Genomic DNA, 115,343 nt, shown 5'->3' on the forward strand with positions numbered 1-115,343 from the left:
ACGGAACCGCTGCGGAATCAGTAACCACTACTCGGTATGTATTCCCACTACTTCCAGTCGTTAAACTTGCAGTGGTATAAGTAGCGCTTGTGCCACCTGTTCCGCTGGAAACGTTGGAATAAGCGCCGCCTGTGCTGATCTGCCATTGGTAAGAATAGGGGGCTATTCCGTTTGAAGTTGTGGTTGAAAATGTTGCCGTTTACCCTGTATCCACCGTGGTGTTAGATGGTGCAGAAGTACTAAGTGCTGCATTAACGGTCAGCGTTGCAGCGCCACTGGTCACGGATGTCGGAACCGCTGCCGAATCAGTAACCACTACTCGGTACGTATTCCCACTACTGCCAGTCGTTAAACTTGCGGTGGTATAAATAGCGCTAGTGCCACCTGTTCCGCTGGAAACGTTTGAATAAGCGCCGCCTGTACTGATCTGCCATTGGTACGAATAGGGGGCTATTCCGTTTGAAGTTGTGGTTGAGAACGTTGCCGTTTGCCCTGCATCCACGGTGGTGTTAGATGGCGTCGTTGTGCTTAACGCAGCACTTATTGTTCCATTGGTCTCAGCTATTGCCGTAGAAAGATTGGCATCTGTGACCTTGATTGAATAATCAAAATCACCTGGAGTGCTCGGTGTTCCGGAAACAGTTCCAGTTGAACTATTCAAAGAAGTGCCCTCCGGAAGAGTCCCCCTGGATACACTATAGGTATAAGGCTCTGTGCCGCCAGTGGCAATATTCTGTTGATTATATGCAACACCAACTTCGGTATGAATTGAAGCTACTGCCTGCATATTAACAGCGACGGTTGTAATAGAGGTGTTGGCTGGAGTATGGCTATTAAGCGGTAATAAACAATACTCATTTATTTTAGAGGTACAGTTCAATATTTTAAACTTCCTGGTATCGACTTTGATACCAGAAAAAGGGTAGGCATGATTGGTAGTAGTCGTGATTCCTAAATTAGTACGATTAACGGTATATTTCTGGCAGGATACAGGTCCTTTGATATTAGCGCAGATGGTAATCGTTGCTGATGCTTCAAGAATAGTGCCGAATTCATGAATTTTAAACAATTCCCCAGGCGCTGCAAAAGCGTTTTGGCTGAGTCCAAAAGTGAGAATAACAATGTTTATGATGTGTTTTATCATGATTCGTCCCTAAATCATTTTTATAATTCATTTATGTAAATAAATTTTACGCCTCCAATAAGGCAGTTATTTTACCGGTTCTGTCGCAAAAAGAAAGAGAAAAAGAACCTGATAAAAGTCCGCATTTTTCGCATTAAGGCTGTCAACCATGCGGTGAATGAATTGATATAGTGATTGATATAGGGGCGGAGCAGAAAAAAATCTGGCTCTACACTAAAAAAGGGGGAACTTTAATCAAATTAGTCTAAACTAAGTCCTTAGCAAGAATTTAAAAGAATAGCTACAGCAATTACCTGGAAAAGAGCGTGTCGAAGTAATTTGTATGGATTTAATTAATACGTACCGTTCTTTAGTAGTGGTCATATGGGCGCACCATTTACCTGTACTTGGAATCAATTTACCATTCGAGATATGAATGAATCCTTGAATTGGTTTGAGACTGATATCGAGTTTATTGAAGAGCAATACCAACAGGGCAAGCTCACTGAGGAAGCCTCATTGGCGTATGAACTGATTAAACGACCCCTTGCCGTAGATGATTCTTGGTTTAAGCGAATGTGGAATATTAATTTACCTGATGTACAGGATGGGTATGCGCTTTTGATTGTTAAAGATGGTGTGTTTTCACTAGAGACTTATTCCTCAGGAATAAAGCTTTTCTAATAGCAGTTAAACAAGATGCTTGTTTTAAATTTCAACTCAATTAGTTTATTTCCTACGTCTCAAGTGAACGTTTATACTATAGAATTATAGTTTTTTTGTGTACTTAAATGTTTCGTAAAGTTTATTAGAACATATCAAATTATCATTTGATATCATATCTACCAGAACCAGTTTTTCTGCAAAGGTTTCAACGATAAGAGAACCATTATTATTAGGTATACCCACCATTTGACATGAGCAAGTATTGGTATAAAAGAAACAATGATACATGCAGCAAAAAACATGACTAATGATAATAGTACTTGCAGAGATGGCGTGTTGGATTTAACGCAAGGGTTAAATTTAGATAATATTGTTTCTCCTGGCTGAGAAATCAAATGGATAATTAAAGGGAAGGCGCAAATGACTAACACTATCAAATAGAACCACCATGCAATACCCATTAAAGGAGGATATACTGACAGGATCATTAAACCAAAAACATAATACACTAACATGACAAAGATATAATCTATCACTTCAAAACGACGCAGTTTTTCAGCCAAGAAGATTTCAGCAGACATGTTTCTATCCTTATAAAAGCCTTCTTTATTCTAAGTATAATGTAAATTGTTAAAATTTACTCAACCGAAAGTCCAAATATAATGATGAGGATCAGTGTTAAGGCTAATAATTGATAGACTAATCTAGAAGTAGGGATAACCCATATTTTTTCTCAAGAGGGCGGTCACGAGGATCTGTAGAGTATAGTAGAGTGCAAAAGTTTTAGAGGCTATAGTGATGATTTCATAAATATTGGTCAACCAGGTTATAGTTAATCAAAAAAATTTAATCGCTTGCACCGTTGCTCTAGCAATTCGAGATATTTTTCCTGCATTTCTTGAGATAAAAAACTGAAACCAATCAGCTCTCGCCATTTTGGTATTACCTGATGAAACTCTTTTATGATCCCATCGATGACGTTCTGATTTAATCCTAATTTTTCAATGGCAAAGTATTTAAGAAAATCACTCTTGGTTAAATTATTTTTTTTCCCTTTTAGAGGTAAAGCCAGTTCTTCTTTGGTATTTTTTTGAGCGATGGTTGAGTTAAGTAAATCGTAGGCTGGTGATATGGAAATTTTTCTATCCTTAGTAATTAAGGAAAAATTTTTTAGATGCATGTCTTCGTTGCCGACCAGGAAATTAAAAAGCGTCAACTTAAATAATTTCACGAATTCAATTTTTGGGAATGTACAAAACTGTTCTATGACTGCAATTACTTTTTCCATAGAACTGTTATATTTCGTGTGTCGGTCTTCACCTGATAGCTGTGCAAAATCTTCTAAAGCTAACTTTTTATTATGGCCTATTCGATCAAAGCGTTTAATGAAGTAGGTTAAACTGTTGTCTTTAGAATAAACCAAACCATGAACCGGAACTTCGAGGCCAATGGCCTTTGCAAGGGTCATAGTAATGGCTTCATTTTCCGGCAATTCTGGGTAAATATCACTTTGTGGTTTTAAAATGTACTGACCCTTTTGATCAACGATTTCAAAACCTCCCTCTTTAATTTTTAGTTTGGCACTTAGTTTCTTTTGGACGCCTTGAATAGACATCTTTCCTACACGAGCAATTGCTTCCTGACGCTGCTCATCAGCACTTAAATCTAATGGGCTAAGGTTTTTTAATTGAGGGGAAAGCAAATTCAATCCACGTTGAGAATAGTTTTCTTGGTCACTAATCTTTTCGTAAGTAATAGGGCAGTGTTTCATCTTAGTTCCTCAATTGTCACTGCGCCTACGACATCTTGGCCAACAAGTATCAATTGACCAAAATAATCATTTTTGTCGATTTTATATTTGCGTAATAATGCTTCAAGCATAATACCTTCAGGGAGTAATCCCTCAAAAAAGGGTGGAAATACGTCAAAATCATAGACCTTATTTTTCAACGGCATAGTGAGTGAAACAGGTGCACCGTGATAATCATCAAAGTAGGTAAATTGATAGATTCCACCTTGTAATTCCTCTAATATTCCAGCCTTAATGCCATTCACTGATATGTATGCTTTTCTCATTAATTATTATCCGTTGTTTGAGGAAAAGGCGTTTCAAATTTCATTTGAATATTTAACACATCTAATACTTTTAGCAATGTATTTAGCCGCACCGATGCTTTCCCTTTTTCAATATCATAGATAACCGTCTTACCGACCCCAGCTAACCGAGCTAATTCCTGTCGCGATAAGCCGCTGTGCTTGCGGTAGTAATGGACTAAATTGGCAATCTCGTGTGTGGGCATGGAAACACCATAAATTAATTATATATTACTGTTATAGCAGTAAAAATGAGTAAAATAAATTTATTATTGCATTTTTTTTGCATTAATTCGTTATAAATTACTGTTATAGCGGTAAATATGCTCAATTTCATGGTTTTCTGCGTATTTATTTATGTTAAATTCAAAAAATTACTGTTACCGCGGTAAATTTTGGGAAATAACAAAAAAATCATTGGCTCAGCCTCAAAATAGAACAAGAATAATTCTTTGATCATATAAAAAATACAGGGACAGAGGGGACAAGTGGGACATCCTTGTAATTACTGGGCTAGACCCGCCCCAGCTTAATTTGCAACCTTGGGACGTATGGGACACGGATAATCACCATTTCCAGTATCAATCAATATCATTCGATAGCATATCTTTGAAATCGATCTTTTGTGCTTGATAAGCTTTGAAGGAATACGCAATACTTTTTCCGAGCTTGAAGTTGAAGCTTTCATAGCCAAAAGGCTAGTGAATATCAATTACTTGTCCAAGGTTAGTCGGATAAGCATTTGAATTCATCTCCAGGGATGGTGCAGGTCGGCATTATGCTGAATGAATAATCACTTGCAGAGTTCCCTATGTCTGCTCAAAAGCCATCCCGCTTACATCTATTAAACGAATTTGACCCAAGCAGAGAATCCATGTGGAAAGCCTTTTTGAGAAAAAATGAACTAGAGCAAAAGCCATTAGCTGAGGTTATTGCTGTGATCAGAAATTTTATCCTGATTCCATTTTCTTTAACAAAGTAAACAAATATCACTTTAAATATTGGCTCACGATAAAATGTAGAACATGGAATAATGTTAATTCGGGTTTATACCAAATCCACGATCAGTGTCTGAATCATTTTTTAAAAGTAACGTATCACCTTGTGAACGCTGTGAATATTATTTTAGAAACGAAAAGATTAATTTTAAAACAACCAATATTATCTGATTTCGATGGCCTATTGCAGTTACGCACTGATCCTCAAGTGATGCAGTATATCGGTACTGGTGACATACAAACAGAAAACCAAGTTAAAGAGTTTATCGAGAACGCAAAACTTTATTCTGATGAATATGGTTTAGGTTTTTATTCTGTATTTGAAAAGGAAACGAATGATTTTATTGGTCAGGCAGGATTGTTTCATCTAGGGTTCAACGTTAATCAGCCTGATATTGAGTTGGCCTATATACTTCATACTAAATACTGGAATAAAGGTTACGCAACCGAGCTTGCAAATTTCTCAAGAGAGAGACTATTGAACTACAAATAGAAAACGGTTATCAAACTACTAGGAAAATAGTAGAAAAAACGCCAAACATCAGCATGATGTAGACTGCTTGTTACCTTTATCCATATTTGGGTAATAAATCCCACAAAATCTTCGTGAAATCAAATCGCTTGCAATCTCGCTTGTATCAAGACCTGATATATGTGAAGCTAATCTGAATTATAGTTTGAGTTCTCGTAAGTTAGCGAAGTTACCTTTCTTTTAATCTTTGTAAACACACTATAATTTGTTCAAGTAACATGGGTATATACTGTTTGAGTCGGAAAAGCGCATTGTGCACCATTTTCAGTAATGATATTCAGAATATTCATCAAAATTTCATGCTGTATGATTTGAAATTGATCCCATTTGGTCATTTTTGAATAGGCAGAAACCATAATATTCAGCGCAGATGGGGCAAACTCAATTAAACTTACAGTCAATGATTGGGAGCTATCAATTTCCTTATGCTGTAAAAGCATCTCTCTGATTTGTTTAGAAATGGCGTTAATTTTATCAGAATCTTGGTAACGAATACCGATATTTGCCTTAACTCTTCGATGCTGCATACGAGATGGATTTTCAACACTGATTGTAAGAAAAACGCTGTTAGGTACATATAAGGGGCGCTTATCAAATGTTCTGATTCTAGTCATGCGCCATCCTATGTACTCAACGATTCCTTCAATATTTTTATCAGGCGAGCGAATCCAGTCTCCTACTTTAAAGGGTTTATCCATATAGATGATTAACCCACCAAAAAAATTGGCAAGAAGCTCTTTGGAGGCAAAAGCTATACTAGCGCCACCAATCCCTCCAAAAGCCAGCAATCCAGCAATAGGAATATTCATTATTTGCAAAACTATTAGCAGTCCTAAAATACATGTAATGAATATTGATAACTGACTTAACGCATGTATTAATGTTTTGTCTATAACTTTATTGTTCTTAATGCGTGCTTGGATATAGAGTGCTTCCAACCGTCGAATAAAGCGAACTAGTGCCCAGCATAAAATAATGATAATCAATACGGTTCTTATTTGCAGATGATTTACCGCAAGAAAATAATATTTTTTATGAGTTAAAATAATCGAACAGCAAAAAGATAAGGCAAGTAGCCAAAATAAAAATACCATAGGTATGCTTATTGCCTTTAATAGAGCTTCTCCAAAAATAATATTTAACCTTTCTGCTCTAATTGTTAAGTGATGCACTACTCGTTTGCCAAGTATTTGTAAAAGAGTTGTAATTCCAATGACCATACAAATATAAACAATCCACATATTAGTCAAAATCAAATCATGCATTTAAATCGCCTTTAATATTGGGTTCTACAGATCTAGTTGTTTTTTATTTTATGTCGCGGGTTCTAAAGAAAGAAGTAAGTTATCTCTCATTGATTTACAATAGGTTTCTTTTATTGCAAAGATGGATAATAGTGTTGCAATAGTTGTAAAAACAATCAAAATGAAAAGTGCTTCTTTATAATTTTGCATGCCTGCTGAGCAAGATAGAAGACTGCCAATCAATGGTGCTCCGCTTGCTGATAGGAGTGCTATCATTGCATTGTTAAATCCTAACCCACCGCCTAAGTACTCCTTTTTGCATTGTTCTGCAATGATAGCAAATCCTATACTTTGACCACTAGCACTTAGACCGAGTAGTAGAAAGCATAATACTGTTGCAGTTTTTCCAAGTGGAAAAAAGATAATACCCGACAGACAAAATAAGGCAATGAAAGAACTGGCGAGCATTAAAGGCTTTCTACGATGTATTTTATCAGATATAAAGCCTAATAAAGGACATCCCAATGCATATCCAAGCCATGCCAAAGTTATCATATAGGAAGAAAATGTGGAGGAGAGCCCTTTTTTTACTAGAAACTCAACGCCTACATTTTCTGATAAATAATCAATAGAAAAATAAATACAAGCCGAAAATAGTGCAATGTACCAGATTTGTATTTGACTCATTATTTTTATCAAGCTTTTAGTAACTGCTGTCGGTTTTGCAAGAATAATAAATTTTCTACTATTAGTGCGATTTTCCTTTACGAACAGGAAAACGAGCAATGCAATCATAAGGCCTACGGCTGCCATACAGAAAAAAAAACTTCGCCAACCCATAGCTGAAGTTTGGGATAAAGAGTGTAATGGACCAGCTGCCATCATTGGCCCCATGGTTCCTATGAATTGAGAAATTCCGATATAAAAGGCGACGCTTCTCCTGGGCATCCAATCATAAACTGCGATGAGCAAACAAACAAAACCGAAGGAGGAGCCAAAGCCCATGGCTATTCGACATATCATAGCCGTAGCAAGTTGATAAGATATCGCAAATCCTGCAGTAGAAATAGAACAAAGGAGAGCAGCCATAAATAATGATTTTTTCAAACCAATGCGAATAGTAATAATTCCGACTGGAATTTGCATTAATCCATAAATAAGCGAATACCCAGTGGTACTTAATAAAGAAAAAGAAAATGGTGTTAAGCTTAAATCATTCGTTAACTGCGTTTGAAAAGTGCCTACGACCGTACGTAATATAAACTCATACATAAAAAAAAGCGCACAACTGAACCAGACAAGGATTCCTGTTGCATTAATTTTGTTTTCTATCTCCACTATTGTTTGCTCTCATTGTCCCAGGCCTCCAAAACTGACTTAGCCCGGTTATTATCAATAAAAGTAGCTACTTTAAAAATAGTTTGCCCTTCATGAATTAAAGGGTTGCAATTTATACCTACAACTATTCCCTCTTGATCTGCTTGTACAACTTCAGCCGTATCCGCACTAAATGGGTCATTGATGAGGCCAATACGCTGTCCCTTGCTGATTTTTTGTCCAAGCTCCACCATGCTTAGCAAAACTCCACTACGATGTGCTCGGATCCAGTCTTGATCCTGAGAAAAAATTGATTTAAATGCGCTTTTCTCACTATGCTCAGAATAACGAAGCATATTCATAGCATTCATAATATGATGAATCCCGGAGACTCCTAGCTTAATTGCCGGTTCGTTGAAACGCATTGCCTCGCCTGCCTGATAGATAAGTGCTGGAATAGCTAATTGTTCAATTGTTCTTCTTAATGAGTTTGCTTCTGCACTCACATTAGTAATCACAGGAGCTTTAAAACTTTGAGCTAAATGTTTCGCTTCAGCATTATTAAGATCACAATAAATTTGCGGTAAGAGCTCATGGTTTAGCGAACCAGTTCGCAATTCAACGCAGACATTTGCTTTACTTAATATTTCTCGCGTAAAGATATACGCTAATCGTTCACTGTAAGAGCCGTTCTCTATGCCGGGGAAGCATCCCTCCAAGCTCGTATGATTATGGGCTCTGGATGGATCAATTAAACCTAAAATATTTAGAACAGGTACTGTAATTAGCGTGCCTTTTATTTGAGAAGGTTTAATAGACTCAATGAGACGATTTATAATTTCCAAGCCGTTCAACTCATCTCCTTTAACAGCGGAAAAAATTAGCAGACACGGTCCAGGCTCTTTACTGTGAACTACCTTTATAGGCATGTATAATGAAGCGCAGGAATATAAATCAGGTAGAGGCAAAGCTAGATTTACCTGTTCACCAGGATGAATGATCGCATTACAAATTTGCAGTTTGGAATTTTTCATAAGCAATAAATTAAATACTCTCCTTTCTCCAACAAAAGAAGCATACTAACAAATTTTTAATAATGGTGCAAAATTAGGCATGAAATAGATCACCAAAATCCATAATCGAACTGGCCTTTTCTTGGGAAAGAGCTTGCCTATAATTGGCTAAATTTTTCCCCCAAAGATCTAAATCATAATTTAGTCTGAATAGACATGTGTTCATGAGCAACATAGTCAAAAGGATCATTAAAATCAAGAGGGCTTGCAAAGTAAATCTGATTATTAGCAAGCATTGAGATAGCTCGGGCATCAAAGTTGCGATATGTATAGAGGATTTCAGGAGGTTTCTTTGACATCTTTGTTGCTACTTTTGGTGATTTGTTATTTCTAAGTGCCCCATCAGTGCCCCTCAGAGGTCTTAAATTTCTTGAACTACTCGTAACTACTTGATTTTATTGGTGGGCCCACTAGGACTTTAACCTAGGAGCAACGGATTTTGAGTCACCCAGATTAAAAATAAGCAATTGATTTTATTATAAATTCTATCTCAGGAATCCACTGCAAATGTCCTACGATGTATAACAATGTCGTACTCAAATACACAAAATCCCCACAGTACAATATTCAATTATTTATTTGTTCAGTTAAATCTATCTCTTGTCTGAGGTAGAATATTTTAATTGATTCAGCATGAGATATATCGCGGGCATAAGAATTAAAACTAAAGGCACGGCTAAAATTAATCCAGAAATAATCGCAATGGCAAGAGGTTGTTGCATTCCAGAGCCTGTGCCAATACTTAATGCGAGTGGTAACAATGAAAGAATAGCTATAATTGAGGTCATTAAAATTGGGCGCATGCGCATTATTCCAGAAGTGATTATGGTATTTCGATTATGACGATGATGAGTGCGCAGTTCGGCAAAATAAAAAATCGCAATTTCGGTAACAATACCAATAATCATTGTCATCCCCATCATGGAGGAAATATTTAATTCAGTATTGGTTATCCAAAGACCAAAAAAAATTCCCGATATAGATAATAAAGTGGTAAATAAGATGCTTAATACGATGAGCACGTTCTCATATAAATAAAGAAGTAAACCAGCAACCAATAATACGGCACTAATGAAAACAATGATCAGTTGATAAAAAGAATGTTGTTGTTCTTCATAAAGGCCCCCGTATTGTATGTATACATGAGGTGGGAGAGTGAAGTGATTCATTTTGGTTTTAATTTCTGCAAGAGTGGTACCCATATCTCTGTTTTCTATGCGGGCAGTTACAGCAATCATAGACTTTAAGTTTTCACGAGTAATTTCCGCTTGTCCCTTTTCTATAGTGATTTCCGCAACATTTTGTAATGACACATAATGTCCTGTTGCAGTGCGCAAGGGTAAGAGTTTTAGTTTCTCTATTCGATCGTGCAACGCAGGAGGCGTCCATACACGAATACCAACTACTTTTTCACCTTGTTGAATTTGGCTGACAACAGTACCCATTAACTGAGTTTGAATTTGTTTGGTGATTGACTCTGGATCTAAATTCTTCAAAGCGGCTTTTATGCGATTTATTTTAATGATGATTGCATCTCCAGAGATGACAATTCCATTTTTTATTTCTACTACTCCTGGAACAGTAGATATTAATTTGGCAATTTTTTTTGCTGTATTTTGCAAAACGTGCTCATTATCACCAAATACTTTAATTTCAATCGGTTGTGGAACAGCTGTTAAATCACCAATCATATCCTCCATGAGTTGTGCCGTTTCAACTTTTATTCCAGGAACAAGTAAATTAATTTGATGTCGTACTTCAGTCATAATCTCATCAATATCACGACGCGGAGGTGGATTAAGACGGATAAAAAAATCTCCAGTATTAGGTTCAGTCAATCCACCTCCTAGTTGTAATCCTGTGCGGCGCGAGTAGTTACGCACTTCAGGAGTTTTTTTAATGATTTGTTCCACTTGTTTTAATAATCTATCAGTCTCGGTCAGGGAAGTACCGGGTTGGGTGATGTAATCCAGAGTGAATCCTCCTTCATCCATCTTAGGCATAAAACCTGAACCTACTTGTGTATAAGAAAAATAACCTATAAATAGGATGATCAAAATGCTGAGGATGGACCAAATTGATTTTTTTAGAAACAGGCGCATGAATGAGTGATATATTTTGTATGTTTTTTTTAATTTTGGACCAGCTCGCTCGAGTTTTTTAGCATCTACTTGTTTCAGCAACATTTCTCCAAGTAATGGAACGACTAAAAACGCGAAAAAAAATGAAATAATCAGTGCAGTTGCCATAGTAATGGCTAAGGCTTTGAAAAATCCGCCGGTAATCCCTCCAATAAATGCAAGGGGTAGAAAGATAATAATTGTTGCTAACGAAGATCCTGCTAACGGGTGCAACATTTGCATGGCGGCACTTAAAACGGGCCCATGAGTTGGCTCACCCTTGTGGCCTTCACTTAAACGTCGCATGATGTACTCTAACATAACCACACCATCATCGATAACTAGTCCAACAGCTGAAGCCATACCGCCTAATGTCATGATGTTAAAGCTCATATTTAGGACATAGAGCAGCAAAATAGAGGTAATGAGCACACATGGAAGAATGATAGCAACAATTAAGGTCATTCGGATGTTGCGTAAAAATAAGAATAAAATAATTACTGCGAGCACAATACCAATAAGAATTGCATCACGGACACTGTCTGCTGCTCCAGTGATTAATTGTGATTGGTCGTACCAGGCTTTAACCTGAATATCGGCAGGGATTTGATCATGAAAATTTTTGAGTTGTTGTTTTATTTTTTTTGCAATTGAAACAGTACTTGCACCGGGTTGTTGCAAGATATTGAGTAAAACAGCATCCTTCCCATTCGCTGTGACCCGAGTCCACTGAGGGACTGTGCTTTTAATCACTGTTGCAACATCATCCAAATCAATAATTCCACTGGTACTGCTTCGTAAAATAGTATGGTTTAGATCATCAACATTGCGTAAACGCGTATCTGATAAGATTAGGTAAAGCCTATAATGCTCTTCTAATCGTCCTACAGCAGTCACTATATTATTTGCTGTCAGAGCAGTGATGACCTCATTAAGTGTAATATTTGCGGCTTGTAACTTCATTGGATCAACAAGTACTTGATATTCCGCTTCTTGACCTCCAACAACTTGTACCTTGGCGACTCCTGGGACAACAGATAACATAGGACGCAATTGAAAATAAGCAAAATCTCGTAGTGATACGAGATCACTTTGATTTGATGTTAAGGATAAACTGAGTATTGGGTAAATAATGGGATCCATTCGTTGTGCAGTAAAAGTTGTTTCGTGAGGAAGTTTAGGCAACACTTGATTAATCGCTGATTCCACTTGCAACAACGCGGTGACCATATCGCTATTCCAATTAAAGTTTACGGATAACTCCGCAGTACCTCTACTGCTTGTTGAGCGTATACTGATTACTTCAGGAACAGCGCGTAATGCTTGCTCTAAAGGTTCAGTGACCTCAACAATCATACGATCTACAGGGCGATCGCCTGAATCAACCAAAACTAATATTCGAGGGAATTGGATATTGGGAAACAACATTACTGGTAATTTAAAAGCAGTTAATAATCCACCAAACGTCAATAATATTAATAAAAACAATACTGACATCCGATGTTTTTGTAGCCACGCGCCGATCATGGTTTTGACTCCACACGTAAGAGCATCCCATTGCTTAGTTCATAATTCCCAAGAATTACAACAGTCTCATTTAATTTAAGACCTTGCTTAATTGCAACGAATTGCTCATTTCCTCCGTCAACAGTCACCCAACGTTTCACAGCGATGTGATTCACATCGACAAAAATGTAAGCTCTCCCATTCTCATAAAGAACAGCGCTTCGTGGTACTGCAAGCATTTTTTGTGGTTTTGTTAATACAATTTTTCCCTCTACCATACTCCCAGGAATTAAGCCTGAGGCATTTCCTAAAGGCACAATGACATCAATTAATCCAGTTTTAGGATCTATTTGATCCGTAATATTCGAAATATGCCCTTTATAGGTCAATGAACTGTTATAAATAGGCGTAATAATCACTTTTTGGCCAATATGAATTTTAGATAAATCATCATATTCAATCCCAAGACGAATTTGTGCTTGATTTGTATCAGTATAAGTTAACAAGGTAGTTGCTGGAGAAGCAATCTGTCCGGGTTGAACATTAATGGCAACAATATTGCAGTTGCAATCAGAGCTTAATACACTTCCTGTTTCATTTTGCTGTTGTTGCTCGAGATTACTAAGTACTGCCTCTGACTTAGCTAAATTTTGTTTTGCTGTCTGGACATTCGCATTGGTTGCTAAAAATTGCGAACGTAACTTTTCCACACGATCAAGTTCTTTCTGTGCAAAATCAACTGCAATTTTTGCATTTTCCAGATTTAAATTTGATTTTGCAGTAGTAGATAATTTAATTAATGGCTCTCCTTTATTCACATGTTGTCCTTGAGTGACAAAAATTTGTTGAACTAAGGCTTCATTTTGTATCGTAATTTGTTTGATATGTTCTGGGGCGGCATTAACAATGCCATAGGTTGTTTGTGTTTGAGCAATGGGCATTTGTTTGACTGTGGCGACTTGTACTAATACAGAAGAAGTCTTGTTCACTGTTTTTGAATGATGTTGAAATAAACTCAAAAAAATCACGATAATAAGCGTCATGAGAATGATAATGAGACCCAACTTATTTTTATTAGACATGTAGCGATTTTCCTTATCGATATTTACCTACAGCAATTTGTAGACCAATCATTTGCTCTGTGGTAGTTTGTTGCAATGTCAACAATCTTAGTTGATTGGTCAGCAAACTGGTTAGTACACTTTCGTAGGTGATTAAAGTGATATTTCCTTTACTTACTCCTTCTCGCATGAGCCGTTCTGCCTTTTCCATTTCTGGGAGCTGTTTTCGTATAATCTCTTCTTCTCTATGTACTATTTCTAAATCGGCTATCAATGTTGCAATGTCCGATCGGGTTTGGTTTAAGCGTGCAACATATTCTTTGTAGAGCTGTTCGCGGGTTGCTTTCGCAATCGCGATCTCACCTCGATTGCGGTTAATGATTGGAATATCAAAAGTGAGCATTCCACCTAAAGAAGGCGTGTTTGTATTATCTTTTCCTTTTTCAAGATCTAAAGAAAAGTGTGGAAACTGTCCTAAAATGGCTTTGTATAAGGTAGCTTCCTGACTTGCGTATCCTGCTTGCAATGCAAGTAAGTCTAATCGAAATACTCTGGCTTCTTCAAATAATTGAGCTGCATTTAATGGAACAAATGAAACAGGCCTTACGTTGACTACTACTTTTTTGTTTGGTGGAAATCCAAAGAGTTGATTCAGTTGTAATACTGTTTTTTTTAAGGGCGCGTTCGAGCGTTGCTGTTTGATCCAAAAAGTCGAGATAAGCGGCTTGACGTAATCCGAATTCATCGATTGTTGTATCATGCTTCAATAAATCGGACTTAGTCACATCTAAAATATGTTTTGCTGTATGTGTCGTCTTTTTAGCTACTAGCAATTGTTTTTGCAGGAAATAAATACGTGATGCCAGTAATTCAGCCTGATTGGCGCTCATCCATTCTTGCCAGGCAACATCGTAACGAGTTTGGTCTGCTTTAGGTTTTGCTACTTTTAACGCTGTTCTCGTTGTGACAATCGAGGCAATATCCCAAAATAAATCATAATTATAAGCATTTACAGCTCCTGGTACAGGAGGGACTGTCCACAAATACGTATAAGCTAATTTAGGATCGGGTAGTAATCCTGCATTAAATACTTGTGCATCGGCAACACCCTCTTTAGCTCTTAATGCCTTCAAATCCGGGCTTATTAAAACAGCTAAAACGGCTAGTTCTTTTGCTGTAAGAGGTTTGGAAAAGTCAATACGAGTGGGAGGGATACGTGGATGATTAAGTAAAGTTGCTTTTTGAGCAATTTGTTTTTCATCCGGAGTAGATAAGGCCTTATTTAAGTCCTCTGTGTTTAATGGTCTTGGATGATACATTGTGCACCCCATAAAAGTAAAAATGAGGAGTAATGGAATCATCCTTAATAATTGCATTTGACTATATATTCCTAACTTTATTTCAAATCATATCAACTAATTTTTTGTTTTCCCATTACTTATTCCCCTAATATAATCTCGAATTGTTTTGATAAGCCTTGTAAAATCGATTTAACCAACTAGAGAAGCCTTGGTTCTACCCCAACTAACGGACAGTATTATCTAAATCATCTATGTTACTGCAAAACATATTATTTTTGTATTTTGCAAGCTGAGGACTAATAGTCCGCTGCTTCTTGTAAATAGATCTATATAAAACAAAAGGTTATAAATTGTCGGTTAAGTATTTATGTAATATTGTGGGTAAAAATCCCCACAATACCTCTCAATAATTGAGTGTAAAATGTGAAGTGTTGTTATGTAACTTATTGATTTTAAAATATTTTGTTGGTGTGCCCACTAGGACTTGAACCTAGGACCAACGGATTATTAGTCTGTAAAATATGGGTTTTATCCTCTTTTATCAAATTTTAAATTCTTTCAAAATCCTTTTAAAATCAACGTTTATAAGTCATAACTTGCCATATTGAAATTTATTTAGTTTTAAATAAAGTGTCTACATGGCGTCTACATGGAATTTTAGAGGTAAATTATGGCGGAAGCTGAAAAGGGTATTAAATTAACCAAAACCATCGTTGATAAACTCGAACATGTTCTCGGAAAAACCCAAACTTTTTATCGTGATCATGACTTAAAAGGCTTTGCTTTAAGAATTACTTCAGGTGGTGTTAAAAGTTTCATCGTTGAAACCAGAATCAACGGCAAGGTTAAAAGAGTGACGTTAGGCAAATATGGCAACTTGACGGTTGAAGAAGCCAGAAAACAAGCCAAGAGTCTGTTGGGTAGTGTGGCCAGAGGTGATGATCCTATTGCCGAAAAGAAAACCAAGAAAGTTCATGCTATGACCTTACAGCAGGTGTTGAATGACTACCTCAAAGCAAGAAAAGATTTAAAACCACGCACCTTAAATGATTATCAATGTGTATTGCATGAAGTGGTGCCAGACTGGCTTGATAAACCCTTGGTTAATATTACACGAGAGATGATTGCCAAACGACATTCCAAGCATGGTCAGGAGAATAGTAAAGCTCGTGCTAATAATGCCATGAGGGTATTAAGAGCTATTTTTAATTATGCCATGTATGAATATCAAGACGGCAATGGCCATCCGATTATTACCATTAACCCGGTCAAATACCTATCGCATACCCGGGCATGGTATCGAGTGGATCGAAAACAAACGGTCATCAAACCTCATCAATTAGCTGACTGGTATAAAGCGGTCATTGTGTTGGTGGAGACAGATAACTATCGCAATGCCTTATTATGGCATGATTATTTTTTATTACTTTTATTCACCGGCATGCGAAAAATGGAAGCAGCCTCTTTGCGTTGGGAGGATATTGATCTCAAATCCAAAACCATCACCCTCCAAGACACTAAAAACCATGAAATCCACACATTACCTATGTCTGACTTTGTTTATGAGTTAATGGAACGCAGAAGCCGAAATAAAACTAGTGAATTTGTATTCCCAGCGGAAAGTAAAACGGGTTATATCTATGAACCTAAAAAAGCGGTGAATAGGGTAGTGGAGTTATCTAGCGTACCATTTACTTTGCACGACTTAAGACGAACTTTTGCTACTGTTGCCGATAGTTTGGACTTACCGGCTTATGCTTTAAAACGTTTGCTGAATCATAAAATGAATAATGATGTTACAGCAGGGTATATCATGAAAGACGTTGAACGATTGAGGAAGCTCATGCAACAAGTAGCTAATTTTTTACAGGAACACATGACAGCGGTAGTTGAGATATGAACATCAATGAATTGATAGAACATTGGAAGCATATCTCACCGGTGATACGTGAGCCCCAAAATGCAGATGAATATGATCAGTTAGCTGGTTTTCTCGATAAATTGCTGGATATTGTTGGGGAAGATGAGTCTCATGAATTAATCGGCCTGATAGATGTTATAAGTGCAATGATTTCCAAGTATGATGATTCTCATTTCTAATTGTTACGCCAGCTACTTTTATTTATTAATTTCATGAGCCTAAATCAATTTACAAATACCAATCTAAGCTCATAGATTATAAAGTTATGGTTGCTGATAAGACTCTATACGACTGGCTAATGCAATCACATTCTCTTTAATCTGAGGGCTAAATTCCATGTTTGCACACTCAAGTTCACGACTAAACGTTGAGTCATACCATTTTATTTTATAGAGATAGCCACTTTCTTTGGTTCCTTTGACAAGTATAACCGTCGGTCTATTTTGAACGTCATAAGAAACCAGCTCTTTAATGAGCTCAACACCTAATCCCGATAATTTTCTATTATGCTCCGAAAACGCGCAGCTACCAATTCCATTTTTATCAAAAAATTGTACCGCGCCATCCCATCCATCGCCAATATCACCATTTTTTACCGATTTATATGCACCATAAGGAGCAAAACCAATGCTCATGTCCATGTCTTCCGGTGGAACACCAACAAATGTATATGCAAGTTTTAGATCAGTACTGGAATCTCTTATATGAGTGCTTTCTGCGGAAAGAACTCCATTGTATTTTTTCTTTTGGTAAGCTGCGGTATTTTTTAAATCTAGTAATTCCTTTGCTCTGGGTTCATTGTCATTAACATAACCATTTTTTTGTTGTTCATCGTTCATAACTAGATACTCTCGCATTTTCTTTGCCAAATGAGCATCGTTTGCATCTTTAATATTCATGCTATTAATGTATTTGTTCGCAGTAACAATATTTATTTCATTATATTCAGGTATCTCAATACCTGCTTTAGCAAGAATTTCTTTGTTTTTTTTATTTATTTCTTCTTTTGTAAAAGCTTGCTCATTGCTTGCTATTACACTAAAAGAAAATAAAGCAGTGATCCCTGCTATTAATAATTTGCTATTCATTTTTATTCCCTTTATGCCTGTACTTATTAATAATCCCACCAGCCATTATAAATGCTACAGTCGCCAACAGATGTTGTATCAAATGGTACTCTTCCGTTGCCATAGTCACTTAAATAATGATACCCGGAAACAACCCATCTGTGATCGTTTAAGGGGGCTTCATTCCAATGAACAGCTGCTTGCCTCCAAGTAACAGCATATCCTGTATCAATAAGATGACCTCCTCCATAAATATTGGTATGAGTACTTACAACACGCCAATCATAAGCGTGACCAAGCCACCAAGTTATAGATTCATTATTGATACAATTTGCTCGACTATGGACAGTCGTAGCGGCTAATCCTGCATTTGCTATATTAATTTGTGATCCAAATAATAAAGCTAAAACGATTATTTTGCTTTTCATCCATCTTCCTTTTTCCATTTTAAAGCGTGGATAGGATAACGCAAATTTATAAAATGGACAGTGTGATCAAACTATATTTCCTATTCAAATGGAATTAAATTCATTAAAAAAATACTTGGGACGAAGGGGGCAAGTGGGGCATCCGCATCATTTCTGAGCTAGAAACGTCCCTATCTCTTTTTGCAATTGTGGGACGTATGGGACAAAGTACATTTCTTCACATAAATAATAATACCAAAAACGATTATTGATTCGCAGTTCGCGATTCGCGAATTGCGAATTTGTGCTATACTCTGTTTATAGAGGTCACATTGGAACGATACATGTTAAAGCCACAAGACATCGTGATACTGTTAAAAATATTAGCTAGTGAGCGACCTGAGCAATTACTTCAAAAAGATTTGGCAACCTATCTTTGCATGAGTGCTTCTGAAGTTCATGAAGGGATGAAGCGATTGGAATTATCTGGATTGATTGCACCTGTATATCGCAAATCTGAAGATTCTAATTCAAGTAAGCCTATTCGGATGCCCATACAAGCCGCTTGTGAGGAATGCTTGATTTACGGTGTAAAATACTTCTTTTCGGTGCAACTAGGAGTATATACACGGGGTATACCTACAAGCTATGCAGCCCCCTTATTTAAAAAACATATCGTGTTGGGAGATGATCCCATACCTGTATGGCCTTATGCTGAGGGCGATCAGCGAGGGTTAGCTTTGGAACCATTGTATCGATCGGTGCCGGAGGCGTTAGCAAAACACCCGGATCAATCTTTTTACGAGCTACTGGTTCTCATTGATGCGATTCGTTCAGGGCGAGCAAGAGAGCGTAAGATAGCAATAGAGTTATTAAGGGAGTTTTATGCATCAAAGAAACGAAAGAGCGACATCCAATTTAAGAATGCTGGAGTTGGTTGCGAGGAAACTCGGGGAATTGAACGATGAAGTGGTCTATCTTGGTGGCTGCACCACGGCTTTGTTTATCAATGATCCGTTATCATTAGATGTTCGCACAACATTGGATGTGGACTGCATCATCGATGTTTTGTCGTTAGGCCAGTATTATAAGTTTGAGGAAAAACTAAAAGAGAAAGGCTTTTATCGTTCGATGCAAGATGAGATCACCTGTCGTTGGCATCTTGATGACATCATATTGGATGTAATGCCTACAGATGAAAAAATTTTGGGTTGGGGAAATGAGTGGTATAAAGAAGCAATCAAACATGCTGTTGATCATCAGATTACAGAGGACATTACCATCAAATCTGTAACAGCCCCCTATTTTTTAGCGACTAAAATAGAGGCTTTTAAATCAAGAGGGAACTATGATTTTCTTGGCAGTCATGACTTTGAAGACATGATTACGGTGATCGCAGGATGTATTGATATTGCAGAGCAAGTGTACACTTCAAGTGAAGATTTAAAAAAGCACTTAAGGTTGGTATTCAATGATTTCTTAAAAAATGATGAATTCATGCAGTCACTCCCTGGCCATCTTAATGATGGGCCAGTGACAGAGCAACGAGTTCAAACTGTGATAAAACGAATAGAACAATTTGCTCAAAAAGAATAGGGTACATACAAATGAAACTGGCTTGGTTAACGGATATCCACCTCAATTTTCTAGAAGTTGAGTCTCGCCAAAAATACTATAAGGACATTCTAGCTACTGGCTGCGATGCAACATTGATTAGTGGTGACATCGCCGAAGCTCCTTCTCTAATCAATCTTTTAAATGAAATGGTTGGGCAAATCAAAATGCCCATATATTTTATTGTCGGAAACCATGATTATTATCGTGGAATTATTTCGGATGTACGTAAGGCATTGACTGAATTAAGCGCGGCTCATGCTGACTTATTCTGGTTGCCTGCGACAGGTTTACAACACCTTCCCAATAATACAATTTTATTAGGGCAAGATGGATGGGCAGATTAGGAAATTATCAAAAAAGCCCTGTTTCATTAAATGACAGTAGAATGATTGCGGATTTGTTTCAGGGAAAAATGCTAAGTCGACAGCATCTGCTACAAAAAATGCAAGAGTTAGCTGATCTAGATGCTAATGCATTGGAAAATGACTTATTACAAGCAGTAAGGCTTCAACCCAGAAAAATAATAGTTTTGACTCATGTTCCTCCCTTCAAGGAGGCTTGTCAGCATATGGGGAAGGTCAGTGATGAGAACTATCTACCTTATTTCAGCTCTAAAGCTATCGGTGATGTACTGATGCCTTATGCTCTTGAGAATCCCGCAATAGACTTTGTAGTTCTTTGCGGACACACGCATAGTGACGCTGAATATCAGCCTACAAATAACTTAATAGTAAAGACTGGCGCAGCAGAATACTACAAACCTACGATACAAGAATTAATAGCACTTTAGCATTCTGAAGACGGTATTTTTATAATAATTTAATTAAAAATAATGTAGCGAAGATTATAAAAGCCCTGAAGAGGTAGTTCTATTTAGCTTCGTCCAATATGGATTATAAAAATGAGAGGGACGAAGGGGACAAGTGGGAAACCCTTATCACTACTGGGTTTATAGCGTCCCCACTCCATAATATGCTTGTGGGGCAAATGGGACAAAAGTACTTTTTACACTTCAATTAGTATCATTTAAATCCACTTCTTTTTAAAATACCCGAACTCGCTTGACATGCTTTTAGGATTCAAGTGAAAATTTCACTAGCTTTTAATGAACCGTAAATGGCACGGTAGAAGTAAGAGCTTAGGAATTAATGGAAACGTATATCGCCACAAAAAATTTATCTGCGATGGAGCTGGATAAAGGTTGATATTCATTACGCTGGATGCAGCAGGATGCAGGATAGGCGCAACATACAGTTGCAATGAATGATCAATTTTAAGAGGTTCCACTATGTCTATATTAAATATATCTAGCCTAGATCTATTAAACGAATTTGAATCAGCCCCAGAGTCTGCTTTATTTAGCCAACAAACCATTGCTGCGGTATTGAGCTGCTCAACACAGCTACTCGAACGCAATCGATGGGCAGGTACGGGTATTCCGTATTTGAAAATTGGTCGCAAGGTCTTGTATCGCAAAAGTGAGGTTCAAGAATTTATCCAACAACAACGAGTGTATCGTTCTACCAGCGACGAAGGTCAGTTGCTGTCTGCGGTTAACGTATAACGATTCTTGTTTTTAACGATTCAAAGAAGGAACTGTTTATCTAACATAAATCCTTCTTCGAACTCGCGTTGGAGATTTTCTTATGTCACAAAATCAAGTGGTAACATTAACCAATATTTCCCAAAATCGCCCAATCGTTTGTGAATACGGTGGCGGTCATTTCAGACAAAACGAGAAGGGACTGTGGTTCATAGGTACTGATAAGGATGGCAGCCAATTGTCACCTCGTTGGATTTGCTCTCCATTGCATGTAGTTGCTAAAACTCGCGATGCCAAAAGTGGGGAATGGGGTCGTTTACTCGAATGGGTTGATGACGATGGAGTTACCCATCAATGGGCTATGCCATTAGCCTTGTTGCAAGGTGATGCCTCTGATGTCAGGCGTGAATTGGCAAGACTTGGATTAGCCATATCCCCCAATAAACTGGCACGAGATTTATGACTTCCTATTTACAGGTTGTTCCGGTTGAAGCTCGCGCCCGTTGTGTTGAACGATTAGGCTGGTATGGGGATATTTTCGTTACTGCCAATGAATGTATTGGCAACAGTGAAGAAAAAATAGTATTCCAAAACGCCAACACTATTGAACCCGCATTATCTTCATCGGGGACAGTAAAGCAATGGCGAGATTCAATTGGGCAATTAGCATCAGGTAATTCGCGTTTAATCTTTGCGATTGCTACTTCATTTGCACCTTGCTTAGCAAAGTTAGTCGGGGAAGATTCAGGCGGCTTTCACCTACGAGGTGCCTCTTCATCTGGTAAAAGTACCTCTTTAAAAGTAGCGGCATCAGTCTGGGGAAACCCAGAAGACTATTGTCGATTATGGCGCAGTACGACCAATGGTCTTGAGGTATTAGCGGCTTTGCATAATGATGGTTTACTAATTCTTGATGAGCTTAGCCAAGTTGATCCAAGAGAGGCAGGAGAAGCTGCTTATCTGCTTGCTAATGGTCAAGGAAAAACTAGGGCATCAAGAACAGGAACGGTGAGGAAATCGTCTCGATGGTCATTGATTTTTTTATCAGCTGGTGCAGAGTCTTTAACTTCATTGATGGCAAAAGCAGGTCTTCGAGCCAATGCAGGCCAGGAAATACGTCTTGCTGATATCGAAGCAGATGCAGGTTTAGGCATGGGATTGTTTGATAACATCCACAACCACATCAATCCGGCAGCCATGGCGCTAGCTCTTAAAGAATCTGCCACTCAATTTTATGGCGCGGTGGGTATGGCATGGTTACAAAACATAGTATCCAATCGCCAGACGCTAATTCCAGTTATAAGCAATATCATTAAGCAATTTGTTGATAAGGTTGTTGGGCAAGAGCCAACAGGTCAAACCATAAGAGTTGCTAGACGATTTGCCCTAGTAGCAACAGCAGGAGAGTTCGCCACCCAGTTTGGCCTAACGGGATGGCAAAGCGGAGAATCCTTCAGTGCTGCAAAAAAATGTTTCGAATCATGGCAAGAAACCTTTGGCACAGAAGGCAATCGAGAAGACAGAGCCATACTCTCCCAAGTACGTGCCTTCTTCGAAACTTATGGTACCAGTCGTTTTGATAATGTAAAAGACCCAAACAACGAGCGCATTCATAACCGTGCTGGCTATAAATCAATATACAATCCCATAATAAATAATAAAAAATACCTCAAGCATTAGAATTTGTGGGGTAATTGGCGATGGCTGATTAATATAAAAATTAAGCATGGGTAGGGCTCGTTGAAAAACGGAGATGCACAGAGTGGTGGATGGAGTCGTTTATCTGATGTGGATTACATGTTAAGAAAATCCGATTTTTTACATAATGAAGCTGCATAAACAAGCGTAGCCTGATGAAGTGAAACGAAATCCGTGATGTTTGAAGCCCAATATCCCGGATTAAGACTGCACCTGCATCCGGGATATGCTGGTTTGTCCTAATTTATTGAGGATTCTATCCAGGAGAAGCGAATCCATTGTGGAGCAAGCATAACGATATGCTGCATGCTCTCCTTTGGCTTTGACCACTGCTCATCACTGAGCATCAGTCTAACCATTGCCAACTCATTTTATCCTTGATATTAGAATCATTATATTATGAGTTTGCTCTGATTAATTAATAGATTAGAGTAATATATTTGCTTCATTTTTAAGATGACTATCTCCTGGATGCCGCGAACACGTCGCGGCACGTAGGCGGTGGGAATGAATTGTCAACACGCCTTAATTATTCATGTATATCAAAGTCTTTTGGTCTTATTTCACCAGTTTCTTTTTCATTGATTTAATTCATAAAAATAATTGAGTGCTTTATCAATTAGTTCTGCTTTGGAGAAAACACCTAATTTGAATTTGATATTATTCAGATGCTCTTCAACCGTACGTTGAGAAATTCCCAATTCGATAGCGACTTGCTTTGCTGGTTTACCTCGGACAGTTAAGTGCAAACATTGTGATTCGCGTTTTGAAAAATAAGGAAATGCATTGTCATTTTTAGACGGAAAGTTAGTTTGAGTAACGCCAGTTTCATTGATATTCAATAAATCAAGGCTAATTAATTTAGATAAAAATTCGGCTAAGTTGTGCTTGCCAATAATGCTCCCGCATCCAAAGGTGCCAATTATTTTATTTTCGTCATTATACCAAGGGAGTTTGAAGAGAAGACAGTGATGAGACGACCCATCAAAGCGAATAAGGTCAAACTCAGTTACTTCTAATGTCTTTTTAATCATTATCTGTTCATCATGCCTGGTAGCAATAACGGCTTGTTTCTGAATCATAAAGTCAACTGGCCTTTTGCCAACGGATGCTTGCACAGATTCAAGTCCGCATATATTCGCACATCCATCATTCACAGTAACAAAAGCACATTCAGTATTACTGAACCAAATGTTAAAAGGCTGTGCAAGAAAATCTGCGACTGTGTGACGATATTGTTCTTTAAAATAATGCTCCTTCGAGTTTGGCTTGATTAGCTTAATACCCTGACCGATACGTTGGATCAGGAACTCGTTGCTGATGGCAATATTATTTTTCATGTACCTTTGGTCAAAAACAATTGAGCGATTATTGTACAAATATTTTTGATGAAAGTAAATACTATGAAACCCTTAGGTACCATTGACTAAAGTTATAAAGGTCCTCCTCTATTCGCAGCTAGGTTGTAAGTGGAATCACGAATAGCAGAGCAGAATAAAAGAATGAGAGTGGGGCGCTGTTAACAAAATAAACCGATAATACCCGTAAAATTTACGGGTTATCATTGGTTGGTTCTGTGCATATAATGACCATTCTTTTGTTTTTTTAATTGCCTTGTATCAATTAAAATTAAATTTTTTAATCAATCAAAAGTGTCTCTTCTGAATATTAAACAAGGTGTAATTGTGAAAAAATTTAAATTTCTAGGAAATCAAACAATTTCTGTTCCTAATATCACTTTAACTACAAAGGATGGACATCAGTTTTCTTTTGACATCACACTTAACGCAACCAGTAAATTTGGCGTCTATTTTTTACAACGGATCAAAACACCTAGCGGACCAGCAACAGTAATTGGCGTATATAACGATAATTTATGGTTTTGGGTTGATGGTGACAAGGGAGTATCTTACTGGGATCACATTCATAGCAATATTTTTGATTACTCTATTTTTTTTAGTAAAAATAACGATAACGATTACCCGGAAGAAGTTAAAAAAGCAATTCAATACGCTCTTGGTGTGATTGAATTCACCTTTGATGGAAAATTCGATCTTTTATCTATATTAGCCAAAATAAATAAATTATCTCCAGAATTTCTCTGCTTATTATTGGAAGCCGTTTTAACAAAAAATCCTCAAGAAATGAATCAACAACTTGATTTATTTTTTAAAGAGTTTGAACGTCTATCTGGTCTTGATATAGAAAGACTCGCAGAACTAGGCAGTTTAATCCCTGATCAAGAAAATAAATTGAATACTCATTTTATAACCGATACACCACTTGATGCACTTTCAGAAAAACATGCAGAAAATATTGATAGAGCAGCTTTGGATTGTCAAACATCTATTGATGTGATTAATGGTCAGATCAAACTATTGGATAAAAGTAACGTTCCACTCCTCTATGCTGACTTAAACTCACTCAAATTAAATCTGGAAAAAAGCCTCAACAATTTAGAACAGGTTTCTCGGAAAATAAAAGCGATATCTACAGATACTGCTCACCTAAAAAAAGTGTATAACCTCCAACAATTCAATTCGCTATTGGAATTGATAATGAATTCCTTTTTAGAGTTTCAAATAAAGATGCCAGATACCCCTGGTGTTGAATCCTATCTTGAAGGTGCAGCTAAAATCACCCAGTTTTTATACAATCACGGACATCATTTCTTTGAGAAAAGCGGAGAAGAACTTACCTATAATAAGGGCAAGCAAGAAAGTTCTGGGTCTTTAAACTTGCTTGAATTAATGTACCTCTTTTTACTATTAAGTGGAACTTACTCTGCCTCTTCAAATTTAAAAGCATGTGTCTATCTCAAATTATTAAAGGCGTTGAACATAAAACTCACTGAACATGAAAACATGCCCAACTCTTTTGATTTATTAAATTTCGTTACTGGAAATCCAGATGGGTTTATCACGTTATATAGGCATTTCTTTGTCACAGAGGGACCATTGAAACAAAAAGTTGAAGAGCTTTTAAACAAGCAACATCCTATTTTATTAACTGAATTTGGTAAATTGACCCATTACTATGCCATCGCTTTAAAAACACGAAGTGAGGAACACTTTTTTGCTCATGCCCAATCTGCGATTAAATTAAATTTTATTAAAGGAGCATATTACTTACGCCAAGCACTAAGTCAAGGTAATCCATTTGCAGCAGAAGAAATGGTTTCCTTCTTATCAAGCCAATATAGATTTCAAATGAATACTTTTGAAATGGAAAAAGATCTGGCTTTGTATTTTTTGAATAGAAAAGAATTCGTTAAAGCACGTTCTTATTTAGAGCGTGCGCTTCTATCCTTTGAAGACAAGAGAGGCAAGAACATATTAGACCAGTATGAATTGGAAGAGGAGGAATTGCGCTTAATACAGATTAAGATTGATATACTGCAAAAAAGCGGAAATGAACAAAAACAAGCAATTGAAGAATTAGTACAACGCTCCAGACAGGATGGGCATAATCTGGCGTGGGATCTAGCGCGAGATCTATTGAATGAACTAAGTACACAATTACCAGTTGTAGCCTTTGCTGCGGTAGTAGAATGGCATAAAACAGACATCAATAAACTCTCAGATGAATTACTAGAAATGGCAGCAAAAGAAAATCCTGGGATCATCGCATGGTACCAGAATGATTACCAAGTGGTTTGTAAAAAACAAAATCCTGACCTTGGTTTAATCTTGAAAGCAGTAAAAGTTAATTTTGCTCCCGCCATTACTGATTTCAATGCATTACTCAAAAACTCCTATGGTTATGTCCGAGTTTATAAATATGAAATACTTTCACTTTTGTCTGACTTTAATGTGTGGCAACACATTTCTCCAAGTAATATCACTTGGTTTATTTTTAGAACTTATATCGATTCAAATTTATTGAGAATTGATTTAAGTCAATTTATACAATCATTGATACATGCCTCCTTTAACAATCCAGAAAAGCACCTGGATTACCTTACAACGGTACTTAAGAAGTTAAGTGCTTTAATTGATACCGGAGATCTAATGTCTATTCTGTATGCAATTAAAAGAGTCGGGTCTTTTGCTAAAATGGATACCGAGGTACTGCAAGCAATAGCCCTAATCCTAATTGGAAGTCAATTCGATAGTGATAAGTCAAAATTATATGAGATGGTTAATGCATTTCCAGGGTTGATACTGGCTTTATATGAGGATGCCAAAGCCTGGAATATCATAAAATCAAATCACGACTTAGTAGATCTGTTGAATAAAACTTTAGATCATAATCCCAATGATCAAGATAAGGTGGAAACTTATGAGGGAACTGCATTGACTAGCCTTTCTCTATTTAAACCTCCTAGTCATGATTCTGTAAACTCAACTCAGCCTCAGGAAATGCCTATGGAATCAAGTGATATAACTCCTCCACAATAAACTCTAAAATAACATGGTCAGGGAAGAGTACATCTTTAGCAGGCGTAGCCAGACTGAAATTCCAAAGGATTGAAACCCGTGTTCTACTTCGTTTCACCCACACTACTCTTGCTGACGTGGTCTAATAGATTTTGACACCCCAGTTAAGAGATAATGTACTTAACTGGAGAAAAGAATGGTAGTAAGAAAGAAGTATTCAAAAGAATTTAAACTTGATGCAGTGAGTCTTGTATTAGATCAAGGCTATGGTTGCACAGAGGCAGCTAAAAGTTTGGGGATTCATCAGCCCTTCTTAGCCGCTGGATTAGAGAGCACCAAGAACCGGATGGTCAGGCATTTAGAGGCAACGGAAAGCTGAATGCAGAACAAACAGAAATACGCCGGTTAAAAGAAGAAAATAAACGCCTAAAGATGGAGAAAGAAATATTAAAAAAGGCGGCGGTCTTCTTTGCTCAGGAAACGAAGTAAAATACTCGTTTATTGCCCAACACAAGAAGATCTGGCCTGTTGGCGTGTGGTGCCAACTACTGGGCGTAACTCGGCAAGGCTATTATAGCTATCAAAAACGGCAGAACAGTAAGCCTAAAGCTCCCCTACATGATGAATTGATAGAGTGGGTAAAAAAGATAGCTGAGTCGAGTCATTATTGTTATGGAAGTCGCCGAATGAGAAAGGCATTAAATGCATTGGGCTATCCTGTAGGACGACGAAGAACTCAAAGCTTAATGAAAGAAGCAGAGGTTTTTGTTCGTTACCGGAAAAAATACAAAGTCACTACAAACAGCAAACACAAGCAACCGGTTTATGAAAATGTTTTAAATAGGCAATTTCATGAAGGGTTTTGTCGCAGAAAATCTCAGACTCTGTTAGAGTTGCACATTTTTGGGAATTATCTCAAATTAAGATAAGAGCTTCATTTGAGACAAAAAATAACCACACAAAAGACAAATCGATCCATTATCTCACCAAGTAATCTTTATTAACTATACTTAGCATATCAAAACTTATCTTTCAGATTCCTATGCAACATCAAAATATAGATCCATTCTTGGAAACAGCCATATTATCTGGAAATATAAATGCTCTGAAGTTTCATCTTGATGAAATGGATTTGAGTAAAACCGTGCTGCTCAAAGAGTATTTACAGTTGGCAGTGGATAATAAACAAGTCTATTCCATATTCTACATCCTAAATAAAATGAGAACATTGAAGCAAATTAGTGGAATGGAATTTCTCAATGAAGCAGTTAAGTATTGTTCTTTGTATGATTTTAATTTTTTGATGGGATTTGAGAGAATCAATTTAAGTTCTGAATTTAGCAGTATAGACAATATCAAAAAATTAAATCCTAAAACCATTCAATTTATCCTTAAATCTCCCGGAGCATATTCAACTACTTTTATGAGACAATTGTTCACATTACCACTGCATTCATTAATAAAAGATAATGTACTCTTTGATGCATTAGAAATATGTTTTTCAAGATATCGAATTAATTTTATGGCAGATCTTGCTAGTCTTCAGCCTCATGAGATTGAATCTCTGCTTAATAATGAGAATACTTTCGGCCTTCTCAGTTGGTGTCTTGCCTCTGGGGTTAACCCACAAATTATTCATGATATAGCAACGAAGAAAAATGCTGATTTACTGAGTATTGTGTTAATAGCTGCCAGTTATCCTAATTCTAAATTTACTAAGGAATCGGTATTAAAACTACTTCAACAACTTGACCCTAAAATTTTCATAGCCAATGAAACGCATATTCTCCTTGCTGAAAAATTAAATAATGTTGAATTATACAAAGCTATTTTAAAACTATCCGAACAAGGTAGCGAGATTAAAATTGAAAATATTCAATATGATAAAAACAAGCTTGCTCATGTTAAAACCCTTCAAGGTGCCTTAAGAGTGTCTCAAAGAGCTGATGAGCTCTATCCTAAAATATTTGGTGTAAATCAACCTTATTCATTCTGGATGACCGATAAGCCAATGAATCGATTTCATGCTTTATTAGAAAATAAGGAACAGGATAAAGTAAAAAAAATGCTAGGCTATCTTGCTGTTAAATTTATTGATGAACATCATATTATCATGCCATCACTCGCATCCCCCCTTTTTTTAGCAACTACCACTACGACCCAACATGTTAGTACTGTGGTTAATTTTGAGAGCATTATGAATTCTGGTTATTTACTATCGGAAACGGCGCGAACAGATCTAGGAATTATGGGAATGCCTACCGTTATGAATGATGAAGATAGAAAGTTATTGGATCAACAATTAGTTTGTACTGCCCCCTATTTAACAGCATTCAACTCAACGAATTATTTTTGCCAAATTAAACTAAAACTATATGATATGCCTCTGTCTTATTTAAAGCATTCGGTCATTAAGTTAGGTGATTACGTTGCTCGATCAAGAATACCATTTAGCGCGAATCTTACACCAAATGTGGCTATTAGTAGTCAATTTGATGATAAAACAAAAAGTTGCAGGTATACATTCACATTAGATGGTAATGATAGTATTTCAGTTGACATTGCAGGCAAAGATGAAATATTTCATGGGATCAATGGATTTAAAGAATCACTATGTCATATTTTTTATATTATTAATTCCCTACCTGATACAGACCTCGGAAAAAAAATAAAGAATAACATTGTTGACCATTTTACATCACTGCAACAACAAAATGGTTTAAGTAATCATTTAAATGCAATTAATGAGCAATTATTTAAATTTATGGAAATTGATTTCACAAGAGGATTGCCATTATCTTTCGAGTACCTCCAGGCGTTTATATTTAATACCTATAACCCTCCTCAAATAGTCTCAATCGATGCTCTGGAAGATCTCATTAAAAGAGGTAGTCCGCAGAATTTTAAAATGTTCTTTAGTCAATTTCCTTTTCTTAAAACAGCGTTTATTTTTTCTGAAATGATTAAAATGGCACCGCCTAATCGATTAGCTGAAGTGATGCAGGTACTTGAAGAAACATCACCAAGCACCTATTTGGCAGCACGGGCCCATCTGAACGATTTCTTGAATGCTAGACCGGCCGAAGTACATGAATACGCAGTAAAACTCAGTTTAAAAGAAAGTAAACACTCTCAACATAATCTTGGAGCATTAGCGAAACATTTACAAACGACTCTTGCTGACCCATCTATGAAAGAAGAACGTCTTAAATTAATGAATCAGTATAAAGATCAAGTCATTGCATTACGAAATTATTTAAGAACCATGTATGCAGACATTACCTTTGCAGGTAATAATTCCAAAATGAGAGAGATACTAACTAATCCAGATATTATTTATGCTTTTACTAAAAATAATCAGGGAGTTTTAGCGGCTATTCTAGCCTTTGAAATTGAAGCGAAACTTAATCATCAACAATCGAAGGAAACCTTCATAACTACTATAGAAAGCCAACAATCTCTTGTTAAGGTAGATTACACATTGGGAACAGTTTTGCTTAATGCCTTATCTATGCCTCAATTTTTTGTTGGCTCTGCTCCACTGAATACCCCGGTACAATCAGATGAAAAGAAAATATTGACTCTTTACATTCAACAAAAATTAATGGTAGATAATTTACTGCAACCCATTGAAGAAAGCTTAATTAATTTAAACGCTCAATACGATCCAAAAATTCAATTGAATGAATATTTATATCCTGATCATGATCAATATTTGTCTTACAAGCCCGAGGACTGGAAATCAAACGAATATCAGGAGCTTTTAAGTGTACTCTATGAGCACATTAGTGATGAGTCGTTTTCTGCTAACCCAGATATTCCACGTGAAGTAAATCATGGCATGCATCGACTTCTTTCAAAAATGTACCCAAATGAAACGATTGCTTTTGATGCGGATAATAAGCTATTTGTTTTGAATAATATCAGCTCAGATGAGTTACTTAGCCATTTTCTTAGCTCTTCTTATCTACTAGAAACCTATATCTCGCATTTACTGTTTGATACCTTGCATTTTGGTGTTGCCTTAACGCGACAAAATGATATTTGTAAAATTCAGTTAAACGATAAAATAGTATCGTTTAACGATTTGATTAGCTCTGCAATGCAAGAATTAACTAAAGTCGGTGTCAACTCCAGCAATGCTATTGTTGCAGAACAATTAGCATTGAGAGTTAAAATGTTAGAAAGCTGGTGTATCACTCACGATAAATTAAGTCCAAGTCAAAATATATTATCTAACCCATGAGATGGTTGATTTATGAGTCAAGAACTTTTTGAATCATATGCTGTTTGCTGCTTACAGCTAGTTTTAATTTTACCTGATTAATATATTCTCTAACTGTTCGAGGTGAAATTAAGAGTTTTTTGCCTATTTCTTTGACCGTAAAACCTTTTACTGTGTATTCAAGAATGGATTATAAATTTCTTTACCTATGAGAATGAAGATCTAAGAAACCCTGCATTTGAAATATATGGGAATAATTGTGAACTTACTGTAGTGAATATGACTCAAAGATAATTTTGGGGTTTCGTGTTCCGTATTAGATGTGTATCCCAGATTAGACACAGTCACCATCTGGGATTAATACGATGTTCCCGTATTACGCTACGCCAATACGGGCTACATATAAGAGTTTCAGTTGACACCATTGCATGAAAGATTACATCTTCTAACTGGGGTAGTTAGGGTTACCTGTAACACCACCCGGACAATATGTAATTTGATAGCTTGTTTGTTTGCCTGACTCATTACATGTAAAAGAAGATGATGCATCATCATGATTATAAGAATAGGCTGTTGGGCATGCATTTTTAAACCAAGAAATACGCGGATAGACAGCAGCTTCCCAATCCGTATTATCGGCAAGACATGGTGAAACCTGTGCAGTAATACCTGGACTCCAATTATGGCAGCCACATACTAGGTATGTAAACGCATAACCTGACTGCAGTGCTCCTGTAGATGTTGGAGTGCATCCCCACATGTCTGTAAAGTTTGCTGGTAAACCTGTCGCTGGATTTGTACCATAGCCAGGCGCAGGTTGTGCTGGTAAGGTATTGCCTAATCCAAAATCAGTATAAAGATTTATTGCTCCCCACTGACCTGCTGATGGATACCCTGTATAGGTGAGTACGTTGGTATAACCTAAGAAAGGAGCACATAAACGATTCCACTTGCCCGTTCCGGAGTCAAATCCCATCCCGCAATACTCATTGGCACTGCAATCGGAAGAACTTGTACAGCCTGTTGCTGTTCCTCCTACAACTGCCGTGTAATTTGGTGGGTCATCGACGCCCCCTGTATTAGGCGTTGAAAACTTCCAAGGACAAGCACCTAAACCTGTGGCTTGGGCAAAACAGATTATTGTTTGAGTCAACGCTTATTTGCAATTAGAGCAAATCAAAAATTTGTATTATCTATATACTTATATTATGAATTATCAAAAGGTCATGGTTTCTCTCAAATATTAGGTAGTTTAAGTGGAAGTACTGTATTTGGTATCAGGCAGGATGTTCTTCGAACAATTAAAATAGTAATTCCTGACTTAAGTTTACAGCAACGGTTTGATGAGACCGTATTACCGCAATTAAAGCAAATTAAAAATTTGGAAGAAGAAAATAGGCAATTGGCAAAGTTACGAGAATGGTTAATACCTATGTTAATGAATGGGCAAATTTCTGTGAAATAAGAGGATATATTTTTTTCGGCCATAATTTGAACTGGTTTAGTTTGACGAGTGCTTATACATGATATCCAGCACATTGTTTTGGCTAATTTTTGGACTCATAGCCTATAGATATCATGTGCTTTATGGTATCGACGCGACGATAAAATCATTAGCTGATACGAGCTTGAATACGCTCTTTCTCCCTTATTTGAACTTGAATCTCAGTATACAGTTGAGCTTCGAGATTATCTTTATCCGTTACTGTTACTACAAGAGCATACGATTCTGCTTCGGAGCATAATGTTTTCCCCCATTCTCTGTCTTGCCTGGTAACTACCACAAACCATTTTTCAGAGGGGTTCAATTGTTTAAATTCCCAATAAGAAGATTGAACAGTACCTTTATCTCGTTGTTGTGCGCTGATAGTTCTATTGCTGATTGAAGCATCATTTAGAGTATCTTTATCTTTTTGCATTTCACGATCAAAATGTTGCGCAACTTTTTCTAATGATTCCCCTTTAACGAGACGAAAATTTATCTTTGTAGCCTGGTATACAAGGCGAGTAGTGCGTACTGGAGGAGAATAGGCTAGGGATACATGTAGTTCTCGTTTTGCTCTTTTACTTCGTAAAAAATCAACAGGCAACGGTAATCAAAAAATTGGCACTTATCATTCTCAATTGTGTCTTCTGCAATCAATATTACTGCATTTTCAGTTGATCGATATAAGTTATCTTCATTGACCTTTCCATATCCTACAATATCCCTTATTAATTCACGCTTCTTCGTTTGATTATTATTTTTATATTGTTCGACAAACTCTTCAGGAAAAGTATCTAAACAAATTTGAGGGATTTCTGCCTGATTAACAAGTAATGCTCGCAATAAATCCCCATAATTCCTCTTAATAATTGAGTTTGAAATGTGAAGTATTATGAAGTAACTTATTGATTTTAATATATTTTATTGGTGGGCCCACTAGGACTTGAACCTAGGACCAACGGATTATGAGTTATATGTGATTAACAAATGCTCATCAATGCCAACAAATAACAATAATTCAATCAAGAGCTTAGCTTAAAACTGTTATTCCTGTCTATTGTAGATTATCGCTATTTTTTATCTGTGAGTGCCCCACCAGTGCCCCATGAATTTTATAAGTTTGCTTGATTATTTTGACGTTAAGTCAGATTTTAATAGTTGACGGTTGTTCTTTTTATAGTCTATTAATTGATTTAACCTCATGGATTTGGATATACAATGTTAGACAGGTCTCTAGATTTTCACGATTTCAAATATAGATGGGTATTTGAGATTGCCAACTTAGTCAGGGAAACAATAACAAACGGTTCTCATTGTGTAATAGATTTGGCTTCTGACATTGAAAAGCAAGTTTCTAAGCCTCATAAAAATACCATATTACATGATTTTATCGATTATGTAATATCTGATTATTATGCCTGGGTTCATTTCCATTACTCTATTTATGATGGGTATAGTCTCGCCGAATTCGAAGATGCTATGGAAACTAGTGAAGTTGTCCAGCTTTTTAATGATTATCAAATTAATTTTTTAACCCTTGAGGAATATCTAAAGCAAACTAAGAATGATGCCTTTGACTACAATACAGAGTATTTAAGAACTGTACTTGAAGAGCAACTAACTCCAACCCTAGTAATTGAGGTGTTTAACCTGTTGTTTGATGATCGCCTATTAATGAAAGAATTTAACTTATCAATAGCAAATGATATGGGAGAAAGAACAAAAAGATATGCCCGCTGGCCCAAATGGTTAGAGCGAGCTTTATTTTGTCGGGAAAAAGGACGTTGCGCCATATGTACACGAGATATAACCCCATTATTAAATACTGTAAATAAGCCAGCTATAGATCATATAGTTCCAATTGCTCTAAACGGAGTAAACGACCCCACGAATTTGCAAATGTTGTGCCCTGGATGTAATTCGAACAAAAGTGGCCATAAAATAATTACTTCTAACCTAAAACCTCTGTATTGGTGAACACTTATTTCCTCTAAAATAGAGGCTACCCTAAAGGATTTTTATATTTTATGAATGAAAGGTGACACTATACACGCGCGCATCATGGGGTCTGGATTATAGGGAAATAAGGGGTGAAAAATGGCAGCAGTATATTTCGATAAAAACTTTAATATCCGTATTTCATTATTTGCTAAATCCCCAAAGACTCGAAGATCTGAAAGGGGAACATGTAACGCCAAAACTAGAAAAAGTACCCTATGTCAGGCTCCACCTGTTTGGGATAACTTTAGCGATGCTGCAGTAAATGGACGTTGTAAACTGCATGGTGGCTTGTCAACAGGGCCTAAAACTGAGGCTGGTCGACAAGCAATCAGAGAAAGTAATCGGAGACGAAAGAAATGAAGGTTCGTTCCAAAATCAAGGTTCAATTAAATTTATATTAGGGCCACTAGGTTTTACTTCTAAGGAAAGTAGCTCCTTAAGGCGGTGTTCATTCGTAAATAACCAGTTTGTTCCTTCGGATGTAATTGCATAAGCGGGATCAATAGAATCATGCGAACGATCAATTAGTTGTTTTACTAATAAATGCTCTATATTTAGATTGAGTTTAAAATCTATAAAATTTAGAAAGTCATTATCGCCAGTAGATCTTAAGTTATCTGAAATAGTACTTTTTAATACACCTCTGCCCGACTCTGATTGGTTGGTCATTATACTGAGTAAAATGTAGATTTCAGCCTTAGATAGAAGAATTTCGTTTGAAGCACTCATGTTACAACTCCGCTTAATGTTATTTGATTCAACTCTCCTTTTTGTTCTTCTTGATTCCATATAACCCATCATTCACTGGGAGTGCAATTATATCGGGTAACCCAGATTAATGCCACTTATTGGGTGTGGAACTTATAGGGTGTGATCGTTTTAACTCATTAGATGAAAGAAAAACATCAAAACCTTATAAAAATAGGGGACAGAATCAGAGAACTAAGAAAAGCCAAGGGCTTCTCGCAAGAGAGTATTGCTGATGCTTCATCTATGGGGCGTACATATATGGGTAGAGTGGAGCGAGGTGAGCAAAATATTTCTATTCAAAATTTAATCCAAATTGCATTTGCATTGAATGTAAATGTAGGGGAGCTTATCCCCCCATTAAATGAACTTGAAAATCCTGCTTAGGAAGTTCTATTTCTCATGAAAGTGAAGGCTTTAATGGTCGTACAAAGTAAAGTTATGATCTATCCAATATACGATAAAGACTCTTCCGTCTCTGCGGCCAACCATAGCCGCTTTTCCATCAAACCGTAAAGCAATAAGGTTTGTATCAGGAGTTATATCTTTAGGCATGGGCGCTTTGATGGCATGTTGAGCAATTTTTTCAGTGCCTAATCCATGTTTATGAGCCTGAATAATCTCGTTCCAAGTCATTTTTCCTCGTTTCCTAAGTGCATCTGCAAGTGCAGCTTTTTGTTCCTTAGTGCAATCAGAAATACAATAATTTGGCTGTAAATGTTCTAATGAAAATAATGGCTTATAGGGATTAGTTGAAGAATTATCTGTATTTACAGAAAAATTTTTTCCTTGTTGGATAGGAGGAGATTTTAAGCTACTTTTCGCCATAATTAATTCAATTGGTTTTTAAAATAGTCTTTTAAGTCGTCATGTGAAATAACTTTATTACTTTCTGAGTCAATATTATCAAGCCAAGGGGATTCTGTATGAGTTAAATTCCTGAGTTTCCATGCTGAGAATTGACCATAAACTTCATATATTTCATTAAGGAGATCTTGTTGTTCCTTATTGAAAACAGATGCATCAAAATCGGGATTAGGAGCCACAGCTTCATTTTTATGTTGTTTTTTTGCATGGTAAAGTACAGGGCAAACAGGACCATGAGTCCATGCTTCAATTACCTCCGCAAATAAAGGCTTACCATACATAGCCAGGTGGAAGCCTTGTGCATAATAAATTAATTTTTGTAATTTAAGGTTTGAGATTAATTCGCTGCCATCTTCTTCTTGTGAAGCTTTATGTAGAAAATAGTCAGCAACTTGAAAGGCTGTGTTCATTTATTCTCCTTGTATATAGCAGCAAGTATAGCATAATATGTTAAATGAACAGATCAGGTTGATTATCAAAAAATACATTATGCTAAGATAGGTTATAATTCAGAATACTCAACAATTCTCTTTGGTTTACAATCTGGTTGAGATAAGTATTGTAGAGATGGAGGATGGAACCAAAAACCTAAAGCACCTTCCCAATCACCATTACGTTGTTTATTGCAATACAATCTACAATCCGAGGAATTAATAGTTTTTAGTTGGGATTCATTTAATTTCGCACCATTTGACTTCATTTTAATTAGATCTTCCTTACTCTTGTTTCTCCAAATACTAAAACAATTATCAGCCAAGTCTGCAATTGCTCCTGTACCTTTTATATCTAATTTGCCCGGAATTTTTGATTCGTCCTCTGTTTTCCTCGGATGTACAACTAGATGAATCTGACAATTGTGTTGATTTTTAAAATCACAGAGCTGATCCGTAATAGTTTTTTGTAAGTTATAATCGTCCTCAGCAATGTCTAATTTCATCAGTGAATCAATAACAAAAACATCTATGCCATAGCGTTGACGAGCATATTGAAAAACTTCTAATAACCGCTTTGATTTTGCTGTACCGACTAGATCAAATAGCCATAGTTTGTCTCCAAGCCAATCATGAATAGCATGAATATATTCAATGGATGGTTCAGCTAGAGCACTTGCTTGTCGGGTGAGGCGCATCAATAGACGTTTTGGCTTCATTTCTAAACTTGCAATGCAAACACGAGCTCCTTGTTTCATCATATGAAGGATGACTTGGCCTAATAATTGGCTTTTTCCATGCCCATTAATTCCTGTCCAAACTGAAAGCTCACCAGGACGGAACATAATTATATCGTTTGTTTTTTCCCAAGGAGCATTATATCCAATATGAACGCCAGGAGATGGGTAAAATTCACCAATTACTTGATTAACAAACTCACGAGCTGATTTTAGCTCTTCTGGATCAAGAGTTTTTGCTTCATCAAAACATTGATGAATAACTTCTCTAGAAACATTAGATTGTAGGCATTCATTTGCATCTTTATATGGTAATGTAACAATGTGGCAACGATGACGCCCCAATCTATCAATCAATTCAACTTTAGCTTTGTGACCTTCATCATCATTATCTAAACAGAGATATATCTGATCAAATATAGCTAGCCGATCAAACTCATATTCAATCCAACGTTGTTTATCTCCACCGCCTCCTCCAAAGGGCACAGAGAGAGCTGGTAAGCCATATTGGTATAGGGACATTGCATCAATTTCCCCTTCACAAATAATTACCTTGCGAGCATTCGTTGGTATCTGGTTCCAACCAAATAAACAAGGCTCACAATCTGGTTCAACATAAATTTTCTTTTTATTGTTCACTCTGTGTAATTTAAGATATTTTACTAATATAAGTTCTTCATTACGCCAATAGCGAAAAATAACATCTCCATTCCGTTCGCCAATTTGATAAGTTCGAAGAGTTTCAGCTGTAAGTTTTCTTTCATTAACCAAATAGCTCATAACAGGGGATGATAAAGCTAATTCTCCAATATTATTTAATTTAGGTTTAGCAAAGCTAGAATTCTTATGACCTTCAAACTTTTGTGGGGACGGTATACCAAGATAACGAGTTACTTCTTTAATTGCGTTAGCTAGCGTTAAATTATGCGTCAATGCCCATAGATCAAGTAAATCACCTTTACTACCTTCTGCAAAATCTGACCAAATACCAGCTTTTTCCCCCTTAAGGCGTACTCTAAGTGATTCTCCAACTTCCCCATGAATGCTACCAACACGCCATTCAGCCCCAGATTTCTTACCGTTCGGGAGTAAATATCTAGCAATCTCCTCTGCCCGTTGTGCAAGTTGTTGTGAAATTTCTTTAGCCATTATCATGTCAAATTACCCCCGCCATTAAGTCATCAGTGCTTTGAACTCCATGCCACGTGCTATATTCTTTGGCATTATTAATAAAACGCTCAATATGATCTGCATCACGAAAAATTAAGCTGATATCGTTATAGGTTTGATTACGATCATTTTTTCCCATGTTGTAAGGGGTTTTAGCACAGCCATCAATTGCTTGTTTAAGCTCAGCAGGGGTATAACCTGATTTTAAAGTTGACTTGATTATATTTTGACGTTTCTTATCCAGCCTTGCTTTTGGACGATCCATGGTAACTTGCCAATGTTGAAAAATTTCTTCTACAAAAATAGACGAGTTAACTTGAGAAGCAGCAATTTGTGAGGTTTCGACCTCACACATATTTATATCCTTTCTACTCCTTTCCTTTCCATTCCATTCCGTAGTCGAGGGCTCATGGAGGAGTTGCGGAGGACTATCTAATAATTCGTTTACTCCTCTAATAGTACTCAAAGAATGATCGGCGAATTTATTGAGCTCAGATTGTGGAAGGGGGTAACGTGATGTTGGTTTATCAATACGCTGATGTTTTTTCCAGCCCGTGACCATCCAGTATAGGGCATTATCCTCCTCATATTCGCATAATAGATTATTTTGAATAAGCTCATTGATGAGTTTTTTTATTTCAGCAGGAGAGAAATCATCTGCTGGAAAAACTTCTGTTTTAAGACGCACGTAGGATGCAGTATGTACGCCATTATCATCACAAAAATTCCACATACCAATAAAAAGTAATCTGGCATTAAGCGAGCAAGATAAAATTTGCTCGCTTGTCCAAAATTCTGGTTTAACTGTCCGAATGCGAGACATATTAATTATCCCCCTGAGTAATAGGACCTAGATAAACATACAAAGCAATTTTATGAATAATGCCATTCCGATCCGGTTCCTTGGTCCACTCTTTGGCGATATTGTGTTTTTCTTTTAACTCTTTTATACGAGGGGGTGGGCTTACAATTCCCATGTTATGAAAGGCAAATGTAGATCTTCTTGGATTTTCTTTGAAAGCTTTAAGCATTCTTGTTTGTTGATTGGATTTTGAATTATTATATTCGTGACAATTTTTAGAAGGGTTGCCCGGTTTTACTGGGCGATTCTTTTTAATCATGATTATACCCCTTTCCCTTGGTTTGCTACCCATTCAAAAAAGGCTGCTTCATCAATTAGTATGCGTTTACCAACTTTCTTGATAACTTTATCAAAACCATTTTTATCCTTATTGAAAATAAGATTTCGCAAACCACCAATTCGCGGCCATTCATGGTGTTTTTCCCAATTGGGAACAGGGATATAGCGAGTATTCTGGGGGAGTTGTGTATTATTCATAGATACCTCTCATTAGCGTTATACACATAAGTGAATTCTTATGTATTAAGAGGTATACCACTGGGAATACACAGCTAATTCCATTTTGTGTAGATGTGTAATTAGCGATGTATTTTTATTTAATGCGTTTTAATTTATATATGATATTTCGAAATGAATTGCGTTGTAGATCTTGCTCAATACCCTCCGGTGAAATCCATTTAATTACCGGATTTTTTGCAGACCAGGAAGTTACTTCTTGTAATATTGAGTCTTCATTTTGAGCAATAATTACTAATTGACTCCAAATTGCTCGAGGCGATTTATCTTTGGATTTAATATACGTTTCTTTTATAAGTGTATTAAGTGCATGTTCACGAGTTTGCACGGTTTTCTGTTTTTTTGTGGACTTATTTGTTATTGTGGGAGTTTTGTTGTCAGCCTTCGAATGATTACCTTTGTTACAACAATTACCAAATGATTTTAACTTTAGGTTTGAATCTATTAAATCATTTATGGCAGCATTTGTTTCACTAATAATGTTTGCAGGGAGGGGCTTGATAGTATTTATTTTAAGCATTTCTGTAGCTGTTTTATGAGTCTCGGTTATGGCTTTAATAAATTTTTTGTCGATTATCATTTTCCATCCTTTGTATTGCTAAAAATTTTCTCATTCATACTTGCAACAACTTTACTTGTGTGAGCATCAGACAAATGTGCGTAACGTTTAACCATATGCAGGGTTTTATGTCCAAGAACTTCGGCAATCTCTGCTAAGGTTGCTCCGTTCATTGCTAAATAGGATGCACTGCTATGCCGCAGGTCATGCCACCGGAAATCAGCGATCCCTGCACGTTTAACTGCATTTTCAAAAGGAGTACGTAAATCGATAGGTTTTTTAAATTTGTGATTTGGGAAAACTAAATCGCATTTTAGGTGACGTATCTTTGATAATTGTTTGATTAATTCAAAAGCGAGACCCTGTAAATGCAATGAACGTATCTCGCCATTTTTAGTTTCATGCAAAGTGATAACTTGCCTAGTAAGGTCAATATCATGCCATTTCAACCCTAGTATTTCCATTTTTCTTGCCCCAGTGGAAAGAGCGAGTACTACAGCAGTATATAAATATTGGCTGTCACTTTTTTTACACTCGTCTAATAAGCGTCTCCGTTCATCATCTGATAAGTACCGTACCCTACCGCGAGGCTCTTTGGGCTTTGTAACTCGGTGTAAAGGCGAATCCTCAATCCAGCCCCATTCTTTAACAGCAATGGTAAAAGAATGGGAAAGAGCTGCCATATATCGAACTACAGTAGAAGGAGAGCGGAGTTTGTTTCTTGTTGTGATACCCGAAGATAGTTTGTCTCTTCGTTCTGCAATCAAAGCCGGTGATATGTCTGCTAAACAATATTGCCCAAGTTCATGTTTCCACCATTTAAGATGCAAAATAGTATTTTTATTATTTTTAGGCTTAAGAGGTAGGATGTCTTTGATGTAGCGGTCGATCATTTCTCCAAGTGTTCTACGTTTGGCTTCTGTAGTTTTAAAATTACGACCTTCAAGAATAGCTGCTTCAGTTTGCGCTGCCCACTTGCGAGCATCTGTTTTTCTTCTGAATGTAGCTTGCTGTGTAGGAAATCCCTTAAGCCTGACTTTAACGCGGTAACTTGGTTTGCCGTCTTTATCAACTCTTTCTTCAATGGTGGCCATAAATAAACATCAATACACATAAGTAGCCACACACTATAATATGTCCCAAAAAATAGCAACATCAGTTAGTTAATCCTATGGGTAATTATGATAAGATTATGAAAAATTGAAATATATATTCATATACAAGAAGTCATGGGGCACTAGTGGGACAGTAATTTTAAAAACTCAATATTTTGTATTAAAAATTTTTTTTAAAAAAAGATCTTAGTTGCTATATTTAACGGATAACCCAGGTATCTATAGCTGGATCGATTAGAAACAGTTCTTAAATTGGATTAATAACAATGTTTAATTCAGAAACATTATTTATTCTTGGAGCTGGCGCAAGTGCTCCATATGGTTATCCTCTTGGTAAAACATTAATTCAAAATATAATTGATGACATGGAAGATAGCATATTTATACCTAAATACTCCTCAAAAAAATCCCCCCCATTTTGGAACAAAAGTGATATAACACACAACACACTGTATGATTTTAACGAATGCAATGATGTGTTTAACCAAGCTATGCCTTATGTAGATGGTGTTGAGCAACATCACATTAGACAGCAAAATGAAGATGGAGTTTTTTATATATATTTTAATCAAGATGATAATCTGCATCGTTTTCATAAGGCTTTTTTCCTGACAAAAATTAAAAATATCAATATTTTTAATAAGTTGAAAAGAGCATTGGAAGTTTTTGATCCAATATCTATAGATGCTTTTTTGAGGGATAACCCTTCCTATGCCAAAGCTGGTAAAATAATGATTTTATATTCTCTTTTGAAAAGAGAAGATCGTGATAAGTTTAATCTTAATCAAAGCCCAGATAATTGGTATTCACTACTATTAAATGACTTAGTTTCTGAGTGTGCAGATAATCCTGAGAAGTTGAGCAGTAACAAAGTAAAATTTATTACATTTAATTATGATGTCGGTTTGGATTTCTACCTTCAAACTAGAATTAGAGAAATTGAGATATTTTTGAAAACATCTGAACAATCAGTTTCTACTGCAGATAAATTCTTAGAAGAATTAGAAATAAAACACGTTTATGGGCAATTGTATTTGCCTGCCGATCCAAGTAGGTATGGATTATATTTTGATTCTAAAGATGGAAACACAGCAAAGCGTCGCGCAAATAGCGATTATTCAGATCCCGCAGCACCATCCTTAAATTTAATTCAGAATTTTAAGCGATTTATCTATAGTTTCGCTCAGTTTAATAATATTAAAACAATGTACGATGAAAGAAATAATCCCGTTGAGAGAGATGAAATGATATCTTCATACAGATCCTCTATCCAGTGGGCAAATGAGATTATATTTATTGGATTTGGTTTTGATCGAGATAATCTCAATCTGCTCGGTATCCCAGATAATTTATGGGACTTTAATCAAATTTTCCCTGGTAAAACCATTCGCTACTTGAATTACAAGGGGGATATGAAGTCATTAGCTCAGGAATTCGAAAAACTCCAGAGCGAGTGCAAGGATTTATTAGATGTTAATACTCATAAATATGGTAATAAGAGAGTGAATGTTATTCAATCAAATGCGAATTCAATTTGTAGTGCTTATCAAAATGATTTTAAGAAGTTTTTATTTCGATGATTTATATTTTATCTAGCTTAAGAGCGCAGATAATTTATGTTAATAAAAATCAGTTATAAAATTCATTTATTTTCACCCCTTATTCCTTAGATAGTTGTGACAGTATTTTCACAACTTACTTTAGTAACTATTTTTTGCTTTGTTTGAGTTGGATCAAAAGCTTCTTTTATAAGAGATTGCATTAACTGCTCAGCATAAATTGAGTTTTGTTTTATTTTCTCCTCTAAGTCCCTACATTTTTTTATCAGGGTATCAACTTTTTCAACAATAATTTTTTGTTCGGAAAGGGGAGGAAAAGGGACACAAAGAGTATTAATAATACCAAGGTTGATGTTTTTTTGAGCCGTAGCAGGGGCAAATTTTTCAATTTCTTTTCTAGATATATCAATAAAGTACTTAATATATTTAGTGGTTACATTATCGATAAGGGAGTTGAATCCAACAACACTATCAGGAAAACAAGCGTCAATTCCTAGGAAGCCTGTCTCCGCGATATTAGCGGCAATCGTTATACATAAAGTTCCCGCCGGCCAAATTTTGCTTTGAGATAAACCTGCTTCATTGTATTTCTGACTATAGGAATTGATCAAATAATCATTAGTTTTGGATTGAGCAACATCACCAGTTTGTACAAATGGATATGTACCAAACTTAAATAATATCGCATCATTTCGAGGTCGATGCTTTGATTTTCCTCTTCCAAACAAACCTGTATCGCCCAATCTACACCAAACCCAACTATCAGGCAAAACATATGGCATTTGCTCTTCATTTATAGGCGGCAATGGTTTATCCAGCTTAATTTTTTTCTCATCAACTAATCGCTGTTTCTCATGTTTGATACGAGATAATAAATGACTTGCTGGTTCAATACCTGGATTAGCTACTCGCCAATTTTCAGTTAATTTGCCTTGTATAGCTTCTTGTAAAATAGTTTGTCTGAGTTGTTTTATCTGCTCTAGTTGGAGGATATTATTTTTATTGAAATCAGTTTGTTTTGATTTAACTGAATGGATTTTTAATAATAATTCATTCTGAATATTCGGAGAGGGTAGATATATTTCTTGATTGAGGAATTTATCTTTTTGTAATCTTATACGCTGCGTTGTTCCATCACTTCCTCGTTTGCATATCTCATCAAACCAGGTGGTAGAGGTGAGCTGCAAAAATAATTGTTTATTTATTACTGACTCATCAATATCAAAATACCAAAAGTCATTAGTGACGATTGCACCATCTAATTCAGCGGGAACAATACCAAACGCTCCATTGCGAGCATCAATACCGGAAAGTATAAAATCACCTTCTTTCACTTGAAACATGTTAGATTTGATTTCTGCTCCTTTTTTTAGTTCCCTTAAAATAACTCCTTTATGGTTCATTTTAATAGTGACTAGTTTGTATTCCTTATCTGTAATTAATTCAACAGGACGTTTAATTCTTTTCATGAAGTCGCCGATAGTATGCTTTTTTCTCATAATTATCTCAATAACTCTTCTAGTTCAGTAATTATATTTTTACTTGAATTAATGGATTCTCTTAAGCTACTAAGAATATCTTTCGAAGATTTAATTTCTGTGATTTTTTCAATATTGGGATTCTTAATGTCTAGGTCCCAATTATTTAAATCTTCTATATTTATTTTCCAGGCTAAATCATTTTCATTTCGGTTATTCCACCAATCAATTATTGGCTGAAATTCTTCAAAACGGATTGGTTTGGTTTTAGAATAACTTTTTTGACCTTCAGGTAATTTATGTTCGTAATACCAAATTTCTTTTGTTGGTGTACCCTTTTCAAAAAACAGTAAATTGGTACTGACTGTAGCGGGGAAAAAGGTGCTCTGCGGCAACCGAATAATAGTGTGTAGATTACATTCTGTAAGTAATCTTTCACGAATACGCATTTTTACTCCATCACCTGTGATAGATCCATCAGGTAATACTATTGCAGCACGTCCTTTAGCTTTGAGTAATTGAATCATTAAAATGACAAATAGATCAGCCGACTCTTTACATCGGAAACTTGCCGGGAAATTAGTTTCAACCCCGTCAGCAATACTCGCTCCAAAGGGTGGATTAGCGAGGATAACATCGACGCGATCTTTCTCTCCTATGCTGTTGTATTCTTTTTTTAAACTATCAATGTAATGATAATCAGGTACATCAATTTCATGTAATATCAGATTGGTTAGACCTAATACATAAGCTACAGGTTTTAGTTCCCAGCCAGTAATGCTTTTTTGTAGAGCTTTCTCGTCTTCGACAGTTTTGACATATTTGTTTCTAACATAATCTATTGCTGCTGTTAAAAAGCCACCCGTGCCACATGCCGGATCTAGTATGTGCTCACCTAATTTAGGATCGATCATTTGGGTCATTAATTGAGTAACAGCTCTAGGAGTATAATATTCTCCCTTATTACCAGCATCTCTCAATTCCACAAGAATACTTTCATAAATATCACCAAAGATATGTTTATCATTGGCTTTATTAAAATCAATTTCATTTAGTTTATTAATAACTTTACGCATCTCATAGCCAGATTTCATATAGTTGTTGTTGCCGTCAAAAACTTCTTGAATAAGCTCTGCTCGTTGCGTAGGAACTTTTTGAGTTAATGTTTTTAAAGTAGGAAATAGCTTGGTTTCAATAAATTTAATTAATTCTTCGCCAGTTATACCTTCTTTATTTGCAGCCCAATTTCTCCATTGTAAGTCTTGAGGTATAACAGATGTATAGTTATCTTTAAGTAACTCTAGTTCCTGATCTTTATCATCCATAATCTTAAGAAACAACATCCAACCTAGTTGCTCCAGTCGTTGTGCATCGCCTGATATGCCTCTATCTTGTCGCATTATATTTCTTATGCTACTAACAACTGCACTGATATTTGTCATTTATACTGCCTCATCTTTGTATAATTCGCGCTCTAACTCTGCTAGTGCTTTTAAATAATTTTCTTTGCCGCCAAAAATTTTAATAATTTCTAGGGGAGAACCATGTTTATTGAGGGGATCAAGTTTTAATACCCCCATACTTTCAATTGTTGTTAAACCATCATCTGAGTATTTTTTTAATAAACTATTAATTACTTCTTGTGCTTGGTCACCATATTTAGCGAAATAGTGTCGTTTTTTTACATTTTCTACTCGTTCCTTGCGGGTAAGTGGGGGTTGTTCAAAGGCGACATGACAAATTAAATCAAATGGATCAAAGTCTTTTCCGACCTCTTCTTTAAGCACATCAAAAAAAATTCCTCGCTCTTCTAGGGCTTCAATTATAATTGTTTTTTTATTGGCACTGTTCCAACTTTTAAGAAAATCATTCAATGTGGCATATTGGCTACGAATATTCTTTTTTGTGTAATCTTTAAAATTCTCAGTAATTATTTTTCCATCTGGTCCTAGATACTGTACTCTTTCATTAATTACTTTTACCCATACACCATTAACTCTAATTTTCTTACTCGGTGACTCATTGATTTCACCACCACCTTCGATTTCCGGTTCTGGCATTTGTAGCTCTTCACCTGTTTCATTGTCTATGATTGGCTCATCAATTGCTTCTTCCTCAATGCCAGCTAAATCGTCTTCTTCAGTTACTGTTTTAACCATAACAGGATCGCCATCAAATTCTGGATCTGCAAATAGGTTGGTAACATTTCTAAAATCCATGATTGTGAAGTAGCGTTTACCATACTCTTCATTAATTCGAGTTCCTCTACCGATTATTTGTTTAAATTCAGTCATAGAGCCGATGTTACTATCAAGAACAATCAATTTACAGGTTTGTGCATCAACCCCCGTAGTCATTAATTTAGAAGTGACGGCAATAACAGGGTAGGTTTCACTTGGGTTAATGAAATTATCAAGCTCTCTTTTTCCTTCTTCATTATCACCTGTAATCTGCATTATATATTTTATGTTTTTTGCAAATAAATCAGCATTAGCATTTACTAAAGCTGTACGCATTCCTTCCGCATGTTCGATATCTACACAAAAGAGAATGGTTTTTGAAAAACGATCATTACCTTTTAAAAACTCAGTGATTTTGTTAGCAACTAATTTTCTTCTTTCATCTACAACAATATTTTTATCGTAGTCACTGCGATTATAGATGCGATCTTCAACAAGCTCTCCATCTTTATCTTTAAAATCTTTGGGGGGTCTCCATCCATCTGCATCTATATCTAGGGTTATCTTGACTACTTTATAGGGAGCCAAAAAACCATCATCTATACCTTGCTTGAGTGAGTATGTATAAATGGGATTGCCGAAATACTCCTGATTAGATACATCTTTAGTTTCTTTAGGAGTAGCAGTTAGTCCTATATGGGTTGCATGTTCAAAATAGTCTAGAATTTCTCTCCATTTACTATTTTCTTTTGCGCTTCCTCGGTGACACTCATCAATAATAACCAAATCAAAAAAATCGCGGCTAAACTGTTTGTAAGCATCTTCTGTTTTACTATCAGATAACCCTTGATATAAGGCTAAATATATATTGTAAGCAGTGTCTATTTGCTTATTTTTTATAATAGTCATGGCATCTTTGAAATGCCTGAAATCTCCCCGGGCTGTTTGATCAATTAGCGCAGTTCTATCTGCAAGAAATAAAATGCGTTTTTTTGTACCACTTCTCCAAAGTCGAAATATAATTTGAAATGCAGTATAGGTTTTACCTGTGCCTGTCGCCATAACTAAAAGAATGCGATTCTGTTTTTTAGCTACAGCCTCAACACAGCGATTAATCGCAATTTGCTGATAATATCGAGGAGAGCGGCCTGAAGTATCTATAAAATAGTCTTGAGAAGCTACTGCTTCAATTTCTGGTGTATTAATCCCTTTATACTGTTTATATTTTTCCCATAATTCTTCTGGTGTGGGGAATTTTTCTAAGGGTATTTCTGTTTCTATTTGACCAGTTGAGCAAGTTTTATCATGGAAATAGAATCCATCACCATTACTACTAAATACGCAGGGTATATCGAGGATGTTTGCATAGTCCAAGGCCTGTTGTATTCCAGATTTTAAGCTATGTTTATTATCTTTGGCTTCAATAATGGCTATTGGTAAATTAGGCTTGTAAAATAAAATATAATCAGCAAATTTTCTTTTTCCTCTAGTGGTAAGCTTTCCTTTTACATAGATACGCCCATCTGTAAAAAATATTTCTCGGCCAATTTGGGTATGCTCATCCCATCCTGCTTTTAAAACAGCAGGGGTAATGAATTTAGCCTTGATATCTGATTCAGATAGGTCTTTTTTATTCATTTGTTACTGCGCCTTTAGATTTCACCCATATATCAATATCTTCTTTTTTAAATTTCCAAAGACGTCCAATTCTATGAGCAGGCATCCCTTTATCATTAATCCACTTATAAACAGTGTCACGTTTAACACCGAGATAAATACCTATCTCATCTACAGATAACCATCTATCTTCCATTTTGGACCTCAAAAAAATAGTAATATTTGTTAATTATAATCGATTTAACCGAGTTTAACCGATTTAATGTGGTTATTCTAAATATTTAACGAATTCAAAAATAGAAATTTCCATTTAGTAGATGAGTTAAATATTTTTTAGTAAATCGTGAATAACAGTAGAAGTAACAAAATATGATAATCCACTATGTTGAAACATTGGGGGAGGGGTAATGTGCCATTTATCCCACCAATGCCCGGCCATTACACCGATAATTTTAGGTGGTACTAGACCTGTGATCGTCAATCCATTCCCTGCTTCAAATTCTGTGCCTTTATTCATAATAGGAGACCCACTCGACCCACTGAAGGATAAACCAGCGGTAAGTCTTACATTAGTAGATTTAATACTTTTATTAATAAAATCGATTTTAGGCCATGAAGCTAAATTGGCTAACCTAACTATAGGCAGACCTGTTGCTTCATCCCACCAGTCATGGGGATAGCCGATAAAGATGCAATTATCTGCGGGTCGCAACATGGTCTGAAAAAAATTCTCATCAGCTAAACTTCCATCGACAATAGATAAGGTAGTATGGATAAAGTCATTATTAGGATTAATTACATCTATGTTATATAAAATGGCTACATCAGCAGTTTCATGAGTTAGTATTTTTAAAGAACTAAGGTTAAGTTCATATTTTTGAGGCTTGCTTAGTAAGTTTTTATCATTTCTTAGCCAGAACATAAGCTTGCATAAATTAAAGTTCTGCTTATTTTTACAAAATTCATAATCTACCATATGTCTATTTGTAACAAATACATACTGGGATTTATGAGTTATCCAAAAACCTGTACCAATTCCATTATCAGCATTTCCAATATCGTCCGCAAAAAAGGAGTGAATTTGATTAGTAGAAAGGAACATATGCTCAAAATTGATCATAAATATATCCAATGGTTTATTAAGTTGGGGATAGCCATACATGCTGGCTCCGCTTCAATTGAGAGGGCAGTTAAGTATAAAGGATAATTGTTAAATTGTTGTGAGTTGTTACTGTTTGTTATTTCTAATTGTCCCGTGAGTGTCCCACGGAGGGTTTGTGCTTGCAGATTTTTTCGTTAACTACTTGATTTTATTGGTGGGCCCACTAGGACTTGAACCTAGGACCAACGGATTATGAGCCCCCAGCCTTTAAATTAACTCGTTGATTTTAAAGTAATAATCTGTCGTGCGATACCACTACAAATGTCGTACAGAGTATAACAATGTCGTACTTAAACACGCAAATCTCACGCAAGGATATTTTAGCAACTTTATTGGCATTTTACGGGAAAGGCCATTTGGTTTTCATGAAAATGACTATTTGAGACGTAATGATGGATAAAATGAAATGTAAGTCATTTGATACCAATATTCGTTATTTATTTGTAAGTAACGAAATAATGTATCATAGTTTAAATATGAAAACAGAAGACAGCTATAAACAAAAAGTACTCCAGATGGCTAGCAAAACGGGTGTCATTAGAATGTCCGATCTAACCAAAGAGGGGATCACCAGAGCGACCATTTCAAGGCTTGTTAGCGAAAACAAACTTGAAAAACTCGCTTCTGGGCTCTATTGCTTGCCAGAGACTGAGCTTTCAGAAAAAGAAAGCTTGGTTATTATAGCAAGCCGAGCACCTCAAGCAGTGTTTTGCCTGCTAACTGCTTTGCAGATTCATGATCTAACAACACAGCTACCTCGAAAAGTATGGATAGCTATGCCAAAAGGGAGTCATGCGCCAAAAATGGATTATCCTCCGCTAAAAATGGTGCAATATTCCGATGAAGCCTTTAGTGAAGGAATTGAAATTATAGAATCAGATAATATTAAACTAAGAGTGTATAACCGTGCCAAGACAATTGCAGATTGTTTCAAACATCGCAATAAAATTGGAATTGATGTGGCCATTGAAGCACTTAAAGAGGCTTATACAAAGAATAAAGTTACAGTTGATGAACTATGGCATTATGCGAAAATTTGTCGCGTTGCTAACGTAATGCGTCCTTATATTGAGGCAATTCAATGACAAAAAATATTGGTGAGTCTGTACGTTCACGTTTGAAAAATATAGCTGTTAAAGAAGGTTCTGATTTTAATACGGTATTGACTCGTTATGGTCTAGAGCGTTTGTTATATCGAATTGGAGAATCAGAATATTCTAAACAGTTTTTGTTGAAAGGTGCTTTACTATTTAACTTATGGTATGACATGCCTCATCGCCCAACTAAAGATATTGATTTATTGGGGTTTGGTGATAATGACCTAGCGTATATTAAACAAACGTTCAGTAAAATTTGCAGAATCTCTGCAGATGATGGAATAAGTTTTCTGTCTGAATCAGTGACAGTTGACACTATCAAAAAAGATGGAGGTTATGCAGGAGCAAGAGTTGAGTTATTTGGGGAGTTGGCGAAAGCAAAGATTAAAATACAAATTGATATAGGTTATGGTGATGCAGTTACCCCTGGGCCAATAGATGCCCATTATCCCGTACTTCTTAGTGATCTTCCTGCCCCTAAAATCCGTACTTATCCAATTTATACGGTAATTGCAGAAAAGCTGCACGCAATTGCATTATTGGGCATGGCGAATAGTCGATTAAAAGACTACTTGGATCTTTATGTATTATTAAGTAAAGAGCAGTTAGATAATCAAGTCCTGGCTAAAGCAATACAAGCTACATTTACTCGCCGAGGCATGGATCTTCCTGAAGCGCTGCCTATTGGTCTGACCGATGAGTTTGCTAACGACTCAAGTAGGGAGTCAATGTGGAAAGCCTTTTTGAGAAAAAATGAACTAGAACAGAAACCATTAACAGAAGTTATTGCTGTGATCAGAAGTTTGATTCAAACGCCATTTTCTTTGGCAAAGTAAAATCTTATTTTGCTGATGAATGTCACCTAAGATAATTGCAGCGATAATTGTGGAGATTCATTTACACAACATACATATTTGGGTAATTAGGTTTGAACCTATGGTGTCATTTCTCAATGCTCTTAACCATAGCTCTTAAATCAAAGGCTTAAAATTGCATTTAAAATACATCTTTAATATAATATATTCTATATTACACACTGCAAAGGAATATATCATGCCAGTAACTCATAAACCTGCCAAAACCATTAGTGATAAAATTGCTTTTGGCCTAGTGAAATTTTTTCGTTTTTTTGCAGATACTTTTTTTCAGAAACGCTATGGTAATCGAGCCATTGTGTTGGAAACAGTAGCTGCTGTACCTGGCATGGTGGGCGCTGCTTTACTGCATTTACGCTGCTTAAGAAAGATTAAAAATGATGAGGGTTGGATTAAAATTTTATTGGATGAAGCAGATAATGAACGAATGCATTTGATTACGTTTATGTACATTGCCAAACCTAATTGGTTTGAGCGCTTTATTATTTTTACCGCGCAAGCTATTTTTGTGGTGTTGTACCTGTTGATGTATGTTATTTCTTCAAAAACAGCGCATCGCTTTGTCGGTTATCTTGAGGAAGAAGCCGTGGTCAGCTACACCCATTATTTACAGGAGTTAGATGATGGTCGCATTGAAAATGTCCCAGCTCCTGAAATTGCTAAACAGTATTGGGGGCTTGCTCCAGATGCACGATTACGTGACGTACTTTTGGTCGTGCGTGACGATGAGGTAGAGCATCGGGATGTAAATCATCAATTAGCGGACAAGCTGACAAACGAGCGTACTTTATTGACCCAATTAGAATTGGGATCTACCGATAGTGCAAATAACAAGGAATCAAAGAGTCTTTGATAACAGAATAAGGATACGTTATGAGATTGGAACCTAATAAGTTACTGTGCTACAAAAAAACCGAGATTGACAGCCATGGAAAACTGAACTTTTTCCTGGAAAAACACAGCACTAAAGAAGGAACCTGGGGTAAGCTTTTTCTGCATGAAGGAGCTATTGATTTTGTATTTTTAAACGGTCAGGGAAAAGAACTATCACGTGATAGGATTAATGAAGAGCATTCCCAAATCTTGATTCCTCCTGCTGCGTGGCATAAAATTATTCCCGTCAGTGAATCATTTAAAGCAACCCTTGAGTTTTATTGCATACCCCAGCGTTACTTCAATAAAAAACACGGTTTAAGTCCAGTACATAGTGATTTGATGTATGTCTACCAGACTTATTTGTCTCATTTGCAAAGCGCATCCATCCTTGATGTGGGCTGCGGTTCGGGTAGAAATTTACTGTATTTAGCAAAAATGGGGCATCGTGTAAAAGGACTTGATTTCAGTCAATCGGCAGTAGATACGATTCAGGATATTGCTCAAAAAGAAGCTCTGCCTGAGGTGGTTGCCCAATTACATGATTTAAATCAACCTTTAATTCTTGATGCAGAACGGTTTGATTTTGTGCTCTCAACGGTGACGTTGCAATTTTTAAACCCAATGCGTATCCCAAGCCTGCTTACTGAACTACAAGAACTAACTAAAACAGATGGATATCATTTTTTAGTCTTTCCTATCCAATCAGAGCTTTATCCATTACCTGATTTTTTCACGTATCTACCACAAAAAGAGGAAATTTATCATCGATACCAAGATAATGGCTGGTCTATACTTGAATATAAAGAATCAGTGGGCCATTTGCATAAACAAGATTCATTAGGAAGACAAATTTCTGGTTTGTTTGGTATTTTGCTTGCACAAAAAATCGTATGAATGCGTGACCTAAGCAAGGAGAGTGATGAACACTACTTATCGAAACAAGATCCACATTTGTCGTGTTTACACTCCTCCAAAAGTTAAAGAGCGGGTCTGGATTTTGATCGATAGGCTTTGGCCCCGAGGTATTAAAAAAGAAGCATTTGCTTTTGATTTTTGGCTAAAAGACATCACTCCGAGTGCTACTTTAAGGCAATGGTTTCATGAAAATAGTGATGAGCGCTGGAGCGAATTTGTTGAATGTTACATTGAAGAATTAAACCATAAAGGCGATTTAATAAAACACATTTTGTAACAAGCAGAGCACACCTCTATTACTTTGTTTTATGCTGCAAATGACCTAAAACATAATCATGCACTCATTCTGCAAGCGGTTTTGTATTCCTTACCCCAAAAACCCGATAAAAAATTACTTCTCTGATGGGTTGATGTTCAATAGAACAGAAAGATCACTTTTGTTATGCAAAACATCAGCTAGAGTATAACGCTCCAAAACCTCCATAAAAGCAGCTTGAGCCTCATGCAACACTCCTTTTAACTTGCATACAGGAGCAATACAACAATTTGCCTTTGCCTTATTAAAGCAAGGTACTAAATCAAAATGAGGCTCCAATTGAGTTATTATTCGACCTAAATTAATGGTTTCAGGTTGCGATGCCATGGTGATGCCGCCATTTTTACCTCGAATCGTTTTAATCAATCCAAGTTTGGCTAAATTATGAATGATTTTAACCATATGGTTGTTTGATATGCCATAGGCTTCAGTAATGTCTTTAATGGTACAGGATTCTTTTCTAAGAGTGATGTAAATCAAAGCGCGTAATGAATAATCGGTAAATTGTGTGAGTTGCATCATTAATTCCTAATTGGTTGTTGACTGTGATTATTTCTTTTTATAAGATGCATTGCAAATACATCTTTATGGGGATCATTATGTCAGAGTCATTATTTGAGCGTCTGGGCGGTCAAAACGCAGTCAATGCTGCGGTTGATATTTTCTATCGTAAAATGTTAACAGATGAACGAGTAAGTTGTTTTTTTGATGATATCGATATGGAACAACAAATCCTAAAGCAAAAAGGATTTTTAACTATGGTATTTGGTGGACCGAATAAGTACAACGGAAAAAATATGCACGAAGGACATGCTCATTTACTGAAACGTGGGTTAAATGATACGCATGTGGACATTGTTATTGAGCATCTCGGCGCAACACTTGCAGAGTTGGGAGCACCAGCAGAGGATATTAATCAAGTGGCCGCTATTGCCAATAGCGTTCGAAATGACGTATTGGGACGTATATGAGTACCGTATCATTTAAAAATCAATTTTATACTTTGGATCCTCAGGAAAGTGTATTGCAGTGCCTGCTGCGTCATGAGGTTGATTATCCTAACTCGTGTCAGGCGGGTATTTGTCAATCCTGCTTAATTAAAGTCAAAGATGGGGTTGTTAACCCTGTCTGGCAAGAAGGTTTGCCCGAAACGCTTAAAGCGCAAGGTTATTTTCTAGCCTGTCTTGCAAAGCCTGAGGCACCACTTGAAGTCTCAACTCCTGAAAGTACAGAATGCGAGATCAGTGCGCAAATAATCGATATAAAATCACTTAATTACAATGTAATGCAAGTGAAACTTAGAGTGGATAATTTAGAACATTGGGTTCCTGGTCAATACCTTAGCCTAATTAATCCTGAAGGCACGATACGTAGTTATTCAATCGCCAACATACCCATACAAGAAGGATTTATTGAATTACACATAAAAATTTATCCAGGCGGGAGCATGGGGCAATGGCTGGTAAGCAAAGCAACAAAAAATATTGAAGTGAAACTAAGAGGTCCCTTTGGCCGTTGCTTTTACTATAACCCAGAGCAATTGGCTTTTAATATGTTACTGGCCGGAACTGGCACAGGACTTGCGCCACTCATTGCCATTATTAAAAGCGCGCTAAGTCAAAATCATCAAGGCACTATTACTTTAGTTCATGGAGGTCTTTCTGATGAAGATATTTACTATAAAGAAGAACTGGAAATGTTAGCCATGTTGTTCCCATCTTTTGTTTACGACCCTTGTGTGCTTCAAAGTCAGGGGCAATTTCCTGAAGCTTCTATAGAAAAACGAACATTAATGCATTTAAATCACCCGAAAGAAACACGAGTTTATGTCTGCGGTCCTAAAGAAACTACCGATAAGTTGAAAAAACAGGTTTTTCTTGCGGGTGTGCCTTCTCAGGCCATCTTAAGTGATGTATTTTTATGAGCATTATTCTTCGGTAAGTGACTCGATGATTCATGGAGTGAAACAATGCCTCAAAATGCAAAAGCAATAACGGAATATGCCCCGGCAACAAGGGACCCTGTTGCGCTGGTTTTAAAATGGATTTTATTGTTCACAGCGCTGATTTGTTTTATGGTGCTGATATGGGGTACTTATAAAACCTACCAACTTGCCCCACCTTTACCGCAGCAATTTCAAACTGAATCTGGTCGAGTCGTCATGACTGAAGAAGATATTGTAGCGGGCAAAGCAGGATTTCAACGTGCTGATTTGATGGATTATGGAAGTCTGTATGGTATGGGTTCTTATTTTGGCGAGGATTACACTGCAAAATATTTGCTGCGGTTAGGGCGGCTTGTTGAAGAAAAAATAGCACAAGTGCGATATGGTAAATCGTTTGCTGATTTGGCGGAAGAAGAGCAATACTTAACCCAAAAAACCATGCAGCGTGAATTACAGAGCACCGATTTAAGCTCAGCAATCAGTGTTTTATCAACACCAGTTGCCGATTCAATAGTACAATTAAAACAAGAAATTGCATCTACATTATTGAATCATGATGCAAAAAAAGGTTGGACAAAAGCCTATAGCTTAGATGAGCAAAGTGCGTTGCAAACGGCTGATTTTCTTATTTATTCCTCATTGACTACCATTGCTCATCGACCCGGACAAAACAGCTCCTATACCAACAACTGGCCTTATGAGCCCAGCATGGGAAATAGCCCAACACCAGCTACCTTTTATTGGACTTGGGTGTCATTCTGTTTTGTGTTCTTAGGCTTTGGTGCTATTTTATACATTTATCATCATTATCTGAGCGTGCCAGACGATTCTCCTAGGACACCTCTATTCATGAGTTTTAAACCGCTTACATCAAGCCAGCGCAAAGTGGGGCAGTATTTCCTGGTTGTCGCAGTCATTTTGCTTATTCAAATTGGTGTAGGTGCTCTTATGGCTCATTACTATTCCGAGCGTGAAAGTTTTTATGGTATCGCGATTAATGACTATTTACCTTTTAACTTCCTGCGTGATGTTCACATACAAACACCAATTGTCTGGATTGCACTGTCCTGGATTAGTGCAGCAGTGTTTATGGCGCCCATAATTAGTAAAAAGGAGGCGAAAGGACAAGGCTTTTTAGTCAGTGTTTTATTTTGGGTCACTCTGTTTGTTGTTGGCGGCGCCCTAATCGGTGATTATTTAGGGATTATGGGGTATGTCAACCAATATTGGTTTTGGATTGGTAATCAAGGACTTTCTTATTTGCAACTTGGTCGCTTATGGCAAATTGGGTTTTGTCTTGGACTGTTTATCTGGAGTTTTATTGTTTTTCGAGGTATGTGGCCTGAGTGGAAAACTGTTAAAGAGGCAACGATACAGTTTTGGACTGGTCGAATTCAATTGGAACATCTTTTTTGGGCAAGTACCGCGAATGTGGCAGTATTGTATTGCTTTGGCATGATACCGTTAACCGGTATTGAAAAATCATTTACTATTACTGATTTTTGGCGTTGGTGGGTCGTTCATCTTTGGGTCGAGCAATCGTTTGAGTTTTTTGCAGCGTGCTCAACCGCTTATCTTTTGATGGGAACAGGATTAGTGTCTCGTGTTCTTGCAGAGCGAACCATGTTTTTTGAAACCATTCTTATTTTTTTAGGCGGGGTGATTGGCACAGGACATCATTGGTACTGGACAGGTACGCCTGATATCTGGGTGCCGCTTGGTTCGATGTTTTCTTTTCTTGAGGTTTTGCCTTTAGTACTTCTTATTATTGATGCGATTGAACATCGACAGTTAATTAAACGTCAAGGTGATTTCACTTATAATTTGGCTTATCTCTATGTTTTAGGCGCATCATTTTGGAACTTTGTTGGTGCAGGAGTATTTGGCGGAGGGACGCTTAACGCTCCATTAGTGAACTATTATGAACACGGTACTTTTTTAACGCTCAATCACGCCCATACTGCTTTATTTGGCGCGTTTGGTTTACTTGGACTTGGGCTTATTTATTTTTGTTTGCGTTATGCCGCAGGAGAGCGCTTACCGTGGAGCGAGCGTTTAGGAACTTGGGCATTTTGGCTTTATAACCTTGGTCTTTTGTTATGGATTGTACTTAATTTCTTCCCTATTGGATGGTCTCAATTAATGGATGTTTATGAGCATGGTTTTGCTCATGCCAGAAGTCTTGAGTTTTATAATACTACTTTGTTATGGCAATGGTTACGGTTGCCAGGCGATGTGGTTTTTGCTTTGGGCGCACTCTTCATGGCTTATGATTTCATCAGCAAAGTGCGACCTTTTTTCCCTAAAGTGGAGAATTTATTTAAGAAAAAAATAATGCCTGTCCTTCAATGAACTGAAAGGAGACATGAATTGAATCTGAGAAATACGTCATGACCAGACATTTGAGCGAGTGGTTAATTGAAAAAATGGGAAGCTTTTTGTTACAACAGGGACCACCTCAACGAGCATATCTGTGTGATTTTAATAAATTATGCAACAAAATACGTCCTGCCGATGTTCTTTTGGTGGAGGGAAGAAGCCGAATAAGCCGCATGATTCGGCATGTGACTCAAAGTCCTTGGTCTCATGCTGCATTATATATAGGCTGTCTTCATGACATTAAGGAACCCTCTTTGCAAGAACTAATCAAAGAGCACTATAACGGCCTACCCCATAAACAACTGTTGGTTGAAAGTGAGCTAGGACTTGGAACTATTATTTCTCCACTCGACAAATACAAAGACGAGCATCTTCGTATTGTTAGACCTGAATGGCTGGCTCAGGAGGATGTATGTCGTGTAGTAAGTTATGCTTTGAGTCGCTTGGGCAAAAACTATGATGTACGTCATGTGTTAGATTTGGCGCGGTTTTTGTTCCCTTGGGGATTTTTTCCGAGAAAATGGCGTTCAACACTTTTCCAACATAATGCAATGCAACCTACAGAAGATATTTGCTCTTCAATGATTGCGGATGCGTTTCAGTCAGTACATTACCCAATTCTTCCCTTTATTCACGAAGGAAATAAACATCAAATGGAACTTGTAAGACGTAACCCTCGTTTATTCACGCCGAGTGATTTTGATTATTCTCCGTTTTTTTCTGTGATTAAATACCCTATATTTCCACCTAATACTTTAAGAGAGTACGCTCATTTACCTTGGGATGAGGAGCAATGGAGCGATATATAGTGATTTTTATTTCATTTATTGTCCGATGTCCTCAGAGATCAGTTTCTTCAAATCTTGAACCGATTCTTTAGTAGGTTCGTGCAGCAATCTGGTTATAGTTTCTTTACTACTGGCTAATGCCGCATTGAGTTGATTGGTAACCTTCACCAAATGCTGTTAGGCTATCAAGAAGCGCAGCGAGTCGAATTTTTTTATAAATGAAGACTTAATGCGGTTTAATAAACAATTTATGCAAGACTATTTTATTGATTTTTCTCATGATCGAAGGATTTTTTAATGTCCTGTAAAGTTTCCATGCCGTTTTCACGATGAGCCATTCTATGGCAGTTAGAACACAACATCATGAGCTCTGATATACTTGTCCTGTGATCTATTTTCATTTGAGAAACGGGGATTATATGATGAGCTTCTATAAAGTTTTCACCAATCGAGCCATATACCTCTTCGAAGGAAAATCTGCATATTTCACAAAATAGTTTTCCTCCATGGGTTTTCTTGAATAGTTTTTTTGCTTCATTTATTAATTGGAAATTTCGTTCTCTTCTAAGATGAATAGACTGTATTAAGCGGCCTTCTGGTCGAGTAAACGCCATATCAATATCATTATTTTGACTTTCATTATTAGTTTTTAAATTAAGTAGTTTAGTTACTAAATCAGCTTGTTCATCGCTGAGGCTAAAATTAGTTTGTTGCCAATTTTTTGAAAAACCATTAAATAGTTCATCTTTTAAAATTTCGTCTGTAACCATCTCAGCATTGGAGTATATTTCTATTATTTTAATCCCAGCAACTAAGCCAGATTCATTGATATAATTTTTATCGTTCCATAGGTTTTCTTCTAAGGCTTTTGAATAGATGACTTTATTTCTAGGATTTATTTCTTCTATTAATCCATATGCAATGATACCTCGTGGATTATTTTTTGAGTCAGACTTTGTTCGCCAGATAAATGCGGTGTCCCCCACTTTTATATCTTGTTTATGTTGGTTGATTTGGAAATAAATATAATTATCGTGGCTAGAACAGTTAATCAGATATTGATTTATATCAAAACGTTGTGGGTTTGCCTGAAATAACCAGCTTTTATATGTTTTTTTCATAGCGTTATCTACATTGATCCCAATCATTTTTTCTTATCTCACCAGTTTGATAAAATTGTCGAACAAATTTGATATATTCTTCAAAATCGGAGTTTTCTTCTAGGATTCTATTCACATTATCCCAATCAATTTGTGGTTTTTCTCTTGCGGGTATTTGGATTTGGCTATCTGCTGGATTCTCGGTATTGAGTTTAATAAATCCTATACCATGAAGGCTAGATAAAATTCTTAGCTCATGTGCTGCCTTATCATCTAGTACGTTTGCAACTAGATAAGCAAAATTGGCCCAGGAGGAGTTGCTTATTGTCTGAAAAAACACTTCTCTCAGATTCGCGAGATTAATATTAACTTTCACCTCAAAAGACCAAAGCTTAGTTATTTTGTCATAATAATGTTGTACGCACTCTTTAACTTCATGCTTCCAATGTCGACTCAAGTCTTCAAGACCAACAATATCAGGGTGAAGCCACTTATTTCCGCCTTTACCATATCGATTACTTGATTTTTTCTCATCTATTCTTTTGCTATAAATTTTTAATTCGGTCCATAAAAAGTCTGAAAGTATTGGATACAAGTCATGCTCTCTTAATCTTTGATTAGTTTGGCCTGATGTGTTGTAAATATTTTCTTCAGAAATTCTTATTTCATCACTATCAGATAATTCGGAATAGTAATACTCCCTTGGACGGTCGGCTGTAGTTTTAATATTAACCAGTTCAAAGTCGGTGTTTTTTGCTGTGATTTCTCTAACGAGTTGATTTATTAAGGCCTCATCTGTATCTAAAGGAATTACAGTAGCTTTTGAGGATTGTTGTTTTTTCTTGCACTCATCAGGAAAATTAGCAAAAATCCACTCAGCAATTTCTTTAGCTGTAAATTTTTGTCCTTGGTTTGACTTAAGAAAGTCTATCGTTTTTTTTCTTAAATTAAGCGCCATATTGATAATTCCTCTTATAATAACGCATCAGGCCTGAAATTTGTGATCTCGTGGGCCTTGATTATGTTACTCTTTTGCTCTTATAAACAGTTCCTTGGTATTAGACGCAGGATTAACTCGCTCATCTATATCAAATATATCTGTTTTTCCCTTAACTAAATCGCTTAATTTTTTATATCCATATCTTCTTGAATCAAAATCTGGTTTCAATTTCGCTAGATAGCTTCCAAAAACAGAAATATAAGCCCAACCTGAATCATCATATGAATTATTCAACGCCTCTATGATAAATTCTTTTGGGAAAATAGATGAATCTGATTTTTTGGTGGTATCAGAGTTTCCGGCATTCTTCTTAGTTTTCACGGCTTTTATTTTTTTAGGTTGTAAAAGATCAATAGATATAAATTTATTACAAGAATTTCGAAATGACTCCGGTGTTTTTTCTTCACCAAAACCATAAACTTTTAACCCTTCCTCACGAATACGAGTTGCAAGTCCTGTAAAATCACTGTCGCTGGAAACAATGCAAAATCCGTTTAACTTTTGTGTATAGAGTAAATCCATGGCATCAATAATTAATGCGCTGTCACTGGCGTTTTTCCCTACGGTGTTTCTGAATTGTTGAATAGGTTTGATGGAATATTTTTGTAAAACCTTTCTCCATTGAGAGTTATTTGGGAGAGTAAAATCACCATAAATTCTATTTACAATAATCTCACCATATCGCGAAATTTCATTAATTAGATATTCAATATTAGATGCTGATGCATTATCTGCATCAATCAGAACAGCAAGTTTAGAGGTATTGTGTTCATTCATTTTATGTACCATTACTTAAGTAAAAAAATAAAAATAATAAGCAAGCGGTAATTGAACCAGCTAGCCAAAAATGATTGTATTTTCGTGTCTGTCGAGTCAAATCTCGTGCTTCTGTCAGTGAATCGGAAATCAGTTGTTTCATGGCCTGAGTAAATTCACTGGTGGTCTGCCTCAGTATTTTGTCCATAGCCTCTTTGCTACTAGACAATGCAGCATTAAGTATTTTCTCAGCTTTGTTATTAGCATCATCCTTCCATTGAGAAGAAATGCACTCCATTTCCTCTCTGAACTGTGTCAACATTACCGCTTGTGCTAGTCGTGATTCCTCAATCAGTCTTTCGTTCATGGTCTGCAGGATGAGAATTGGATCATCCTTGCTTAGAACCACTCCATGCTTAATGGCGATCTCTTGAATATTTGCATCCCATTTATCAGTCATTAGATCACCTTAGTATTGTCTAATTGATTGAACAGTTGATCGCGTAAGATTTTCAATCGTTGGCGGGTCATAATGCTTTTCTCTGGTGTACCCAGCACTTCATCGAAGGTCAGCTTTTGTTGAAGCATCTCTGTTAGATCCCGACCATAGGTTTCTTTTTTCAGTTCGGGGATTTGAATTATGGCTGATATTTTGTCCTTGTTATCTCGATAGGCTTTCAGTTGTTCAAATGCTTTGCCTTCATGTTCAATGACGCCCCAATAGGGATTGAGCCAGACTACAAACTGAGCTTCATTTGCAAACTGGTCAATCAGCTGTGCAAAGCCATTAATGGTATCGAATAAGGCCTGGCCTCCGGTGATGACAGTATGAATCACCATTTCATGGCCTAGTTCCTTTAACAATGCGGGAACTTGGTTGCTGATGAGGTAATGAGATAGCGGTACAAAAGAGCTGGCACCGTTGTCGATGACTACATCATTAGTTGTGGAGGCAATTTTTTCAATGAGAGCATCAAATAGACGGGGGTTGATTTCATCACCACTCATAACCTGAATATGATCGACGTTTAGGGCTTTAAAGCCATGAAAGGTTGAATTGATTGGGTCGGTGTCAATACACAGCGGGGTGTGGCCTTTGTGTTGTTTGTATTGTGCAGTTGTTGCTGAAATAAATGATTTGCCGACACCGCCTTTTCCCTGCAGTGTGATATGTATTTTTGCCATTACAAGAGTTCCTCCAAGTTGGGTTTGGGATTAAAAGTAAAGCCGCGAATTTCAGTTTTTGCCTTACTTTTAGCCTTTTCATCATCCTTGGTGTTTTCCTGCATAGATGGCTTTTTTTCTGCAGCAATCAAACGTGCTACATAGCCACAAAAAGTTTTATATGAAAATGAAATTTTGCCTTCCTCAACTAAGGTTTCCCAGACAAGCTTTATAGACCAGCCGTCAGCTAGCGCTGAAGCGATATCATTTTTTAATGCAAGAAATGCGGCTTTATTTACAGATTTAGCAGAGGCTTTTCTTAACATTTGCTTTGCTGCGATTCGTTCGCTGAGGGAGTTTCCCATGTCATACCATCAACTTATTATTGTTCTCTTTCTGATGGTACAAACTATTTTGTTGCTGTGCAATGAATTGAGTTATTTTATTTCCTTTTGGCGTAATTAAGCCTTCTCTAAAACGCATAAATATGTAATTTATCGTAATTATTGGTAATTATTAGAAATTAATTTGGTTTCAAAACAAATAGCCTTGAAATTACATAAAATTACCTGATAGTATGCTATTAGATGAACTTAAAACGCAGGGCAAGATAGGTGAAGTTAGCTAACCAGCAAGCTGGCTACCCAACCTCACAAGTCTTATTCGCACCTTCGGTACTCAACGAAAACCCTATGTTTTAAGGTCAAATCAATACCCAAAGGATTGCATAACCACTTAATTAAGAGGTCGGCATCCTTATGGACGAGAAGCTTAAAACACCCACCAGAAAAAATGGTCGCCATCTTCGCGTACCTGTTTTGCCTTCCGAAGAAACTCAGATTAAATCGAATGCAGCCACAGCTGGGCTTTCAATTGCCGAGTATTTAAGAAGGATTAGTCTCGGTTATCAAGTTCAAAGTAGTGTTGATAAGGATTATGTGCTGCAACTAGCCAAGATAAATGGAGACTTAGGACGGCTCGGTGGACTGTTAAAACTATGGCTGACTCAAGATAAACGCGTTGCACATTTTGACCTCCAAACAGTTAAAACATTATTAAATCGTATTCAAGCTACCCAGGATGCAATGTTGGAAGTGGTGAAAAAATTATGATTATTCGCCATATTCCCATGAAGAAAACAAGGCTTAGTAGTTTTTCAGGTCTTGTTAAATACCTATGTAATCAACAAAACAAACAGGAGCGAGTGGGCAAGGTCAGGTTATCAAACTGTAACAGTATCGATCCCATTTGGGCTGTTCAGGAAGCATTGGCAACGCAAGCTAAAAACCAAAGAGCGACTGGAGATAAAACGTATCACGTGCTTATTTCTTTTGCTCCAGGAGAAAACCCTTCGGCTCAAGTTTTACAGGAAATTGAAGATACGGTGGTATCATCGATTGGATTTAAAGAACACCAAAGAATCTCAGTTGTTCATCATGACACAGACAATGTTCACATTCATGTTGCGATTAATAAAATTCATCCTCAAACCTTTAATATGATTGAACCGTACAGGGCATATAAGACTTTTGCTGAGGTCGCATCCACGCTAGAAATTGAATTAGGTCTTCAAATAACCAATCATCAAACCCGTAAAAACCATTCAGAAAATCTTGCTGACGATATGGAGCATCATTCAGGTATTGAAAGCTTAATTAATTGGATGAAACGCTATTGTAAGGAAAAAATCGAGGCTGCCAGTAGTTGGAAGGAGATTCATAGTATTTTGGCAGAACATGGGTTGATAATTCGAATTAAAGCCAATGGTTTTGTGTTCTGCAATGTCCAAGGGCTTACTGTTAAAGCAAGTTCAATTTCCAGAATTTTTGCTAAAAAAAATCTGGAATCCAAGCTAGGTTCATTCGTACCATCGCACCCAGAAGACGATGGAACTGCATCAAATGTTTATCATTATGAACCATTAAATAAAAAGGTACTTGACACCAATCTCTATGCTAAATATCAGCATGAAAAATCACACAATAAAAGTTTCGTTTCAGACAAGCTTAAAAAGTTGCGTGAGGCCAGAACAAAACTTATTGAAAAGGCGAAAAAGCGAGGACGAATTAAACGAGCGGCTTTGAAGTTAATGAACCTTTCTAAAGTACAGAAAAAGTACCTCTATCAACATATAAACAAAACGCTGCTTAATGAGATTGAGAACATAAGAAAAAATTATGCAAAAGAACGTAGTCAGTTATTAGATTCTTATCAAAACAAAACCTGGGCTGACTGGCTGAAACAAAAAGCACAAGGCGGTGACCAAAATGCTTTAATGGCAATGCGGTATCGTAATCGTAAAAATAAACATGATTACACCATATCAGGATCAGGCCCTTCTTTTTCTTCCTCTTTAAATTTTGGACAAATCGACTCGGTTACTAAAGAAGGTACGGAGATTTATAAAAAAGATAACAGTGTTATTAGGGACAATGGAAAGGAAATTATCATTTCTAAAGGCGGGTCTATTCCTGCACTTAAAAGAGCCTTGGAAATGGCAAGACAGCGCTATGGTGACTGTATTTGTGTGAATGGGTCTCCATTATTTAAAAAGATTATCTTGCAGATTGTTATTCAATATCAAATGCCAATCACTTTTGCTGATTTGGATTTGGAAAATCAACGTCAAAAACTAAATTTTGAACAGGAGAAATCCCATGATCAATCAAGAGCAAACCGACAAAGCTATCGAGGAAGAACTTCAGGAGGCCATGAGGCTGCTGGAACAGCCACTGGAAAGAGAGGGGATACTACAAAGTCCAACTCTTTCAGCATTAGACAAGGCTCGCCAGCCAAAGATCACGACAGCTTGCGAGACCTGTCCAAATGCGATCTGGTTCAGCTCTCCGGAGGAGGTGAAGTGCTATTGCCGGATAATGCACATGATCACCTGGAGCGGAAAGGATTCAAACTTGATAACCATGTGCGACGGAAAATTTCTCGATTAGAGAAGAAGGGGAAGGGTTATAAGAATTGAAATCCCTATTGAGAATTTGGTACCAGCAACTTCCTCTATTGCGACGATCATTTCCTGCATAAATAAGTATTCCTATTTTGCCGAGATGGTTAAAATATTCCCTCAGCGTTTTCCATGATGAGGGAATATTTATTGAAATTTCAGTGGGAACAAGTTCGGGAAAGCGCCTGCCATATTTCCCTACAATTTGAGCACAGGGAGGAACTTTACATTTAGCAGTATTTTGAAGCCAATCATCTACCTGTTTAATAGAGAAATAATTCCTGTTGTTTTTATTGTGAATGATGAAATTATAATAAATAGCTGATTGCCATATACGTTTATCGCAACCGAAAATCCAATCTCCGTCAGGGACATCTACATTAAGATAATTCGGTAGTTCACCAGCTGAAAGCTGAAGATATTTGATATAAAAATTCCATGCAGGATGCTTTTCCGCTTCCTGTTCAAGCTGCTCCCCATATTTCTTAGTACGAATTATCTTTAACTCTTCAAGAGCCTTTTCTAGCACTGGTTTTGCTTCTTGCTCCTGTTTTAATTTCTTAATTTCTTCCTGCTTATACTCTTCTTCTATTTCCTGAACTTTTTCGCTCAATTGTTTTTCAAGTTCTACACTCTCAGAAGGCGCTCTGGCGTTATAAAGCCATTGAGCACGATTTGGATCGTTGATACAGAGCCAAAAAGTTTCCCAGTCCTTCACATCTTCCGGTGTAAGGTCAGAGAGATCAATTTCAATAGTAGATATATTAGCTGTCTTAATTTTCTCAATTTTTCGATCATCTACTTTATGACGATAAAATATCTCTATCATTAGTTTCTGGTTGTTTGCTATAGCGAGAATATCTGCTCGCATTTCATTAATCTCTTGCTCTTCTTGGACAGAGTCAAAGGAAATAGACTTTCCTTTCTCGACAAGAGTTTTTGATTTGAAGTGCATTTTTTCTTTCGAATCTAATATTGTTTTGTTGATGGTATATTCAGGGAGCTTAATTTGTTTTCGCTCCATTATAATCTGCTTCGCAGCCATATGGATGGCGCTTTCCAATCCTCCTTCACATTCAATGGTAGTGGCATGCTTAAAGTGGTGCTGATTTTTTGTGCCTTTGGCCGCGATTAGGGGAGAGCGACAAGACGGACAAATACAATTGCAACTCTTACCACTCTCAACATTAGCAATGTGAACAATGATGCTATTTTCATTTAATCCAAAAGGAAGTTTTATTTTTAAAGATTTCATTATGTCTCCTAATTTAACGAACTGGCTGACTAGAAATATCAAATTATGGAGATTTCTGGTTTTGCATAACCAAAATGTCCAGCAATACGCTTCAGTTTGATTGTTAGGACGACATCAATAGGTTGAAAATTTACATGACTTGAACCGTAGTATTTATTGGATACCGTAAGTTTTACTCCATCCGCTGTAGTTTCGAGTTTGGGGTTAAATTCATAAACAGGCTTATTAAAAATACTACGGGCATTTTCAGTAGGGGCAAAATTTTTAGGTAAAATTAAGTTTCCATTGATTTGTAGATATTCATTGGTGAGTGTTTCAGCAAGATGCACCCAAGAACCAAATGAATTGGCTACAAGCATTTTTCGAGCCGCCAGGAAGGTAAACATTTCCTCACCTAAAGTATAAGAGTCTGGTAGGTCTGACGGTAAATCGATAAGGCATTTCCGACGTTCTTCGATAAAAGCGGACGGAATTAGAACAAAAGTTTGTGCTTGCCCAATATTCTCTATGGGTGCGAGAGTATCTGACAACAAGGCTGCCTTTGATTTATAACCAAAAAATGCAGCAACAAGCTCATGAGCATGGCTTGATTTTAATTTAACGCCATAATTATTGGAAATAAAACGGAGTTGATCTGCGCATAGTTTTGCAATGGACATTTATAGTTTCCTTATTAAAGACGCTGGGCTTAATTTTGTTTTCATGAGTGTTTAAGGAAAACTGCCAGCAGTTAATAAAGATTAACTACAAAACAGGTTACGTTTTTTGAAAATCGTTTTTTGGCCACTCATAACCAGGGATGTCGACAAACCTGGCGGAAGTATACAATAAGAAATTTAGAAATTACAATATAAAGAGAGAGTTGATACTGGCAACATTTGAACCTGTCAACTGCTGCCATATTCAATTGAATCTAAGCGATACGAACCACATTAGTCTTTTGCGTTAATTCCAAGCGGCTGTTTTGCTTAACAACACTATCAATTTTTGATTTTAGCTGCCGTTTTATTCCTTCGAGTCCAAGCTTACTGTTGTTAGCCAGATCATTAAAATCGCTAAACTGTCGAGGGTTTGATAACTGCTCTCCTGGAGCAAAGGTCGGTAGAATGATGAATCCATTAACTGAATCTGCTGCCTCTTTTCCTTTTTCTTTCCCAGGGTTAATACCCTTTGTTAACTCAAGGTGTTTGTCATCATCTGCAGCCACAATAATTGGAGTATTGGGATATTTATCATGTAGCGCTTTAGCGACTGGTTTGAGATTACCGGAGTCAAAGGCAGAGACAACAACAGGTAGTCCGGTTGCATCTTTTATAGTTGCAGCTGTAGCATAACCTTCAGCAATAACAATGACAGGTGTTCCTGAAAGCTTTTCTAGGCCACCCAAGACATGAAAACAGCCTTCCTTTTTTGAGTCTTTTGCAAAGCGCTTAGTTCCATCTTCGGAAATGTACTGAACAGTCCAAAGTGTTCCTTCGCAATCTGTTGCAGGAATACATGTTAGTTTTCTTTCTTCATCGGTATATAAGCCAGAATGAACTTCAATACCCTTGGTCTGCATATAAGGTGTGGGTTCCACAATCTCTGCCAAAATTGATAATTTTTCCTTGAGTCTTAATGCAGTATTTTTTTGTTTAGTTTCAAGCTCACGTTGGCGAGTCTGTTGATGCTCAAGTGCTTGAGTCTTAAGCGTTGTTTTCTGTTCATCAGTCAAAATGTAACCCTTACATTTCCAATTAAGCTCAGCACCAGTTCGATTATTTTTAATATATCCAGCCGGAATACCATCTAAATGGGCTACATAAAATCCTGCCTTCTCACCGTTCTTATCACCCTCGGTAGCTATGCGATGAGGTTTACCATCCATAATTGGATGCCCACCTGAAACAATAGCACCAAGGCTCACCAATGCCGCCTTAAATTCATCTTCTGGTATAAGCGCTTTATTCTGGGTTAGTATTTGATTTTCAGGAAGCCAGGCTTTGATTTTCTCAACAGGAACACCAGGGTTTGCATACCAACATTTTTGAACTTTATCCCAGGCAATACCTGGTGTTCCATCAGGGAGTTTTCCTATTGTGGATTTAGCGCTCTCTTTTTGTTTGAAGGGAATGCTTAACCAGACCTTTTCAGAAGTGATGTTTTCATACGTCATAAAGGCTACCTCTTTAAGTTTCTCATCCTTGATTTCAATAAGTTCAGTGAGTTGAATGTCTTGGGTTTGCTCAAAAGCACACAGGTGATTAACAATTTTTTCTGCATCTGCAGATGCTCTAAATATTTCTAAAGGTTCATCTTCCAGAACTTTTATCCATGATTTGATATATGCCGTGTGCTGAGAAGGGTCATGGCCTATACCAAGCTCTGCACCTAAAAGCATACTTGCAATTTCTGCTCTCAATTCTTCTTTGGCGTAGGCATCTGAACCAAAGGGATGAGCTAAATCTCTATCCAGTCTTGAAGGATGACCGCTCCAATGTCCAAGCTCATGCAGGGCAGTGGCATAATAGTTTGCTGCAGATTTAAATTGCTCTTTTGGTGGAAGATGAATGCTATCAGTCGATAATCTGTAAAATGCTCTGTCCGCTTCAGAATGAGTAATGGTGGCGCCAGAGTTAAGCAGTAGTTTTTCTGCTCTTTCAATTAAGGACCAGTCCGGCTCTTTTGTAATGAGTTCGGGCATATTATCAATCTGTGATGCATGAAATACTGTTGCATAAAACACCTTGGGTCGTTCAAGATTCACCTGCACTTTTAATGGATTACCTTGCTCATCAAGCACAGGTTTACCAGCATCATCTTGTTTGATTTGTTCTTCATGAAATTTCCAGTACTGAATCGTCGTTCCTTTTTCTCCCTTGCGTACTTGAGCTTCCATGCTTTGTGCTTGCTTGTAGGTTAACCAGCGATTGTCATCACTTTGATTTAGCATTAAATACAATGCATTAATCCCGCGATAACGTTTGCCTGTTATTGGATTATAAGGAACTTGACCATTACCTGTGCCTGGTTCCCATGGTTTTAGCCAGGGTGCTGTTCCTGCTTTCAGGCTTTCAATAATTTGATTGGCAACGACTTGATGATAAGGCATTTTAGTCATAAATAGCCTCCATCGCATCCTCTTCATTGAGTGCATCTTCAAAAAATGCGCCCATGATGTCTGCTTCTATTGGACTGACCTCGACAAGAAAGCCAGGGATTACTAAATCATCGATTTTTTCAAAAATCACATCCATTAACTCGGTTTCATGACTCATGTGGTTTTCTCCCGTTTATTAATTACCCATATGGGTGTGATCATTCCCTTGGTTTGTCTCGTGTGAACAAGACCATAGTATCGACCATCGAATGACCATTCGCTTTGACTGGTCATCGTCATGATTTCATTTACTTTAAGTTGATAATTCATTACCTGCCATTGAGGTAAAGCGCGGTTCATCCCATCCTGTAATTTTGGTTTTGAATAAGGAATTAGCATTTGATTTACAAAAACTCCTTCATTTGTCACAGAGAGGATATCGCCAGATACAGCCACCACTTTTTTCATTAAATAGCCATATCCATTACAATAAAGACCATGGTCTATATAACCTCTGTTCTTGGCTAATCTGAAAGTTTGCCTATCATCTGGGCAAAAAATCACATAAGCATTTCTTAGCGGCTCTGCACCGGTGATGCGATATAAACCTACAGGAATGGATTCAGTAAGATTTATCCTAAAGCCCATAGAATTGAATAATGAGCCTGCAGCAATAGTACTTATCAAAACAATAGCGATGATGATGGACAGTTTTTTCATAACCGGATCACCTCGTCTTCACTTAAACGAACACGTAAAATATCTGAGTGAATAGGTGCCTCTACAGAGGCTCTAGCCATGAACACTGGATCTTTAAAATAAAGCGGCTGTTTACCATAAATTGCAGGAAAGCCCGCTGCATAAACAACCATGTCGCCTGCTTCAACAATTAAACCATTTGAATCCTTTTTAGGCCCAGGCATACGCAGACACTCATCAACGGTTAAAAGGGGTCTCGAAATTTCCTGAATGGTTTTTGATATTTGATTTAAGAACGTAGAAAAACGTTTACCGCTGGTGGTGATGTGTTCTTTAACAATCGTCGTTTGACCTGTCAGCTTGGAAAGATGTTCTGCCGTTTCAACTCGGTTGGGTGGATAAGCATTTTGGATGTGGCAATTAGAAGTAATGGTCTCATCAGGGCCATAGCCACGTTCACGGCTTTTAAGCTGATTAATGTCCTGGCAAATTAAGTAAAACTTTAAACCATAACCTGCAACAAAGGCTAATGACTCCTGTAGAATATCGAGTTTTCCAAGGCTAGGAAATTCATCAATCATGCACAGCAGTCGATGTTTATACGTTTTTTTAGCGCTTACATAAGATAATCCTTTGTCATCGGATACACGCTCAAATTCCATTTTGTCTGCCAATAATCTCACTATCATATTAATCATGACTCTAACCAGAGGTTGAAGTCTGGCCTTGTCATTAGGTTGAGTAACAATATAGAGACTCACAGGATTTTCATGGTTCATCAAATCTCGAATACAAAAATCAGAGGCAGAGACGTTATGTGCTACTACTGGATCTCGGTATAACGCCAAATAAGATTTTAAAGTAGATAATACAGAGCCTGCTTCTTCTTCGGGTCGGTCTATCATGTCACGTGCAGAGGCTGAAATAACAGGATGGGTTTTGCCTTCAACATGCGGGTATTGCGTCATTTCAATGAGCAGGTCGGCAATATTAATATTGGGATCAACCAGCATGTGGTCAATGTTGGGAAATGTGGCTGGTTCTCCCTGGTTGTTCAGTTTATAAATCGCATGCAGAATAAAACCAACCAAAAGGGCTTGAGAAGTTTTCTGCCAGTGGGTTTCCAATCCTTTACCATCGGGATCAACTACAAGTGTTGCCAAATTTTGTACGTCACCGACCTCTGATTCCGTACCGACTCTGATTTCATTTAGTGGGTTCCAGCGCGCACTGCCTTTTAACGTTGCCGGCTCAAATCGAATGACTTTGTTGTTAGCATGTTTCTGCCGCCATCCAGCAGTCATTGCCCAAAGTTCACCTTTTAAATCGGTAATAACGCAGGATTGTTTCCAGGATAAAAGGGTGGGGATCACTAGACCAACTCCTTTCCCTGAGCGCGTTGGTGCATAAGTTAAAACATGCTCAGGTCCATTATGGCGCAAGTAATGAATCTCTCCTTTGTCATCTTCGAATGCCCCAACATAAACTCCTTCATCATGTCCAATGAGGCTTGCACCGTTTAAATCCTCCCAATTAGCCCATCTGGCTGAACCATGGAGGTAATCACTGACATTGTTCTTTTTAAAATATTTGGAAGCCAACACGATCATCATTAAAAAGAGACAGCCAATCATGACAATCAGACCAAAGGCGGCATTAAAAGAATCTGGGTAATAGGATTGATATTTAATAGCCCAAATAAAAATCTGCCAAGGCATATAAATATGAGCGAATGAAGTCCCTAAGACATCAGCATAGTGAAATTGATGTGCGAAAAACTGCGTGCCAATTTGCATGCTGATTAAAAAAGAAGAAATCACTAACCAGACTATGGTTTTATTTATCTTGCCAGGATTTTTTTCTCTGACTTGAGGGCCTATGGCTTTATTCAGTTTGTTTAGGCTCATTTGCTCTCTCCAGATGCCTTCTGGTTCACAAACTGACTGACTTCATCTGATGTATCAGTAGCTGAACTAAAGCTACCTCCAGGAGTACCCATAGACAGAATATTTTGTGCGTTGGATTCTTGCGATTCAGAAGCAGATGAATCTACCTTGTTCTGAATTGCCTCAGCAATTTTTCCACCTGTTGTGTCAGCAATTTTTTCGCTAATTGCCTCTTTAATCGAGTTTGCTTTTTCACGAGCCACATCCATAGTACCTGATGCTAAATGGGAACCAAAAGAACCTGCAAATTTGGCAGCTGTTCCCATGGCTTCGGCTAAACCACCGGTTTTAGAGCCTTTATCCATTCCTGACAGAGAACTTGTATCGCCAGAGTTGGTTGATTGGCTGGCTGCTTTAAATGCCGCATTGAGTGCGGATAATCCACCACCGCTTTGGGCAAGTACACTACCTGCAGCCCCCGCCATGGCAGCCCCAGCTATTCCAGCAGCTCCCATAGCACCACCCAGACCGAGCCCACCGCCACCACCAGAACCACCTCCTGATACAATGCCTGCTAAAGCAGGTGGAATTTTATCAATAAGAACCAGTAACAGTACGGCAACTACCAGCATGACAAACATTTCTTTAAGCATGATGTTTTCAGACATTGCAGCGTAATATTGATCTACAAAGGATTTACCAATACCAATAATTAAAATCATGGCAAAAGCTTGTAATGCAATCCCCAACACAGTTTTGTAGTAGTTAATTGCAATGTCCTGAGTCCAACGGCCACCGCCAAACCCTAATAAAACAATGCCACCATAGGTTAAAATCCATGCGGTGATTAAGATAATGAGCATATTGATACTAACTAAAGCCAATATAATCAGAATAACGCCTGCAACGAGTAATCCTACTGTGGTTGCTGCAGGAGACCAGATGGATGAGCTGTCGATAGCTTTTGAAACAATATCAAACCCAACATCCACAATATCAGAAGGAGAGACATGCTCATTAATTCCAGAAGCTTTGGCTGCAAGTTGCCGCATGGAATCTATTATCGCTTTTGCAATTGCAGGTCCATTGTCTAAAATCCAATAGAAAAAACCGACAACCACAAAAAACCGTACTGTTTCAGCTAAGAACTCTTGAATGTCTGCTTTTCGCAATGCCATCAAGCCGTAAGTCCACACCATACTGATTGAGGCCAAAGACCAAAACAAATATCTGGCGTAACTCAACATGGTTTTGCTCCATAGCGCGGATGTGCTGGCAAACCGTTGTAAAATATTGTCGAGTAAATCACGACTATCCATGCCATGCCCCTGAGCATGGCAGTAAGTGGAAAACCCAAATAAACTAAGAGCAATTAAATAGGGGATAATGTTTTTATTCATAGCATTACCACGTCCGTCCAGAGCTTTTGGAATAACTACCCCCTCGGAAACACGCATCACCAATCACTTGGAGTTCTTCTTTAGTTCGACTCTCTCTTGAGCTGTCACATGTTAGAGAAGCCAAGTGTTCAGCCTTTTTTTGAGCTGTGGTTTCAGCACTGTCGCAACCTGACAGGACACATGCAAAAACCATAATTGATAAACATAAAATTTTCATTTCCTCTCCTTTTTATGATGAATTACCACTTTTTTCCTGAGCTTTTATGGTAGGCCCCAGCTCTGAAATGCTCATCCCCAGCAGTCTGTATTGCTTCTTTGTTGGCACTTGCCGCATCTTTGACTGCCTGTGCATTCTGTTGCGCCAATAACACTCCTCTGATTTGAAGCAATTGATGGGATTGATTACTAGCTAGTTGAGAAGCTGCTTGAAGAGCCTGTTTCTGGCCTGCAGCACTTTGTGCCTGAGATTGCAAAGTGCGCAGTTTTGCAGAATCATTTTTTAAGCTCTGTTGTTGTTTATCAATCCCTTTAAGCATGGCGTCATTGGATCGCTTTTCAGCAACAGAAGCCGCTAATCTACTTTGTTTGATTTTTTTAAGTTCTTCAGCAGAACATTGACCATTGCCATTAAAGCAAGGGGTTTTTTGGTAGTATTCCTGACTTTGAAATCGGTCCAGGTACCCTTGGAGGCTCCCGGCTTCCTGCTTGTAATAATCAATGGTATCAGTCGATTCAAGCAAATTATTAATAACAGAGTTGGCATTATCCCATTCAAAGGAAGTCAGGGATTTGGTGTTTTCTAACATGTTTTGATATTGGTCCATCTGATTTTTGTATTGATCGACTTGCGTTTTATACTCGCTTAGCTGAGTTGCAATCATTTTTCCATTTTGAATCCAATTCGCAACGTCAAACACAGGTGCATTTGCAAATACCGGTAAAACAAAGCAATAAATAATCATGGATTTAAATTTCATAATGCTCTCCTTCATTAATAAGCAAATTTCCTATAAGGCTGTTTAAACGTTAAATCTTTCACCACGATGATATTGAAACGATAACCTGGGCGAACATTGATGGTGGGAGACATATTCAGGTTTTTTGAAACCAGTTGTGAAGTGACCTCGCCCAACTGTTGCCCCAAAGCCTGACTCATGACGCTGCCAGCAGTGGGCTGGGCATAACCGAATTGGTTAGATTGATTGGTATTTTGGCTATAGGTGATGCCAGCAATAATGCCTGACATTAAAAGTGCTGAACCATAAATTCTTGCATAATGATGATCTACCTCATCGCGAAATCCGGCATATCCAGCACTATCAGCACCTGGCATAGAGCCGATATCTAGGGCTTTACTGTCTGGAAAAACTAGACGTTGCCAAGCCACTAATACAGAGTTCTGACCAAAAGGGACATCACTGGAATAAAGCCCCAATATCTTGGTGCCTTGTGGTATCAAAAGATATTTTCCGGTAGCGGTGTCATATACGTTTTGTGATACTTGAGCGATGATTTGACCTGGTAATTCAGAAGAAATACCACTAATCATTACCCCTGGAATCACGCTGCCAGCTCTTAGTTCGTATCGACTGTTTGGATTTTGCAGCGTTGAATTTAAATGCCAGCGCATTTCATTTTCCTCACCACCTAATGTTTGCGGCATAGGTTTGGCCTGTCTTCTTTGTAATAATGCGAGCTGCTCTTTAAACGCTGATGAAGGGTCGATGTTTAATGTCATCTCCTTGCTATTTATGGAAGTTTTAGTAGTGTCGCGATTATTTAATCGTGGGTTATCTACCATTACGGATGATTTAGCTTTGACAGCCTCTTCAAACTCTTGAGTTTTTTCCTGACGAATACGCTCGATTTCAGCTTCGGATACCTCTTGTGTCAGAGCATCTTCTTGATGTGGAAGTTGTTCAGGAATGGGCAAAGGATCTGCTTCATTATTAGCTATCGTGTCACTCTGGGGCGGAATTACTGCTGTTTTATGATTTCCTACCACATCATTGGCAAGGCTCATGGTATTTTTCTTAGGATTTTTAACCTTTATTATTTCTGGTGGCTGGTTTTGCGCATTAGCTCGTTTATTGGCAACCAATGCGATGAGAACAACAAAAAGAGTTAAAATACCAATTGCAATCATGAGTGGCACATTATTTACACGTTTTACACCTGTGGTTTGAAGCTTTTGTGGTGAATTGTCAGGTGACAAATAATCATTATTTTTATTCATAGTTCTTATTCCTTATGAGTCCATGCGCTGACAGGGATGATATTTTCATTGTTTTTTTCATACAGACGGCTCAATGTTTGTATTCCTACAAAAAGGCTTACTCTGTAACTTTGAGGTTTAAGCTCATCAAGAACGTAGAAAAAATTAGCTTTATTCTTAGGGCATTGATTTTCATTGATGCCATAGCCCTTTTTTCTCAAGTTTTGAATAAGACTTAAGCCAAAGCCATCGTTGACTGCCTGACCAACACAAAATGTATTTTGAGCGGGTGGATATACTCGCGTTAATTGATTGGCTGCATCTGCAGCCAAATAAGTATCTTTACCCTGAGACATTTGAGTGAAATTTCCATAACGCATACTGGCACAGCTTGATAACAAGACGGCAGCCAATAAAACACTTAATTCTTTCATCTTCAGCACCTTGTAATCGTAATTTTTTCTTGAGAGGAACCGCTGCCAATAACCAATATGGCTTTATCAAAAACACCATCCACGATGTAACGACAACCCTGAAGGCGATAATTGACCATGACGGACTCTGATTTTTTAAATAGCCCTCGACTTCTTAAAACTAGCAGCGCGGGAGCTTCACTTTGAGCCATGGTTCTTGGCATTTCAATAATCGTTTTGACGCCATTGTTATAAACTCTCACTGGCTTAAATCGGGCATTGCCTTGAATTCGATAATTGAAGTTAAGATCGCCTAGATATTCATTAGTTTCTGGTAAGGTATCTACTTTTCTTCTTTCAGCCTGGATGCGTTGCAGTAACTGCCATTTGGCTTTTGCTTCATCAGGATAAGTAAATGAAATGTAAGGCATAAATTCGGTTCTATCTGACTTTAATCTAAAGTGATAGGTTCTTCTGTCTGTGGTGACTACCAAAGAAGAATCAAGCCCTACATCTTTAGGTTTTATGAGCAGATGGATTTGTTGCATAGCCCCAGATCCTGTGAGAGATGGTTCAACAACAAAGCGTGGGTCACCGACGTTCATGTCGTTAAATTGCTCACCTGGTTGAAGGGCAATATCACACACTTGTAAAGGGGCACAAACTACCCTGATTTGCCCTGATCCATAAATAAAACTGACTGAACCATCAGCAGAAGCAAAGGGTATACTTGTTTTTTCTCCTTGTTGTGTACGCTCCGCAATATCTAAACCTTGTTTTTCCTGACTCGATAGCTTGGGTACAGTTTCTGAAAAATAATGCTCGGCCAGAATGGTGTTATCCAATGCAAAACTTGTGAGCGGTGTTAATAAACAAAATAGCTGCATTATTCTTTTCATTGTTGTTCTCCATGCTTTAATTCGTAGGACCAGTTAAAATCACGCACATAAATCAGGTGCGGATTTTTTAAAATGGACTCGCTGGTGACATCATTGATTTCATTCTCCTGATACATCGTAACCATTGCTTTCATCATGCGAGGCTTTTCCTTAAGCGAACCATCACGATTTCTCACCGTTTCAATCCAGTCAACTTGCCAGGTCTCATCCGACTCTTGAAGTACTGAGCGAATGTCTATGCTCACAATCTCAAAGGCAGCTCTCTCAAAGGGATTGGATTGCTGTTTGTCACTGTAGAACTCTTGAATCTTGGCTAAAGCTGCATCATTGGCATTTAAATAGGAATACACTTGAAAAACTGCCTTCTTTTGCAGTTCCGTATCAAGGCTTACCATACGAACGTTTTCAATGAAATGTGCTGCTGCAGCACGATAATCGTCAATGCTTGCGTCACCAACCTTATCAGCACGAGTAACTGACAAGGTATTGCCATTGGCATCTTGTTGGAACACCAAAGGGATAAATTTGGATTGGCTACCTATCGCAATGAGCCCACCAACTGCTGCCAATGCGATTAACAGGCTACCTAATCCCACTAATTGCCAAACTTGTACTGATTTCATAAGACCTGCAGTATGAACATTCCAGGCTCGTCTAGCGTTGAGGTAGGGGTTATTCGTTATACTTTTTTTCATGCTGCTTCTCCATACTGGGCCAAATGAATACCTTTTTCTGAAAGCCATTGAGAGACCCACGCATTGTCATACTTCGACTCTAATTGCTTCATACGCGCAATCGAATCGGGATCTGTTGCACCAACAAACGCCAGGGCATAAGGTCCTAACGCCAATTGATAAAGTCTTTGGCCTTTTTCACTGACGTAGTAGTAATCACGCTTGGGTTGAGCCGATGCTATGATGTCTATCTGGCGTGGATTTAAGCCCATGCGCTCATAAATGAGCCGGGTTTCAGGATCTCTTGCATACAGATTGGGTAAAAAGATTTTGGTGGCAGTTGATTCAACAATAATATCCAAGATTCCCGAGTTGGCTGCATGAGATAAATGTTGCGTTGCCATAAACACCACACAGTTTTTCTTAGCCATGGAATCAAGCCATTCAGCAATCTTGTTTTTAAACACAGGATGCGCCAGCATTAACCAGGCTTCATCAAGCAAGATTAAGGTGGGGCGACCATCTAATGACGTTTCAATACGTCTAAAGAGATAAAGCAACACAGGCAATGCAAATTTTTCACCTAAGCCCATTAAATGCTCGATTTCAAAGGTCATAAAGGAAGACAAACCAAGTCCATCACTTTCTGCATCCAATAAATGCCCCATCAAACCATCTATGGTGTACTGCTTTAACGTTTCTCTAATGGGTTCATCCTGAATCGTCATGACAAATTCAGATAAGGTTTTAGAACCACTTTGGTGCATGCTTAGAATGGCATGGCCGATTTCATTGCGCTGAGCTGGTGTGGTATTCAAACCATTCAAAGCTAGAATCGTATCAATCCACTCCATAGCCCAAGCTCTATCAGATTTAGTTTCTAAAAACTGCAAGGGCGCAAAGGCAAGGCGAGAGTCTTTGCCTGCAATGGTGAAATGCTCCCCACCTGTTGCTTTACAGGTTGGATACATAGACATGCCTTTATCAAAAGAATAAATACGCGCATCTTTATATCGACGCCAGGACAATGCCAATAAACCAAGATGGGTTGACTTACCAGAGCGTGTGGGACCAAACATAATGCCGTGACCTAAGTCTCTGACATGAAGATTCAAACGAAATGGCGCATTACCACTGGTGACACAGTGAAGCAGAGGCGGTGATTGAGGTGGAAACAGGGGGCAGGGCGCTTTATTTTCACCAGTCCAAATGCTGGATGTTGGCAACAAGTCTGCCAGATTCATGGTATTCATCAGAGGTCTTCTGATGTTTTCAACACCATGACCGGGTAGGCTACCCATGTAGGCATCCATAGTATTAATGGTTTCTGTTCGTGCGCTAAAGCCTAAAGCGTTGATATTCTTTTCGATAAATAGGGCGGCTTTCTCAACGCTCGCTCTATCCTCATCCATTAATACAACGACGGATGTATAGTAGCCTTGACCCACCATTCCTGAATTGGTTTCGGCAATGGCTGCTTGCGCGTCATTAACCATGCTAAGCGCATCTTCATCAACAATGCCCGAACTAGTATTAAACATTTGGTCAAAAAAGCCTCTGACCTTTTGTTTCCACTTTTTACGGAACTTGGTGAAATGAGCTACAGCTTCATGGGGATCCATGAATATGAAGCGAGAGTTCCAGCGATATTCCACTGGTAGTTGAGTCAACAGCGTTAAAATACCTGGGTAAGATTCCATGGGGAATCCTTCAATAGCAACACATTGAATGAACTTTCGGCCAATTTTTGGTGTTATACCTGGAATTAATTCCTGACCGCCTATGAGTGCATCCAGATAAATTGGATTTTTAGGTAGATTAAGGGGATGGTTAATTCCCGTGACGCAATATTGGATGTGTCTTAAAAAGTTATCTTGAGTGACTTTATGGTTTTCATTGATGATTATTTCTGAGCCTAACCTTTCGAGGTGAAGAGCAGCACTCATACGAGACTCAAAGTTTCTGCATGATTGCTTGAATGTTTCAATCAATTGATGGGTTTTTTCTTTGTGGTTTAACTTCTCCCCTGAATCATCAAACATCAATTCAACAAAACGCTTTTGAGCCAATACAGGTGGATACCAGGTTAGTGTGATAACAAAATAGCCTTCATACAAAGCACCAATACTTCCAAAGTACTGCCTTCTTTCTTCGTCAACAGCCTTCGACACATGATCGGGAAAGTATGAAGCACTGCACTCACTGTAACCTGGAGCAGCACGTCTTATGGCATCTACATGAATCATCCAGCCATTACCCATAGAAGAAATTGCCTGATTGATTCGAAAAGCCATCATTTCACGCGCTTCATCGGTAGTATTGGCTATATCTTCACCTTGATAAAGCCAGGCTGCCATAAACGAGCCATTTTTACCGATAATCACGCCATCATCGACAACTGCAGCATAATTCAGTAAATCAACCAATCCTGCAGTATTACTTCGATGTTTTTTGACATGGTGTTTACGACTTTTCATTTGAGCTGTGCTAAACAAAATACCTAATAGCAATAGCCCCGTAATACTGATTAAAAAGGTAATGAACTGGATCATAAATAACCCCCTTTATTATTACGAAAAGGGGTTGAACGAGCTGGGTAATATGCCTGATAGCCTCTTTGCTTTAGATAAACAGCTCTCATATAAGGGTCGGCTTTTGCCATAAGCCTTAAACCCTTTAAAGATAAAAACCAAAGGGCAAAGCCAAAAATAGCAGCAAGCCAATCTTGTGCTGCGAATACTAAGATTGCTGAAAGTAAACCTGAAAACATAACCAGCTCGCGGTCACCACCCATAAAAAGACTTGGGCGGTTACCACATCTGCGTATAGGAATAGTACGAAGACTCATGGCTGTGTCTCCATAGCTATTTTTGAGACTGAAGGTTTAGCAATTTCGGCTCCTTTGCCTGTAATTGCTGTCATGGTATTTTGTGCTGCAACCAAGAATGAAAGCACCAGTACAATAAAGAGAAGGGTTCGCAAAAAGCCATTCATTTCACCACCAAAAATCAGCGTGGCTCCCGCGCCAACCAAACCAATAATTGCTGCGGTAAATGCAAATGGGCCTGTTATGGATTTTTGTATTTTGGTTAGATACGAGTCAAAAGGTAATCCTCCACCTGCGCTAGATGCACATGCAGGGTGTGTTATTAACAGAAGCAATAAAACAATCGCTCCCATCATCCATAGACTTCGATAATTTATATTAACTGCTTGGTTCATACCGATTCTCCTTAAATAAGTTGTTCGATGTTGTAATGACCGTTTTCATACCCTTTAACCGATATGATTTCTTCAACTCTGCGTCCTTGCGGTGTTCTTGTGATATGCACCACACAATGAACCGTTTCACCAATTAAAGGTTCAATTTCAGTTGGGGCTGCGGGGTTACGGGTAATTAGTGATTTCAAACGATGAAGTCCTGCAAGACAGTTATTGGCATGCAAAGTGGCAGCACCACCCTCATGACCAGTATTCCAGGCATCGAGTAAATCCAGTGCTTCACTTCCTCTAACTTCACCAACAAGGATTCGGTCTGGCCGCATCCTAAGAGTAGTTTTCAAAAGCTGGGTCATATTGACATCAATAGTGGTGTGATATTGAACGCAGTTCTCAGCGGTGCATTGAATTTCACCAGTATCTTCAATTATGAAGACGCGCTCGGATGGTGAACTACGAACCATTTCATTGATAATGGCGTTCACTAATGTAGTTTTCCCAGAACCCGTGCCACCAATAACTAGAATGTTTCGATGCGCAATAACAGCTTTTTTAATCACTGCACATTGCGCTTCTGTCATAATTTCTGATTTTACGTAGTCGTCCAGTGTAAAAACCGAAATGGCTTTTTTACGAATTGCAAATGTTGGCTTTGAGACCACTGGTGGCAGTTGCCCTGCAAAACGTGATCCATCCAGTGGCAGCTCACCTTCCAGTATCGGATTAAAACGGGTTATTTCCTTACCATGAAAGCCTGCAACAGTTTTAATGATGGATTCAGCACGAGCGTCAGTTATACTACCTATGCAACGCATGGTTTCGCCCAGGCGTTCCTGCCAAAGCTTGCCATCTGCATTGAGCATGATTTCAACGGTTTTTTGATCGTATAACGCATTTTCAATCAAATTGCCTAAATCGCGCCTTAGCTTCTCAATGGCTCGGTCTTTCACAGTTAAGTTTTGTTCTTTTTCTTCTCTCATGCTATTGGTCCGTAAATAGTTCATTGGCTATTGATGATTTTTAAAAGGTTTTATTCCATGTTTGAATTTGCTAATTAACCGATCAACAACGCATTCTTTGTTTTCTCTTTTTCCACTAAACCAACTATCATTTTGCCGTTCACGATTGATACGACGTTGAATTTCATCGCGGTGAACTGGGATTGATTGAGGGGCATCGAAAGCAAGGCGAACTTCACCATCACGATAACCAACTACAGTGCAGTAAACTTCCTCACTGATAACAACTGATTCCCCAATTTTTCTAGTTAAAACCAACATAATTCATCTCCTTTAAGTTATTTAAATAAATAGGCCTTGCACTGCCTGATATTCTCTTCAACCACTTCTTTACTGGCTGGTTGATATTTTTCTGATGTGACATAAAAAGCACTTCGTCTTTTGATATCACGACAAAAGCCAATCATTTGCGGCAGGGTAGGAGGCATTTCGCAATGATCGCGGCAATCAATAATGACTTGATTCAAAATTTCATCACTGAATTGACTTAAGCCCTCCAACCACTCCTTCTTGGCAAACTCCAAAAAACCATCACTCTTAAACTGACTACGCCACAAATGTCCGTAGTAAACTGCAAAGCGGGTAAACAAGTTTTCAATACACTTTTTTCTACTGTCGGTAGCATTGCAGGTTGATGACGTTTGACTGCTGATATTCGTCTTCCCCGGTGATTGCTGTATCTCCTGTTTCTGGGTTCCAGAATGGATCAATGGCTCCGCTCTTAGTATTTGTGCCGCACTTCTCATTCCTTTTCTCCTGCGTTAATTCGATTTTGACTTCATCTTCCCAACATTTTTGAGACAACCAGTTGGCTGGAAATTTCCACGCTGGAACCCATTCGCCATGGGCTTCTTTTGCTTTACGGGCTTTGATTTGGCTATCCAGTGCTTGCAATATGGTTCGCAGTAAATACTCATCGGGATTGATTTGTTGAAAAATTTCAAAAGCACGCTCACGTGACTTTTTCTCTGGGTACATCAGCCAGAAATGGTCGAATTGGTGTAATAAATAAATATAATTATTTTCTTTTATAAGAGGGGTGACGGCTTTTGGGGGTTCCGCTGTGCTGGGTTTTTCTGACGAACCTTTATAAAACCCTTTATTTTCAATAGATTGGTCAGTACAAAATGTGTCGGCTTTCTGTGACTGGTTTGTGACTACTTTATTTTGCGTAAAATAACCCAAAGTAGCCAAATTGCATTTTAAAATTAGCTGCAGATCTTCCGATTGCAAAGTGATTAAACCAACACGCTCCAAAGCTGATAAAGCACGCCTGGCCTGAGGACGAGAAAATTTTTCACCTTTTACACCCTGATGCGGTTGGATATACAGTTCTTCGGCCACGGATTGTAAGCTGATACGTCGTTTAAGACCAACAACCCCTGTTTTAACATCCATATAGGGACGTATTCCTCTTAGATAAGCAAGCTGCTGCGTATGGGGCAACCCATATAACGCCTCAAGCTCCTCACTATTCACCATAAAATCCATAATTGATACACATTCCTGGTTGTTCATATCGTTATTGTTTTTATTATGTGTTATCTTTATTTGAGAGATATCACTTCGTAATTACACGTAATGTGTAATTAACTATGACAATATTGCACAAAATGTAAGTTGTCAATGGATATATTTATTATTTTGAGAAAAAGGTATAACTCAATGATGAACATCAAAGAAAAGATTGGTGAACGAATTTTCCAAGAGCGTCAGGCAAAAGGACTAACCAGAAAAGCTCTTGCAGAGCTTACAGACGACTTAAAGCCCTCCAGGATTAATAACTGGGAAAGAGGCTTAAGAACTCCTGGCCCAGAAGAAATTAAACAATTGGCTTGTGCCTTAGAAGTTGCACCAGGATATTTAATGTGTTTGACAGATGATAAACAGATCAAAAAGGAGTTTCCGTGGCTGGGTGCTTTAGTTCCCTTATTGGATCCGCAACAGGCTTGTAATCCAAAAAAAGTTATTCAAGCAATTAGAGAGGAAAAAGACGAGCATTCCATTTCGTTTATTCCTCTCAGCCCAGAAATCTCTCAGAAGCTGGGAGAAAATGCTTTTGCACTATGTGTAAAAGATGACAGTATGTCTCCTGAGTTAAAAGTGAGTGATGTGTTAATCGTTGATCCGGATCAGGTTATTCGTCCTGGAGGATTGGTTGTTGCTTATAAACAGGTTGATAGCGAGGTTATTGTGCGTCGTTATAAGCAATTATCTACAGTTAATCCAATTCAAGAGTATGAATTAATCTCAGTTAATGAGCATTGGGCATCCATTAGAGTACAACCTAGTTGTGATTTCCAAATTGTTGGGATCGTTATGGGATTGATAAGAGTAGAATTATAATCAGTTTGTAAGTGTATTTGGCTGAGTCTGAGTGCAGGTAACCTATAATTTATGGTTTTATTCCCTGTGATATTTTTAAATTGATAATTACTAAATAATAGAATCTCTTCTATGTTAAAACTCGGGAAACTCCCTTTCTTGAGTGTAACTTAGCTTGCAAATTGTACATGGCTTTCTATGGATTCATATGGTTTTTTAATCTTGAGTAACTCATCAACTCCGCCATAATGAGCAACGTCTATTCTATCTGTCTGTTGGGCAATAAAATTTCCAGTTATTGTTGGGATTTTAAATGGAAAAAAAGCTGGATTATTTAATAAAATATCTAATGATTTGGTATTATCAGGAAAAGCATGAAGGGCAGATTCAAACATTAATATAGTTAAATTTGGATCACTAAAGGATAAAGGTTCATTTTTCTCATAACAGCCGATTGCTTCTGAATCTTTTAATAGCCCCCAGTAAAAAAATGAACGTACAACAAATTGCACATTTCGACTAACAGTCTGTCTATCCCCATATCTTTCAATAAGCCGTGCAATAATTTGTTTCATTGTTACTTTCTCTTGTAAAGCAAATAGACGCCCAGTATGTTGTGCTACATTATGCCAAAATGGATATGAGGATGACAGCATTGCCCAGTGAGCTGCTCCAAATACAAATAATTATTCGAATAGCTTTAGAAATTTTTTATTTGAATAAAATTATTGAAATTAATTAATCTTAATTATATATTGCAATGGTTTTAGGATGTAGGGGTGTTTGAAATGGAGTTTTTAGATTTTTGCAAAGCTATTCAAGAAACCGTTGAAAAATTTAACGAAATTAATGGGGCCTCAGAAAATGGTCTTATTTTAATAGCAGAGTTAGATAAGATAATCAAAAGCAATGAAGATAATGAATCTCTTTGCATGACTAAAGTAACCATTTTATTTGAAGGCTTTTATCGTCATCTTAGTAATGAACTACTTAAAAAGGATTTTCAGGTTCTCAGGGCAAAACGATGGGAGCAGCATTTTGGTACTCCCACAATTACATTTCTACTATCATTCAAAACACAAATTGATCAAACAACAAAATTATTCGATGAACTAATTCCAGAAGTGGGACAACCAATTGAACTTCCGTGGAGTATCTCGAAAATTGATGGATTAAGTATAGATCTTGATAACAACATTGTTACTGATTCAAAAAGTATTACGCGTGTAGAAACCCCACCATCCAGAGAGAGCACTGGTATATTTACAAAAACACATAATCCATTCGGAGGCTTTACTACAACACCCTGTGATCCAGTTTCTCAGCAGTTCATTGAGCATGCAGCTTTATCAGCAAAGAATGGGGGTAAAGTACTGGAAATAGGTGCTGCTTTTGGTGCAGCGACATTAGAAGCGATTGCAAACGGAGCAACAGTTTTTTGTAATGATATTGATCCTGAAAATTTAGCAGTTGTTCGCCAACGTTTCTTGGAAACAACAGAGGAATCCAGTGACTCCTTAACTGGAGATAGCGGTAAGTTGATTCTTGTGCCTGGTGAGTTACCCAATGAGTTAATTGGACTTCCTGAAAAGCATTTCGATGCTATTTTGATTTGTCGCGTATTACATTTTTTTTCAGGCAGCAAAATAGAGGAATCATTAGCCTTATTAGCAAAACTGTTAGCTCCAAAAGGTAAGATATACATCGTTTGTGAAACTCCCTTTTTAAGAAATTGGCAACGTTTTTTACCTGAGTTCAATAGGCGGGTTGAGGATAATGAAGAATGGCCTGGTGAGATTGCTGAACCTGCGAAGTATGAAAGCAGTGGCAGGGCAAGCTCTTTACCTAAATTTGTCCATTGGATCACGAAAGAAGTATTAGATCGGAGTTTAATAAAAGCTGGTTTCTCGGTAGAACACTCCGAGTACATAAACAGAAGTGGACAATTTCCTGAAGATTTATTATTGCCGGAATATGGTAAAGAGAGCATTGGTGCAATTGGGATGATGTGAGTAAAGGATTATGAAACAAAAAATCGGTTGGTATGAGTGGTTTTCTTGTATGCTAAAAGAGTTTGTAGCTGAAATGGCAAAAAAGCCACGGTATGAGATTGTTGATATTTTTGAGTGTAAAAAAACTGGCTTTACAAAAGCAGTAATTAAATTGTCTGAAAGGCATACAAAAGAAAGAAATATCAGCGATATTATTATGGATAATGAATTAATAGAGAATCTGGACACTAAAACTGTTCGGACTTTGACTTATATCGCCACCGTTGAACGATTAAAACCTGATTACTCTATTGTGGTTCAGCATATGACGCCTGAAGTAGATGAGTATTTGCTTGAAATAAAATCAAAATCCAACGCAACTACTATAAAAAAATCCCCTTCTGAACTTTCAAAAAATAAAGATTTAATTGAAAAATTTAATTCATCTGACGCCAATAGAATTGGATATTTAGCAGGTGTAAGAGAGACTGTTAAAGAGTTTCAACTGATTAATAAGGAACAATAATTGTAGTGAGGAGACGTTTTTGAGCAAGGAAGTTTTTGATGCACTAACTCGCAAAAAGCAATATAAATATCCCTATTTGCTACTTGGGTTATATTTAACTTTTTTACTTTCTACGGTATGTTTAGCTAGTAGGATAACTCAAATTGGAACAATGCTAGAGCCAGGAGGTATTTTTGTATTTCCTCTTACCTTTACCATATGTGATATTGTAGGAGAGGTATATGGGTATGCTTACCCAAGGTTATTTATTTGGATTGGAGTACTTGCTGAACTAATTTTTTCTTTAGTAGTAACGGCAGTATCACATATGCCAGCACCAGAATTTCTTACACAATCAATTGCCTATCAGATAGTATTTGACCCCACGTTGAGATATGTAGGCGCAGGGCTTGTTGGTCTCCTAATAGGAGAATTGACTAATATATACTTGCTTTCAAAGTGGAAGATTTTTTTAAAAGGCAGATTTTTTATATTAAGATGTTTGTTATCAACAGCCCTAGGCCAAGCCTTACTTACAATAGTTGTTGATATACTAAATTATTTTGGAAAATTAACTGGCCATAATCTTGGATGGATGATGATTTGTGGTTATCTATGGAAAATGTGTTATGCAATTATTATGGTCTTTCCAGCTTGGCTAGTAGTAAAGTATTTAAAGAAGGTTGAACAGGTTGATCATTATGATATTAATACAGACTTTAACCCCTTTATATTCAGTTTACATGAGGAACAACAACCTGATCAGTATAAAATTAGTACTGAATCCGTGCTTCAATAAGTGTTCCTAGAATATGATCATTAGAGTGATCTAATCTTGTTAATTTAAGACTCCCATCCTCCATATTTTGCCGAAGATAGAGGATATTATTTTCAGAAAATAATCTGTTAAACAAGACGACACCTTCTTTTGATAAATTGACAATTACAAAATCTCTATCTTTTGGATTTTTACCAGAATCAAAAATTAAAAGTGAATTTTTCTGAAATAGAGGCTCCATTGAATCATCAGGCATAATTAAAGCGAAAGAATTTTTTGCAATTTTCTGATTAATTAGTATTTCCTGTTTATCGTGTATTTTATTAGCTTCTAATGGCCAAGTTTTTAAAGAATCCCATTCTATGATGGGTATAGTAGAAATCTGTAAATCTTCTTTAATCACATCAGGAATAACAGCAGGTAGTGTTTCTAGACCAGTTAACTCGTTAACTGAAACTGAAAAGAAATTAGATAGTTCCTCTAATGCTTTTTTACGTGGATTTTTGGTTGAACCACTTAGTATGTGATGAATAGTTGGTTGAGGCAAGCCTGTCAACCGCGCTAATTCACTCACAGAAATATTACCGTGAATTCGCATGAGATGTTGCAAATTATTACTTAACGTCATCGTGGTCATTAAAAATAGTCCAATCAAAATGAATATAATTATTCAAAAAAATGTTGACAAAAATATGTTTCAACATATAAATTAGCATTTATTGAATATATTTATTCAAATAGTTTGCTAAACTACTATTAAATAGAATAATTATCGCCAATATATCATGTTGTTGATTATTCCAGCAAATAAAATAACGGGTAATTTCAATTTTTAATGAATAGGTTAGCTACCGGAAAAGATTTTAAAGGAGTGTTATTTATGGAGATGAATACAAAGTTACAAATTTATAAAGGAATTATTCAATATATTTTGGAGTCTACCAACTACAGTTTACAGAATATTGCGGACCTTTCTAATTCTTCAATAAAAAATATTCGTACAATTTATTGTGATAACGTTGTGCCAACTAATTTTTCTTCCGATATGCAATTAGTGCGTCTATATCAAATGATTCTTGAAATACATATTCAGGAAAAGCAGTTTAAAAAATATTTACCTCTTCCTAAAAGCTTTCGACAAATTAATGTATCAATGGGTGATTTGCAATGAAATGGGTAAAACTAAAATGTTATTACCAGGAAACTATGAGCTCACTGTATTCACCCAGGGTTTGGAGGACATATGAGCATATGTAGCATTTTACCAAGGCTAATCCGTCTTAGAGACGCTCCAACCTATGTAGGTATGGATCGTCATCGATTTAATAAAGATGTAAGGCCAAATCTGGTTGAGATTCCAATGGGGACTCAAGGTATTGCTTTTGATCGACTTGATTTAGATGCCTGGGTAGACGATTATATACAGTGTAGTGGTCGTCCCGCGGCAGTTAAACGTAGGAGTTTGGAGTTATGGGACGAAAAAGAACGCCAGGGCTGCAAAAGCGTGGCAGCGTCTGGTGTATTGACAAAAAGGTCTTCGGACGACGACTTTGCGAAAGCACTGGTACTGACAACCTCGAAGAGGCGGAAAAGTATCTCGCAAGGCGTCTCGAAGAGATAAGACTTGCAACAGTCTACGGTGTTCGCCCAAAAAGAACATTCAAAGAAGCCGCTACTAAATTTCTGATGGAAAATCAACACAAACGCAGTATCAGTGATGATGCTGGCCGTTTGAGAGAAGTGGTTAAGTACATCGGGGATTTGCCTATTGAAGCAATTCATATCGGTAGCTTGCAATCCTTTATTGAAGGTCGAAGAAAGGATAAAGTAAGCACGAGAACTATCAATCATGGTTTGATGATTGTTCGGCGTATATTAAATTTAGCGGCTAGTGAATGGATGGATGAATTCGGTTTAACCTGGTTAAATTCAGCGCCAAAGATAAAACTTTTACCTGAGCCAGATTTAAGGAAACCTTATCCATTAAGTTGGGATGAACAGCACAAGCTGTTTCAGCAGTTACCTGAACATCTGAAAAATATGGCTTTATTTGCCGTAAATACAGGGTGTCGGGATCGCGAAATATGTGAACTGCGCTGGGATTGGGAAATACAAATTCCAGAATTGCCACACATCATCGTTTTTATTGTACCAGGTGAACTGGTCAAAAACGGAGAAGAACGGCTGATTGTTTGTAATGAAACAGCTCGGGAAGTGATAGAAGGGGAGAGAGGTAAACATCCTACTCATGTCTTTACTTTTAAAGGTCGACCATTAAGTCGTATGTTATCGACTGGTTGGCGACAGGCTAGAGAAAAGGCGAAATTGCCTGAAGTAAGAGTGCATGATTTAAAGCATACCTTTGGCAGACGATTGAGAGCTGCAGGGGTAAGTTTTGAAGACAGGCAGGATTTACTTGGGCATCGTTCAGGTAGGATTACAACTCACTATTCTTCAGCTGAGCTGCAAAGTTTATATCAAGCTGCGAATAAGGTTTGTGAGAATCGTAAAAGCGGAGTGATATTAACGTTATTGCGAAACCCAAAGAGTAGACCTGCCAGTCAAAATACTCTAAGGGATAGTAAGGTAAGTTTGTAAGTGCGTGATCTAGGTCACGCAAAAGTCACGCAAGGACTTTTGTACTAAAACAGGTAATCAACGTAACTTATTGATTTTAAAGGTCTAAATTGGTGGGCCCACTAGGACTTGAACCTAGGACCAACGGATTATGAGTCCGCTGCTCTGACCAACTGAGCTATGGGCCCGAAGAGGGGGTCATTTTAAACTTAATTTGCTTAATGTGCTAGTTTTTTTATGATTTTTTTAAGATTTCCCTCTCCCGCTAAGGAGAGGGTAGGGAAGGGTAAAGGGGGCACAAATCCTTTTATCCTTCCTTTTTGTCTCATTAGCCTTCATCGCCTTCTAAGAAGCTTCTCAGTTTCTCTGAGCGAGAGGGGTGGCGCAGTTTGCGGAGCGCTTTGGCTTCGATCTGACGAATTCTTTCGCGAGTTACGTCAAATTGTTTGCCTACTTCTTCCAGAGTATGGTCGGTATTCATTTCGATACCAAAACGCATACGCAGTACCTTGGCTTCTCTTGGTGTTAAGGTTTCCAAGATTTCCAGAGTTGCTTCGCGTAAGCCTTCGGCGGTTGCCATATCGATTGGAGATTCGATGTTGTTGTCTTCAATAAAGTCACCTAAATGCGAATCGTCATCGTCGCCTACTGGAGTTTCCATAGAAATGGGTTCTTTGGCGATTTTTAAAACTTTGCGAATCTTGTCTTCGCTCAATTCCATTTTTTCAGCTAGTTCTTCGGGGGTGGCTTCACGGCCAGTTTCCTGAAGAATTTGTCTGGAAATACGGTTGAGCTTGTTAATTGTTTCGATCATGTGTACCGGAATACGGATGGTACGCGCCTGATCGGCGATGGAACGGGTAATTGCTTGTCTAATCCACCAGGTTGCGTAGGTAGAGAATTTGTAACCACGACGGTATTCAAATTTATCTACTGCTTTCATTAGACCGATATTGCCTTCCTGGATTAAATCAAGGAATTGCAAGCCACGGTTGGTGTATTTTTTCGCGATGGAAATAACCAAACGTAAGTTGGCTTCAACCATTTCTTTTTTGGCGCGGCGTGCTTTGGCTTCGCCAATAGACATTTTACGGTTGATGTCTTTAATTTCCCCAATCGTCAAACCGTATTCTGCTTCGAATGCGACCAAGCGGGATTGGATACGTAAAATATCATCAGTATGTTCCTGGATACGCTCTAGATCGAGTTTTTTGCCGTGTTTGGCAAGAATACCTTTGAGCCATTCCATATCTGTTTCTTGGCCTGGGAAGGTATCAATGAACAGTTTACGTGGGATACGTGCTTTTTCAATACAAAGACGCATAATGCCACGTTCGAATTCTCTGATGTGGTTACGTAATTGGCGGAAATGACGCGTTAAGCGATCGACTTGTCTGGAGGTGAGCTTCAGCTTTAAGAACGATTCAGACATTGCTTCTAAGGCTTTAAGCGCTTTGGCATGTTCTCTACCATTCTCTTTTAAAGTAGCGATTGCCTCTTCAAGCTTAGCACGTAAGTCATCAAAATAAATTTTGGCTTGTTCTGGATTTGGGCCGTCATCGACTTCTCCTATACCGCCTTCGCCATCTTCATCTTCCTCTTCCTCAGAGAGAATCATGTCGTTCATTTGTTGCACTTCGTCCAGCATAGAGCCTATGCTTGCAGCCGGAGCTACTTCATCTTCAACGTCTGAGAAGCCACTAATAATTTCATTGAGGCGAATTTCTTGGGCGATAAATCGCTCATAATCATCAAGCACTAATTGGGCAGTTTCTGGGTAATGTGCCAAAGATTTAAGTACTTGGTAAATACCTTCTTCAATGCGTTTCGCAATGCGGATTTCGCCTTCACGGGTTAACAGTTCTACTGTTCCCATTTCACGCATGTACATGCGGACTGGATCCGTTGTCCGTCCGGTCTCTTTGTCCACAGAGGCAAGTACCATGGCGGCTTCTTCGATATCAGGTACTTCTTCTGTATTAAGCAGAAGTGCCAATTCATCATCACCAGGGGGTAACTCAAATACTTTGATGTTCATGCCTTCCAGCATACTGATAATGACATCAAAATGTTCTGTATCAACTATGTTAGGCAAAAGGTCATTAATTTGGCTGTAAGTCAAGTAACCCTGCTCTTTTCCCAAGCTAATCACTTTGGTTATCTGTGAGCTTTGCTGTTCTTGATCGTTTATGGTCATAGGCACTTCTCTAGGGACAATTAGAAACAATCCTAAAAAACAAGCGAATCGTACAGAATTTAAAGCACAAGCTAAAAATGATTGCTTCTTTAGGATTACAAAATCTTATAATTATAAACCGGGAGTTTGTAACATACTAGTAGTTTTTTACTGCTTTTTTTAGAACGTCCTGTTTATGAGGTTTTGACTCATTCTTCGCAAGACCCCTTCCATCACATTTTATACAAAATGCTCAATAAAATCTATAATTACAAATGTCGATGGATGAATTGCTTACGCTTATGGTGTATTTGAGGGCAACATGAAAGAAAGACCCCAACATTTTATAGAACAAATTGATCAAGCCTATAACAGTGTAAAAAATATAAAAAAAGGATACGTTTGGGAGGGATCTAGCGATTATAGTTTTGAATATGCAGAAGGTGTGCAATTAGATACCGAGCAACTTATTAAAGAAGCAGCCCTTAAACGAGATATTACGGTATTAGATATTGGAACATCGAATGGTGCATTCATTACTGCACATGATACAGCGATAAATAAAGGCCTTAAATATAAGCATCAAGTGACGGTGTACGGCATTTCCGCAACTGATGAACGTTCTCCTGTTGGCAATCTCATTCCTAATGAAAAATATCTTACCGGCAATGCAGAATATTTAGAAGCTCCAGGGTATGGGGCATTTAAACCGATTGCTACGCAACAATTCGATTATATTTTTTCTAGCAAAACATTCATGCACCTGGTTGATCCAGTTGCTGCAATCGTTCAGGCTTACAATAAGCTTAAAGCAGATGGTGTCTTAGTTATCGATGCATTTACCCTCAAAGGCTGCGCAGGTCGATTGCAAGATATTGTGACGCATCTACGTAAAGAAGGTCATTGCATTGCCGTATCGTTAAATGATCAATCGGGAGCGATAGAGCAGTTTTGCATAAAAAAAACAAATAAAACGCTTGAATTTCCTCTTGAATATGATGAAAAGGAGCTTAGATATTTACTATCTCCTAAGTTAGCAAAAGATACGCGCAGCAACCTTGAAAAAATCGCTACGGCGCGAACTCTTCTTGACAATCTCTTAGAATATTCAGGATTGGCTTTATATAAAGAATTTAATTCCCTTGAGACACTTTTGAAAAGCCCGAACTATCTCAAGCTGACTCATGAGCAACAGGAGTATTGTATTTTATATGTTGTTGCAAAAGAATTAAGTACCGATATGTCACACGCACATAAATCTCAATTAGGGGCAACGAGTACTCTTTTTGCAAGTCATTTCATCTCATTACAAAAAATTCTTAATTTAAAACGATTATGTTATAACAAGGCCCGTGAAGGAGAGCGTATTCTTGCTGGCGATTTGCACGGTGTGGGTGTGAGTAATATCTTAATTAATAACGATAATACACCACTAACCATTCGCTTAAATTTGATCCGTTTAGCAGCCTGTCGAAAATTGTTACGCATGGATCTGGAAAATTTTGCTGAGAATGCAAAGGCTTTTACGCAGATGGGTATCCAGCCCAGTAAAGTTGATTCTTATCAAGATTTAAGTCTTTTTAGTAAAATACGTGACATCTTATTGCAGCCTCGAACAGCGCAACCTATGAATGTGGTTGTTGGCAGAAAGTTTACTGAACATTCGCAATTACCTGAATTAAGCCTTTATTTTAATGAGACACTTAATTTTATGTCGAGCAGTCAAAATAAAGATTATGTGTGTCATCTGCTGCAAATAAAGCTTAATACCTCCTATGATTTCACTAAAGTTGAATATGTGAATCATAATGGCCATTATTTTTTCAAGCTTCTTGCAGAAAGTAATTATTCGGGAGATATGCCACAAGAATTTGTAATTCCTGCTTCCCAATTCCTTGCTGTTATGAATCTGGCATACAGTACAGTACATCGACAAGAGATGGAGTTAGAAAAATTACCGCTTATTTTTGATTCCTCCACTTTAGTTACCTACTTAAATGATCATCTAGGAAGTACGGGTATTTCCGTTTTGGATCATTTAGAAGAGCATTTTAGGTTAGAAGAAATAAGTGCCACTGAGGATCCCGATTGTTTTAAAATTCGCATCACAAGTAGCATGGGTGGCGCACAAGAAATTTCGATTTCCAAAAAAGAAATGTCTGAATTAATTCTGCAGCAGCAAGGTGCTGCATTGGAGTTAAGGCATCATTAGGCACTCCGTCATTTCTGTATGTTTGGTAATTCACTGACAAAGCAAAATAAAAGTAGGCTGGGCTGTTAAGCCCAGCATGTAACAAGCAGCAAAATATTTTTTCTTAGGAGCTATTTCGGGGCGTGAGAAAGAGTTCTACAAACGCTAGGCTTAGCCAACCTTTCTACCTGATTTTTGAGGTTCAATATAGAATGTGAATGTTTCAAATATGCCGCTCTTTTAACATCTCTTGTAGCTTTATTTTTTCCGCTTCGTCCAATCCTTGTTGGCGTGATTTATTAATCAATTGCCGTATGGTTAATTCACGATTTTGTTTTTGCAAGAAGAAGATAATATCAATGAATTCTTTGACTAACTCTTGTTCCGGCACCAGATGGTCCCAGGCTGCAAGTTTGTTCATAGAATCAAAATAAGCATGATTACGCCACAGTTCAATCAGCGTTGCCGTAGTTGCTTGCGGATTTGTTGCCAGCTGCTGTAATACACTGAGTAAAATTTCATGCTCTTGAGCGTCAAGGAGTTCTAGATTGATTTGCTGTTTAATTTGCGTATAAATTTCCGGGTGTTGTAAGAGGAGGGCTACGGCAATACGCATTGGTGTACGCGCAATGCTCATGGTCTGTTCTTGCTGGGGTGCTTTCACCTCCTCCGTAATCAGCTGGTTTAAACGATGGGTTTCGATATGAGTTAAACGCGCCAGATCTTCGATGAGGAGTTGTTTGTATGAGCCTTCATCCATTTTTTGTAAGAATGGCTTGGCTAAATTAATAAGTTGCGTTTTGCCTGCGGGGCGAAGCAGATTGAGATCTTTGGCCAGGTTGTCAAAAAGAAAGCGGTGCAAGGGCGTGGCTTGCTTGAGTCGATTTAAAAAATTGTCTTTCCCTTCTTCGCGAACCAAACTGTCTGGATCATGCCCATCGGGCAAAAACATAAAACTGGCATCCAGCCCTAAATTCAAATGCGGTAAGCTGCTTTCAAGAGCACGCCATGCCGCTTGCCTTCCGGCATTGTCGCCATCAAAACAGAAAATCAGTGCTTTGGTGTGTTTGGCAAGAAGTTGAATGTGATAGGTGCTGGTCGCTGTACCTAAGGTTGCTACCGCATTCATCACCCCATGTTGGGCTAATGCAATCACGTCCATATAACCTTCAACCACAATGACGTATTCTACTGTTTTTTGTTGACTTAGAATCTGATGTAAACCATACAATTCTCTACTTTTCTGAAAAATGACGGTTTCAGGTGAATTAAGGTATTTGGGTTTTTGCTCTTTATCCAGTACGCGTCCGCCAAAACCTATAATGCGTCCATGGCGGTCATGAATAGGGAACATGACACGGTTACGGTAGCGATCATAGATTTTTCCATCGTCATTTTTAATCAACATCCCAGTTGCAAGTAGTTCACGTTGATTTCGGGGAAATGCTTTTTCAAGATGGTGCCATCCTTCGTTTGCATAACCTAGCTGATAGAGTTTGGCGATTTCTCCACTTAAGCCTCTGCCTCGTAAATAATCAATGGCAGCTTGCCCTTCATGTCTTAATTTTTTTTGATAATAAAGGCATACGTCTGACAAGAGTTTATAAAGGTCCTGTGATGAATTATTTTTCTCCGTCTGTTTGTCTCGAGGAATTGTTAAACCCACACGGGCGGCCAGGGTTTCAATTGCATCAACAAACCCTTGATTCAGGTAGTTCATGACAAAGCTGATGGCATTTCCTGAGGCGCCACAACCAAAGCAGTGATAAAACTGCTTTTTCGCAACGACATTAAATGAAGGAGATTTTTCATTATGAAAAGGACAGCAGGCAATATGACTGTTCCCTCGTTTTTTCAAGGGAACATAGCTGTCAATTAGTTCAACCAGATCCGTGCGGTGGAGAAGATCGTCAATGAATGGCTGCGGGATTAAGCCAGACATATTGATCCTTAACTTAGCTTGGCCTTAATCATGGCACTGACTTGAGCCATATCAGCTCGGCCTTGCAAGCTGGGCTTTAAGAGTGCCATGACTTTACCCATATCTGCCATTTTTTCAGCGCCAGTTGAGGCAATGGCATCTTGAACCATGTTCTCAATTTCTGCAGCTGATAAAGGCTCAGGTAAGTATTTTTTAAGAATATCGAGCTCAAATTGTTCCTGAGCAACCAGATCCTCGCGACTGGCTTTTTCGTATTGCGCGATGGATTCTTTACGTTGTTTGCTCATTTTATCCAAAATCACCAACATGCGCTCATCATCTACTTCAATACGCTCATCCACTTCAACTTGTTTTACAGCAGCAGTAATTAAACGAAGTGTGGACAATAGTTCTTTATCTTTCGCACGCATTGCATCTTTAACATCATTATTGAGACGTTCTTTAATAGTCATTTCTTATTCCTTAAAAATCCAATGAGCAGCTCGGCCCTAATGTAAGCAACCTCTTCTCTACCTGAGTTTCGGAAGAAGTCTAATATGCTCTAAAAAGCGAAAGGCCACTAAATACGACATCATACTCATCAATTAAATTGTGACTATGCGAAGTACATGTGGCCTAGTAAAAATACAGGACGGACAGAATCCTATTTACGTCGGCGTTTGCCGCCTTGTTGTTTTGCTGTCATATCACGAGAAATTTTCTTCAGATGACGTTTTACCGCAGCAGCTTGCTTGCGTTTACGCTCAGCAGTTGGCTTTTCATAAAATTCACGACGGCGTAATTCGGTTAAAATACCGGCTTTTTCACAAGAGCGCTTAAAACGACGCAATGCGTATTCTGGGTTTTCGCCTTCTTTGACGCGAACGGTAGGCATTAAACTAGTCCTCTGGTTATTTGATCTTAATAGGTGGGCAATTCTAGTGCTAGTTGAAGCCCCCGTCAAGTTTTAATAGCGAAAATTTTATTTTTAAAATTGTCGCATGAATGGAGGTAAAGCCGTAACCGGGTTTTCCAGACCTGAACGAATTCCATAACCCTGGGGTTGTGCTGCGCTTCACCCAGGTCACATGATGTATGGTACAATTACTGAATTTTTTTATCAGGCTCTTTTTATGTTGATTTTAGGCATTGAATCTTCTTGTGATGAAACTGGAGTAGCGATTTATGATTCAGATGCGGGTTTGTTAGCACATGCCTTGCATTCGCAAATTGATACCCATCGTGTACATGGTGGTGTAGTGCCTGAACTTGCCTCGCGGGATCATATTAATTATTTAATTCCTTTGCTCGATGAAGTGTTACAACAGACAGGGCTCGATAAAAAAGCACTAGATGGGATTGCTTATACAGCAGGACCAGGTCTCATTGGTGCATTACTTGTTGGTTCTTGCTTTGCCAAAAGCTTGGCATATGCATTACAAATTCCTGCGTTGGCCATTCATCATTTGGAAGCACATCTTTTGGCTGCGAAAATGGAAACCCCCTCACTTCAATTCCCCTTTATCGCACTTTTGGTATCCGGTGGTCATTGCCAATTGGTTGAAGTCAAAGATTTGGGAGAATACCACATACTCGGGGATACTCTTGATGATGCAGTAGGTGAAGCGTTTGATAAAACGGCTAAATTAATGGGAATACCTTATCCAGGAGGGCCAGTGCTCGCAGCCCTTGCGGATCAATGCGAGTCAACTCCATATCGTTTCCCACGTCCTATGACGGATCGCCCTGGTCTTGATTTTAGTTTCAGTGGTTTGAAAACATTTTCCTTAAACACATGGAATCAAAGCACAAAAGATGAGCGTGCACGCGCTGAAATTGCCAAGGCTTTTCAGCAAGCAGTGGTTGATACCTTAATGATCAAATGCAAACGTGCGGTACAAGAATCTGGGTGTAAGCAATTGGTGGTTGCAGGTGGCGTGGGGGCGAATAAAGCGCTGCGTTCAGGTTTACGTGCATGGATTGAAAGTATTGGCGGCACGATTTATTTTCCAGCTTTAGAATATTGTACCGATAATGGGGCGATGATTGCTTATGCTGGATGTTTGCGGATGTTACGAGGAGAAAAGGACTTGAGCCCTAGTGTTGAAGTTAAGGCAAGATGGCCTTTGGCTTAATTCATTGCCTATCTTTCCTAATTGAGTTCATCCTTTTTCTATGCTTATGGACGAACTCCAATTAGGTGATTTATCATTCTTCTTTAGGTTTCTTGGTTTTTGTTTTGGAAACAGTGGGTTTTTTAGCTGTTTTAGTTTTCGTCTCTGGTGCTTCAGTCTTTTTACTGACTGTTTTCGTGGTTTTAGCTGTTTTTGTAGTTTTAGGCTTAGGCACTATGGTTTCAGTGATTATAGTGGTTTCTACTATGTCAATTTCTACTTTGGGAACAGATGTTTCTGCTTTTTTTGGGGGAGGCGCAGCTTCTTGAGAGCCATTCTCCATAATTTCTTCAATTACTGTTTTCTTTAGTTTGATTTTTGGTTCTTTTTTATCAATAAGGCGCACAATATTTTCTTTATGTTTGTAGAGAACTAAGATGGCCATGATGAATATGGGGGGAAAAATATCCAAACGCTGGATGAGTAACAGCGAATAGAATGGAGAAAAACCAATAGCGGTGATGGATGCTAAAGAGGAATAGCGAGAGAATTTAGCGACCAATAACCATGTTGCGGCGACTAAAATACCTACAAGAAAATGAAATCCTAAGAGCGCTCCTATTGCTGTCGCAACTCCTTTTCCGCCTTTAAAGTCAAAGAAAAAAGGGTACATATGGCCGATAACTGCTGCTAGAGCAGTAAATCCGACTGTAGCTGGTTCGGCATCCAGGGCTTTGGCGATGAGTACTGGAATGGTCCCTTTGAGTAAATCGGTCACCATAACTAATGCTGCGTATTTTTTTCCCGCAAGTCGCAATACATTAGTCGCACCAGGATTCTTTGAGCCTTCACTACGAGGGTCAGGCAAAGCAAACGTTTTGCTGATAATGACTGCAGAGCAGATAGATCCCATTAGATAAGCAAGAACTACCAAGAAAATGAATAATATCACCGATTACTCCTTGTTCGGAAAGTAACTTTATTATCAATTAATCTTTATTTGCAAGCAAGTGGCTGCATATATTTCGTAGCCTGGGTTCCGCTTCGCCGCACCCAGGCTACAATTTATCATCGCTACAAATACAGGGCTTGCAAGTCATTGGTGTAACGTCTGCCAAACGCAGTTACTTGCCAGTGGGTGTCGGTTAGGGTAATAAGCTTTTTATTTGCTGCCATTTTGAGTTTGGGGAGCAAATGACTAAGCGACAATCCCGTCGTTTGCTTAAAGAGTGCTAAGGGAATGGCTTGTTCTAAACGTGTCGTGTTGAGCATAAATTCAAAAAGAAGATCCGCGGCTTCTACTGTTTCTATGCTGGCTAAAAAGGGTTTGTCTGCATCGAGGTATTCTTTAGGCTGACGATGTTTGCGGGTTCTTTGTATTCCATTTACGGTAGTGATCTTCCCGTGTGCTCCTGCTCCTATGCCCAAGTAGTCGCCAAATAACCAGTAATTCAAATTGTGTCGCGCTTGTCGGTGGGGTTGAGCAAAAGCAGAAATTTCATAACGTTCAAAACCAGATTCTTTAAGTAAGGCGAGTCCTTCTTCCTCAAGCAACCATGCTTCATCTTCGGAAGGTAATGGCGGTTTTTCTTTGTAAAATACTGTATTAGGTTCTATGGTTAATTGGTACCAAGACAAATGTTCGGGTTGATGCGCAATTGCTGCGCGTAAATCGTCAACTCCTTGCGCGACACTTTGTTTGGGCAAACCATGCATGATGTCTAGATTTAAATTGTTAAAACCAGCATTACGTGCCGATTCGATAGCACGATGAGCTTGTTGGGCATCATGGATACGGCCCAGAGCATGTAGATGCTCAGGATTGAAGCTTTGAATTCCCAAAGAAAGTCGATTGATACCAATGTGTCGGTATTCGGTAAAACGTTGTTGTTCTACTGTACCTGGGTTGGCTTCCATCGTGATTTCAATGTCTTTGGCAAAGGGCAAAAGACGTTTCAATTCGGTGAATAAAGTGTCATAGGCTTGAGCAGAAAACAGGCTTGGAGTGCCGCCACCAATGAAAATAGAGCAAATTTCGCGAGTTTCAAAGTGTTGTAAATCTGTTTTTAAGTCAGCGATAAGCGCTTGCACATAATTTTGTTCAGGCAAAGTGTCAGGACTTTTATGGGAATTGAAGTCACAATAAGGGCATTTACGGATGCACCATGGAATGTGAATGTACAACGATAAAGGGATCATTACTCTATTTATACTGGCTTGTTTGGGAATGCAATAGTATCATGTTGCGAGTTTTGTAACAAAAAAAGTAACCATGCATTGAGCTTTCTTCTCGTTGCATAAGAGAGAATTTGCATCGTTTACCTAAAAAAATAAGAGGAAATCACATGGGAAATAAACGAGTTAGAGTCGCTGTTACTGGGGCAGCTGGACAAATTGGTTATGCATTATTGTTTCGTATTGCTTCTGGACAAATGTTTGGTGCAAACACTGAAGTGGAATTAAACCTGCTTGAGCTTGAAGCCGCACTTCCTTCTCTAGAAGGGGTTGCTATGGAGCTAGACGATTGTGCCTTTCCTTTATTGAAGCGTGTGGTTTGTACTGCAGACATGAATAAGGCAATGGACGGAGTAAACTGGGCATTATTAGTCGGCTCTGTGCCACGTAAACAAGGTATGGAACGCGCTGATTTATTACAAATTAACGGTGGGATATTTACCAAACAAGGTCAGGCAATTAATGATTATGCAAGTGATGATGTGCGCGCCTTTGTAGTCGGTAATCCTTGCAACACAAACTGCTTGATTGCAATGCATCATGCCAAAGATATACCTAATGATCGTTTTTATGCCATGACTACTTTGGATGAATTAAGATCACGTACTCAATTGGCTAAAAAAGCGGGTGTTGATATTACGGCAGTCACTCAAATGACTATTTGGGGGAACCATTCTTCAACTCAATATCCTGATTTTTATAATGCAAAAATCAATGGAGTTTCTGCAGCTCAAGTGATTGACGAGTCTTGGTTGAAAGATACTTTTGTTTCTACGGTACAACAGCGGGGTGCTGCAGTAATTAAAGCACGAGGTTCTTCTTCTGCTGCTTCTGCGGCTAATGCCATTATTACCGGTGTGAACCATTTGGTTAATGATACTCCGGCTGGTGAGTCATTCTCTATGTGTCGTAGCTCTCAAGGCGAGTATGGTGTGGATGAAGGCTTGATCTTCTCCTTCCCTTGCCGTCGCGAACACGGAGAATTAAGCGTAGTTGAAGGGATATCCTTTAATGATTACGGTCGTGACATGTTTGACAAAACATTGAATGAACTAAGACAAGAGCGTGATACTGTTAAGTCTTTAGGTTTGTTAGATTAGGGATAATTTTTTCCTTATCTTAAAAGAAATAGAGACTTTTGAATCCCTTCTCCCCAAGGGGAGAAGGTGCCCGTAGGGCAGATGAGGGTATGGATTTACCAAGGCTTGTTAGGTTGTTGGGGGCTTAAAGGTTCATCGTTCGCAAAGGAAGGGGATTCTTGACGATTTTGATATTCATCACTTTGGTATATTTGAAAAATATTGACCTTATCCAAAACATCTTTGGCTGCTGCATTACGCAATAATATAGGAACTGAGCGCCCACTATTAGATAGTATTTCATTGAACCTCTGAATAAATTGTTCTACTTGCGCAAACGAAAAGTGATCTTTTTGAATCGACGGAGGTAAGTAATGGTGGACAATTGCTTTAGCTATTTGTTTATCAGTTAGGTGAAAACTCAAGCGAGTATTTAAAATTTCGTTGAAGTTCTCTTTAGATTTCATAATCAAGCGAGATAAAAACTTGGGATCTTTTTCTAAATGAGCTCTTAGCCGTGGACTAAATCCAAGCTGCTCGCTATGGTCAATTAACATACTCGTTTGTTTGTTAATCTCATCGTGAGGAAACGCTTCTCCAGATACGGCAGTTAACCAATCGATGAGCTCATGGTCTTCCTGCATATTCAGTGTACTAAATTGGAACATTGATGTACCAGACAGAAATTTATCCCAATTTGGATACGGCATTTTATGTTGTTCAGCTAATGAGTCGGCCGCCCTTTTTATGGAATCAAAATTGACTCGCCACTTTTCGAACTGGGGTACTGCTGCTCCCAGCGCCTTGATGAGTGCGATAAAAGATCCTTTGTCTTTAGGCAGGTAATTTTCAACAGCTTCCTTTAGACGCTGAATTTCAGAGAAAGCACCATACTTCCCATCTCTATTGGGTACCAAATAAAATAGGGGGTCCAATGCTTTTTTCAGGTCAGAAAAAGGGTCATCCATAGCTTCATCCTCAACAGGAACAGGCCCTTCTTTAAAAATAGTTTATAAAAAAGAAAATGCCAAACATTTTTACATAATGTGGTTAATAAAGTGTGATTTTGCAAAAAAAGCTCTTAAAATCAGGGTTTTTTGGGTGCGGTGCAACATTAATGTCGCTTAAATGAACATGCAATATCAGACATTTGGTTGCTTGATTCAAAGTAATGTGGCGTGATTATTTAGAGTAATTCTGATACAATAAGTCGATTATTTTCCGCAAAACAGGTGTGCAATATGCAGTCTTTCAAAGTAAGCTGTGTCATTATTATTGCCATTGTCTTTTGGGCTTCAGCATTCGTTGGGATACGCATTGGTTTAGTCGGCTATACTCCTGGAGCGCTTGCTCTTTTACGATTTATCGTTGCGTCATTGTGTATGTTCGTCATCTACTACAGTTTGGGTATTAAAAAACGCGTGGTGTGGAAGGATCGTGTTCAATTGCTTCTTGCTGGGATGGCTGGTATAGGCATTTATAATATTTGTTTGAATTATGGCGAGTTGAGTGTCTCTGCAGGTGTAGCCAGTTTTGTTATTGGTTTAATGCCGGTATTGACCGTACTTTTATCGCTGATTTTTTTACGTGAAAAACTGACTCTTGGTGTTTGGTTTGGCATCTTTATTAGTATCTTGGGTCTGGCTTTATTGGCGATTGGCGAGAGTTCAGAGCCAGGAATGCAACAAGGGATTATGGCCATTTTGGTTTCTGCATTAATGGGGGCGATCTTAACAATTATCCAAAAGCAATTTGTGAGCGTCTATCATCCTGTTGCAATCATTGCTTGGGTTATGTGGGGTGGCACTTTACTATTAGCCATATTTTTGCCTGACATGCTCCAGCAAATTCGCATTGCAGACATGCAAACGACAGCAGCCGTTATTTACATGGGTATTTTCCCTGCAGCACTTGCTTATTTAGCATGGGGTTATGCGTTAAAATATTTATCTGCTTCGAGTGCATCCATCACGCTTTATGCGCTTCCCATCGTATCGACCCTAATGGGCGTTCTTTTGTTAGATGAACAACCTTCGGTATACTCACTTGTGGGATGCAGTATTACTTTATTAGGTGCTTTTATTGCCAATCACTTCCAGGTACGTCCAGTTCGTGCTCATAAAGAACAGCTTTCTATTTCTAATTGAGCCTATAGTTAGATTCTGAACCTTGATCGTCATGGCAAGTGTAGACTGGGCTGTTAAACCCTGCGTCTGTGAATTAATTCGTACTCTCCACAATTCCATTATGAAGCCCAATTGACACGTATCTTCTCTATGATTTTCTAAGAAAAAACTACTTCAGCCCATTGTTACATGCTGGGTTTAGCAGCGCAGACTACAAGTTTCTTGTTTATTCTCTCTGTGAAAAGATGCAAACAGGAGTTATACTTTTACCTTTCGTTTTGATGTCCCTTTGTGAGAAAACTCATGGAATTGAGAATTGATAACACTCCATTTAAAGCTTTATTTCAGCCTTTAGACTTAGGTTTTACCCAATTAAAAAATCGTTTGTTAATGGGATCTATGCACACTGGCCTCGAAGAGGATAAGGACAGTTTAAATCGTTTGGCACAATTTTATCGAGAACGAGCGCTTGGTGGCGTTGGATTAATCACAACAGGTGGCTTTGCACCGGATCGCGCTGGGCGTTTAGCTCCTTTTGCCGCCAAATTGACGAACAGTAAAGAACAACATCGCCATGAATTAATCACCCATACAGTGCATGAGGCGGGAGGCAAAATTATTTTGCAAGCGCTGCATGCAGGCCGTTATGGTTATCATCCTTTTATTGTTGCGCCCAGTGGTATCAAATCACCTATTAGTCCTTTTAAACCTTGGGTCATGAGTCAACATCGTATTAAAAAAACCATTAAACACTTCGCGCGTTGCGCGCGCCTTGCTCAGTTGGCGGGTTACGATGGTATTGAAATCATGGGGAGTGAAGGATATTTACTTAACCAGTTTATCGTCACGCACACCAACCAGCGTCAGGATGAATGGGGAGGTAGTTATGAAAATCGTATCCGTTTTCCTATTGAGATAGTTCGTAGTGTGCGTGAAGCAGTTGGCGAGAAATTTATTATCATTTTTCGTTTGTCCATGCTTGATTTGATTGCGGATGGCAGCAGTTGGGATGAAGTAGTGATTCTTGCTAAAGCGATAGAAGAGGCGGGGGCTACGCTCATTAATACCGGCATTGGTTGGCATGAAGCGCGAATTCCAACTATAGCGACTATGGTTCCTACAGCAGCATTTACTCATCTCACACAACATTTAAAGCCGGAAGTTAAAATTCCTGTAATCACCTCAAATCGTATCAATACACCTGAAATAGCCAACGAATTAATCGAGTCGGGGGTAGCGGATATGGTGTCGATGGCCAGACCCTTTTTGGCCGATCCATTATTTGCTGAGAAAGCTAAAAAAGGTGAAAGCGAAGCGATTAACGTGTGTATTGCCTGCAATCAGGCATGTCTTGACCGGGTTTTTGTAAATAAAACTGCTTCGTGCTTAGTGAATCCGCGTGCATGTAACGAAACGGAATTGATTTATGAGGTTACGGCAAAACCCAAGTCCATTGCCGTTGTGGGATCGGGGCCTGCGGGACTTGCTTTTGCGGCAGTCGCCGCAGAGCGCGGGCATCAAGTGACCTTATTTGAAAAAAATGAGCAGATTGGTGGACAATTTAATTTGGCAAAACGAATTCCTGGCAAGGAAATTTTTCAACACACGCTAGACTATTTTAATTATCAGCTACAGAAATTTAAGGTGACTATTCGTTTAAATACCCAGGCAACGGTGGAGCAATTACACGATTTTGATGAGATTGTTTTAGCCAGTGGAATTAAACCCCGCATTCCTATGATTCATGGGATTGATCATCCGAAAGTAGCGAGCTATATCGATGTGATTACGGGCAAAAAAGAAGTAGGTCAACGCGTAGCAATTATTGGTGCTGGTGGGATTGGTTTTGATGTGGCTGAATTTTTAACGCACCAACACCCAGTCCCTAAAGAACAGTTTTACAACGAATGGGGTATTGATATTTATGGAAAATTTCGTGGAGGAATTAAACCGCCTGAAATTACTCCAAGCCCGCGCGAAGTCTATTTGTTACAACGTAAAAAAGAAAAAATGGGCAAACGCTTGGGCAAAACAACAGGGTGGATTCATCGCTCCAGTTTAAAGCATAAACAAGTCAAAATGATTTCAGGGGTACAGTATGATGCGATTGATGATGAAGGTCTGCATGTACATATCGATGAAAAGCCACAGGTGCTCTCCGTAGATACTGTGGTAATTTGTGCTGGACAAGTCGAATTGTCTGAATTATTCACTCCGTTAAAAGAAGCAGGCAAAGCAGTGCATTTAGTGGGTGGGGCTTATAAAGCTTTAGAACTGGATGCGCGCCATGCGATTGATCAGGCATGTCGTTTGGCGGCTTTGATTTGATGAAAACCCTTTTATTGTAGCCTGGGTCCAGCGCAGCGTAACCCGGGATTTGAAAAATTCATTCAGATCCAAAAAACCCGGGTTACGCTGCGCCACACCCAGGCTATAAATTCCCCGATTACGCGGGTGTCCTTTGATAATTTCATAAATATCGTGCATTATTTTGTTTATTTTGTTATTATACTGTCCAATTTTTATATCACTTAACCTTTCGTAGGTTATGTTGTAATCTATCAGGATTTTTATGTCTCAAGAAATAACAAGCTTCGCGTCCTTTAATTTTTCAGATGCTTTAAACAAGGCACTAGAGGATATGAAGTTTACCACGCCTTCTCCAATTCAAGTACAGACAATTCCTTTATTGATGGAAGGGCGAGATGCGATTGCATTAGCGCAAACAGGAACAGGAAAAACGGCTGCTTTTGCTTTGCCTATATTGCAAAATTTATCGCCTAATGTACAAGGCACTCAAGCTTTAATTTTGGCTCCTACTCGTGAATTAGCGATTCAGGTTGCTGAGCAATTTGAATTATTAAGCGCTAAGCAACGAGGTACTTCGGTTGCTGTTTTATGTGGTGGGCAAGATTACGGTCGTCAATTAAAGCAATTAAAGGCAGGCGCTCAGGTTGTAGTAGGAACTCCTGGTCGTATTTTGGACCATATCGAGAGACGTACTTTGCAGTTAGACAATTTACGTACCTTCATCCTTGATGAAGCAGATGAAATGTTGCGTATGGGTTTTATTGAAGACATTGAAACCATCATGGCAAAATTGCCTGAAGAGAAGCAAATCGGTTTGTTTTCAGCAACCATGCCTCATCGTATACGACAAATTGCCAATACTTATTTGCATAACCCTGCATCTATCGAAATACGTGGGGAAACAGCTACAGTAAAAAGTATTGAGCAGCGCTTTTTATTTGCTTCTGGACATCAAAAACCTGATGCGTTATTGCGGGTACTGGCTGTAGAAGAATATCAGGGCGTGATTGTATTTGTGCGTACTAAAAGCAGTACTGAGGAAGTTGCGGAAGTCTTGCAGCAACAAGGGCTACGCGCTATGGCGATTCATGGTGATATTACTCAAGCATTACGCGAGCGTATTATTGCCCAATTCAGACAAGGAGCTATTGACATCCTGGTGGCAACAGATGTTGCTGCACGCGGTCTGGATGTAGAACGAGTGACTCATGTGATTAACTATGATTTACCGCATGATAATGAAACTTATGTTCACCGTATTGGAAGAACAGGTAGGGCGGGACGTTCTGGGGTAGCTGTTTTATTTGTAACTCCTAAAGAGTCACGTTTAATTAGCAGTATTGAACGACATACACGTCAACGTATCGCCAAAGTGACTGTGCCTAATGACCATATGATTCAAGTTGTACGACAACAACGTTTCATGGCAAACATCACCTCACGTTTAGAGCACGCAAACTTGCCTTCATACAAACGAATTGTCGAAGAGTACATAAAAGAACATGATGTTTCTGCAGTAGATGTTGCGGCAACACTTGCTTTGATGTTAAACAAAGACTTGCCTTGGCAAAAAGAGCAAGCACTACCTAAATCACCACGTCCAGCTAAAGAAGGCCGGGCGGAGCGAGACGGTAAATTCGAACGTTCTCGAGTTGACGAACGAAGAGGTTTCTCTGAGAAGAAAGGGCTTCGTGACCGTGACGGACGTAAAAAAGCCAATGATGATTTTGTAGGACAGGATTTATTTCGCATCGATATAGGTAAGATTCACGGTGTGAAACCAGGCAATATTGTTGGCGCCATTGCGAATGAAGCGGGTTTGCAAAGTAAACATATTACTGGCCTTAAAATTCATGACGACCATTCAACGGTGCGTTTACCTAAAGGCATGACAAAAGAGGTAATGAGTGATTTAACTAAAGCTTGGGTCTGTGGACGTCAGCTAAACATTACCTTAATTAGTAGTGCTCAATAAAACACGAGGGGCCATGCAGTCTGGCCCCATCATCCCTATACATGTTAGCGAACTCGTTGACAAAAATTGCAAGTGTAGGCTGGGCTGTTAAGCCCAGCGGTTGTAAAATTAATTCTTGCTCTCTAAAATTTCTACCAGGAAACTCAGCACTATAAGTCCAGTTGACAAGTAAACTTATCTATCGTCCTATGAAAGAAATACTGCAGCACATTACATGCTGGGCTTAACAGTCCAGCCTACGGTTATTTCTACACGAATCCCGGCTCCAAGTTTCTATGCTTTGTAAGCAAACAATGCTGCTGTTGTTGCAACGGCAGCCATCACAACCAAACCTGCGGTGACAGGGGTAAAAAAGGCGTATGGATTTTCAGCGTCTATTTTATTTTTCAGCTCTGTTTTCATGCGTATAATCGTTTCCTTTACTGAATCAATCCGGTGATTGGGATTGGTTTTTTCGGTCATGACTGGTAAATACTGTTCCTGAAATACTGCAGTAGCTTTACTGATTTCATGTGCTCGCTCTTCATTTTCTGCGTAAAAAGATAAAGAGGTGCGCGCAATTGCTTCAAAAAAAGAGGCGCTGATGCATAGCTTGTCATGTTCATTCCATTGTGATGCATCAGTAATTTTCGAGTTCAGTTGATAGCGCGGGTTATTTACTTGATTTTTGGCAAAATGACGAATCGCTGCATTTAATTCTTCCTCATCCGAAAGGATTTGCTCCATAAAATTAAGACATTTAAGGATAAAATTTTGTTCAAAAGTCATTATTTGCGCCTCCCTGGCAAAAAATATTAATATAAATATCTTTTGCTTGGGGGTGCAATCGGATAACCTCAAAGCCACTTTTTTGTCCATGAAATAGGCATATTTGCATTATGGCGTTGTTTTAAAAGCGAGTTTACATATATTTAACTCATTGATAAATATAAAAAAAATATGAAAAACAAGCTTGCGTAAAAAAATTGCTTATAAAGGATCTTTCATACTATAATGCGGAAGGCTTTTGTTTTTAAAATAACCAGATAAACTCTTCAAAATTCAGTGCGGTAGCCATTTTTTAATAAAAAATGTCGCTGCTTTTTTTAGGATTAGAACTTAAGGGTATTCATGAAACTGTTAGCAACTATAGGGGCTTTTTTATTCTCTGGGATTGTTTGGGCTACACCTCTTCATAATATAGTTGTATTTGGAGATAGTTTGTCTGATAACGGTAATTTGTATAAGTTTATGAAATATCAATTACCACCATCTCCTCCTTACCATGAGGGGCGTTTTTCTAATGGACCTGTTTGGATTGAACATGTCATCGCTTCTTATTTTCCTAATGATCCGGCAGCTCATTTATTAGATTATGCTTATGGTGGTGCAGGTGTATCTGAGGAAGATGGAGCAGACGATGTATTGTTTACTTTAAGAAGAGAAGTGAACAGTTATTTATTAGAGCATCATGATAAAGCAAGTGCAGACAGTCTTTTTGTTATATGGATAGGCTCGAATAATTATCTTGCATTTCCTTCAGAAGTTGAAAAAACATTGCACGATGTGCAGCTAGGAATTATTCACAGTATGGAGCGTTTAGTAGAAAAAGGCGCGAAGCATATTTTGGTGGTTAATTTGCCGGATTTAGGTCGAACTCCTGCAGCAATTGAATTTGGTTCTATCAATGAAATGACTTATTTTGCTAAAGAACATAATAACTTATTGAGTAAAGCGGTTGATGAATTAAAACAAAAGTATCCTGATGTAGAATGGCTACATTATGATTTGCATCAAGCTTTTGAAGAAGTGTTGTCTCATCCACAAGATTATGGCTTTACCAATTTAACTAGTACTTGTGTTAATTCAGTAGTTGAAGACATTACTAAAACATCCGTTTTAAAAATGGTGGCATCAGTCAAACCTAATACAACTCAGGATGGATGTACTGGTTATTTGTTTTTTGATTTAGTACATCCCACTGCATTGGCTCATAAGATTCTTGGGGACAGAGCCAGAGAAATGTTGGATCAAGCGGGTATTGAGCTTTTAGATTAATGACGCAGTATCTATCAATGTAGCCTGGGTGCAGGCGTAAGCCGTAACCTGGGATTGGTGCAACTGCATTACTCCTGGGTTACGCTGCACCCAGCCTACAGCTTACTTTAATTACTCAGAATCAACTTATTAGGATGATATGAAATACATTACAAGGATAGTTTTGATATTGTTTTTGTTATTTTCAGTTGCTTATGCCGATAAACTCGAAATCAAGGTTGATGGTAAGAACATTGATTTACCCTATTGGCCTGCAAAAAAAGAAAAATATGGGGCTGTACTCCTAGTTAATGGTGGTGTGCAAGCACAATCTACTGCCTTGTTAAATGATTTGGCTGAGCAGTTGGCCCAAAATGGTTGGCAGGTTGTCTTACTTAATAACGACAGCGGTGTGACTGTACCTTGGATCAAACAATTCCCTGAAGTGATTAATACGCTACGAAAACAAAAAAATGTACGTGTTGTGCTTTTGCATTATGGAGAGCAATTAAAACAAACGTTTGATTACTTAGGCAAGCCTCCTGTACCCGAAATCGAAGGCTTGATTCTGTTATCTGCATACAATATTCCTGCGTCTACAGATAAGAAGCCCGAGTTGAAAATGCCCATTTTTGATATCGCCGGTCAGTTTGATTATGATGTGATTAAACAAGACATGGCAGCCAGAAAAAAGGAATTTGGCGCGAATAAAGATAATTATTTGGCTATAGAGATACCTGGTGCTCACCATGATTATGAATATTCACGACAACTACTTTTTTCATTTATTCATGGTTGGATGGTAAAGCTTCCGGAGTTTCAACCTAAACCTCCACCAGTTATGTACTCCTATCTTGCGCCAATCTCAGCTTTTTTCCAGGAGCAAGTTGCAAAAAATGAAGAGTCTGATTGGAACGGATATTTTGAGCAGCCGCTTGTGATCGATTAAAATTGAGTATTTATTTATAACAAACTATTTAGATAAAAATCTTGCATTGTAACAATTCAATCTCTTATTTCTTGTATAACGGACATTGATACCTGGCAATACAACGATGCGCTTCGATTGAGTTTTTTAAAATATATTTATCAGCATTATCTGCTGCCAGGCAATTTGTTCCATATCGATGAGCAGTTAATTGAAAATCTTCAATGATGTGCATTCACAATGTGTCACTTATTTAAAAAAGGGCAGTGGTTACCATCCCTTACTTGAGCAAATTAATTCATAAGCTTTCACAATTTTCTGAGTTTTTTCATTTGCTATTTTAATCATTTCTTGCGGTAAACCTTGTGCAATTAATTTGTCGGGATGATTGCGGCTTAATAGACGACGATATGCTTTTTTTACGTCTTGTTTGCTGGCACTCAACGGTACTTCCAAAAGAGCATAAGCATAATCTATATTTGTTTTAGTCGGTTGATAGTTGTGTCGACTGTAGGACGAATACGAATGTGATGACGAATAGGACTGTTGTGATTGCTGCGTGGCATCATCTTGTGGTTCCGAATAACTCGTTCCAAAATCCTCATAAAAGCGAAATTGATTGTGCAGCGGTGCAAATCCAAGTTTGGAAAAAATCTTATCCAGCATTTGAATTTTTTTTGTATCAAGTCCATCTGCTTGCGCAGCTCGATATTGAATGTCGATAAATAACCTTAATAAATCTCGGTTATCCTTGCAGGCTATTTTTAATTGTTCAAGCATTGCATCTAGATTGAATTGGGATTGTTTCCCTTCATTAAACAAATGTTTTGCCAGTGTTTTCTGTTCGCTATTCAAGCGCATTTCGTTCATGAATAAACGTGCCATCTCCAGCTCTTTCTCAGTAACGCGTCCATCTGCTTTGGCTAAATGCCCCATGATGGAAAAGGTGGCCTCGAAAAAGGTTTTTTGGGTTATCTTACGTTTTTCGGCGTAATACAACCAATGGGGATTAGAAAAATAGTGGGATAAACCACGATCAAAAAAATTACCTACCAAGAGACCGAATATTGCCCCTGTCGGTCCGCTGATTAAATAGCCACAGCAGGCGCCAATAATCTTTCCCCACCAAGTTGATATGATAAAGAAGTCTCGCAGAGACATTAAAATGATTCCTTAAATAAGTCCATTAACTGATTTTATCGCTTTATACCACATTTTAAGTATATACTGTCGCCTTTTGGGTTTGGTTTTATATGCGATTTTTTTACTCTTTTTTGATGTATTTGCTTACTCCTTTTATTCTCGTTCGCTTATGGTGGAAAGGGAGAAGCTTACCTGCTTACAGGGAACGTATATCAGAACGTTTTTTTCTTAGTAAACATGAGTATAAACCGGTTGACGTTTGGATTCACGCTGTATCTTTGGGAGAGGTTATTGCTGCTATCCCATTGATTGATGCCATGTTGGAAAAAAACTGGTCTTTATTGGTGACCACCATGACACCAACTGGTTCTGAGCGAGTACAGGCACGTTTTGGTAACAAGGTCACTCATCAATATCTCCCTTATGATCTTCCCGGGATACTTAAGCGCTTTTTTAAAAAAATTCAGCCACGGGTTGGGGTGATTATGGAGACTGAGCTATGGCCGAATTTAATTTATCAGGCACGAGCAGCAAAAGTCCCATTACTGCTGGCCAATGCACGGATATCCGATGATTCATTGAATGGCTATAAAAAAATTAAGTTTCTAATTAAACCGATTCTCAATCAATTCTCTGCAATTTTGGCGCAAGGAGACGAGGATGCGCGACGTTATATTACATTAGGCGCAAGAAAAGAGATTGTACATGTTTTGGGAAATATGAAATTTGATTTGCAAACCAATACAATCGACAGCAAACGTTTTAGTGATTTAAAGAGTCATTGGGGCACAGAACGAGTTGCGGTGATTGCAGCAAGTACTCATGAAAACGAAGAAGCACAGATTTTATCCCACTTAAAACGCTTGCAACAAGCAATTCCAGGTGTGATTTTATTAATAGCGCCACGTCATCCAGAACGTTTTCAAAGCGTATTTCAATTATGCATTCAATCAGGTTTTAAGACTGGCTTGCGCTCTGATGCAAATACCTTAAGTTCAGAAAATGAAATTGTGGTATTAGACAGTTTGGGAGAGCTTTTAGGGTTATATCAAATCAGCGATTATGCTTTCGTAGGTGGTAGCTTGGTTCCTGTTGGTGGACATAATGTATTAGAGCCTATTGCGATGCATGTACCGGTATTAAGCGGCAGCCAGGTCCATAATTTTAAAGCCATTTGTAATGATTTACAGACAGCCCAGGGTATTTTATTAGTACAGCATGCAAATGAAGTGGTTGATGGAATTATTAAGCTACATACCGATCCAGCATTTCGCCAGCAAATGATTAAGAATGCAACTGAGGTTTTCGAAAAAAATAAGGGCTCAGTCATTCGTCATTTACAGCAAATTGAAGGTGTGATTTAAAAAGTATATCCATGAGTTGTAGTTAAGTGTGGCCTGGGTGCAGCAAAGCGGAACCCAGGTTTTCTTCTGATGATATGAATAGATTTTTTAACCCGGGTTCCGCTTTGCTGCACCCAGGCTATGTTTGAAAATAAGAGAGGATTTAGAAAAGACCTCTTCCGACGAGCGGAAGAGGTAAATTGGGATTTAGGAGCCTTGATTTTGTTTTTCTTTAATCTCAGACAACGTTTTACAATCGATACATAAAGTGGCAGTAGGTCGTGCTTCCAAACGTTTGAGGCC

At 38.0% G+C, this 115,343-nt stretch carries 115 protein-coding genes, 1 tRNA gene and 2 pseudogenes (1 of these 118 running past the window's edge); 44 read left to right on the top strand and 74 right to left on the bottom strand.

From position 1 onward, the window contains the following. Positions 1–199: 199 nt before the first annotated feature. Positions 200–1,144 carry a putative Ig domain-containing protein gene (locus Lste_RS14620; RefSeq protein WP_058511752.1) on the bottom strand — a complete coding sequence of 315 codons (945 nt, stop codon included), beginning with the start codon at positions 1,142–1,144 and terminating at the stop codon, positions 200–202. Between the two features lie 363 nt (positions 1,145–1,507). Between Lste_RS14620 and Lste_RS14625 the strand changes: the two genes are divergently transcribed. Further along, positions 1,508–1,807 carry a DUF2433 domain-containing protein gene (locus Lste_RS14625; RefSeq protein ID WP_058511753.1) on the top strand — a complete coding sequence of 100 codons (300 nt, stop codon included), beginning with the start codon at positions 1,508–1,510 and terminating at the stop codon, positions 1,805–1,807. A gap of 158 nt (positions 1,808–1,965) precedes the next feature. Here Lste_RS14625 and Lste_RS14630 read toward each other — a convergent pair whose 3' ends face one another. The 4 genes from Lste_RS14630 to Lste_RS14645 form a co-directional block, all read right to left on the bottom strand. Continuing rightward, positions 1,966–2,370 carry a hypothetical protein gene (locus Lste_RS14630; RefSeq protein ID WP_058511754.1) on the bottom strand — a complete coding sequence of 135 codons (405 nt, stop codon included), beginning with the start codon at positions 2,368–2,370 and terminating at the stop codon, positions 1,966–1,968. Between the two features lie 251 nt (positions 2,371–2,621). Beyond that, entirely contained in the window at positions 2,622–3,560 is a 939-nt protein-coding gene (locus Lste_RS14635; protein WP_058511755.1) for a lpg2370 family Dot/Icm T4SS effector, read from the bottom strand. After that, the gene (locus Lste_RS14640) at positions 3,557–3,865 is read right to left on the bottom strand and encodes a HipA N-terminal domain-containing protein (RefSeq protein ID WP_058511756.1); all 309 of its coding nucleotides are present in this window, start codon (positions 3,863–3,865) and stop codon (positions 3,557–3,559) included. Before Lste_RS14640 ends, Lste_RS14635 begins: the two co-directional genes overlap by 4 nt. Continuing rightward, positions 3,865–4,089: a helix-turn-helix transcriptional regulator gene (locus tag Lste_RS14645; protein WP_058511757.1), complete on the bottom strand. Its 225-nt coding sequence runs from the start codon at positions 4,087–4,089 to the stop codon at positions 3,865–3,867. Before Lste_RS14645 ends, Lste_RS14640 begins: the two co-directional genes overlap by 1 nt. A 907-nt stretch (positions 4,090–4,996) precedes the next feature. On the opposite strand from Lste_RS14645, the gene Lste_RS14650 reads away from it, so the two are divergent. After that, the gene (locus Lste_RS14650) at positions 4,997–5,374 is read left to right on the top strand and encodes a GNAT family N-acetyltransferase (protein WP_058511758.1); all 378 of its coding nucleotides are present in this window, start codon (positions 4,997–4,999) and stop codon (positions 5,372–5,374) included. 248 nt (positions 5,375–5,622) lie between these two features. Here Lste_RS14650 and Lste_RS14655 read toward each other — a convergent pair whose 3' ends face one another. The 8 genes from Lste_RS14655 to Lste_RS19640 form a co-directional block, all read right to left on the bottom strand. Beyond that, the gene (locus Lste_RS14655) at positions 5,623–6,678 is read right to left on the bottom strand and encodes a mechanosensitive ion channel family protein (protein WP_058511759.1); all 1,056 of its coding nucleotides are present in this window, start codon (positions 6,676–6,678) and stop codon (positions 5,623–5,625) included. A gap of 48 nt (positions 6,679–6,726) precedes the next feature. Then, complete coding sequence (locus Lste_RS14660; RefSeq protein ID WP_058511760.1) at positions 6,727–7,995, bottom strand: MFS transporter; 1,269 nt, start codon at positions 7,993–7,995, stop codon at positions 6,727–6,729. Next, positions 7,995–9,008, bottom strand: coding sequence for a succinylglutamate desuccinylase/aspartoacylase family protein (locus tag Lste_RS14665; RefSeq protein WP_058511761.1), 1,014 nt, complete (start codon positions 9,006–9,008; stop codon positions 7,995–7,997). The genes Lste_RS14660 and Lste_RS14665 overlap by 1 nt, the downstream gene beginning before the upstream one ends. Positions 9,009–9,181: 173 nt before the next feature. Next, positions 9,182–9,346 carry a hypothetical protein gene (locus Lste_RS19190; RefSeq protein WP_157070772.1) on the bottom strand — a complete coding sequence of 55 codons (165 nt, stop codon included), beginning with the start codon at positions 9,344–9,346 and terminating at the stop codon, positions 9,182–9,184. A gap of 294 nt (positions 9,347–9,640) precedes the next feature. Beyond that, positions 9,641–12,694 (bottom strand): efflux RND transporter permease subunit, encoded by a 3,054-nt coding sequence (locus tag Lste_RS14670; protein WP_193393434.1) that lies wholly within the window; start codon positions 12,692–12,694, stop codon positions 9,641–9,643. Further along, the gene (locus Lste_RS14675) at positions 12,691–13,755 is read right to left on the bottom strand and encodes an efflux RND transporter periplasmic adaptor subunit (protein ID WP_058511762.1); all 1,065 of its coding nucleotides are present in this window, start codon (positions 13,753–13,755) and stop codon (positions 12,691–12,693) included. Before Lste_RS14675 ends, Lste_RS14670 begins: the two co-directional genes overlap by 4 nt. A 13-nt stretch (positions 13,756–13,768) precedes the next feature. Next, the gene (locus Lste_RS18925) at positions 13,769–14,389 is read right to left on the bottom strand and encodes a TolC family protein (RefSeq protein ID WP_475072612.1); all 621 of its coding nucleotides are present in this window, start codon (positions 14,387–14,389) and stop codon (positions 13,769–13,771) included. Beyond that, positions 14,295–15,053, bottom strand: a complete 759-nt coding sequence (locus Lste_RS19640; RefSeq protein ID WP_058511764.1) for a hypothetical protein — start codon at positions 15,051–15,053, stop codon at positions 14,295–14,297. Before Lste_RS19640 ends, Lste_RS18925 begins: the two co-directional genes overlap by 95 nt. Positions 15,054–15,705: 652 nt before the next feature. On the opposite strand from Lste_RS19640, the gene Lste_RS14690 reads away from it, so the two are divergent. After that, entirely contained in the window at positions 15,706–16,935 is a 1,230-nt protein-coding gene (locus Lste_RS14690) for a tyrosine-type recombinase/integrase (protein ID WP_058511765.1), read from the top strand. Then, positions 16,932–17,135 carry a hypothetical protein gene (locus Lste_RS14695; RefSeq protein ID WP_058511766.1) on the top strand — a complete coding sequence of 68 codons (204 nt, stop codon included), beginning with the start codon at positions 16,932–16,934 and terminating at the stop codon, positions 17,133–17,135. The genes Lste_RS14690 and Lste_RS14695 overlap by 4 nt, the downstream gene beginning before the upstream one ends. Positions 17,136–17,219: 84 nt before the next feature. On the opposite strand, the gene Lste_RS14700 is transcribed toward Lste_RS14695, so the two are convergent. Together Lste_RS14700 and Lste_RS14705 are read right to left on the bottom strand one after the other, a co-directional pair. Further along, positions 17,220–18,044: a hypothetical protein gene (locus Lste_RS14700; protein ID WP_058511767.1), complete on the bottom strand. Its 825-nt coding sequence runs from the start codon at positions 18,042–18,044 to the stop codon at positions 17,220–17,222. Positions 18,045–18,070: 26 nt separating this feature from the next. Further along, positions 18,071–18,451, bottom strand: a complete 381-nt coding sequence (locus Lste_RS14705) for a hypothetical protein (RefSeq protein ID WP_058464400.1) — start codon at positions 18,449–18,451, stop codon at positions 18,071–18,073. Positions 18,452–18,774: 323 nt separating this feature from the next. On the opposite strand from Lste_RS14705, the gene Lste_RS14710 reads away from it, so the two are divergent. The 6 genes and pseudogenes from Lste_RS14710 to Lste_RS14730 all read left to right on the top strand — a co-directional run. Next, entirely contained in the window at positions 18,775–19,398 is a 624-nt protein-coding gene (locus Lste_RS14710; protein ID WP_157070773.1) for a hypothetical protein, read from the top strand. Next, positions 19,316–20,026 (top strand): hypothetical protein, encoded by a 711-nt coding sequence (locus Lste_RS14715; protein WP_229309645.1) that lies wholly within the window; start codon positions 19,316–19,318, stop codon positions 20,024–20,026. The genes Lste_RS14710 and Lste_RS14715 overlap by 83 nt, the downstream gene beginning before the upstream one ends. Before the next feature lie 11 nt (positions 20,027–20,037). Continuing rightward, positions 20,038–20,391, top strand: coding sequence for a metallophosphoesterase family protein (locus tag Lste_RS19645; protein WP_237760500.1), 354 nt, complete (start codon positions 20,038–20,040; stop codon positions 20,389–20,391). Beyond that, positions 20,379–20,837 (top strand): metallophosphoesterase family protein, encoded by a 459-nt coding sequence (locus tag Lste_RS19650; RefSeq protein ID WP_237760501.1) that lies wholly within the window; start codon positions 20,379–20,381, stop codon positions 20,835–20,837. Before Lste_RS19645 ends, Lste_RS19650 begins: the two co-directional genes overlap by 13 nt. Before the next feature lie 498 nt (positions 20,838–21,335). Continuing rightward, positions 21,336–21,611 (top strand): helix-turn-helix domain-containing protein, encoded by a 276-nt coding sequence (locus Lste_RS14725; protein ID WP_058511768.1) that lies wholly within the window; start codon positions 21,336–21,338, stop codon positions 21,609–21,611. Positions 21,612–21,693: 82 nt separating this feature from the next. Next, positions 21,694–23,219: pseudogene (locus Lste_RS14730) on the top strand (DUF927 domain-containing protein); the annotation flags it as partial. 647 nt (positions 23,220–23,866) lie between these two features. Here the strand turns inward: Lste_RS14730 and Lste_RS14735 are convergent. Continuing rightward, complete coding sequence (locus Lste_RS14735) at positions 23,867–24,628, bottom strand: helix-turn-helix domain-containing protein (protein WP_058511769.1); 762 nt, start codon at positions 24,626–24,628, stop codon at positions 23,867–23,869. 345 nt (positions 24,629–24,973) lie between these two features. Here Lste_RS14735 and Lste_RS14740 point away from each other — a divergent pair, with 345 nt between their 5' ends. The 3 genes and pseudogenes from Lste_RS14740 (at position 24,974) to Lste_RS14755 (ending at position 31,913) form a co-directional block, all read left to right on the top strand. Then, the gene (locus tag Lste_RS14740; RefSeq protein ID WP_058511770.1) at positions 24,974–27,688 is read left to right on the top strand and encodes a hypothetical protein; all 2,715 of its coding nucleotides are present in this window, start codon (positions 24,974–24,976) and stop codon (positions 27,686–27,688) included. Positions 27,689–27,863: 175 nt separating this feature from the next. Further along, a pseudogene (locus Lste_RS19655) lies at positions 27,864–28,518 on the top strand (IS3 family transposase); the annotation flags it as partial. A gap of 191 nt (positions 28,519–28,709) precedes the next feature. Beyond that, positions 28,710–31,913, top strand: a complete 3,204-nt coding sequence (locus Lste_RS14755) for a hypothetical protein (RefSeq protein WP_058511771.1) — start codon at positions 28,710–28,712, stop codon at positions 31,911–31,913. A gap of 10 nt (positions 31,914–31,923) precedes the next feature. On the opposite strand, the gene Lste_RS19855 is transcribed toward Lste_RS14755, so the two are convergent. Both Lste_RS19855 and Lste_RS14760 read right to left on the bottom strand, forming a co-directional pair. After that, positions 31,924–32,079, bottom strand: a complete 156-nt coding sequence (locus tag Lste_RS19855; protein ID WP_083504019.1) for a helix-turn-helix transcriptional regulator — start codon at positions 32,077–32,079, stop codon at positions 31,924–31,926. Between the two features lie 258 nt (positions 32,080–32,337). Then, the gene (locus Lste_RS14760; protein ID WP_237760502.1) at positions 32,338–33,045 is read right to left on the bottom strand and encodes a thaumatin family protein; all 708 of its coding nucleotides are present in this window, start codon (positions 33,043–33,045) and stop codon (positions 32,338–32,340) included. Here Lste_RS14760 and Lste_RS19195 point away from each other — a divergent pair. Then, positions 33,037–33,357 (top strand): restriction endonuclease subunit S domain-containing protein, encoded by a 321-nt coding sequence (locus Lste_RS19195; RefSeq protein ID WP_162264154.1) that lies wholly within the window; start codon positions 33,037–33,039, stop codon positions 33,355–33,357. The genes Lste_RS14760 and Lste_RS19195 overlap by 9 nt on opposite strands. A 148-nt stretch (positions 33,358–33,505) precedes the next feature. On the opposite strand, the gene Lste_RS19310 is transcribed toward Lste_RS19195, so the two are convergent. Further along, a complete protein-coding gene (locus Lste_RS19310) occupies positions 33,506–33,982 on the bottom strand; it encodes a hypothetical protein (protein ID WP_162264155.1) in 477 nt (158 codons plus the stop codon). Then, positions 33,925–34,221 carry a hypothetical protein gene (locus Lste_RS14775; RefSeq protein ID WP_058511775.1) on the bottom strand — a complete coding sequence of 99 codons (297 nt, stop codon included), beginning with the start codon at positions 34,219–34,221 and terminating at the stop codon, positions 33,925–33,927. The genes Lste_RS19310 and Lste_RS14775 overlap by 58 nt, the downstream gene beginning before the upstream one ends. A 375-nt stretch (positions 34,222–34,596) precedes the next feature. Here Lste_RS14775 and Lste_RS14780 point away from each other — a divergent pair, with 375 nt between their 5' ends. Together Lste_RS14780 and Lste_RS14785 are read left to right on the top strand one after the other, a co-directional pair. Beyond that, positions 34,597–35,355 (top strand): HNH endonuclease, encoded by a 759-nt coding sequence (locus tag Lste_RS14780; protein WP_058511776.1) that lies wholly within the window; start codon positions 34,597–34,599, stop codon positions 35,353–35,355. Between the two features lie 120 nt (positions 35,356–35,475). After that, positions 35,476–35,739 carry an HGGxSTG domain-containing protein gene (locus tag Lste_RS14785; protein ID WP_202814174.1) on the top strand — a complete coding sequence of 88 codons (264 nt, stop codon included), beginning with the start codon at positions 35,476–35,478 and terminating at the stop codon, positions 35,737–35,739. A 15-nt stretch (positions 35,740–35,754) separates the two neighbouring features. Here Lste_RS14785 and Lste_RS14790 read toward each other — a convergent pair whose 3' ends face one another. Then, positions 35,755–36,108: a hypothetical protein gene (locus Lste_RS14790; RefSeq protein WP_058511777.1), complete on the bottom strand. Its 354-nt coding sequence runs from the start codon at positions 36,106–36,108 to the stop codon at positions 35,755–35,757. A 162-nt stretch (positions 36,109–36,270) separates the two neighbouring features. Between Lste_RS14790 and Lste_RS14795 the strand changes: the two genes are divergently transcribed. Then, positions 36,271–36,513, top strand: a complete 243-nt coding sequence (locus Lste_RS14795; protein WP_058511778.1) for a helix-turn-helix domain-containing protein — start codon at positions 36,271–36,273, stop codon at positions 36,511–36,513. 30 nt (positions 36,514–36,543) lie between these two features. Here the strand turns inward: Lste_RS14795 and Lste_RS14800 are convergent, their stop codons facing one another. The 8 genes from Lste_RS14800 to Lste_RS14835 all read right to left on the bottom strand — a co-directional run bounded on the left by Lste_RS14800 (position 36,544) and on the right by Lste_RS14835 (position 42,362). Beyond that, positions 36,544–36,954, bottom strand: a complete 411-nt coding sequence (locus Lste_RS14800; protein WP_068310986.1) for a hypothetical protein — start codon at positions 36,952–36,954, stop codon at positions 36,544–36,546. A gap of 2 nt (positions 36,955–36,956) precedes the next feature. Continuing rightward, positions 36,957–37,403: a Panacea domain-containing protein gene (locus Lste_RS14805; protein WP_058511779.1), complete on the bottom strand. Its 447-nt coding sequence runs from the start codon at positions 37,401–37,403 to the stop codon at positions 36,957–36,959. Positions 37,404–37,495: 92 nt separating this feature from the next. Then, positions 37,496–39,310, bottom strand: a complete 1,815-nt coding sequence (locus Lste_RS14810) for a toprim domain-containing protein (protein WP_237760503.1) — start codon at positions 39,308–39,310, stop codon at positions 37,496–37,498. A gap of 7 nt (positions 39,311–39,317) precedes the next feature. Beyond that, entirely contained in the window at positions 39,318–40,154 is an 837-nt protein-coding gene (locus tag Lste_RS14815; protein ID WP_058511781.1) for a hypothetical protein, read from the bottom strand. Position 40,155: 1 nt separating this feature from the next. Then, a complete protein-coding gene (locus Lste_RS14820; protein WP_058511782.1) occupies positions 40,156–40,452 on the bottom strand; it encodes a helix-turn-helix domain-containing protein in 297 nt (98 codons plus the stop codon). A gap of 2 nt (positions 40,453–40,454) precedes the next feature. After that, complete coding sequence (locus Lste_RS14825) at positions 40,455–40,670, bottom strand: hypothetical protein (RefSeq protein WP_058511783.1); 216 nt, start codon at positions 40,668–40,670, stop codon at positions 40,455–40,457. Positions 40,671–40,785: 115 nt separating this feature from the next. Next, the gene (locus tag Lste_RS14830; protein WP_058511784.1) at positions 40,786–41,289 is read right to left on the bottom strand and encodes a hypothetical protein; all 504 of its coding nucleotides are present in this window, start codon (positions 41,287–41,289) and stop codon (positions 40,786–40,788) included. After that, complete coding sequence (locus Lste_RS14835; protein WP_058511785.1) at positions 41,286–42,362, bottom strand: tyrosine-type recombinase/integrase; 1,077 nt, start codon at positions 42,360–42,362, stop codon at positions 41,286–41,288. The genes Lste_RS14830 and Lste_RS14835 overlap by 4 nt, the downstream gene beginning before the upstream one ends. A gap of 287 nt (positions 42,363–42,649) precedes the next feature. On the opposite strand from Lste_RS14835, the gene Lste_RS14840 reads away from it, so the two are divergent. Next, positions 42,650–43,963 carry a hypothetical protein gene (locus Lste_RS14840; protein WP_058511786.1) on the top strand — a complete coding sequence of 438 codons (1,314 nt, stop codon included), beginning with the start codon at positions 42,650–42,652 and terminating at the stop codon, positions 43,961–43,963. Positions 43,964–44,049: 86 nt separating this feature from the next. On the opposite strand, the gene Lste_RS14845 is transcribed toward Lste_RS14840, so the two are convergent. The 5 genes from Lste_RS14845 to Lste_RS14865 form a co-directional block, all read right to left on the bottom strand. After that, positions 44,050–45,441: a restriction endonuclease subunit S gene (locus Lste_RS14845; protein ID WP_058511787.1), complete on the bottom strand. Its 1,392-nt coding sequence runs from the start codon at positions 45,439–45,441 to the stop codon at positions 44,050–44,052. Between the two features lie 2 nt (positions 45,442–45,443). Next, positions 45,444–46,862 carry a class I SAM-dependent DNA methyltransferase gene (locus Lste_RS14850; RefSeq protein ID WP_058511788.1) on the bottom strand — a complete coding sequence of 473 codons (1,419 nt, stop codon included), beginning with the start codon at positions 46,860–46,862 and terminating at the stop codon, positions 45,444–45,446. After that, entirely contained in the window at positions 46,863–49,238 is a 2,376-nt protein-coding gene (hsdR, locus tag Lste_RS14855) for an EcoAI/FtnUII family type I restriction enzme subunit R (RefSeq protein ID WP_058511789.1), read from the bottom strand. Continuing rightward, positions 49,231–49,413: a methylation-associated defense system helix-turn-helix domain-containing protein MAD1 gene (mads1, locus tag Lste_RS14860; protein WP_058511790.1), complete on the bottom strand. Its 183-nt coding sequence runs from the start codon at positions 49,411–49,413 to the stop codon at positions 49,231–49,233. Before mads1 ends, hsdR begins: the two co-directional genes overlap by 8 nt. Positions 49,414–49,539: 126 nt before the next feature. Beyond that, positions 49,540–50,379: a hypothetical protein gene (locus Lste_RS14865; RefSeq protein WP_058511791.1), complete on the bottom strand. Its 840-nt coding sequence runs from the start codon at positions 50,377–50,379 to the stop codon at positions 49,540–49,542. A 401-nt stretch (positions 50,380–50,780) separates the two neighbouring features. On the opposite strand from Lste_RS14865, the gene Lste_RS14870 reads away from it, so the two are divergent. The 5 genes from Lste_RS14870 (at position 50,781) to Lste_RS14890 (ending at position 54,419) form a co-directional block, all read left to right on the top strand. Beyond that, entirely contained in the window at positions 50,781–51,464 is a 684-nt protein-coding gene (locus Lste_RS14870) for a type IV toxin-antitoxin system AbiEi family antitoxin domain-containing protein (protein ID WP_237760504.1), read from the top strand. Then, positions 51,461–52,312, top strand: a complete 852-nt coding sequence (locus tag Lste_RS14875; protein ID WP_058511792.1) for a nucleotidyl transferase AbiEii/AbiGii toxin family protein — start codon at positions 51,461–51,463, stop codon at positions 52,310–52,312. The genes Lste_RS14870 and Lste_RS14875 overlap by 4 nt, the downstream gene beginning before the upstream one ends. Positions 52,313–52,529: 217 nt before the next feature. After that, entirely contained in the window at positions 52,530–53,204 is a 675-nt protein-coding gene (locus Lste_RS14880; RefSeq protein ID WP_058511793.1) for an alternative oxidase, read from the top strand. A 20-nt stretch (positions 53,205–53,224) separates the two neighbouring features. Continuing rightward, positions 53,225–54,121: an SAM-dependent methyltransferase TehB gene (gene tehB, locus Lste_RS14885; protein WP_058511794.1), complete on the top strand. Its 897-nt coding sequence runs from the start codon at positions 53,225–53,227 to the stop codon at positions 54,119–54,121. Positions 54,122–54,146: 25 nt separating this feature from the next. After that, positions 54,147–54,419, top strand: a complete 273-nt coding sequence (locus tag Lste_RS14890; RefSeq protein ID WP_237760505.1) for a DUF488 domain-containing protein — start codon at positions 54,147–54,149, stop codon at positions 54,417–54,419. Positions 54,420–54,533: 114 nt separating this feature from the next. Here Lste_RS14890 and Lste_RS14895 read toward each other — a convergent pair whose 3' ends face one another. Next, positions 54,534–54,977, bottom strand: coding sequence for an Rrf2 family transcriptional regulator (locus Lste_RS14895; RefSeq protein ID WP_058511795.1), 444 nt, complete (start codon positions 54,975–54,977; stop codon positions 54,534–54,536). An 80-nt stretch (positions 54,978–55,057) separates the two neighbouring features. Between Lste_RS14895 and Lste_RS14900 the strand changes: the two genes are divergently transcribed. Genes Lste_RS14900 through Lste_RS14915 form a run of 4 tightly spaced genes read left to right on the top strand, consistent with a single transcriptional unit; the run spans position 55,058 to position 59,591 of the window. Then, positions 55,058–55,429: a group I truncated hemoglobin gene (locus Lste_RS14900; RefSeq protein ID WP_058511796.1), complete on the top strand. Its 372-nt coding sequence runs from the start codon at positions 55,058–55,060 to the stop codon at positions 55,427–55,429. Then, complete coding sequence (locus tag Lste_RS14905) at positions 55,426–56,382, top strand: FAD-binding oxidoreductase (protein ID WP_058511797.1); 957 nt, start codon at positions 55,426–55,428, stop codon at positions 56,380–56,382. The genes Lste_RS14900 and Lste_RS14905 overlap by 4 nt, the downstream gene beginning before the upstream one ends. A gap of 45 nt (positions 56,383–56,427) precedes the next feature. Next, positions 56,428–58,755, top strand: coding sequence for a nitric-oxide reductase large subunit (locus Lste_RS14910; protein ID WP_058511798.1), 2,328 nt, complete (start codon positions 56,428–56,430; stop codon positions 58,753–58,755). 38 nt (positions 58,756–58,793) lie between these two features. Continuing rightward, the gene (locus tag Lste_RS14915) at positions 58,794–59,591 is read left to right on the top strand and encodes a C40 family peptidase (RefSeq protein ID WP_058511799.1); all 798 of its coding nucleotides are present in this window, start codon (positions 58,794–58,796) and stop codon (positions 59,589–59,591) included. Positions 59,592–59,833: 242 nt separating this feature from the next. Here Lste_RS14915 and Lste_RS14920 read toward each other — a convergent pair whose 3' ends face one another. The 6 genes from Lste_RS14920 to Lste_RS14945 all read right to left on the bottom strand — a co-directional run bounded on the left by Lste_RS14920 (position 59,834) and on the right by Lste_RS14945 (position 63,955). Continuing rightward, positions 59,834–60,691 (bottom strand): HNH endonuclease, encoded by an 858-nt coding sequence (locus tag Lste_RS14920; RefSeq protein ID WP_162264156.1) that lies wholly within the window; start codon positions 60,689–60,691, stop codon positions 59,834–59,836. 4 nt (positions 60,692–60,695) lie between these two features. After that, positions 60,696–61,628, bottom strand: a complete 933-nt coding sequence (locus Lste_RS14925) for a COG2958 family protein (RefSeq protein ID WP_058511801.1) — start codon at positions 61,626–61,628, stop codon at positions 60,696–60,698. Positions 61,629–61,694: 66 nt separating this feature from the next. Then, complete coding sequence (locus Lste_RS14930; RefSeq protein WP_237760506.1) at positions 61,695–62,447, bottom strand: NYN domain-containing protein; 753 nt, start codon at positions 62,445–62,447, stop codon at positions 61,695–61,697. A 1-nt stretch (position 62,448) separates the two neighbouring features. Continuing rightward, positions 62,449–62,886, bottom strand: a complete 438-nt coding sequence (locus Lste_RS14935; protein WP_058511803.1) for a conjugal transfer protein TraM — start codon at positions 62,884–62,886, stop codon at positions 62,449–62,451. Continuing rightward, on the bottom strand, positions 62,886–63,611 hold the full coding sequence (locus tag Lste_RS14940; RefSeq protein WP_058511804.1) for an ArsA-related P-loop ATPase: 726 nt from the start codon (positions 63,609–63,611) through the stop codon (positions 62,886–62,888). Before Lste_RS14940 ends, Lste_RS14935 begins: the two co-directional genes overlap by 1 nt. Beyond that, the gene (locus Lste_RS14945; RefSeq protein ID WP_028378772.1) at positions 63,611–63,955 is read right to left on the bottom strand and encodes a TraK family protein; all 345 of its coding nucleotides are present in this window, start codon (positions 63,953–63,955) and stop codon (positions 63,611–63,613) included. The genes Lste_RS14940 and Lste_RS14945 overlap by 1 nt, the downstream gene beginning before the upstream one ends. A 393-nt stretch (positions 63,956–64,348) precedes the next feature. On the opposite strand from Lste_RS14945, the gene traJ reads away from it, so the two are divergent. Both traJ and traI read left to right on the top strand, forming a co-directional pair. Further along, complete coding sequence (traJ, locus tag Lste_RS14950) at positions 64,349–64,702, top strand: conjugal transfer transcriptional regulator TraJ (RefSeq protein WP_058511805.1); 354 nt, start codon at positions 64,349–64,351, stop codon at positions 64,700–64,702. Further along, positions 64,699–66,567 (top strand): TraI/MobA(P) family conjugative relaxase, encoded by a 1,869-nt coding sequence (gene traI, locus Lste_RS14955; RefSeq protein WP_058511806.1) that lies wholly within the window; start codon positions 64,699–64,701, stop codon positions 66,565–66,567. Before traJ ends, traI begins: the two co-directional genes overlap by 4 nt. Here traI and Lste_RS14960 read toward each other — a convergent pair. From Lste_RS14960 to Lste_RS15055, 20 genes are all read right to left on the bottom strand, one after another. Next, the gene (locus tag Lste_RS14960; RefSeq protein ID WP_058511807.1) at positions 66,497–67,804 is read right to left on the bottom strand and encodes a competence protein CoiA family protein; all 1,308 of its coding nucleotides are present in this window, start codon (positions 67,802–67,804) and stop codon (positions 66,497–66,499) included. The two genes, traI and Lste_RS14960, sit on opposite strands and share 71 nt — an antisense overlap. Before the next feature lie 38 nt (positions 67,805–67,842). Beyond that, positions 67,843–68,463, bottom strand: coding sequence for a hypothetical protein (locus tag Lste_RS14965; protein WP_058511808.1), 621 nt, complete (start codon positions 68,461–68,463; stop codon positions 67,843–67,845). A gap of 254 nt (positions 68,464–68,717) precedes the next feature. Next, a complete protein-coding gene (locus Lste_RS14970) occupies positions 68,718–70,904 on the bottom strand; it encodes a zincin-like metallopeptidase domain-containing protein (protein WP_058511809.1) in 2,187 nt (728 codons plus the stop codon). Continuing rightward, on the bottom strand, positions 70,897–71,061 hold the full coding sequence (locus Lste_RS19420; protein WP_027269498.1) for a hypothetical protein: 165 nt from the start codon (positions 71,059–71,061) through the stop codon (positions 70,897–70,899). Before Lste_RS19420 ends, Lste_RS14970 begins: the two co-directional genes overlap by 8 nt. Continuing rightward, positions 71,058–71,603: a conjugative transfer signal peptidase TraF gene (gene traF / locus Lste_RS14980; protein WP_058511810.1), complete on the bottom strand. Its 546-nt coding sequence runs from the start codon at positions 71,601–71,603 to the stop codon at positions 71,058–71,060. Before traF ends, Lste_RS19420 begins: the two co-directional genes overlap by 4 nt. Continuing rightward, a complete protein-coding gene (locus Lste_RS14985) occupies positions 71,600–73,489 on the bottom strand; it encodes a type IV secretory system conjugative DNA transfer family protein (protein WP_058511811.1) in 1,890 nt (629 codons plus the stop codon). The genes traF and Lste_RS14985 overlap by 4 nt, the downstream gene beginning before the upstream one ends. Continuing rightward, a complete protein-coding gene (gene trbL, locus Lste_RS14990; protein WP_058511812.1) occupies positions 73,486–74,868 on the bottom strand; it encodes a P-type conjugative transfer protein TrbL in 1,383 nt (460 codons plus the stop codon). Before trbL ends, Lste_RS14985 begins: the two co-directional genes overlap by 4 nt. A gap of 4 nt (positions 74,869–74,872) precedes the next feature. Beyond that, the gene (locus tag Lste_RS14995) at positions 74,873–75,085 is read right to left on the bottom strand and encodes a hypothetical protein (protein WP_058511813.1); all 213 of its coding nucleotides are present in this window, start codon (positions 75,083–75,085) and stop codon (positions 74,873–74,875) included. A gap of 22 nt (positions 75,086–75,107) precedes the next feature. Continuing rightward, the gene (gene trbJ, locus Lste_RS15000) at positions 75,108–75,845 is read right to left on the bottom strand and encodes a P-type conjugative transfer protein TrbJ (RefSeq protein WP_058511814.1); all 738 of its coding nucleotides are present in this window, start codon (positions 75,843–75,845) and stop codon (positions 75,108–75,110) included. Positions 75,846–75,859: 14 nt separating this feature from the next. Continuing rightward, entirely contained in the window at positions 75,860–77,104 is a 1,245-nt protein-coding gene (locus Lste_RS15005) for a TrbI/VirB10 family protein (RefSeq protein WP_058511815.1), read from the bottom strand. 5 nt (positions 77,105–77,109) lie between these two features. After that, positions 77,110–77,517 (bottom strand): conjugal transfer protein TrbH, encoded by a 408-nt coding sequence (locus tag Lste_RS15010; RefSeq protein ID WP_058511816.1) that lies wholly within the window; start codon positions 77,515–77,517, stop codon positions 77,110–77,112. Between the two features lie 2 nt (positions 77,518–77,519). Further along, positions 77,520–78,395 (bottom strand): P-type conjugative transfer protein TrbG, encoded by an 876-nt coding sequence (gene trbG, locus Lste_RS15015; protein WP_058511817.1) that lies wholly within the window; start codon positions 78,393–78,395, stop codon positions 77,520–77,522. Continuing rightward, the gene (locus tag Lste_RS15020) at positions 78,392–79,090 is read right to left on the bottom strand and encodes a conjugal transfer protein TrbF (RefSeq protein ID WP_058511818.1); all 699 of its coding nucleotides are present in this window, start codon (positions 79,088–79,090) and stop codon (positions 78,392–78,394) included. The genes trbG and Lste_RS15020 overlap by 4 nt, the downstream gene beginning before the upstream one ends. Then, positions 79,087–81,621 carry a VirB4 family type IV secretion/conjugal transfer ATPase gene (locus tag Lste_RS15025; protein ID WP_058511819.1) on the bottom strand — a complete coding sequence of 845 codons (2,535 nt, stop codon included), beginning with the start codon at positions 81,619–81,621 and terminating at the stop codon, positions 79,087–79,089. Before Lste_RS15025 ends, Lste_RS15020 begins: the two co-directional genes overlap by 4 nt. Next, complete coding sequence (locus tag Lste_RS15030) at positions 81,618–81,917, bottom strand: conjugal transfer protein TrbD (protein WP_058511820.1); 300 nt, start codon at positions 81,915–81,917, stop codon at positions 81,618–81,620. Before Lste_RS15030 ends, Lste_RS15025 begins: the two co-directional genes overlap by 4 nt. Then, a complete protein-coding gene (locus Lste_RS15035; RefSeq protein ID WP_058511821.1) occupies positions 81,914–82,291 on the bottom strand; it encodes a TrbC/VirB2 family protein in 378 nt (125 codons plus the stop codon). The genes Lste_RS15030 and Lste_RS15035 overlap by 4 nt, the downstream gene beginning before the upstream one ends. Positions 82,292–82,302: 11 nt before the next feature. Beyond that, positions 82,303–83,268, bottom strand: a complete 966-nt coding sequence (gene trbB, locus Lste_RS15040; RefSeq protein WP_058511822.1) for a P-type conjugative transfer ATPase TrbB — start codon at positions 83,266–83,268, stop codon at positions 82,303–82,305. A gap of 27 nt (positions 83,269–83,295) precedes the next feature. Then, positions 83,296–83,568: a carbon storage regulator gene (locus tag Lste_RS15045; RefSeq protein ID WP_042234461.1), complete on the bottom strand. Its 273-nt coding sequence runs from the start codon at positions 83,566–83,568 to the stop codon at positions 83,296–83,298. A gap of 17 nt (positions 83,569–83,585) precedes the next feature. Further along, complete coding sequence (locus Lste_RS15050; RefSeq protein ID WP_058511823.1) at positions 83,586–83,897, bottom strand: hypothetical protein; 312 nt, start codon at positions 83,895–83,897, stop codon at positions 83,586–83,588. 19 nt (positions 83,898–83,916) lie between these two features. Then, positions 83,917–84,798: a hypothetical protein gene (locus tag Lste_RS15055; RefSeq protein ID WP_058511824.1), complete on the bottom strand. Its 882-nt coding sequence runs from the start codon at positions 84,796–84,798 to the stop codon at positions 83,917–83,919. Positions 84,799–84,972: 174 nt separating this feature from the next. Here Lste_RS15055 and Lste_RS15060 point away from each other — a divergent pair, with 174 nt between their 5' ends. Continuing rightward, entirely contained in the window at positions 84,973–85,653 is a 681-nt protein-coding gene (locus Lste_RS15060) for a LexA family protein (RefSeq protein ID WP_058511825.1), read from the top strand. A 149-nt stretch (positions 85,654–85,802) separates the two neighbouring features. On the opposite strand, the gene Lste_RS15065 is transcribed toward Lste_RS15060, so the two are convergent. Beyond that, positions 85,803–86,207 carry a hypothetical protein gene (locus tag Lste_RS15065; RefSeq protein ID WP_157070774.1) on the bottom strand — a complete coding sequence of 135 codons (405 nt, stop codon included), beginning with the start codon at positions 86,205–86,207 and terminating at the stop codon, positions 85,803–85,805. A 213-nt stretch (positions 86,208–86,420) separates the two neighbouring features. On the opposite strand from Lste_RS15065, the gene Lste_RS15070 reads away from it, so the two are divergent. From Lste_RS15070 to Lste_RS15080, 3 genes are read left to right on the top strand one after another with little or no spacing between them, the layout of a single operon-like run. After that, positions 86,421–87,644 carry a class I SAM-dependent methyltransferase gene (locus Lste_RS15070; protein ID WP_058512452.1) on the top strand — a complete coding sequence of 408 codons (1,224 nt, stop codon included), beginning with the start codon at positions 86,421–86,423 and terminating at the stop codon, positions 87,642–87,644. 10 nt (positions 87,645–87,654) lie between these two features. Further along, complete coding sequence (locus Lste_RS15075; protein WP_058511827.1) at positions 87,655–88,149, top strand: hypothetical protein; 495 nt, start codon at positions 87,655–87,657, stop codon at positions 88,147–88,149. Between the two features lie 19 nt (positions 88,150–88,168). Beyond that, positions 88,169–88,927: a queuosine precursor transporter gene (locus tag Lste_RS15080; RefSeq protein WP_058511828.1), complete on the top strand. Its 759-nt coding sequence runs from the start codon at positions 88,169–88,171 to the stop codon at positions 88,925–88,927. Here the strand turns inward: Lste_RS15080 and Lste_RS15085 are convergent. Beyond that, the gene (locus Lste_RS15085; protein ID WP_058511829.1) at positions 88,902–89,543 is read right to left on the bottom strand and encodes a LexA family protein; all 642 of its coding nucleotides are present in this window, start codon (positions 89,541–89,543) and stop codon (positions 88,902–88,904) included. The genes Lste_RS15080 and Lste_RS15085 overlap by 26 nt on opposite strands. A 243-nt stretch (positions 89,544–89,786) precedes the next feature. Between Lste_RS15085 and Lste_RS15090 the strand changes: the two genes are divergently transcribed. Together Lste_RS15090 and Lste_RS15100 are read left to right on the top strand one after the other, a co-directional pair. Beyond that, complete coding sequence (locus Lste_RS15090; RefSeq protein ID WP_058511830.1) at positions 89,787–90,077, top strand: hypothetical protein; 291 nt, start codon at positions 89,787–89,789, stop codon at positions 90,075–90,077. Between the two features lie 299 nt (positions 90,078–90,376). Then, on the top strand, positions 90,377–91,504 hold the full coding sequence (locus tag Lste_RS15100; RefSeq protein ID WP_237760507.1) for a tyrosine-type recombinase/integrase: 1,128 nt from the start codon (positions 90,377–90,379) through the stop codon (positions 91,502–91,504). Positions 91,505–91,594: 90 nt separating this feature from the next. On the opposite strand, the gene Lste_RS15105 is transcribed toward Lste_RS15100, so the two are convergent. Together Lste_RS15105 and rpoD are read right to left on the bottom strand one after the other, a co-directional pair. After that, positions 91,595–91,671: transfer RNA gene (locus Lste_RS15105), tRNA-Ile, on the bottom strand. 140 nt (positions 91,672–91,811) lie between these two features. Continuing rightward, positions 91,812–93,680 carry an RNA polymerase sigma factor RpoD gene (gene rpoD, locus Lste_RS15110; protein ID WP_058511833.1) on the bottom strand — a complete coding sequence of 623 codons (1,869 nt, stop codon included), beginning with the start codon at positions 93,678–93,680 and terminating at the stop codon, positions 91,812–91,814. Between the two features lie 301 nt (positions 93,681–93,981). On the opposite strand from rpoD, the gene Lste_RS15115 reads away from it, so the two are divergent. Beyond that, complete coding sequence (locus Lste_RS15115; RefSeq protein WP_058511834.1) at positions 93,982–95,871, top strand: class I SAM-dependent methyltransferase; 1,890 nt, start codon at positions 93,982–93,984, stop codon at positions 95,869–95,871. 202 nt (positions 95,872–96,073) lie between these two features. On the opposite strand, the gene dnaG is transcribed toward Lste_RS15115, so the two are convergent. The 3 genes from dnaG to rpsU form a co-directional block, all read right to left on the bottom strand. Further along, positions 96,074–97,792, bottom strand: a complete 1,719-nt coding sequence (gene dnaG, locus Lste_RS15120; RefSeq protein ID WP_058511835.1) for a DNA primase — start codon at positions 97,790–97,792, stop codon at positions 96,074–96,076. An 8-nt stretch (positions 97,793–97,800) separates the two neighbouring features. Continuing rightward, positions 97,801–98,244, bottom strand: coding sequence for a GatB/YqeY domain-containing protein (locus Lste_RS15125; RefSeq protein WP_058511836.1), 444 nt, complete (start codon positions 98,242–98,244; stop codon positions 97,801–97,803). Between the two features lie 191 nt (positions 98,245–98,435). Next, entirely contained in the window at positions 98,436–98,666 is a 231-nt protein-coding gene (rpsU, locus tag Lste_RS15130; protein WP_010652681.1) for a 30S ribosomal protein S21, read from the bottom strand. Positions 98,667–98,904: 238 nt separating this feature from the next. On the opposite strand from rpsU, the gene tsaD reads away from it, so the two are divergent. After that, positions 98,905–99,906 carry a tRNA (adenosine(37)-N6)-threonylcarbamoyltransferase complex transferase subunit TsaD gene (gene tsaD / locus Lste_RS15135; protein WP_058512453.1) on the top strand — a complete coding sequence of 334 codons (1,002 nt, stop codon included), beginning with the start codon at positions 98,905–98,907 and terminating at the stop codon, positions 99,904–99,906. Between the two features lie 73 nt (positions 99,907–99,979). On the opposite strand, the gene plsY is transcribed toward tsaD, so the two are convergent. Beyond that, positions 99,980–100,837 carry a glycerol-3-phosphate 1-O-acyltransferase PlsY gene (gene plsY / locus Lste_RS15140; RefSeq protein WP_058511837.1) on the bottom strand — a complete coding sequence of 286 codons (858 nt, stop codon included), beginning with the start codon at positions 100,835–100,837 and terminating at the stop codon, positions 99,980–99,982. 122 nt (positions 100,838–100,959) lie between these two features. Beyond that, the gene (hemW, locus tag Lste_RS15145) at positions 100,960–102,084 is read right to left on the bottom strand and encodes a radical SAM family heme chaperone HemW (RefSeq protein ID WP_058511838.1); all 1,125 of its coding nucleotides are present in this window, start codon (positions 102,082–102,084) and stop codon (positions 100,960–100,962) included. A gap of 146 nt (positions 102,085–102,230) precedes the next feature. Here hemW and Lste_RS15150 point away from each other — a divergent pair, with 146 nt between their 5' ends. After that, the gene (locus Lste_RS15150) at positions 102,231–103,220 is read left to right on the top strand and encodes a malate dehydrogenase (RefSeq protein WP_058511839.1); all 990 of its coding nucleotides are present in this window, start codon (positions 102,231–102,233) and stop codon (positions 103,218–103,220) included. Between the two features lie 95 nt (positions 103,221–103,315). Here the strand turns inward: Lste_RS15150 and Lste_RS15155 are convergent, their stop codons facing one another. Then, positions 103,316–104,167 (bottom strand): hypothetical protein, encoded by an 852-nt coding sequence (locus tag Lste_RS15155; RefSeq protein ID WP_058511840.1) that lies wholly within the window; start codon positions 104,165–104,167, stop codon positions 103,316–103,318. A gap of 273 nt (positions 104,168–104,440) precedes the next feature. On the opposite strand from Lste_RS15155, the gene Lste_RS15160 reads away from it, so the two are divergent. The 3 genes from Lste_RS15160 (at position 104,441) to Lste_RS15170 (ending at position 109,610) form a co-directional block, all read left to right on the top strand. Beyond that, on the top strand, positions 104,441–105,346 hold the full coding sequence (locus Lste_RS15160) for a DMT family transporter (RefSeq protein ID WP_058511841.1): 906 nt from the start codon (positions 104,441–104,443) through the stop codon (positions 105,344–105,346). 282 nt (positions 105,347–105,628) lie between these two features. Beyond that, the gene (locus tag Lste_RS15165) at positions 105,629–107,653 is read left to right on the top strand and encodes an NADPH-dependent 2,4-dienoyl-CoA reductase (protein WP_058511842.1); all 2,025 of its coding nucleotides are present in this window, start codon (positions 105,629–105,631) and stop codon (positions 107,651–107,653) included. A gap of 244 nt (positions 107,654–107,897) precedes the next feature. Beyond that, a complete protein-coding gene (locus tag Lste_RS15170) occupies positions 107,898–109,610 on the top strand; it encodes a DEAD/DEAH box helicase (protein WP_058511843.1) in 1,713 nt (570 codons plus the stop codon). 273 nt (positions 109,611–109,883) lie between these two features. Here Lste_RS15170 and Lste_RS15175 read toward each other — a convergent pair whose 3' ends face one another. Continuing rightward, complete coding sequence (locus Lste_RS15175; protein ID WP_058511844.1) at positions 109,884–110,378, bottom strand: hypothetical protein; 495 nt, start codon at positions 110,376–110,378, stop codon at positions 109,884–109,886. Between the two features lie 342 nt (positions 110,379–110,720). Here Lste_RS15175 and plaA point away from each other — a divergent pair, with 342 nt between their 5' ends. Both plaA and Lste_RS15185 read left to right on the top strand, forming a co-directional pair. Further along, the gene (plaA, locus tag Lste_RS15180) at positions 110,721–111,647 is read left to right on the top strand and encodes a GDSL family lysophospholipase PlaA (protein WP_058511845.1); all 927 of its coding nucleotides are present in this window, start codon (positions 110,721–110,723) and stop codon (positions 111,645–111,647) included. A 139-nt stretch (positions 111,648–111,786) separates the two neighbouring features. Then, positions 111,787–112,575 (top strand): alpha/beta fold hydrolase, encoded by a 789-nt coding sequence (locus tag Lste_RS15185; RefSeq protein WP_058511846.1) that lies wholly within the window; start codon positions 111,787–111,789, stop codon positions 112,573–112,575. Between the two features lie 249 nt (positions 112,576–112,824). Here Lste_RS15185 and djlA read toward each other — a convergent pair whose 3' ends face one another. Continuing rightward, a complete protein-coding gene (djlA, locus tag Lste_RS15190; protein ID WP_058511847.1) occupies positions 112,825–113,715 on the bottom strand; it encodes a co-chaperone DjlA in 891 nt (296 codons plus the stop codon). A gap of 92 nt (positions 113,716–113,807) precedes the next feature. On the opposite strand from djlA, the gene waaA reads away from it, so the two are divergent. Beyond that, complete coding sequence (gene waaA / locus Lste_RS15195; protein WP_058511848.1) at positions 113,808–115,061, top strand: lipid IV(A) 3-deoxy-D-manno-octulosonic acid transferase; 1,254 nt, start codon at positions 113,808–113,810, stop codon at positions 115,059–115,061. A gap of 186 nt (positions 115,062–115,247) precedes the next feature. On the opposite strand, the gene dksA is transcribed toward waaA, so the two are convergent. Next, positions 115,248–115,343, bottom strand: the 3' portion of a protein-coding gene (dksA, locus tag Lste_RS15200) for an RNA polymerase-binding protein DksA (RefSeq protein ID WP_058511849.1). Its footprint extends 381 nt past the window's final position; the window shows 96 of its 477 coding nt (coding positions 382–477); the start codon falls outside the window, past its right edge; its stop codon occupies positions 115,248–115,250.

It is taken from the genome of Legionella steelei (assembly GCF_001468005.1).
Taxonomy (GTDB): Bacteria; Pseudomonadota; Gammaproteobacteria; order Legionellales; family Legionellaceae; genus Legionella; species Legionella steelei.

Coding starts and splice junctions, on each gene's coding strand:
- Lste_RS14780 (WP_058511776.1), top strand. CDS start 34,597: ATGTTAGACAGGTCTCTAGATTTTCACGATTTCAAATATAGATGGGTA.
- Lste_RS14670 (WP_193393434.1), bottom strand. CDS start 12,694: ATGATCGGCGCGTGGCTACAAAAACATCGGATGTCAGTATTGTTTTTA.
- Lste_RS14895 (WP_058511795.1), bottom strand. CDS start 54,977: ATGCAACTCACACAATTTACCGATTATTCATTACGCGCTTTGATTTAC.
- plaA (WP_058511845.1), top strand. CDS start 110,721: ATGAAACTGTTAGCAACTATAGGGGCTTTTTTATTCTCTGGGATTGTT.
- traF (WP_058511810.1), bottom strand. CDS start 71,603: ATGAAAAAACTGTCCATCATCATCGCTATTGTTTTGATAAGTACTATT.
- Lste_RS15030 (WP_058511820.1), bottom strand. CDS start 81,917: ATGAGTCTTCGTACTATTCCTATACGCAGATGTGGTAACCGCCCAAGT.
- Lste_RS15100 (WP_237760507.1), top strand. CDS start 90,377: ATGGGACGAAAAAGAACGCCAGGGCTGCAAAAGCGTGGCAGCGTCTGG.
- Lste_RS15115 (WP_058511834.1), top strand. CDS start 93,982: ATGAAAGAAAGACCCCAACATTTTATAGAACAAATTGATCAAGCCTAT.
- Lste_RS19650 (WP_237760501.1), top strand. CDS start 20,379: ATGGGCAGATTAGGAAATTATCAAAAAAGCCCTGTTTCATTAAATGAC.
- Lste_RS19420 (WP_027269498.1), bottom strand. CDS start 71,061: ATGAGTCATGAAACCGAGTTAATGGATGTGATTTTTGAAAAAATCGAT.
- Lste_RS15090 (WP_058511830.1), top strand. CDS start 89,787: ATGGAGATGAATACAAAGTTACAAATTTATAAAGGAATTATTCAATAT.
- Lste_RS14835 (WP_058511785.1), bottom strand. CDS start 42,362: ATGGCCACCATTGAAGAAAGAGTTGATAAAGACGGCAAACCAAGTTAC.
- Lste_RS14880 (WP_058511793.1), top strand. CDS start 52,530: ATGCCAGTAACTCATAAACCTGCCAAAACCATTAGTGATAAAATTGCT.
- Lste_RS15170 (WP_058511843.1), top strand. CDS start 107,898: ATGTCTCAAGAAATAACAAGCTTCGCGTCCTTTAATTTTTCAGATGCT.
- traJ (WP_058511805.1), top strand. CDS start 64,349: ATGGACGAGAAGCTTAAAACACCCACCAGAAAAAATGGTCGCCATCTT.
- traI (WP_058511806.1), top strand. CDS start 64,699: ATGATTATTCGCCATATTCCCATGAAGAAAACAAGGCTTAGTAGTTTT.
- Lste_RS15165 (WP_058511842.1), top strand. CDS start 105,629: ATGGAATTGAGAATTGATAACACTCCATTTAAAGCTTTATTTCAGCCT.
- trbJ (WP_058511814.1), bottom strand. CDS start 75,845: ATGAAATTTAAATCCATGATTATTTATTGCTTTGTTTTACCGGTATTT.
- Lste_RS14705 (WP_058464400.1), bottom strand. CDS start 18,451: ATGAAAAGCAAAATAATCGTTTTAGCTTTATTATTTGGATCACAAATT.
- Lste_RS15065 (WP_157070774.1), bottom strand. CDS start 86,207: ATGAAACAAATTATTGCACGGCTTATTGAAAGATATGGGGATAGACAG.
- Lste_RS14970 (WP_058511809.1), bottom strand. CDS start 70,904: ATGACTAAAATGCCTTATCATCAAGTCGTTGCCAATCAAATTATTGAA.
- Lste_RS14805 (WP_058511779.1), bottom strand. CDS start 37,403: ATGAACACAGCCTTTCAAGTTGCTGACTATTTTCTACATAAAGCTTCA.
- Lste_RS15035 (WP_058511821.1), bottom strand. CDS start 82,291: ATGAACCAAGCAGTTAATATAAATTATCGAAGTCTATGGATGATGGGA.
- Lste_RS15150 (WP_058511839.1), top strand. CDS start 102,231: ATGGGAAATAAACGAGTTAGAGTCGCTGTTACTGGGGCAGCTGGACAA.
- Lste_RS14700 (WP_058511767.1), bottom strand. CDS start 18,044: ATGAATAGCAAATTATTAATAGCAGGGATCACTGCTTTATTTTCTTTT.
- Lste_RS14815 (WP_058511781.1), bottom strand. CDS start 40,154: ATGTCTCGCATTCGGACAGTTAAACCAGAATTTTGGACAAGCGAGCAA.
- Lste_RS15005 (WP_058511815.1), bottom strand. CDS start 77,104: ATGAATAAAAATAATGATTATTTGTCACCTGACAATTCACCACAAAAG.
- Lste_RS14645 (WP_058511757.1), bottom strand. CDS start 4,089: ATGCCCACACACGAGATTGCCAATTTAGTCCATTACTACCGCAAGCAC.
- Lste_RS14865 (WP_058511791.1), bottom strand. CDS start 50,379: ATGTATGGCTATCCCCAACTTAATAAACCATTGGATATATTTATGATC.
- Lste_RS14690 (WP_058511765.1), top strand. CDS start 15,706: ATGGCGGAAGCTGAAAAGGGTATTAAATTAACCAAAACCATCGTTGAT.
- Lste_RS14920 (WP_162264156.1), bottom strand. CDS start 60,691: ATGAAAAAAACATATAAAAGCTGGTTATTTCAGGCAAACCCACAACGT.
- trbL (WP_058511812.1), bottom strand. CDS start 74,868: ATGAATAAAAACATTATCCCCTATTTAATTGCTCTTAGTTTATTTGGG.
- Lste_RS14940 (WP_058511804.1), bottom strand. CDS start 63,611: ATGGCAAAAATACATATCACACTGCAGGGAAAAGGCGGTGTCGGCAAA.
- Lste_RS15045 (WP_042234461.1), bottom strand. CDS start 83,568: ATGTTGGTTTTAACTAGAAAAATTGGGGAATCAGTTGTTATCAGTGAG.
- Lste_RS14655 (WP_058511759.1), bottom strand. CDS start 6,678: ATGCATGATTTGATTTTGACTAATATGTGGATTGTTTATATTTGTATG.
- Lste_RS14995 (WP_058511813.1), bottom strand. CDS start 75,085: ATGAAAATTTTATGTTTATCAATTATGGTTTTTGCATGTGTCCTGTCA.
- Lste_RS14675 (WP_058511762.1), bottom strand. CDS start 13,755: ATGTCTAATAAAAATAAGTTGGGTCTCATTATCATTCTCATGACGCTT.
- Lste_RS14755 (WP_058511771.1), top strand. CDS start 28,710: ATGCAACATCAAAATATAGATCCATTCTTGGAAACAGCCATATTATCT.
- Lste_RS14905 (WP_058511797.1), top strand. CDS start 55,426: ATGAGTACCGTATCATTTAAAAATCAATTTTATACTTTGGATCCTCAG.
- Lste_RS14695 (WP_058511766.1), top strand. CDS start 16,932: ATGAACATCAATGAATTGATAGAACATTGGAAGCATATCTCACCGGTG.
- Lste_RS14630 (WP_058511754.1), bottom strand. CDS start 2,370: ATGTCTGCTGAAATCTTCTTGGCTGAAAAACTGCGTCGTTTTGAAGTG.
- Lste_RS14830 (WP_058511784.1), bottom strand. CDS start 41,289: ATGATAATCGACAAAAAATTTATTAAAGCCATAACCGAGACTCATAAA.
- Lste_RS14825 (WP_058511783.1), bottom strand. CDS start 40,670: ATGAATAATACACAACTCCCCCAGAATACTCGCTATATCCCTGTTCCC.
- rpsU (WP_010652681.1), bottom strand. CDS start 98,666: ATGCCTACCGTTCGCGTCAAAGAAGGCGAAAACCCAGAATACGCATTG.
- Lste_RS14640 (WP_058511756.1), bottom strand. CDS start 3,865: ATGAGAAAAGCATACATATCAGTGAATGGCATTAAGGCTGGAATATTA.
- Lste_RS19645 (WP_237760500.1), top strand. CDS start 20,038: ATGAAACTGGCTTGGTTAACGGATATCCACCTCAATTTTCTAGAAGTT.
- Lste_RS14810 (WP_237760503.1), bottom strand. CDS start 39,310: ATGGCTAAAGAAATTTCACAACAACTTGCACAACGGGCAGAGGAGATT.
- Lste_RS14820 (WP_058511782.1), bottom strand. CDS start 40,452: ATGATTAAAAAGAATCGCCCAGTAAAACCGGGCAACCCTTCTAAAAAT.
- tsaD (WP_058512453.1), top strand. CDS start 98,905: ATGTTGATTTTAGGCATTGAATCTTCTTGTGATGAAACTGGAGTAGCG.
- Lste_RS14870 (WP_237760504.1), top strand. CDS start 50,781: ATGAAATGTAAGTCATTTGATACCAATATTCGTTATTTATTTGTAAGT.
- Lste_RS15025 (WP_058511819.1), bottom strand. CDS start 81,621: ATGATCCAGTTCATTACCTTTTTAATCAGTATTACGGGGCTATTGCTA.
- Lste_RS14965 (WP_058511808.1), bottom strand. CDS start 68,463: ATGTCCATTGCAAAACTATGCGCAGATCAACTCCGTTTTATTTCCAAT.
- djlA (WP_058511847.1), bottom strand. CDS start 113,715: ATGTCTCTGCGAGACTTCTTTATCATATCAACTTGGTGGGGAAAGATT.
- tehB (WP_058511794.1), top strand. CDS start 53,225: ATGAGATTGGAACCTAATAAGTTACTGTGCTACAAAAAAACCGAGATT.
- Lste_RS14915 (WP_058511799.1), top strand. CDS start 58,794: ATGACCAGACATTTGAGCGAGTGGTTAATTGAAAAAATGGGAAGCTTT.
- Lste_RS19190 (WP_157070772.1), bottom strand. CDS start 9,346: ATGTCAAAGAAACCTCCTGAAATCCTCTATACATATCGCAACTTTGAT.
- Lste_RS15075 (WP_058511827.1), top strand. CDS start 87,655: ATGAAACAAAAAATCGGTTGGTATGAGTGGTTTTCTTGTATGCTAAAA.
- Lste_RS14935 (WP_058511803.1), bottom strand. CDS start 62,886: ATGACTGATAAATGGGATGCAAATATTCAAGAGATCGCCATTAAGCAT.
- trbB (WP_058511822.1), bottom strand. CDS start 83,268: ATGAGAGAAGAAAAAGAACAAAACTTAACTGTGAAAGACCGAGCCATT.
- Lste_RS14710 (WP_157070773.1), top strand. CDS start 18,775: ATGTTAAAGCCACAAGACATCGTGATACTGTTAAAAATATTAGCTAGT.
- Lste_RS14620 (WP_058511752.1), bottom strand. CDS start 1,144: ATGATAAAACACATCATAAACATTGTTATTCTCACTTTTGGACTCAGC.
- Lste_RS14790 (WP_058511777.1), bottom strand. CDS start 36,108: ATGAGTGCTTCAAACGAAATTCTTCTATCTAAGGCTGAAATCTACATT.
- rpoD (WP_058511833.1), bottom strand. CDS start 93,680: ATGACCATAAACGATCAAGAACAGCAAAGCTCACAGATAACCAAAGTG.
- Lste_RS15055 (WP_058511824.1), bottom strand. CDS start 84,798: ATGGATTTTATGGTGAATAGTGAGGAGCTTGAGGCGTTATATGGGTTG.
- Lste_RS15155 (WP_058511840.1), bottom strand. CDS start 104,167: ATGGATGACCCTTTTTCTGACCTGAAAAAAGCATTGGACCCCCTATTT.
- Lste_RS19640 (WP_058511764.1), bottom strand. CDS start 15,053: ATGTATCATCCAAGACCATTAAACACAGAGGACTTAAATAAGGCCTTA.
- Lste_RS14930 (WP_237760506.1), bottom strand. CDS start 62,447: ATGAATGAACACAATACCTCTAAACTTGCTGTTCTGATTGATGCAGAT.
- Lste_RS14925 (WP_058511801.1), bottom strand. CDS start 61,628: ATGGCGCTTAATTTAAGAAAAAAAACGATAGACTTTCTTAAGTCAAAC.
- Lste_RS14795 (WP_058511778.1), top strand. CDS start 36,271: ATGAAAGAAAAACATCAAAACCTTATAAAAATAGGGGACAGAATCAGA.
- Lste_RS14845 (WP_058511787.1), bottom strand. CDS start 45,441: ATGAGAAAAAAGCATACTATCGGCGACTTCATGAAAAGAATTAAACGT.
- mads1 (WP_058511790.1), bottom strand. CDS start 49,413: ATGGAAGATAGATGGTTATCTGTAGATGAGATAGGTATTTATCTCGGT.
- hsdR (WP_058511789.1), bottom strand. CDS start 49,238: ATGAATAAAAAAGACCTATCTGAATCAGATATCAAGGCTAAATTCATT.
- Lste_RS15125 (WP_058511836.1), bottom strand. CDS start 98,244: ATGACTATTAAAGAACGTCTCAATAATGATGTTAAAGATGCAATGCGT.
- Lste_RS14985 (WP_058511811.1), bottom strand. CDS start 73,489: ATGAGCCTAAACAAACTGAATAAAGCCATAGGCCCTCAAGTCAGAGAA.
- Lste_RS15185 (WP_058511846.1), top strand. CDS start 111,787: ATGAAATACATTACAAGGATAGTTTTGATATTGTTTTTGTTATTTTCA.
- Lste_RS14800 (WP_068310986.1), bottom strand. CDS start 36,954: ATGGCGAAAAGTAGCTTAAAATCTCCTCCTATCCAACAAGGAAAAAAT.
- Lste_RS14875 (WP_058511792.1), top strand. CDS start 51,461: ATGACAAAAAATATTGGTGAGTCTGTACGTTCACGTTTGAAAAATATA.
- Lste_RS14910 (WP_058511798.1), top strand. CDS start 56,428: ATGCCTCAAAATGCAAAAGCAATAACGGAATATGCCCCGGCAACAAGG.
- Lste_RS15060 (WP_058511825.1), top strand. CDS start 84,973: ATGATGAACATCAAAGAAAAGATTGGTGAACGAATTTTCCAAGAGCGT.
- Lste_RS15085 (WP_058511829.1), bottom strand. CDS start 89,543: ATGACCACGATGACGTTAAGTAATAATTTGCAACATCTCATGCGAATT.
- Lste_RS15010 (WP_058511816.1), bottom strand. CDS start 77,517: ATGAAAGAATTAAGTGTTTTATTGGCTGCCGTCTTGTTATCAAGCTGT.
- Lste_RS14725 (WP_058511768.1), top strand. CDS start 21,336: ATGTCTATATTAAATATATCTAGCCTAGATCTATTAAACGAATTTGAA.
- Lste_RS14665 (WP_058511761.1), bottom strand. CDS start 9,008: ATGAAAAATTCCAAACTGCAAATTTGTAATGCGATCATTCATCCTGGT.
- Lste_RS14625 (WP_058511753.1), top strand. CDS start 1,508: ATGGGCGCACCATTTACCTGTACTTGGAATCAATTTACCATTCGAGAT.
- Lste_RS14840 (WP_058511786.1), top strand. CDS start 42,650: ATGTTTAATTCAGAAACATTATTTATTCTTGGAGCTGGCGCAAGTGCT.
- hemW (WP_058511838.1), bottom strand. CDS start 102,084: ATGATCCCTTTATCGTTGTACATTCACATTCCATGGTGCATCCGTAAA.
- Lste_RS14635 (WP_058511755.1), bottom strand. CDS start 3,560: ATGAAACACTGCCCTATTACTTACGAAAAGATTAGTGACCAAGAAAAC.
- Lste_RS14900 (WP_058511796.1), top strand. CDS start 55,058: ATGTCAGAGTCATTATTTGAGCGTCTGGGCGGTCAAAACGCAGTCAAT.
- Lste_RS15175 (WP_058511844.1), bottom strand. CDS start 110,378: ATGACTTTTGAACAAAATTTTATCCTTAAATGTCTTAATTTTATGGAG.
- Lste_RS14945 (WP_028378772.1), bottom strand. CDS start 63,955: ATGGGAAACTCCCTCAGCGAACGAATCGCAGCAAAGCAAATGTTAAGA.
- Lste_RS14890 (WP_237760505.1), top strand. CDS start 54,147: ATGAACACTACTTATCGAAACAAGATCCACATTTGTCGTGTTTACACT.
- Lste_RS14785 (WP_202814174.1), top strand. CDS start 35,476: ATGGCAGCAGTATATTTCGATAAAAACTTTAATATCCGTATTTCATTA.
- trbG (WP_058511817.1), bottom strand. CDS start 78,395: ATGAAAAGAATAATGCAGCTATTTTGTTTATTAACACCGCTCACAAGT.
- Lste_RS15160 (WP_058511841.1), top strand. CDS start 104,441: ATGCAGTCTTTCAAAGTAAGCTGTGTCATTATTATTGCCATTGTCTTT.
- dnaG (WP_058511835.1), bottom strand. CDS start 97,792: ATGTCTGGCTTAATCCCGCAGCCATTCATTGACGATCTTCTCCACCGC.
- Lste_RS14960 (WP_058511807.1), bottom strand. CDS start 67,804: ATGAAATCTTTAAAAATAAAACTTCCTTTTGGATTAAATGAAAATAGC.
- Lste_RS15070 (WP_058512452.1), top strand. CDS start 86,421: ATGGAGTTTTTAGATTTTTGCAAAGCTATTCAAGAAACCGTTGAAAAA.
- waaA (WP_058511848.1), top strand. CDS start 113,808: ATGCGATTTTTTTACTCTTTTTTGATGTATTTGCTTACTCCTTTTATT.
- Lste_RS15020 (WP_058511818.1), bottom strand. CDS start 79,090: ATGAAAAAAAGTATAACGAATAACCCCTACCTCAACGCTAGACGAGCC.
- Lste_RS14715 (WP_229309645.1), top strand. CDS start 19,316: ATGCATCAAAGAAACGAAAGAGCGACATCCAATTTAAGAATGCTGGAG.
- Lste_RS14850 (WP_058511788.1), bottom strand. CDS start 46,862: ATGACAAATATCAGTGCAGTTGTTAGTAGCATAAGAAATATAATGCGA.
- Lste_RS14735 (WP_058511769.1), bottom strand. CDS start 24,628: ATGAAAAATAATATTGCCATCAGCAACGAGTTCCTGATCCAACGTATC.